This window comes from Ohtaekwangia koreensis, from assembly GCF_900167975.1.
Taxonomy (GTDB): Bacteria; Bacteroidota; Bacteroidia; order Cytophagales; family Cyclobacteriaceae; genus Ohtaekwangia; species Ohtaekwangia koreensis.
Genome location: NZ_FUZU01000001.1, coordinates 1,563,698 through 1,679,040, shown reverse-complemented (window position 1 = coordinate 1,679,040; position 115,343 = coordinate 1,563,698). Strand labels below are relative to the sequence as shown.

General features: G+C 41.4%; 79 protein-coding genes (2 of these 79 running past the window's edge). 32 read left to right on the top strand and 47 right to left on the bottom strand.

Annotation, left to right across the window (positions count from 1 at the left end; translation table 11 throughout):
* The 8 genes from B5Y40_RS07115 to B5Y40_RS07085 all read right to left on the bottom strand — a co-directional run.
* Positions 1-1,735, bottom strand: the 5' portion of a protein-coding gene (locus B5Y40_RS07115; RefSeq protein ID WP_079685984.1) for a hypothetical protein. 59 nt of this gene lie to the left of the window's left edge; the window shows 1,735 of its 1,794 coding nt (coding positions 1-1,735); its start codon is at positions 1,733-1,735; its stop codon lies off the left edge, out of view.
* Between the two features lie 253 nt (positions 1,736-1,988).
* On the bottom strand, positions 1,989-6,251 hold the full coding sequence (locus B5Y40_RS07110; RefSeq protein WP_079685983.1) for a hybrid sensor histidine kinase/response regulator: 4,263 nt from the start codon (positions 6,249-6,251) through the stop codon (positions 1,989-1,991).
* Between the two features lie 30 nt (positions 6,252-6,281).
* On the bottom strand, positions 6,282-8,060 hold the full coding sequence (locus tag B5Y40_RS07105) for a response regulator (protein ID WP_079685982.1): 1,779 nt from the start codon (positions 8,058-8,060) through the stop codon (positions 6,282-6,284).
* A 23-nt stretch (positions 8,061-8,083) separates the two neighbouring features.
* Complete coding sequence (locus B5Y40_RS07100; protein ID WP_079685981.1) at positions 8,084-8,707, bottom strand: hypothetical protein; 624 nt, start codon at positions 8,705-8,707, stop codon at positions 8,084-8,086.
* Positions 8,704-9,252 carry a hypothetical protein gene (locus B5Y40_RS07095; protein WP_079685980.1) on the bottom strand — a complete coding sequence of 183 codons (549 nt, stop codon included), beginning with the start codon at positions 9,250-9,252 and terminating at the stop codon, positions 8,704-8,706. The genes B5Y40_RS07100 and B5Y40_RS07095 overlap by 4 nt, the downstream gene beginning before the upstream one ends.
* A gap of 38 nt (positions 9,253-9,290) precedes the next feature.
* Entirely contained in the window at positions 9,291-9,635 is a 345-nt protein-coding gene (locus tag B5Y40_RS07090; RefSeq protein ID WP_143785645.1) for a hypothetical protein, read from the bottom strand.
* A gap of 438 nt (positions 9,636-10,073) precedes the next feature.
* Positions 10,074-10,241 carry a hypothetical protein gene (locus B5Y40_RS29550; protein ID WP_159453622.1) on the bottom strand — a complete coding sequence of 56 codons (168 nt, stop codon included), beginning with the start codon at positions 10,239-10,241 and terminating at the stop codon, positions 10,074-10,076.
* 50 nt (positions 10,242-10,291) lie between these two features.
* Entirely contained in the window at positions 10,292-10,633 is a 342-nt protein-coding gene (locus B5Y40_RS07085; protein ID WP_079685978.1) for a hypothetical protein, read from the bottom strand.
* A gap of 717 nt (positions 10,634-11,350) precedes the next feature.
* Between B5Y40_RS07085 and B5Y40_RS07075 the strand changes: the two genes are divergently transcribed.
* Together B5Y40_RS07075 and B5Y40_RS07070 are read left to right on the top strand one after the other, a co-directional pair.
* Positions 11,351-12,259, top strand: coding sequence for an NAD(P)/FAD-dependent oxidoreductase (locus B5Y40_RS07075; protein ID WP_079685976.1), 909 nt, complete (start codon positions 11,351-11,353; stop codon positions 12,257-12,259).
* A 130-nt stretch (positions 12,260-12,389) separates the two neighbouring features.
* Complete coding sequence (locus tag B5Y40_RS07070; RefSeq protein ID WP_079685975.1) at positions 12,390-13,325, top strand: NAD-dependent epimerase/dehydratase family protein; 936 nt, start codon at positions 12,390-12,392, stop codon at positions 13,323-13,325.
* An 8-nt stretch (positions 13,326-13,333) separates the two neighbouring features.
* Here B5Y40_RS07070 and B5Y40_RS07065 read toward each other — a convergent pair whose 3' ends face one another.
* The 20 genes from B5Y40_RS07065 to B5Y40_RS06970 form a co-directional block, all read right to left on the bottom strand.
* Positions 13,334-14,185 carry a CheR family methyltransferase gene (locus B5Y40_RS07065; RefSeq protein ID WP_079685974.1) on the bottom strand — a complete coding sequence of 284 codons (852 nt, stop codon included), beginning with the start codon at positions 14,183-14,185 and terminating at the stop codon, positions 13,334-13,336.
* Between the two features lie 68 nt (positions 14,186-14,253).
* Positions 14,254-14,868: a hypothetical protein gene (locus B5Y40_RS07060; protein ID WP_079685973.1), complete on the bottom strand. Its 615-nt coding sequence runs from the start codon at positions 14,866-14,868 to the stop codon at positions 14,254-14,256.
* Positions 14,865-16,577, bottom strand: a complete 1,713-nt coding sequence (locus tag B5Y40_RS07055) for a chemotaxis protein CheA (RefSeq protein WP_079685972.1) — start codon at positions 16,575-16,577, stop codon at positions 14,865-14,867. The genes B5Y40_RS07060 and B5Y40_RS07055 overlap by 4 nt, the downstream gene beginning before the upstream one ends.
* Positions 16,574-17,617, bottom strand: a complete 1,044-nt coding sequence (cheB, locus tag B5Y40_RS07050; protein ID WP_079685971.1) for a chemotaxis-specific protein-glutamate methyltransferase CheB — start codon at positions 17,615-17,617, stop codon at positions 16,574-16,576. Before cheB (B5Y40_RS07050) ends, B5Y40_RS07055 begins: the two co-directional genes overlap by 4 nt.
* Positions 17,618-17,623: 6 nt before the next feature.
* The gene (locus tag B5Y40_RS07045) at positions 17,624-17,980 is read right to left on the bottom strand and encodes a response regulator (RefSeq protein ID WP_079685970.1); all 357 of its coding nucleotides are present in this window, start codon (positions 17,978-17,980) and stop codon (positions 17,624-17,626) included.
* Positions 17,981-17,997: 17 nt separating this feature from the next.
* On the bottom strand, positions 17,998-18,453 hold the full coding sequence (locus tag B5Y40_RS07040) for a chemotaxis protein CheD (protein WP_079685969.1): 456 nt from the start codon (positions 18,451-18,453) through the stop codon (positions 17,998-18,000).
* The gene (locus tag B5Y40_RS07035; RefSeq protein WP_079685968.1) at positions 18,450-18,971 is read right to left on the bottom strand and encodes a chemotaxis protein CheW; all 522 of its coding nucleotides are present in this window, start codon (positions 18,969-18,971) and stop codon (positions 18,450-18,452) included. Before B5Y40_RS07035 ends, B5Y40_RS07040 begins: the two co-directional genes overlap by 4 nt.
* A gap of 45 nt (positions 18,972-19,016) precedes the next feature.
* Positions 19,017-21,332 (bottom strand): methyl-accepting chemotaxis protein, encoded by a 2,316-nt coding sequence (locus B5Y40_RS30060; RefSeq protein ID WP_079685967.1) that lies wholly within the window; start codon positions 21,330-21,332, stop codon positions 19,017-19,019.
* A 5-nt stretch (positions 21,333-21,337) separates the two neighbouring features.
* Positions 21,338-22,096: a ParA family protein gene (locus B5Y40_RS07025; RefSeq protein ID WP_079685966.1), complete on the bottom strand. Its 759-nt coding sequence runs from the start codon at positions 22,094-22,096 to the stop codon at positions 21,338-21,340.
* Positions 22,097-22,574: 478 nt separating this feature from the next.
* Complete coding sequence (locus tag B5Y40_RS07020) at positions 22,575-23,825, bottom strand: glycoside hydrolase family 88 protein (RefSeq protein WP_245840488.1); 1,251 nt, start codon at positions 23,823-23,825, stop codon at positions 22,575-22,577.
* Between the two features lie 62 nt (positions 23,826-23,887).
* Positions 23,888-26,242 (bottom strand): heparinase II/III domain-containing protein, encoded by a 2,355-nt coding sequence (locus B5Y40_RS07015; RefSeq protein ID WP_079685965.1) that lies wholly within the window; start codon positions 26,240-26,242, stop codon positions 23,888-23,890.
* A gap of 73 nt (positions 26,243-26,315) precedes the next feature.
* Complete coding sequence (locus B5Y40_RS07010; protein WP_079685964.1) at positions 26,316-28,658, bottom strand: hypothetical protein; 2,343 nt, start codon at positions 28,656-28,658, stop codon at positions 26,316-26,318.
* Positions 28,659-29,029: 371 nt separating this feature from the next.
* The gene (locus B5Y40_RS07005) at positions 29,030-30,727 is read right to left on the bottom strand and encodes a GH39 family glycosyl hydrolase (RefSeq protein ID WP_079685963.1); all 1,698 of its coding nucleotides are present in this window, start codon (positions 30,725-30,727) and stop codon (positions 29,030-29,032) included.
* A gap of 96 nt (positions 30,728-30,823) precedes the next feature.
* Positions 30,824-31,993 (bottom strand): serine hydrolase domain-containing protein, encoded by a 1,170-nt coding sequence (locus B5Y40_RS07000; RefSeq protein WP_079685962.1) that lies wholly within the window; start codon positions 31,991-31,993, stop codon positions 30,824-30,826.
* A gap of 139 nt (positions 31,994-32,132) precedes the next feature.
* Positions 32,133-34,118, bottom strand: a complete 1,986-nt coding sequence (locus tag B5Y40_RS06995) for a glycoside hydrolase family 97 protein (protein WP_221408876.1) — start codon at positions 34,116-34,118, stop codon at positions 32,133-32,135.
* Positions 34,119-34,330: 212 nt separating this feature from the next.
* On the bottom strand, positions 34,331-37,075 hold the full coding sequence (locus B5Y40_RS06990; RefSeq protein ID WP_079685961.1) for an RICIN domain-containing protein: 2,745 nt from the start codon (positions 37,073-37,075) through the stop codon (positions 34,331-34,333).
* 121 nt (positions 37,076-37,196) lie between these two features.
* Positions 37,197-42,770 (bottom strand): cellulose binding domain-containing protein, encoded by a 5,574-nt coding sequence (locus B5Y40_RS06985; protein ID WP_079685960.1) that lies wholly within the window; start codon positions 42,768-42,770, stop codon positions 37,197-37,199.
* A gap of 220 nt (positions 42,771-42,990) precedes the next feature.
* A complete protein-coding gene (locus tag B5Y40_RS06980; protein ID WP_079685959.1) occupies positions 42,991-44,727 on the bottom strand; it encodes a RagB/SusD family nutrient uptake outer membrane protein in 1,737 nt (578 codons plus the stop codon).
* A 17-nt stretch (positions 44,728-44,744) separates the two neighbouring features.
* Positions 44,745-48,047, bottom strand: coding sequence for a SusC/RagA family TonB-linked outer membrane protein (locus B5Y40_RS06975; protein WP_079685958.1), 3,303 nt, complete (start codon positions 48,045-48,047; stop codon positions 44,745-44,747).
* A 314-nt stretch (positions 48,048-48,361) separates the two neighbouring features.
* Complete coding sequence (locus tag B5Y40_RS06970; RefSeq protein ID WP_079685957.1) at positions 48,362-52,543, bottom strand: hybrid sensor histidine kinase/response regulator transcription factor; 4,182 nt, start codon at positions 52,541-52,543, stop codon at positions 48,362-48,364.
* Between the two features lie 314 nt (positions 52,544-52,857).
* Between B5Y40_RS06970 and B5Y40_RS06965 the strand changes: the two genes are divergently transcribed.
* Positions 52,858-53,292, top strand: coding sequence for a hypothetical protein (locus tag B5Y40_RS06965; RefSeq protein WP_079685956.1), 435 nt, complete (start codon positions 52,858-52,860; stop codon positions 53,290-53,292).
* Positions 53,293-53,382: 90 nt separating this feature from the next.
* Here the strand turns inward: B5Y40_RS06965 and B5Y40_RS06960 are convergent, their stop codons facing one another.
* The 5 genes from B5Y40_RS06960 to B5Y40_RS06940 all read right to left on the bottom strand — a co-directional run bounded on the left by B5Y40_RS06960 (position 53,383) and on the right by B5Y40_RS06940 (position 66,862).
* Entirely contained in the window at positions 53,383-55,815 is a 2,433-nt protein-coding gene (locus B5Y40_RS06960) for a glycoside hydrolase family 2 TIM barrel-domain containing protein (RefSeq protein ID WP_079685955.1), read from the bottom strand.
* 39 nt (positions 55,816-55,854) lie between these two features.
* Positions 55,855-57,408: a glycoside hydrolase gene (locus tag B5Y40_RS06955; protein WP_079685954.1), complete on the bottom strand. Its 1,554-nt coding sequence runs from the start codon at positions 57,406-57,408 to the stop codon at positions 55,855-55,857.
* Between the two features lie 137 nt (positions 57,409-57,545).
* Entirely contained in the window at positions 57,546-59,225 is a 1,680-nt protein-coding gene (locus tag B5Y40_RS06950) for a RagB/SusD family nutrient uptake outer membrane protein (RefSeq protein ID WP_245840487.1), read from the bottom strand.
* 12 nt (positions 59,226-59,237) lie between these two features.
* Positions 59,238-62,360 carry a SusC/RagA family TonB-linked outer membrane protein gene (locus tag B5Y40_RS06945; protein WP_079685952.1) on the bottom strand — a complete coding sequence of 1,041 codons (3,123 nt, stop codon included), beginning with the start codon at positions 62,358-62,360 and terminating at the stop codon, positions 59,238-59,240.
* A gap of 311 nt (positions 62,361-62,671) precedes the next feature.
* A complete protein-coding gene (locus B5Y40_RS06940) occupies positions 62,672-66,862 on the bottom strand; it encodes a hybrid sensor histidine kinase/response regulator transcription factor (protein WP_079685951.1) in 4,191 nt (1,396 codons plus the stop codon).
* Positions 66,863-67,266: 404 nt separating this feature from the next.
* Between B5Y40_RS06940 and B5Y40_RS06935 the strand changes: the two genes are divergently transcribed.
* From B5Y40_RS06935 to egtB, 12 genes are all read left to right on the top strand, one after another.
* Positions 67,267-68,742, top strand: coding sequence for an RICIN domain-containing protein (locus B5Y40_RS06935; RefSeq protein ID WP_079685950.1), 1,476 nt, complete (start codon positions 67,267-67,269; stop codon positions 68,740-68,742).
* A gap of 299 nt (positions 68,743-69,041) precedes the next feature.
* Complete coding sequence (locus B5Y40_RS06930) at positions 69,042-69,422, top strand: PqqD family protein (protein WP_079685949.1); 381 nt, start codon at positions 69,042-69,044, stop codon at positions 69,420-69,422.
* The gene (locus B5Y40_RS06925) at positions 69,419-70,453 is read left to right on the top strand and encodes a hypothetical protein (protein WP_079685948.1); all 1,035 of its coding nucleotides are present in this window, start codon (positions 69,419-69,421) and stop codon (positions 70,451-70,453) included. Before B5Y40_RS06930 ends, B5Y40_RS06925 begins: the two co-directional genes overlap by 4 nt.
* A complete protein-coding gene (locus tag B5Y40_RS06920; RefSeq protein WP_079685947.1) occupies positions 70,450-71,172 on the top strand; it encodes a glycosyltransferase family 2 protein in 723 nt (240 codons plus the stop codon). Before B5Y40_RS06925 ends, B5Y40_RS06920 begins: the two co-directional genes overlap by 4 nt.
* Positions 71,156-71,839 (top strand): glycosyltransferase family A protein, encoded by a 684-nt coding sequence (locus B5Y40_RS06915; RefSeq protein WP_079685946.1) that lies wholly within the window; start codon positions 71,156-71,158, stop codon positions 71,837-71,839. Before B5Y40_RS06920 ends, B5Y40_RS06915 begins: the two co-directional genes overlap by 17 nt.
* A complete protein-coding gene (locus B5Y40_RS06910) occupies positions 71,836-73,470 on the top strand; it encodes an ABC transporter ATP-binding protein (protein WP_079685945.1) in 1,635 nt (544 codons plus the stop codon). Before B5Y40_RS06915 ends, B5Y40_RS06910 begins: the two co-directional genes overlap by 4 nt.
* Complete coding sequence (locus B5Y40_RS06905) at positions 73,470-74,666, top strand: nucleotidyltransferase family protein (RefSeq protein WP_079685944.1); 1,197 nt, start codon at positions 73,470-73,472, stop codon at positions 74,664-74,666. The genes B5Y40_RS06910 and B5Y40_RS06905 overlap by 1 nt, the downstream gene beginning before the upstream one ends.
* A gap of 71 nt (positions 74,667-74,737) precedes the next feature.
* Positions 74,738-75,364, top strand: a complete 627-nt coding sequence (locus B5Y40_RS06900; protein ID WP_079685943.1) for a Crp/Fnr family transcriptional regulator — start codon at positions 74,738-74,740, stop codon at positions 75,362-75,364.
* A gap of 104 nt (positions 75,365-75,468) precedes the next feature.
* The gene (locus B5Y40_RS06895) at positions 75,469-75,858 is read left to right on the top strand and encodes a YybH family protein (RefSeq protein ID WP_079685942.1); all 390 of its coding nucleotides are present in this window, start codon (positions 75,469-75,471) and stop codon (positions 75,856-75,858) included.
* A 22-nt stretch (positions 75,859-75,880) separates the two neighbouring features.
* Positions 75,881-76,849: a zinc-binding alcohol dehydrogenase family protein gene (locus B5Y40_RS06890; RefSeq protein ID WP_079685941.1), complete on the top strand. Its 969-nt coding sequence runs from the start codon at positions 75,881-75,883 to the stop codon at positions 76,847-76,849.
* A gap of 12 nt (positions 76,850-76,861) precedes the next feature.
* Entirely contained in the window at positions 76,862-77,872 is a 1,011-nt protein-coding gene (locus B5Y40_RS06885) for an L-histidine N(alpha)-methyltransferase (protein WP_079685940.1), read from the top strand.
* 39 nt (positions 77,873-77,911) lie between these two features.
* Positions 77,912-79,075 (top strand): ergothioneine biosynthesis protein EgtB, encoded by a 1,164-nt coding sequence (egtB, locus tag B5Y40_RS06880; RefSeq protein ID WP_079685939.1) that lies wholly within the window; start codon positions 77,912-77,914, stop codon positions 79,073-79,075.
* Positions 79,076-79,256: 181 nt separating this feature from the next.
* On the opposite strand, the gene B5Y40_RS06875 is transcribed toward egtB, so the two are convergent.
* Together B5Y40_RS06875 and B5Y40_RS06870 are read right to left on the bottom strand one after the other, a co-directional pair.
* Positions 79,257-79,763 carry a VOC family protein gene (locus B5Y40_RS06875; RefSeq protein WP_079685938.1) on the bottom strand — a complete coding sequence of 169 codons (507 nt, stop codon included), beginning with the start codon at positions 79,761-79,763 and terminating at the stop codon, positions 79,257-79,259.
* 72 nt (positions 79,764-79,835) lie between these two features.
* The gene (locus B5Y40_RS06870; protein ID WP_079687108.1) at positions 79,836-80,399 is read right to left on the bottom strand and encodes a dihydrofolate reductase family protein; all 564 of its coding nucleotides are present in this window, start codon (positions 80,397-80,399) and stop codon (positions 79,836-79,838) included.
* A gap of 461 nt (positions 80,400-80,860) precedes the next feature.
* Between B5Y40_RS06870 and B5Y40_RS06865 the strand changes: the two genes are divergently transcribed.
* Complete coding sequence (locus B5Y40_RS06865; protein ID WP_079685937.1) at positions 80,861-83,269, top strand: S8 family serine peptidase; 2,409 nt, start codon at positions 80,861-80,863, stop codon at positions 83,267-83,269.
* A gap of 142 nt (positions 83,270-83,411) precedes the next feature.
* Here B5Y40_RS06865 and B5Y40_RS06860 read toward each other — a convergent pair whose 3' ends face one another.
* From B5Y40_RS06860 to B5Y40_RS06825, 8 genes are all read right to left on the bottom strand, one after another.
* On the bottom strand, positions 83,412-84,248 hold the full coding sequence (locus B5Y40_RS06860; RefSeq protein WP_079685936.1) for a CheR family methyltransferase: 837 nt from the start codon (positions 84,246-84,248) through the stop codon (positions 83,412-83,414).
* A 136-nt stretch (positions 84,249-84,384) separates the two neighbouring features.
* Positions 84,385-84,978 carry a hypothetical protein gene (locus B5Y40_RS06855; RefSeq protein ID WP_079685935.1) on the bottom strand — a complete coding sequence of 198 codons (594 nt, stop codon included), beginning with the start codon at positions 84,976-84,978 and terminating at the stop codon, positions 84,385-84,387.
* 4 nt (positions 84,979-84,982) lie between these two features.
* The gene (locus B5Y40_RS06850) at positions 84,983-86,713 is read right to left on the bottom strand and encodes a chemotaxis protein CheA (protein ID WP_079685934.1); all 1,731 of its coding nucleotides are present in this window, start codon (positions 86,711-86,713) and stop codon (positions 84,983-84,985) included.
* Complete coding sequence (gene cheB / locus B5Y40_RS06845; protein WP_079685933.1) at positions 86,710-87,738, bottom strand: chemotaxis-specific protein-glutamate methyltransferase CheB; 1,029 nt, start codon at positions 87,736-87,738, stop codon at positions 86,710-86,712. The genes B5Y40_RS06850 and cheB (B5Y40_RS06845) overlap by 4 nt, the downstream gene beginning before the upstream one ends.
* Before the next feature lie 12 nt (positions 87,739-87,750).
* Positions 87,751-88,107 carry a response regulator gene (locus B5Y40_RS06840; protein ID WP_079685932.1) on the bottom strand — a complete coding sequence of 119 codons (357 nt, stop codon included), beginning with the start codon at positions 88,105-88,107 and terminating at the stop codon, positions 87,751-87,753.
* 12 nt (positions 88,108-88,119) lie between these two features.
* Positions 88,120-88,575 carry a chemotaxis protein CheD gene (locus B5Y40_RS06835; RefSeq protein ID WP_079685931.1) on the bottom strand — a complete coding sequence of 152 codons (456 nt, stop codon included), beginning with the start codon at positions 88,573-88,575 and terminating at the stop codon, positions 88,120-88,122.
* The gene (locus B5Y40_RS06830) at positions 88,572-89,096 is read right to left on the bottom strand and encodes a chemotaxis protein CheW (protein ID WP_079685930.1); all 525 of its coding nucleotides are present in this window, start codon (positions 89,094-89,096) and stop codon (positions 88,572-88,574) included. Before B5Y40_RS06830 ends, B5Y40_RS06835 begins: the two co-directional genes overlap by 4 nt.
* 72 nt (positions 89,097-89,168) lie before the next feature.
* A complete protein-coding gene (locus B5Y40_RS06825; RefSeq protein ID WP_143785643.1) occupies positions 89,169-91,385 on the bottom strand; it encodes a methyl-accepting chemotaxis protein in 2,217 nt (738 codons plus the stop codon).
* 985 nt (positions 91,386-92,370) lie between these two features.
* On the opposite strand from B5Y40_RS06825, the gene B5Y40_RS06820 reads away from it, so the two are divergent.
* From B5Y40_RS06820 to B5Y40_RS06760, 12 genes are all read left to right on the top strand, one after another.
* Positions 92,371-93,399, top strand: a complete 1,029-nt coding sequence (locus B5Y40_RS06820) for an LLM class flavin-dependent oxidoreductase (protein WP_079685928.1) — start codon at positions 92,371-92,373, stop codon at positions 93,397-93,399.
* 30 nt (positions 93,400-93,429) lie between these two features.
* Complete coding sequence (locus B5Y40_RS06815) at positions 93,430-94,344, top strand: pirin family protein (RefSeq protein WP_079685927.1); 915 nt, start codon at positions 93,430-93,432, stop codon at positions 94,342-94,344.
* A gap of 192 nt (positions 94,345-94,536) precedes the next feature.
* Positions 94,537-95,103: a TetR/AcrR family transcriptional regulator gene (locus B5Y40_RS06810; RefSeq protein WP_159453621.1), complete on the top strand. Its 567-nt coding sequence runs from the start codon at positions 94,537-94,539 to the stop codon at positions 95,101-95,103.
* Positions 95,104-95,156: 53 nt separating this feature from the next.
* A complete protein-coding gene (locus B5Y40_RS06805) occupies positions 95,157-96,518 on the top strand; it encodes a TolC family protein (RefSeq protein ID WP_079685925.1) in 1,362 nt (453 codons plus the stop codon).
* A gap of 21 nt (positions 96,519-96,539) precedes the next feature.
* Positions 96,540-97,595 (top strand): efflux RND transporter periplasmic adaptor subunit, encoded by a 1,056-nt coding sequence (locus B5Y40_RS06800; protein ID WP_079685924.1) that lies wholly within the window; start codon positions 96,540-96,542, stop codon positions 97,593-97,595.
* A 6-nt stretch (positions 97,596-97,601) separates the two neighbouring features.
* Positions 97,602-100,655, top strand: coding sequence for an efflux RND transporter permease subunit (locus B5Y40_RS06795; protein WP_079685923.1), 3,054 nt, complete (start codon positions 97,602-97,604; stop codon positions 100,653-100,655).
* 151 nt (positions 100,656-100,806) lie between these two features.
* Positions 100,807-101,742, top strand: a complete 936-nt coding sequence (locus tag B5Y40_RS06790; protein WP_221408875.1) for an alpha/beta fold hydrolase — start codon at positions 100,807-100,809, stop codon at positions 101,740-101,742.
* Positions 101,743-101,909: 167 nt separating this feature from the next.
* The gene (locus B5Y40_RS06785; protein WP_079685922.1) at positions 101,910-102,155 is read left to right on the top strand and encodes a hypothetical protein; all 246 of its coding nucleotides are present in this window, start codon (positions 101,910-101,912) and stop codon (positions 102,153-102,155) included.
* Positions 102,156-102,272: 117 nt separating this feature from the next.
* A complete protein-coding gene (locus tag B5Y40_RS06780) occupies positions 102,273-102,869 on the top strand; it encodes a TetR/AcrR family transcriptional regulator (protein WP_079685921.1) in 597 nt (198 codons plus the stop codon).
* 276 nt (positions 102,870-103,145) lie between these two features.
* Positions 103,146-104,042 carry an SDR family oxidoreductase gene (locus B5Y40_RS06775; protein WP_079685920.1) on the top strand — a complete coding sequence of 299 codons (897 nt, stop codon included), beginning with the start codon at positions 103,146-103,148 and terminating at the stop codon, positions 104,040-104,042.
* A gap of 618 nt (positions 104,043-104,660) precedes the next feature.
* Positions 104,661-105,302 (top strand): hypothetical protein, encoded by a 642-nt coding sequence (locus B5Y40_RS06765; protein ID WP_079685919.1) that lies wholly within the window; start codon positions 104,661-104,663, stop codon positions 105,300-105,302.
* Positions 105,303-105,643: 341 nt separating this feature from the next.
* Positions 105,644-106,243, top strand: coding sequence for a Crp/Fnr family transcriptional regulator (locus B5Y40_RS06760; RefSeq protein WP_245840486.1), 600 nt, complete (start codon positions 105,644-105,646; stop codon positions 106,241-106,243).
* Between the two features lie 148 nt (positions 106,244-106,391).
* Here the strand turns inward: B5Y40_RS06760 and B5Y40_RS06755 are convergent, their stop codons facing one another.
* The gene (locus B5Y40_RS06755; protein ID WP_245840485.1) at positions 106,392-106,691 is read right to left on the bottom strand and encodes a winged helix-turn-helix transcriptional regulator; all 300 of its coding nucleotides are present in this window, start codon (positions 106,689-106,691) and stop codon (positions 106,392-106,394) included.
* Positions 106,692-106,820: 129 nt separating this feature from the next.
* Between B5Y40_RS06755 and B5Y40_RS06750 the strand changes: the two genes are divergently transcribed.
* From B5Y40_RS06750 to B5Y40_RS06735, 4 genes are all read left to right on the top strand, one after another.
* Complete coding sequence (locus B5Y40_RS06750) at positions 106,821-107,489, top strand: NAD(P)-dependent oxidoreductase (RefSeq protein WP_079685916.1); 669 nt, start codon at positions 106,821-106,823, stop codon at positions 107,487-107,489.
* Positions 107,490-107,509: 20 nt separating this feature from the next.
* Positions 107,510-107,869, top strand: coding sequence for a hypothetical protein (locus tag B5Y40_RS06745; RefSeq protein ID WP_079685915.1), 360 nt, complete (start codon positions 107,510-107,512; stop codon positions 107,867-107,869).
* Between the two features lie 543 nt (positions 107,870-108,412).
* On the top strand, positions 108,413-110,215 hold the full coding sequence (locus tag B5Y40_RS06740; RefSeq protein WP_221408874.1) for an amidohydrolase: 1,803 nt from the start codon (positions 108,413-108,415) through the stop codon (positions 110,213-110,215).
* A gap of 654 nt (positions 110,216-110,869) precedes the next feature.
* A complete protein-coding gene (locus B5Y40_RS06735) occupies positions 110,870-112,591 on the top strand; it encodes a hypothetical protein (protein ID WP_079685913.1) in 1,722 nt (573 codons plus the stop codon).
* Between the two features lie 724 nt (positions 112,592-113,315).
* On the opposite strand, the gene B5Y40_RS06730 is transcribed toward B5Y40_RS06735, so the two are convergent.
* The 3 genes from B5Y40_RS06730 to B5Y40_RS06720 form a co-directional block, all read right to left on the bottom strand.
* Positions 113,316-113,768 carry a hypothetical protein gene (locus tag B5Y40_RS06730; protein WP_079685912.1) on the bottom strand — a complete coding sequence of 151 codons (453 nt, stop codon included), beginning with the start codon at positions 113,766-113,768 and terminating at the stop codon, positions 113,316-113,318.
* Positions 113,769-113,826: 58 nt separating this feature from the next.
* The gene (locus B5Y40_RS06725; protein ID WP_079685911.1) at positions 113,827-114,102 is read right to left on the bottom strand and encodes a hypothetical protein; all 276 of its coding nucleotides are present in this window, start codon (positions 114,100-114,102) and stop codon (positions 113,827-113,829) included.
* Between the two features lie 132 nt (positions 114,103-114,234).
* A protein-coding gene (locus tag B5Y40_RS06720; protein WP_079685910.1) for a hypothetical protein crosses the window boundary here: on the bottom strand, positions 114,235-115,343 show its 3' portion. It continues 193 nt past the right edge of the window; only the last 1,109 of its 1,302 coding nucleotides appear in the window; its start codon lies off the right edge, out of view; the stop codon is at positions 114,235-114,237.

The following is a 115,343-nucleotide window of genomic DNA, read 5'->3' as shown; positions in this document are numbered from 1 at the left end:
CGGAAGTACAGTATAATTCAAAATAGTCACCTGGTGCTATATCTGTTAAATAAATGGTTGTTGCAAATTGATACGGATCATTGGCTGTCGTAAGGCGTAAATCTGTTTCACCAAACCGTGTTGTCGTCACACCATTCTTAACGATCGCGATCGATATGGTTCTGTTGTTACTGGGAACACTAATATTTCCTGAAATAATGGCCCATCCTTCACTCTTATTAACAGGCTGATAGGTTATTCTATTCGTGGCAATGGTCCATTTGGTAGTGGTGGAGGTTTGCGTACCGGCAGTCCAGTTAGCCTTATACCATGTACCAGCCGTTACAATCGATGTGGTAGCACTGCTGTTGTTCACACCGATCCTGCAATGCGGATTCTGATCAGGCCCACCTGAATTGTTACGAATAAAAACGTTGGCGTCTCTTCCATCCGATCGCGAAAAATCAAATCCACTCATAAATGTGCCTATATTATTCCAGGTGTTATTGGTGATAAACATACTGGCAAGCGAAGTAAATGTAGCAGGCGCATAATTGATCCCTATACCTCCTGAAGCATTATAGAAACCACAGTTCAATACAGATGTAATCGCACCCGAACCTGATAAGAAATTTATACCTTTGGCACAGTTGATAAAATCTGTTTCAGAAATTTTAAAAGAAACCCCACTGGTAGCACCCGCAGCCAATTCTATACCGGATCCAACGGCATTGGTTATATCTACCTCAAAAACCCAGAGTTCAATGTTGCTTAACGCTGCTATAGCTCTGTTAAAACCATCGAAGGTGCAGTCCTTCACCTCACTATATTCTCCACTTGTAACCAATTGTATGGCATCATCTCCCGCGCTTGAACCATATCCTCCCAAGGTGGTGGCATCAAAGGCGAGCATTTTAAAATAACTTTCCGATACACAACTAAACATCGGAGAGCCCCCCAACCCAGAAGCTGCCGTAAGATAGGATGTGCCGTATGAGCTTCCTTGTATAGTAAGCGGATAGGGTAAATCAATTACTTGTGTACTGGATATAGGATAGTCTCCACCTACCAGCTTCACTACGGAAGGCCCCACCATGTGCAAATCAAGAAATCCCAGAACTTCCTCAAGGGTAGTCCAGCTTCCGGATGGCGTTACGTCAAATACATTATCATCACGCTCTTCATTCCCTTTTATGATCCAGTTACCATTCACAGCGATATAGGTCTTCCCTATCCACCGAAAATGCTTGGATATACTGCTTCCTTCAATGGTGGAGGAACCGCTCGGCACAACATCGACTTCATCCGTATAGGTACCTATATTTTTTATAGTGATGGACAGTCCATCATCGGCAGCTGTAATAGCCGGAAGTGTAAGCGTAATATCATTGCTGGCCACGACAAATGTTTCACTCTTTGCCACGGTGGTGGTGGTAGTCTTCGAAGTTATACTCGGTTCCCCTACGGCAATGAATGCTACCCATTTAGTCCCGTCCCAGTAATAGTAGCCATCGGCAAGTGTACCGCCACTACTATAAACAAGCATACCGGCAGGAACTGCACCTGTAAGCGGAGATACAGAATTTACATCGTTTAAAATTATCCTCGGTGGTAGTAAACCTTTATTTGTACTTTCCAACTCAAGCAATGAATTCGCATTGATCGTAGTGGGATTGTCCCCGATTTTAACCTGGGCACTTACACTAACAATTAAATGAATCAACAGATAAATAAAAAGTAAAAATCTTTTTACCATAAGGATATCTTTAGTTGGCTATGAATTAAGATGTATATATTACCAAAGGTGATAACATATACCTGTTAAAAAATCAGGAAAATGCTGATTTTAATAAACCATAAAATGGTTATACTCTAAACAGAAGTTACAACACGCAACATCATTATATACTGAAACTCAATGACATCGCTATACTAAAGCACAATGCAGATAAAAAAATAGTGGCAAAAAATCCACACTATATACCTTCTATAGTTAAAGCAATATATACTTATAGATTACTTGAGTAGCGATCTTCAGGTGTTTGATTGTGCGTATGCAACGCCCATTTTTCAAGCACTGCTACAAGCGCTTCAATTTTCACCGGTTTACTAACATAATCGTCCATGCCTGCTTTCATACACTCATCGCGATCACCTTGCATAGCATTGGCCGTCATGGAAATAATTACGGGCTGATGATATCGCTTTAACCGAATCATTCGTGTTGCTTCCAATCCATCCATCTCCGGCATTTGCACATCCATCAAAATCATATCGAAGAATTGATCATCGAATTTTTCAATCGCTTCCAATCCGTTTTGTGCTATTTCTATTTGCTGATAGCCCAGCTTATTAAGAATTCGTGTGGTTAATTTTTGATTGACTGGATTATCTTCTGCTACCAGAATGCGAAGTGGATATTTATTCGCGAACTCTTCCGACAGTAATTGCTTCGGTTTAGCATCTTCTTCTTTTACTATATTTTCAACCGGGCGAAGCGCAGCTTGAATGGCCTTGCTTAAGGGAAGTTGCTTCACTGGCTTATTCAATACTGTTGAAAACAATTCGGCATTCTGTTTTTTACTTTCATCACCAACCGAACTCAACAGTATAACAGGAATAGCAGGATAACTTGCTTTAATAAGGCGCGTTACCTGAACACCATCCATATCGGGCATCTGCATGTCGGTTATAATCAAATCGAACGATGCGTCCTGCGAAAGTATATCCAGTGCTGCCGCCCCGGATGAAGCCAGCGTTGGAATTAACTTCCATAACATCAGTTGTTTTTTCAGAATGGTGAGGTTCGTTGTATTATCATCCACGATTAACACTTTCTTGCCTTCATTGCTAATGACGTTTACAAAATCGTACTGTATACCCGGCTCATGACTTACCGCACCTTTGATTGTAAAGCTGAACGTAGTTCCAGATCCAGCTTCACTTTCCACCTGAATAACACCGCCCATCAATTCCACCAAACGTTGGCTGATCACGAGGCCAAGACCTGTTCCTCCATACTTGCGTGTAGTCGATGAGTCTACCTGAGAGAAAGCTTTGAACAACCGCGAAAGTTTATCCGATGGTATACCTATACCTGTATCGCGTACGCGAAAGGAAAGTTCCAGATCATCGCCTTCTGTTTTCTGCAAATCGACCCCTATAAAAATTTCACCCTGGTGCGTAAATTTCATGGCATTGCCAATCAGGTTAAGAAGGATTTGACGCAAGCGGTGGCTATCACCAATGATCATAGTAGGTATAGTATGATCAATCTGGTAGAGCAGATCTAAACCTTTCTGTGTTGCCTTCCCTGAAAATACATCCATCACTTCTTCTATACATTGACGCAGATCGAAGCTGTGATTTTCGAGTTCGAGGTTACCGGATTCTATTTTTGAAAAGTCAAGAATGTCATTGATAACCGTAAGCAATGCTTCCCCGCTTCCCCGGATTGTATTGGTATATTCTTGCTGCTCGGGAGTAAGGGTTGTCTCCGCCAGCAGTGACGCCATACCCAACACACCATTCATAGGCGTTCGGATTTCGTGGCTCATCGTGGCCAGAAATATACTCTTCGCCTGGTTCGCGCGTTCAGCTTCCTGACGTGCTGCTTCTGCTTCCTCACGCTGCTGGTGAATCTCTTCATTGATGGATTGAAGAAACATGGTCTGCTCCTGCAACTGTTCGTTCAGGGTTTGCATATCTTCTGTCTGGGCCTCGAGTGTTTCTTTTCGCTCGATCGCTTCAGCAGTGCGTTCGCGCACTTCCTTTTCCAAAGCTGCTTTCTGTGCTTCGATTGAATTTACACGTACATGGTATAGAAATATACTCCCGCCGATCACAAAGAACACAGCACTCGCTATAAACCACCAGGTCCGCCAGAAGGGCGGTGTAATAACAAGTTTTAAACTAAGGGTTTCCGTAGCCCAGTTTCCCTCACGGTCACGTCCCTTCACTTTAAATATATACTCTCCCGGATCCAGATTGGTATAGGTCACGCTTCGCCGGGCACGTTCGTTGCTCCACTCTTTATCAAACCCTTCGAGCATGTAAGTATATAACTTACGCTCGCTATCAGCATAGTACAATGCGGCAAACTCAAATGAAATTACGGAATTAGTATGCGACAGCGTGATCTCTTTTGTTTCCGAAATGCTTTTTATAAGGGGAGATTTACCATTTGCGCTGTCTGCTATAGCAACCGGTGCGTTGAATAATTGAAAATCAGTGAGAACAATCGGCACCTGAAAATTCTTATACTTTATACTATCCGGAAAAAATTTAATAAATCCATTTTCCCCTCCGAAGTACATAGCACCTGAACGGCTTTGCAGAAAAGCACTCTGTTTAAACTCTGTGCATTGTAAACCATCCGCAGCGCCAAAGTTTTTAAATTTCCCTGTTTTCGGATTGAATTTAGATAAGCCATTGTTTGTCGCAATCCACAAGTTTGCGCTGGAGTCCTCAAGCATTCCATAGATGGCATCACTGGGAAGACCATCTCTCGTGTGGTATACTTTGAATGTTTTACTTTGAATATCGTAGTAATTCAGGCCCGACATTGTACCGATCCAAAGATTACCTTTCTTATCTTCATGCATCTGATTTATAGCATTGTTACTAATGCTATTGACTCCGTCCTGGTGTTGAAAGCGTGTGAACTTCTTCGTAGTACGATTAAAAATATTAAGACCATTGCCTTGTGTACCAACCCATAAATTTTCGTGACTATCCTCATATACCAGGTATACTTTATTTCCGCTGATACTATTCGGATTTTCATCGTCATGAACATAATGAGTAAAGGAGCTATCTTTTGGATTAAAGAGATTAAGTCCTCCATTAAAAGTTCCAATCCAGATATTATCATACTTATCCTGGTAAAAAGCCCACGCATTATTAGAACTTATACTCCCTGGATCTTTCGGATCATTTTTAAAGTGTTTATATGTATTCTTCTTCGGATTATATAATGTAACACCATCCGCCCATGTTCCGAACCAAAAATTTCCTTGCCTGTCCTCATGAACGTTCAAAACATAATCACCACATATACTGGCGGGGTTACCTTTCTCATGATAAAAATGTTTAAAGTTTCCGGTTTTGTTATCGTATAAATTTACCCCGCCTCCATCTGTTCCGACCCACAGGTTATTTTTTGAATCTTCAAACAAATGAAGAACCTTGTTATTACTCAGGCTTCCGGGTGACGAAGTATGGCGAAAGTGTTGGAATCGACTTCCATCACGCATTAAAAGATTAATGCCGGCAGAAAATGTACCCACCCACATGTTATTTTTTGAATCCCTATATATAGACCATATCGAGTTTATACTGATGCTGGCAGGGTCTATATCATCATGATTATAAGTTAAAAATGAGTTGGCGTTTTTGTATAGTACATTTAATCCTCCGTTCTCGGTACCTACCCATAAATTGCCGTCCGGATCTCCCTCAATTGCCATTACAAAATTATTGGCAAGACCGTCTTCCATTCCAAAACGTTTAAACTCCTTCGTGCGAGGGTTAAACTTGTTTAATCCTGCGCCCCAGGTTCCAATCCAAAGTTGTTTCTCATCATCTTCAAAAATTACCTTGGTATAATTGCCGCTGATTGATTTAGGATCGCTATCATCGTGTGTAAAGCGAGCGAATGTCTTGCTCTTCGGTTCAAAAAGATTCAACCCATTCAAAGTAGCAATCCAGATATTCTGCTCGTGGTCTTCAAATATGTGATTAATGGAATTATCACTTATACTTCTGGGATTATTCTTGTCATGTATATAGTGCGTGAATGTATTGTCGGCCTCATTATATACATCCATCCCTTCCTCGGTACCGATCCATAAAAGTCCTTCGTGATCAATCATAACACTGACCACTTCGTTACTGGAAATTGAATTGGGATTTTTAGGATCGTGCTTAAAGTGTGTAAACTTTTCCTTCTCCCGATTATAGCGGCTTAAACCACCGCCTAAAGTAGCAATCCACAATGCGCCCTTTGAATCCTCAATTATACTATTGATAAAGTTATTGCTGATCGAATTTTCATCTTTAGGGTTATTGCGGAATATCCTGAATGAGTATCCATCAAACTTATTCAACCCATCACTGGTACCAAACCACATAAACCCGCGGCTGTCTTCAAGCATACATACGGTATTGCTATGCGAAAGCCCATCACGTTTACCAATGTGTCTGAAACTAAGACCCTGTGTATAGGAATCTATAGTCAGCAGTATAAAAAATAAGATACAGTAAACACGCATGCGGGGGGTATTAAAATATTTTCTGAAGTTTTACTGTTTGACTTTTACCTGCAACGCCCACTTCTCCAATATGATCACGAGATCTTCCAGGTTTACTGGTTTACTGATATAGTCATCCATACCATTTTTCAAACACTCTTCACGATCACCCTGCATTGCGTTCGCAGTCATAGCAATAATGACGGGCTGAGTATCCAGACAAACGCGAATCATGCGAGTCGCTTCAAGTCCATCCATCTCAGGCATCTGAACATCCATCAGGATCACATCATAAATCCTCTTACTCACTTCTTCCAATACCTCTTTACCGTTCTCCGCGATGTCCGGATCGTAGCCCAGTTTTCCGAGAATACGCATTGCCAGTTTTTGGTTCATGCGGTTATCTTCTGCTATCAAAATGCGTAACGGATACTTCTTCGAAAATTCTGTTGATAATTTTGGTTTAGCAGGGGCAGTATCTACCGTGTAGCTCTCCCCTCTGTTCAACAACGCACTGAGTATACGCTGACTTAGATTATTGAATCGTATAGGTTTGCTTACCACGGAACTAAAAATCTCCGGATGTTTTTTGCTGGTTTCATCACCACTGGTACTCATCAATATAATTGGCAACATCGGATAAAGGTGGCGAATCGTCTGTGACAATTCCATTCCGTTCATCTCCGGCATTTGCATTTCTGCAAGCACAAGGTCTATATCTGGTCCATGTGAAAGTATTTCCATCGCCTGTTTTCCGGAATCGGCTACGATTGGAATCAGTTTCCAATACGCTACTTCATCTTTCAATACATTACGCTGTGTTACGTTGTCTTCTACAATCAGAATTCGTTTTCCTTCAACCCCCACCATATCCGGGTTGCTTCGCAACATATGCGAACCTGCATTAACCGGTATATTAAATTTAACAACTGTCCCCTCGTCTTCCCAACTCTCAATTGTAAATATACCACCCATCATGCCAACAAGACGATTGCACAAGAACAGCCCTATACCGGATTGCTGCGCTCCGGATTGCGAAATTGTATTTGTTAAAAACGCAAGGTCTTTGGCTGGTATACCTATACCTGAATCGCGTATTTCAAAACCAAGGTCCATGGTTCCATTTGCGTTCTCGCTCCGGATCCATACCTCAACCAGGATCTCACCTTGTTTGGTAAACTTTATGGAGTTCTCTACGAGGTTGGTTAGTACTTGTCTCAAGCGCGTACTGTCGCCAATGATCTGCGAAGGTATACGATGATCTACCTGGTATATGAGCTCTATATCTTTTTGCGCTGCATGGCTTGCAAAAATATCGAACACCTCTTCAATGGAATTTCGCAAGTCAAAATCTTTCTGTTCCAACTCGGCCGCATTTGATTCTACTTTCGCGTGCGCCAGTATATCGCTCAACAATATATCATTGATAACGGTAAGAAGGCTTTCACCACAGTTACGAATCGTATCGTTAAAATCTTTCTGTTCGTTGGTTAACGAAGTTTCAGATAATAACGAGACCATGCCCATAATACCATTCATTGGCGTGCGTATCTCATGGTTAATTCGCCCGAGTAAAACTTTCTTGGCGCGCTCTACTTCTGCAGTTTCTTCAAGAGCTTTTTGTTCTCTCTTTCCTGCATATAATAAAAGTTCTGCTTTCTCAATTACCTGGCGTTGCAGTTCCGCTTTTTCATGTTTTATCTTATTCAGGCGTACGCCAAAGAAAATCAACAGCACGATGATCAAACCTGCCAATATAGTGAGCTCTACCCATAATGGAGCCAGGACAAAAATTGCCGATGACGATGCTGCAGAGAATATATATACCATGTTCGTAAGATTGTTGTTAAGGGTTACTGTGCCGGTTTAGATCCGATACCCAGATTTATACCCAATACAAAATATCGTCCCCGATCAAACGTATTGTAACTATAGACCGGGATTGTCCACTTTCCAAATTCAAAACCTATAACGGCACCGTGTTCGAATATCTGTGTGTTTGTATGTAGCATACGCGTATGCTGCATGCTAACCCCCAGATAAAACCACGATGAAATTTCGTATCCCAACTCTGACCAGCTAAACAAAAAATCACATGTGGGATCTTTGGGCGAAAATGTATACTGCGATTGTGACGAAAAGAAAACACCTTCTAATTCTGCAGATACATTCATACCTGCTGATCCACCATCCAGCTCACCCGTCACTGCGCCCATAATCGGTGTGAGGGAATACATCAGCTTTTTACATTCGCCTGAAAATTTTCTTCCTGCATATAAAGAAAATGTATTCTTCTCTTCATAATTATACCGGGCTTCGGCATACCAGTTATTCTTCGCCTGAAAACTAACAACGGGTACGAACTCAACAGCTTCCTTATCCTGAACATAATAGTATTGTTCAAATCCCGCCTGTCCGTATACTTTGGGTATAAGGATGGTTATAAACGCTACTATGAAAATGATTTGAATTTTCATTTTTCGTTGTCGATAACAATCAGTTCTGCAGTTGCCAGTTTGTTTAATAAAGAGATATCCTTCAAATGTGGATTCCAATAAAAGAGTAACAAGTCAATTGGCCGCCATAAAAGTACCCAGCTAAAAATATCAAGACTGTTGCCCAATGCAGTATGTAATCTATTGTGTTCATCCAACATCATGGGTATAAATCCCTGACAGATCAAAACCATCACGAGACTAATACCAAGAAGTATCCAACTGCGATTCCTGAATCTTTTAAACTCCTTTTCGCGCATTTCCTTTTTTTTCAAGTAATGCGTTCGTATAGCATACATCAGTGGCATAGCATATTGCTTATCAATTTCACTAATGCACTTAAACTTGTAAAATATAGCCGAGTATCGTTTCGCAGACAGAACCGATGTACGGATATACTCTTCTAACTGATGACTGAGCTGACGCTTATATATAGGCGCTGGATCATGGCTATTGAAATAGTTGTTAATGGTTTGCCTATCCACAGTCAGGAAAATATCAATTTTGTCGAATGCAGATTCCTCCATAATTATGTACTATATAAAACTGGCAAGTACCAGTAAGGTCATTTGCTTTCGTTGAGACTTGCTATAATATCTATACATAACCTGTCGAGCAGTTTTACCAGCTCAGCATCTGCCATCGAAATTTTCAACTGCGCTACAACTTCCAACAACTCTTTGTCTTCGAGCATATCCAACGTTGCTTTGATTTTATGACAGACCTTCTGAAATAAAGCGAGATCATTTTGCTTGGATGCGATTTGAAGTACTTGCTGCATCTCTTGCAGGTTGTCGATCATCAGATCGGTTATTTCCTTTTTAAATTCAGGATCGCCATCGGTATAGGCATCGAAATCGATGAAAAGCGGTCTTCGTGCTGTATCGGTCGACATTCTGAAAGTCCTCATAAATTTTTAGTTGTTGTTAAAGCAAAGATGGTCGCTCGATGAACGGTATAAATCAGGGGAAAACTGATTTTAAAAAAATAAGGGAAGGGGTGGAAATACGCGGAAAGATTACGCTAAACAGCGTTATGACAATGTAATTCTGGAGATTTTGAAAACAAACGGATCGCAAAAGTCACTGCTTGTGACTGCGATATTGCTTACCTGGGTTTAAAACAAGGTATAAGCGCTTTATAATAGAATATAGGCCTCTGAATTATAACCAAAAACAGGGTATGGTCTGATGAATGCCGTATCAGAATTTCTCTGATATAGAATAAGAAAAATTCTGACTATAGCACTTCAGCGCCTTAAGATAATTTTCCAATCAAATAGTCAAGATGCTCTATGCAAAGTATCTTGATATAGATCAGCGTTGTAACAGAGATGTAACCTCCCGGTTTATCCTTCTTTAACAGGCTCCATGTCTTTTAATCTTTCCTTTTCAACGGTGATGATACTTTGTCCCACGACTATACTATATACCGTTTTTGCTTTGTTGATTGCTTTTACAACTGACACAGGGGTTTTACCGTCCAGTAAGTACTGACGGCCAATTTCAATTTCCATATAGTTATTTAATAAGAATCATTAGAAGAAGAGAGTGCTGCTTCTTTTTTTCAGAATATATATTTCTTGAAGAGGGTATCGATTTCCTGCATGAAAGTTTGATGATGATTACTTATTAAAGTAACATTATTAAACTCCTTTATTTCCTTAATCGCAGCAGCGTAATGCACGAGATCTATCGGCGTTGACAAAAGCTCCTTCAGATCGCGCTTCAAAAATTCCACTTTTATAGCACTCACTTTATCAAGATGAAAGTGGCTATTGAAGTAAGCTTGAATAGCATCATCCTCCAGGTGTGATGTTATAAGATCGTTACGAGTTTGATGAATGAGTTCTATTATTTTCTCTGTTGATAATCTCAACACTTGAACCTCTGCCGACACGTTAAGCATAGATGAATGAATACTCAATGATAGCACAAAAAAGGATTCAACAATATAGTTTGGAGGTCTTGCATATCTCGAAAGTTCTCATTGCTTTCCAACTCGCTGTCTACTACACGAAAAGATTCAAAAAAATTCATGCCAGCTCGTAAATAATTTATTTCCAATGCGTGTCATAGTATTTTTTTACTACGTGATGAGTGGTACAAAAATACTACTCCATTTTATTCGCTAAAAAATGTATTTGTACTATTACAATTATCCTAAACCAATTTACACGGCAATCCTATGGAATTCAATGCGGAGACCCATCAAAAAATAAGGTATCAAAAGCACTTGTACGTTGTATTTATAGATGAGTACCCGGATATTTTAATCAGTGACGCAAACGAGCAAATTGTATTGCATCCCATTTGGAAAGATTGGATCGTACGGATAACAAGCCCATCGGTACGTCAGCTAATGACTGTTTGTAAAGCTGACTGCAGCTTTGAAGATAGTACCACACTTCAATGATTTATAGGGAAGCTTAGATATACCTATATCCTTATCACACCATTCCACCTTTGTTCGCCACATTCATTTTCAGACCCTACAAAACAGATTTACAATACTTTATATATCATTGAATGAGTGAATCTTTTATATCAAAATAAATGCAACAATGTTGCAACTAAATAGATTTGCGGTATGTTCTATTGCTGAAAACGATAAAGCATAAAATCCATGACCACCAAAAAAATTTACGAAGTAATTATAATAGGCGGAAGCTTTGCAGGACTCTCGGCAGCAATGGCCTTGGGCAGATCGCTAAGGCAAGTATTGATAATAGACAGCAACCAACCTTGCAATCGTAAAGCTCCTCATTCACATAATTTTATCACGCAAGATGGCAAGACTCCCAAGGAAATAACCGAGGTTGCCAAGCAGCAGGTATTGAAATACAGCACGGTAAACTTTATTAACGACCTGGCTATACGCGGCAATAGAACCCACTATGGTTTTGAAATCACAACGCTGTCTGGTGAAATATTTACTTCAAAAAAATTACTCTTTGCCACAGGCGTGGTTGATCAAATGCTACCGATCGAGGGATTTTCTGAATGCTGGGGTATCTCTGTTGTGCCGTGCCCATACTGCCATGGATATGAATTCAAGAATAAAACAATCGGACTTTTGGCCAATGGTGATTTGGGATTTGAATTGAGCAGGCTGCTATATAACTGGAGCAAAGACCTCATCCTCTTCACAAATGGGAAATCATTGGTTACAAAAGAGCACACTGAAAAAATAAAAAGCCACGGTATTAAAATCAATGAAAAGGAAATCGCTGTGCTAGAACACACCAATGGAAATATAGCCAGTGTTGTTTTTAAAGATGGCTCAAAAGAAAAAGTGGACGCTATATTTGCAAGGATTTCCCACCAACAACATTGTACTATACCTCAGGAACTGGGCTGCGAAATAACGGAGCAGTCTTTCATTAAAACGGATGAGTTTGGCAAAACCAGTATTCCCGGAATCTTTGTTGCCGGTGATAACTCGAGTATTTTCAGATCTGTTTCGTTCGCGACTGCGTCAGGAACCAAAGCCGGAGCTTTTATGAATAAAGAATTTATTGAGGAGACGTTTTGAGGCTATGCCTTTCCAACCTGGTATATCGGCCGCTGGCATACCACAATAAAATTAAGAGTGATGCGTCATTGTAGACATGAATTCAATTTTATTATTGATATTCATACAAAACCTATTTTAACAATAAGGTATGCAAACCATATTAGGTTCTGGCGGAGCTATCGGAGTTGAATTAGCAAAAGCACTTGCTGAGTATACGCAAGATATAAGACTGGTAAGCAGAAAACCTGCGAAGGTAAATGCCACGGATCAACTGGTTTCTGCCGACCTACTGAATCTTGACGAAGTCCGAAAGGCTGTACAAGGATCATCTATAGTATACGTTACGGTAGGTTTCCCCTATACACTAAAAGTATGGAAAGAGAGTTGGCCTAAACTTATTCGCAATGTAATCGCGGCATGCAAAGAGTATAATGCAAAGCTGGTATTCTTCGACAACATCTATATGTACGATTCAAACTACTTGAATGGGATGACGGAAGAAACACCTATAAATCCGCCCAGTGAAAAAGGGAAACTACGGGCTACAATAGCCGAAACCATAATGAATGAAGTACGGCTCGGAAAACTTACTGCGTTGATAGCACGGTCAGCAGATTTTTATGGCCCGGCAATTCAAAATACAAGTATGCTTACCGAAACGGTTATAAAGCCTTTGGGTAAAGGAGAGAAAGCAAACTGGATGGGCGCAACAAAATTCAAACACTCCTTTACCTATACACCGGATGCAGGAAGAGCAACAGCATTACTGGGAAACACTCCGGATGCATACAACCAGGTTTGGCATTTACCAACAGCATCGAATCCGCTTACCGGAAAAGAATGGGTGGAAGCAATTGCAGTTGAAATGGGTGTCAAACCTAAATTTCGTGCCGTGCCAAAATTCATAGTAAAGATTACTGGATTATTTATACCACTGATGAAAGAACTGGCGGAAATGATGTATCAGTACGACAGAGACTATATATTTAACAGCAGCAAATTTGAAAAACGATTTGGCATAAAACCAACCTCTTATCAGCAAGGCATCGAGGACACGATCCGGTCCGGCTATAAACCTGCATAACAGACTAACTATTCAACCTTTATAAAGATCTTGGCATTCAAATCGAGAACTTGGAATTTATCAGGATCAATCAATGACATGATGGCGTCATAGAATCCGATGATTAATAGTCCTCCAGGATTAAGTGACTCATGGAATTTTTTCAGGAGCTTGCTCTTGGCTCCATTATCAAAGTATATCATCACGTTCCTACAAAAGATGATATCGAATTTTTTATTGAACTGATCTGTGATCAGGTTATGATATTCGAATGTTACGTGATCAACAAGTCCGGTATACATTCGAAAAGACCCTGCATCCTGTACTGCATAATTCTTTAGAGAGCCATATATGTTATACTCTTTATAGTTCTGCTCATATTCCTGAAATTTCATCTGGTGATATTCACCACGCTGCGCATGATCAATGGATTGCTTGCTGATATCTGTCGCCCATGCTGTAACCGGCTTCTCGTACATCGATTCCTTCAGAACAATGCCCATACTATAAATCTCTTCGCCCGTAGAACAGCCCGCATGCCAGATTGCCAAGGAAGACTTTGAGATCATCTGGTCATTCCTCAAAAGCGACTTCAACTTTCGCCAGAGAACAGGATCGCGAAATAAAGCTGTTAGTCCGACACTGATTTCGTCCATGAAGGAATAAATAAATGCGCGGTCGGAAAGAATCATTGTCCACAGCCCATGGATCGAATCTATATTAAAGATACCCATTGCACGGATGATCCTTCGCTTCAATGAAAGACGTTCATAGCAGGTAAAATCAATACCATGACGTTTAAAGATAGCCAAGGCAAGAGATTGAAGCTCTTCATCGGTGATCGTTATTGTTTCTGAAGGCTTATATAGCTTCTCACTCATACATTCCTTCGGGATCTAAGTAATCAATAGTGTTTTGACGATCGGAATTAACAGACTTCGCAAATAGATTAGGATAATTCTGATTTCGATTCTATCGTGTCAAAAACATTGAGATCCATTACCCATACAAAGTAAGGTGTTAACATAGGATATTTCTCAAAGCTAAAATGGATTGCGTTAACATATATACCTTCCGAGTCCTCTGAGAAATCGTCATAAATTATATTCATTAAACAGCAACTCTGTGGCTTTACAAGAATCGGTATATTTCCATATATATTCAGATTCAACTCATTGGAAAGCTTGGTGATAACCGAAGCGGACAGAATGTTATCCAGCTCTTTAATGAACTCTTCCTTAATGTCCATCATGGTTTCTTCCTTCGCGTACACACCACTCGAAAGCGCATCAAACTCGGAAGCATCCAGCAAAAGATAACTCTTGCCATACACATCCCCTACGATGTCAGTGGTCAACAGAAAGTTTGTGCCACTCTTCCCATTAATATTCAATCCGTGGATACTATCATCTTCCACTGCATGAAGCCCCTGGTGTAGCATGGTATAGGACGTTTCTGTGCTAATAAATTTAGAGAATGACGCGGCTGCATTCTCAAACCCATTTTCAAAAGCAATCTTTGCGCTTCCAGAAGTCTTTTTCTTTACGTGATCAGATATAGTCATAAACTCACTTTATTAAATTGATTATGATTAATAACATTTAGAATACCTGGAATATTCAAAACCAGACATACATTTCCATTTCCAAGAATAGTAACACCACTTATATAGGATATACCATCTGCAGGTTTATGAAGTGGCTTCTCTATAATTTCTTTCTGTTGCAATAATTTATCTACGATGAAGCCCATTCGTTTACCATTGAATGTAACAACGACCACTTCGATCCGTGCCTCCGGATGCAATTGTTCCAATGTTTTTACACTGTTCTTTTCATGCTTGAACAAGTCATTCAAAAATACAAGTGAGATTGTTTTCCCCAGATGTACAGAGATCAATCCATGGGCCACTGCATGTATATCTGATTTATATATTGAAATTACAGATTCTGTATAGGACAATGGTATAGCAAAAGTTTCATTGTTCAATTCGAAAAGAAGTGTTGACTTTACCGCCATGGATGACGGGAGACGCATGTAAAATGTAGTACCCTCTCCTTTTGTTGATTGTATATGAATTGTACCACCAATGGAATCAAGCGCTTTCCTTACTACATCCATTCCGACACCCCTTCCAGCAATCGCGGTAACTTCTTCCATTGTTGAAAAGCCGGGCTCGAAGATTAGCATCATGATATCGGCATCACTCCATTGTGTTGCCTCCTGATTATTGAGGAAACCTTTTTCAATTGCTTTCTTCCGAATATGCGGCATGTCAATTCCGGCACCATCATCTTGTATGGTAATAATAACAGTGTCAGATTCGCTACTTGCCTCAAGCGTAACAACTCCTTCCTCAGCTTTACCTGCCTGCTTCCGTACCTCAGGTTTTTCTATACCATGACCAACAGCATTGCGGATCAGGTGAATAAGGGAATCGCTGATCACCTGAAGTATATTTCGATCAATCTCCGTTTCAGTACCTTTTAATTTTAAGGTTACTGATTTTTGTTCTTTCGTAGCTGCATCGCGAACTATGCGATGAAATTTATTAAAAAGAAAATCAACCGGCACAAGTCTTACATCCATCACCGAATATTGCAGGTCGGATGAGATGCGGCTAAGCCGCGAGTATTCACTGGTAGTATGTCTCCCATTACCGGAAGTGATGATGCGATCACGTTCAATTATCAATTCTCCCACCAGGTTCAGCAAATTATCAAGTTTTTGAACCGGTACTTGTACCAAGTCGGAAAACGAAAATTTCAAGTCAACGCTTTCTTCATCGGATTGTTCCTCTGCTATAATATCAAGTTGACGGTCGTCCTCATCTGTTCCAGATATACTTTGAAGTATTGCCTGAGTATTTATCGTAACCGCATGATTATGCTGAGCTTCGCGAAGCAATACCTCAAGCTTTGTTTTTATACCTCTATATTTTACATCACGAGGTTCCTTTACTGCCTGGATCAACTCCCCCACTATATCCGCTGCTTTATACACAGACTTAAAAATGTCCGGAGTGATCATTATCCTTTGGTCACGGATCGCATCAAAGAGATCTTCCAGAACATGCGCTACTTCTGCAATTTTCTCATAGCCCATACCGGTAGCGTTGCCTTTTAGCGTATGCGTTATGCGAAACAATGCATGTACCGGTTTTATATCCGAAGGATTTTTTTCCAGAACCGTCAACAGCCGATTGATCTCTGTATAATTCTCTAGTGCTTCTGTCAAAAAGATTTCACGATATTCTTCTTCTTTATTGCTCATGAAAGGAAGTATAAGCTATGTATAATGAAATCCGGAATTTCTGTAATGGGCAATTGATGCGTTGCTGCACCCGATTCAAAAGCTACCTTGGGCATGCCGTAAACAACGGAAGATGCTTCATCTTGTGCGATGGTAAGACCTCGCTGTGCTTTTATTTTCGTTAATCCTACCGTGCCATCTCTACCCATGCCTGTCAACACAATTGCCATTGCGCGGTGTCTGTATATTTCTGCGATAGATTCAAAAAGGCAATCAATCGAAGGATTATTAAATTCTTTATATATATCCTTCACAAACCTGACTGCCGGTTTTTGATGTTCATTTCTATAGACGCGAATATTAGAAGTACCTGGTGCCAGGTAAACATGATTAGGATGCAAAATTTCTCCATCGGTCACAACTGAAACATTGATTACGGATGTCTCATTCAGGCGGCTTGCAAAGGACTCAATGAAAGACTCCGGCATATGTTGCGCTATAATAATCGGTACATCTATAGTCTGGGGTAAATTATGAACTATATGTTCAATTGCCTTCGGGCCACCGGTAGATACACCGATCGCTATAATATCGTATTGGGGTAGAGCTGATGAAGTATATTCGGCTACATTGCTTACACCTGTGTCGTGAGTAAAGTCAAGATCGCTTCCCTGGCTTGCCTTGTATACAAGTGTTTTCAGACGCGGATATCCATTGGAGATTTCTTGCTCCTGCGGTTTCTCTAAAAAGGCAAAAGCGCCTTCCTGTAAAGCATCAAATATTTGTGGGTCTGTGCGTTGAAGTGAGCTGATTAAAATAATAGGCAAGGGCATATCTTTCATAAGCGCTTTCACGACAAATAGCCCATCGTAAAGCGGCATAATCATATTTGTAATGACAACATCAGGCTTCAACGCCTTTGCTTTTGCAACACCGTCACGTCCGTTACTCGCAGTAGCTAGTAGATTGATTCTACTATCTTCACGAAGCAAGTCAGAAAGTATGATGCGCATAAGCCCGGAGTCGTCAATTAAAAGCGTATTGATTTTCTTTTTGCTCACGTTTAATTAAAGCGCGTGAAAGGTTTGCAATAGCTGCTCCGTTGTAAAAGGCTTTACTATATAGGCAATGGCGCCCAGGCTGAGTTCCTCCTGAATAACAGACTCCTGCCCTACCGCACTAATCATAATTATCTTGGAGGATAGTCCTTCCGCGCGGTATACTTTAAGGATATCGCTGCCGAGCATATCCGGAAGAATATTATCGAGTGTTATGATATCGGGGTTAAGATCAAATGCCATATCTATAGCCTGCTCACCACTGGCTGCCTGGCCGACAACTGTATATCCGCCTTGCTCAAGCGCGTCTTTGATAATGGTTCTCATATAAAGTGAGTCATCAACTACTAAAACATTTTTACTCATACAGGGTGTCGTTTACTTTAAATCTTATAAAATTCATGTGTAGAGGTAGAAATAATAAGCTCTTGAGTAACGCTGTTAAAACGGACCGATCGCGATACATTTCCGCCCAGGTCGGTTGCTGCTATATATATTTTTCTTGCCTGAAGCAGTTGTACCACTGAAAGAGCATTCTGCTCTCCAATAGCATTTTCATGCGATAGTATACTCGAACCTCCTGTAACTTTTGCGCGCAGCCGGTTAAGGTTACCTCCTTTACTTTGAACTTTCTGCAGCATCTGCTCCAGCAATTCATCCGCGCCCTTCATGTCTATGCCTGTCGTTCCGCCTGGTAAGGGAATATGTACACCACCGGAAACTTTCTTAATTCTATCGGTAACAAATAATCCGATGCAGGAGCCGAGGCCAAAGCAAACAAGTTCTACAGGCTTTGCTGATACAGCAATATCATTGATATTTAGTATATGGGACATCATATAGAAATAGTTTGTTTTTTAAAAATCTGTTGTTCTTCCTGCTGACTGAGTACCTTGAAAATATCAATCATGATGATTAGTCTTTTATCGAGTTTAACAATGCCTTTGATATAGGACTGCTCAACATTACCATCACCTGTAAAGATAAAATCCTCAACAGCACTCGAAGATATAGTAAGTGTATTGGGAACCTCTTTTACGAGCACACCCATTTTATACTCGTTACTGTCAATAACAAGTGTAAAGTTATTATTAGACGGCATCGTTTCTTCTGTCTTTTGCAATCCGAATTTTTGCTCCAGGTCCAGGATCGCGATAATGTTCCCGCGAATGTTTGCCACACCTTTAATGAATGCAGGTTTTTGAGGAACACGCGTAATGGTTGGCGTGATCACGACTTCCTTTATCTGATCAATGCTTATACCATATTCTTCGTCACCGAGACGGAATACTACAATTTGAAAAGTACTCGCGTACCCACTGGTTTGATTATTCTCTTCTTGTGCTCTTGTACTCATACGCCAATTAAATCAGACTATATATAGTATATTCTTATAAAACCGTTATTTCGTAAGCTTGAATTGCTGAATACCAGCCTGAAGCTCTGCAGCAACAGCCGCGAGTTCATCACCTGCTCTTGAAATTTCCTGCATGCCATTATTCATTTGCTGGCTTGAGCCCGCAACCTGTTGGGTACCCGCAGCAGTTTCTTCCGCCACCACTACAATCTGTTCTATATTTTTCACTACACTATCAATGGCACCCTTCTGACCGGACGCAGCATCCAGAATATCTTTTGAAAAACCAAAGGTCTCTTCTGTAGACTTTGTTATCTCCTGGAATATACGTTCTGATTCTTCCGTTGCCTGCGTGCCTTCCTTTACACTGGCTTCCATGGTTTCTATAGCTTTGCCGGCAGCATGAGTGTCTTTCTGCACATCACTGATGATCTTCTCAATCTCCACTGCAGATTTACGAGAATCTTCTGCGAGCTTGCGTATCTCTTCCGCTACAACTGCAAAACCACGCCCTGCATCACCTGCACGTGCAGCTTCAATAGCAGCATTCAATGCGAGTAAATTAGTTTGGCTCGCGATGTCTGTGATCACACGCAACGTACGGCCTATCTCTTCAGAACGTTTTGTCAATACACTAATGGATTGAGCCGTGAGACTTGCAGACTCCTTTATACCATTCATATTCTTCACTAAATGCTTTACAGTCTTTAGTCCAGAATTAGAACTTTCCATACCGCGTTCAGCAGCTTTGTTAATGAAGCCTGCTTTATTTTCCATGCCTGCAGCTGAGTTCATAACATGATTTGCAAGCTTCGATGATTCATCTGTACGCTGCGCCTGGTCTTGCGCGCCTTTCGCCATCTGACTCATTGCCGATGCAACTTCCGTTGTATTACGTTTCATTTCTTCAGTCTTCTTTTGCAGAAGATCTGATGATTTTGAAACAACATCTGAACCCTGACTAATATTACTTAACACCGAAGTAAGATTATCGAGTGTCTTGTTAATCTCTTGTGTGAGCCCACCGTTGTCTACTGATATATCACAGCGAAGTGCCAGGTTGCCACCGGCCATTGCTTTAATGACACGAATTACTTCGGTCATATCCAATGCAAACTTTACAACTTTAAAAGGCCGGCCGTTCAGATCAAGTATAGGATTATAGGATGCCTGCAGATATACTTCCCTACCATACTTGTCAATGCGCGAATATGTACCTACAAAAAATTCTCCACGTCCCAAGCGGGTCCATATATCTTTATACTCTTCACTTCTGGCATACGCCTGATCGACAAACATACGATGATGACGTCCTACGATCTCATTTAGCGAGTATCCTCCCATTGCTGCCAGGAAATTATCATTTGCTGTGATGATGGTGCCGTCCATATTATACTCGATCACCGCGTTTGATTTTCCAATCGCATCCAACTGCCCCTGGTAATCACCATTCTTAAATTTCTGAACGCTGACATCCACACCGATCTTAATGACCTTTACGACTTCACCGGTCGCATCTTTTACAGGAGTATAACTTGCCTGGATCCATACATCTGATCCATCTTTTGCAACACGTTTAAATTCACCGGTCCGTGCTTTACCTTTACGAAGGTCTTCCCAGAAGTGCTCATACTCTTTCGACCGGACAAAACTATCTTCACAAAATATACGGTGATGCTTTCCAACGATATCTTCCTGTCGATACTTCATCGCCTCCAGGAATAGATCGTTCGCTTTTACAATCGTGCCATCGGTTTTGAACTCTATAAATGCATTGGTCGTGTTGATGGCATCCAGCTGTCCTTCGGATTCTATCTGCGATTTTTTCAGTTCTTCTTCCTTGAGTACTTGCTCGGTAATATCATACCGTACTCCTATATATTTGATTGGTTTCCCGTTCGGTCCAAGAATTGGCGCGATCAACGCATCAACCCAATATGGACTGCCATCTTTTTTCCTGTTCTTGATTACACTTCTGAATATTTTGCCTCTGCCTATTGTAGCCCAAAGTTCTTTGAATACTGCCTTCGGGGTATCCGGATGACGAAACATACTGTGTGGTTGGCCAATACATTCTTCACGGGTATATTGAGACACTTCACAAAGCTTGTCGTTCACAAAGATTATATCACCTTTCAGATCGGCTTCTGAAACAATACAAGCTATATTGATTTGCGCCATGCGAGCGTCCAGTTCACGCTGCATCTGCTCCATCTTTAAAATGGATTCACTATCCTCCGTCATTGCAAAATTCGTATCCATGTCTTTTTTATTTTCAAAGCTTGTTATGTCATCAATTGGATTTGCCGGAACTGCCGTTGGCAATACAGATTCCTTTCTTAGATTTTTACCTAGAGCCATAGTGGTTATTTCAATGTTAGTTGTATCGCTTTTAAAAACTCTTTCGAAAATTTGATATAGTCTTGTGCGCTCGTTGAAGACGGCGCATACTGAATAACACTGGATCCAAAAGAAGGCGCTTCCGATGCCTTTACATTGGAGCGGATATAGCTCTCGAAAATTTTGAGTTTGTAATTCGTATTTATATAGGACACAATTTCTGTGTTCAGATTCTTACGCATATCTACCAATACAGGAAGTACGCCAAGTATAGATAAACCTGGATGAAGTGTCCCCTGTATCTTGGAAATTGAATTGAGGATCAGATCAAGTCCACGCACTGACAATACTTCAAGCTGGAGCGGAATCAGTATACTATCGGATGCGCATAAAGCATTTACCGTAAGAAGTGAAAGCGAAGGCGGGCAGTCCATCAATATAAAATCATACTTATCAACCGCAGGTTGCAGTGCATTCCTTAGCAAAAAATACCGATTATCTATTTTAGATAGAGCGAGTTCTACGTCCGCCAGCTTCGTGTTACCGGGTAAAAGATCCATACCTTCACACGATACAAGTGCATCCTCCAATGTCGCTTCTTCAAACAAAACATCGCTTAACGTTGCACTTGCATCAGCTGCACCCAGCGAATAGCTTAGATTACCTTGTGCATCAAGATCTACCAACAAAATACGGTATCCTTTCAATGCCAGGGCCGCCCCCAGATTTAAGGTTGTAGTAGTTTTACCGGTTCCTCCTTTATGATTGACAATCGAGATGATCATCGGTTCTGTTTTAGTTTCATTCCGAGATCAAAAGTCATCAATCGATATCAATCTATATTTATCCTAACCACTGTAATAACATATTGTAAGTTTTAAAATCATTTTTGCTAAAAGACATAGAATTATAAGTCTTAATACACGTAGTGACCTCCGTATTTTCACTTATCTATATACCCGTAGTCGATACAGAGGCGCAATACGATTGCTTAAAAAATTACTTTTTGCAGTTTTATCAAATTTCTAAAACTTCGTCTGGCTCCGCCTCCAATACTATAATTGTAAAATATTGAAAGACTTATCTGTTCCCCTACAGTAAGTTTAAGGTCCTATAGTCAATTAAAAACATAGACATTCAGATCAGCTAATAAAACCGCTTCCTGACATTAAGCATCACCTATAATTAGGTATATATCAAACATAAAAGCTAACATGGATCGACATGGCTCTTTGTGATGCCATCGGGACATTGTACTTTATTTTATTGCAGGACCTTTAGTCTCAACAATGCTTCGATATAATAGTAATCAGCATAAATAATGGATGCATCAACCTCCGTTCCATTAGGCCGATGACCTGTTGAATGAAGAAGAAATGATGCGTTACGATTACGGCTCTGGTATTGCTCCGATGAAAGGATATATAGCATTCGTGTTGCCTTTTCCTGATAGTAATCGCTCTTAGACTTCGGAACATACCTTGCAAGTTCAAGCAAAGCCGATGCAGTAATGGCTGCGGCCGAAGCATCGCGAGTCTCATGAGGAATACGAGGCGCATTAAAATCCCAGTACGGAATATCGTCTGCCGGTAAATGAGACAAGTATACATCTATCACCGCTTGTACAAAATCGAGAAATCTGCGATCCTTCGTTTCACGATATACCATTGTAAATCCATAAATAGCCCAGGCCTGTCCACGAGCCCACATACTTTCATCTGAAAATCCCTGGTGCGTCATACCTTTAATTTTCTCCCCGGTAAGGGTATCATAGAGTACAACATGGTAAGACGTATAGTCAGGACGGAAATGATTTTTCATGGTCGTCTCTGCGTGACGAACAGCTATATCATACAATGATTTATCACCGCCATGCTTGCTGGCCCAGAATAATAATTCAAGATTAATCATATTATCGATGATCGTATTGTGCGGCCATCCTTTTTCCTTCACCATTCCGGGCCACGATCGGATGGTTCCGGCTGCTTCATTATATAGCGTTGCCAACGTATCGGCTGTACGAAGAATTATTTCTTTATAGGAAGTATCTTGTATAAGACGATAGCCGTTACCGAAGCTTGAAAACATTTGGAACCCAAGATCATGATCCATTGCCCTGCGTTGTGATAAAGGTGCGAGCATCCGGGTATATCTATCCGCTTCTACCCTCCATTGTTCATCGCCAGTGGCTTCGTAAATATACCACAGCGTACCAGGCCAAAAGCCGCTTGTCCAATCTTCGATGGGTACATATCGCCAGGAAGATTTATCATGGTCGATACTACGAGGCATCAAAGCTCCGCCAGGAATTTGGAGTAATGTTTTACGAGCCTGATCCACGCAGTAATCAAGATTCTCGTTTACATCCAAGGATGCGTCATTCCTGTACTTAATCCATGCGGCACTGGTTAGCGCCAAAAGAATCATTAAACCGGCCATCAGTATATATCGTTTTAACATGCTCCGTCTTGCAGCTTGTTCACTTACCATACTTGTAACCATTACATCTTTCATATTCAATATATAAGCTGCTTATACCCACATTAACATAGACCAAAAAATAGCTATCATCAAGATCATCGATCGCTTTTTGCAGTTTCATCCAGAACAATTTTCAACTTTCCTTTTGTATATATAGGGGACGTGTTCACGTCATTCACCCGTAAGACAGTTGGCTTTTTGTTCGCAAGCAACTTTACATTAATTATTGGCTGCCCTTGTAAATGAACATTTAGTTTACCATCATCATGTTGCACCGACATAAATACTTTGGAAAGTGAGTGAACGATTACCTTTTCATCTTTTCGTAAAAAACTTCCGTTGCTTACAAAATATTCTGTAGCATCGTCAGGATTACCAGTATCGGATTTTTCTGGAAATGTAATTACCAACATATACGCATCGGTTTCCCAACCATTCATTGTATTGATACTGTTCCGGTGCATTAATCTTCCATCTGCCAACAGGTTAAAGTATATATAAGTCACCTCCTCGCCTTGTGTTATCTTCACCCCGATCATATCCTTGCCTTCCAGTTTTTCAAGTATAGGAAGGTTGGTTCGACCAGCTGCTCCACTGGCACCGGAAGAACCTGTAAATGTTTTTATAGGTTTGTTTGCATCATCCAGCAACAGGATGGCGGTTATAAATTTAGTCTGGCGTGAAGGCTCCGCTGGAGATATAGCATAATAGGTAATCTTTGTTTTTGCATCGCGATCTTTTATGCCGACTCTTTCTTCCAGTTTCATTTTCTCCGGAAAATCATGCGGGTAGCCTGTGGGTAGCATCTCTGGGAATAAAGGACGTACTAATACAGAAGCAGAATCACAGGTAATCTCCAAATCAGGACCTTTCTGCTTTACATCCTTCTCAGCATGCAGAAGCCATTCAAATTTACCAGGCTCATACGTCTTTACATCGTCTATTACAAGAATGACATTACCGACCCAGAGGAAATTCCTGTAGTTCCTCAGGAAAAAATGCGATGTAGGACCGGTTGCATCGGCGAGTATATATTTAAGTTTACCTGCATCGATCAGATTATACAATCGTCCAGGGTTTTTAACGGCATGATACTGGTCTTGTGAGTCCTGTGCCTGACCGTTAAACAACATCACGTTGTGTGCTTCACTTCGAACAAAGTAACTGCTATACTCGGGCAATCCGTAATTCACATCACCCCCATCGATCAATAGATTTTTTCCGCGGTGGTACAGCACGAAGGAACCAGCATCAGCATGTGCGTGATTCCAGGTATAGCCACATTTAATTCCAAGCAGTGTTGCATTCTTATTCCAAGATGAGCGCAGCATCGCCCAGCCCATATCACTATATATAGCCGATGGAGGCAGAGCTGGCACAGAAATCTTATTATCATAATCGGGTTCGAGCACCAAACCTACAGGAGAAGTAATATCTCTGCTTACACTGTTTTTTACTTCTTGCAAGTACCATTGGTATTGCTCTTTTTTATACCCGAGGGCGAGCATAAGTTTGATAGGCTTCACGCCCGTAGCAAAAGGATTTGAGTCACCAAAGTTCAATGACATCATACGATTGGAATTTGGATAACATCCGTTGATAAACCAGTCCGCTGTTTTTTCAAGCATCACGTCATACGGCATTTTCACTGCACCAAATGCATGGGTATATGCAAGACGAAAGTATAGATACTCGGACATTCCGAAATCAGCATAGCTTATACTTTCATAGAAACCTCCAGCAGCATCGAAGTTCGAAGGTTTATTTTCCAAAACACTTCCTGAAAAAGCAAACCATTCCTTGCTGGCTTGCATAATGGTGTGAGCCCATTCCGTTGCTTCGGGAATTTCCTGTCTGACCGCGATGGACGCAACGCCAGCCATATACGCACAGGCGCTCCACCAATTGTGTCCCATCGAGTTCAGGGAATGAATTCGTTTGTCTTCTGAAATCCAGTCATCGAGCAACGGCTTAATGCCAAGCTGTAAAATCCCCTGTGCTATCTGCTTTCGATCAGCCGGGGTCAGGTATACATATATACAATCAAAGGCCACCGCTGCGGAAAAGCATGTATGTGCAGTATTAAGTCCGGAATTCCAACGCGGTGTCCGATCATCCATTCCATCCCACTGCTTCCGGTCAATCAACTGCAATAAGTTGCTACGGGCAGCCACTGCATATTTCACATCACCGGTCATACACCAGGCCAGGCTTAACACCTCTATATTTGCCTCTTTACTTTCTGCCAACAAGCGATCCACTTTGGTTTTCATGTCACTCCAGGCACGGGCAATCGCGGTATCTTTCTTTATTGTTTCCTGCAAGTGTTGAACGCGATCTTTTGTAAAGAACAAGAACGGATGCCCGGCCTGTCGATCTTGTGAGATTGCAGGTATAAACACTACATATAGTAACAAAAGGGTAAGGTATATTTTATAGCGCGAACACATTCGGGTCTGGATTTAATAAATTACTTCAGAGGTTAGACATTCGTGATCTACAAATTGAAAATCATGCTTATGCTTACTTACTTCCATTTTTTTCATAAAGCACAAGCGTCTTCTTAGGGCCAATCTTTATGGACTGGACCTTCTTTATACTTACATGCGTTGACAGATTGATCGCATTTTTAAAATGCTCGGGAACGGTAAGTGTATATGTTTTATTGTCAGACATATTCATAGCAATCAGGTAGCCGCCATATTCAAGAATATAGAAGCCTGCTCGCCCTGCATAGCTATTCTCTTCACCTTGCTTGTATACTATACCTGCCGGAATTTTTGCGATCGGAAGTTTTTCACCTGCGTGGGCAGAATGCAGGTCGCCAGGATATTGATGTCCTCCATTGCCAAAACCAAAATCAACGTGATCAGGCCGACTATATACCAAACCGCTGGGTTCAAACTCCGTCTTCTGCTGTACTATAGCAACGCGGTCAAATAGCGGTGTTATGTAGTGAACGCGCGCCAGGTTGTTAACCGCATGCCGTGCTCTCCAGTAGAGGGATGTGTAGAGTATATCATCACCGTTCTTTATAGCCACTACACCATCCTCTTCGTCAGACCACACCAGGTCAGGCTGATCAAATGACATTGGCAAACGATATATACTCTGTGGTTGTGTCCGAATTGTTTCATACTGATCGGGGATCGGCAACAGGCTTTGTGTAACCCGAAGATTTGCACTGGTCGCCATTTTATCTTCAACCGATTTAAAGAACTGGTTATCCTCTAACATCTGCTGTGCATATCCTATAGATTGTTGATCCATCGTGGCAACCACGGAAAGAAATGGTGATGCATCCCACCCCTGGCGTTCAGTATAGGTAACGTCTCCGGGATAGTGTGTATCGCGCCAGCCAATGATCGTTTCGATGCGCATGGCTTTATTACCCTCGGCATCCACCGTTGGATATCGAAACATTGCGCGCGCCTTTGCCATTCTGACAAGCTGCTCTTTTATTTTAAAATCCCCTGATGAAAGATCATTCGCCTTGCAGGTAGCAATATATATTTGCGTTACCCAGTCCAGTACCTCACCGTAATAGCCAACATAACCCAGCTCCTTTGTAAGGCCTTTATCGGTAAGCTGATAATACTGATCACCCAACGGTTTTTCAGGACCATGATCAGTATCACTGCCGAGCCACGGTTGCAATCCTATAGCTTCATATATATACCGAAGTGCTTCACCTTCAGAAAAGGCTCTCGTTGCATCAAGTCTTGCGAGACACTTGTTGCTTAGGTATAGATTCATGTCTATAATCATCGACTGATTAGTATACTGTCGCCTGTGTGTTCGTAAATATTCGCGACTCGCCAGGAGCATTTCTGCCCAGGCGGCTTTCCTGTTGATTGTATTCCCAAGGCTATCCGTTATCGACTCCTGCCATGTTGGAGCAAGTTGCTCCTCCAATAAAAGAACAGCGCTGCCAATCGTTCCGAAACCAAACCAGTCAGGATTATATTGATGCGGATCGTATGTTACCAACTTCGGATCTTTACGGTTTCTCCAGAAGAATGCGTCAATGGAGTAAACAACGCGCGGCAGAACAGTTTGATTATGATAAGCCGTTGTCCAGCGAACATGCCACGCTTTCGCCAGGAAAAATATTTCCTGCTGCGTCAATGGATAAGTACCCTTCAGTAATGCGTCAATATTTTTATTGACCCGGTCTTTCAGTTTCACCAGTATAGCTTCACCCGGTTCTTTTCGTAGCGTGGGCTTTGGTGTAGTGCCTTGCTTCTCTTGAGAAGGTGGTATAAAATAATTATTCGTATGTATATATAGGCGATAGATACCACAGCTTGACTTCTCCATGTTTTTCTGGTATTGCTCGAAGGTTTGTCCGTAACGCCAGGCAGGTCCGCGACTGCGAATCTCAAAGTTCAATTCACTTCTGCCTTTGGTCAGTGAAATCGGCAATGGACTTGTATTATAAAAAAAACGATCCTTATAAGCAGGCGCTTCATCGCCCAGATATAGTACATCATAATCTCCTAAATGATTATACCCGATTTGTTTACCTTCACAAGACAGTACTAGTGAATTCGGGTTCGCTTCGGAGCCCCAGAATTTAGCCGTGAAGTAATTCTGTTTCTCAGGATCTACCTTCATCGTGAATGTGATCTTGCCTCCTTCCCAATAGGCAGTCTCAGGAGGTAAGAGAATTCGTGCGGGTTCATTCAGCGCACCAATAATCGCTTCGCTTCTTACCCCTTTCAATGCGTGAACTTTCTCAGAAGCTGCCTCTCCGGTGATGATCGTATCGGCAATCTTGTACTGCGCGGAAACGCAAATAGAAATATTGCTTAATATTACCAACAACAGCGTCTTTACAGTATACATTTCTTTGGTAGAGATCATCGGTACTTTGCTTTAAACTATCCTTGTGCCTAATCCTCAAAAGACTCCTATAACACAAATTTTAATGTTCTAAAATTGCTGATACGAGGAGAAAAGGCGTATTAATTATGGCTCAAAGGCGATAAATCATAAACCAAATCATACATTTCAATCGTTTCAAACAACACACTCCGGAATTGGCACAGAATAATATCCAAAAGCATTTCTTCAGACTTTCGTGAAAACGAAACAAGCCACCGATTTCTTCAGTGGCTTGTTTATATACCTGAAGCATTTTACTTCATCGTTGTAGTGCAAAATGTTTTAAACTTCCGGCTTCTATTATGGGATTTATGTAGTCAGGATAAATTGCAAAATGTTTTCAACATAAATCAATACGTCAATTTTAGAAATGAAACAGCTTGTGCCGGCAATGTAAAATGTATAGAGGCTTCGCCTTTTTTGGTTGTTATCCATTGAGGTGACTGTAACAACTGTAATTGTCCTGCTTTTTCAAGAATTTGATATTGCTCATCAGTAACGGCTTGAGGCGATCCCATTTTTTTCCAGACTTCATACGAATTACTGTGATCCTGGTCGATTCGATAATGATTCAATAAAACTTTACCAGCAGGAATGTTCTGTATCGTAATAGTAACCGGTATATTTTCCCGGGGAACATCGGCATCGTGATAATTCCAGATCATGACGGATGTTGAATTTTTATCAACTGTGGCGAGCGCATGTATATCTGCGACATTCCCACGGACACTGGTCTTTACTATACTGTCAAGCGGAATCTCCATGGGATTTATAATCTTTACCCGGTTGCCGGACATCATTCCATACATGCGAAAAACATTCAACACTGGTTTATCTATACCATTCGTGGCGAGATCTCTGAATCCATCGAACCAGCGTTGATTTTCAAATTCAAACGACCAACTTATAGCACCCTCCAAATTTACGCTATACTTGTCCGCGAGATCGTATAGTCTTGCAAAAGAAGACGCGGTATAGCTTGAATACATTGTTCCATTGCGATATGCATTCTCTGGATTCGTGGTCATGCCACAGGCTGCACATCCTTCGGGATCGAACTCAGTAAGAAGTAGAGGTAAATGCTTAAACGGTGAAGCATTTACAATTTCAAAACCTTTCGCAGCATCGTTTAATTCCGGAGACATATTCATGCGCACATGTCCATCGATGACCTTCGGACTTCCCTTTCCGTGGAAGCTGATGAAGTCCAGGGGAGATCCCTTCTTTCCGGTTGCATAATTTTTCCCATCTGAACAATGCTGTAAAAAGCTTTTCAGATAAGCAGCTGCTTTATCCCAGCCCGGACCGGTTGTAGAGGGCCCGCCTATACGTGCCTCGGGGAGCGCATGCTTTACACCATTCGCTGCGTGGTCATATAGCCTGAAATACTCCTCCGGTGTACCCTTCCAGTATCCTATATTTGGTTCATTCCATACTTCCCACCACCAGCTTTTTACTTCCGCCTGGCCATACCGTTGTATAGAGTGCTTCACCCACTCATATATCAGTGTTTCCCATTTTTTATAATCTCTTGGAGGATACGCCCAGCCGGTATATACTTTATTGTAGTCCATGCCAGGCTTCCATTCGTGCCGGTAGGGCTTGGGTTGTACAGACAATGCCTCTGGCATAAAGCCAATTTCTACAATGGGTTTCATTCCGCGACTCACATACGTGTCCATGATGCTGTCCACAAGATTCCAGGTATAAACTGGATTTCCTTGCGCATCTTCGGTATAGGCGTTGGTGGATCCCCATTTTAATGCTGCCGTCCCATCACCGGTTGTCAAGAGGTTATGGGCGCGTACATATACCGGCACCGGGCTAAGTGCTGCCAGCTCGCTGAGCAATTTCTTGCCATCGCGCATATAGGTATAATTAGGCTCATCATATCCAAAGTATGCCCATATCGGCCGCAGTGGTTTACCCTGCTGGCGAAGATCCATTGTAATCTGTCTGTTGGATGGCTGTGCCAAAGATATACCGCACGAAAATATAAGTGCCAGTAACCCCGTTAATAGTATGTTATGTAAAAGCTTGTTATTCATAGCAGCAGTTTAATGGAAGTATATTCTATTTGGCAGGGAGCAGAATCCTGTAGTGTCATGCATCATCCGAAGATACGATCTTTTCATTAGCACAGGCTAATACTTTTTCTTTACAACGCCTTTACTACTGAGATTAGATGGCTCTGTGCTATCAATCGCATTGCGCACAAGTATAGGAAGCAAAGGGCTTGCATAAAAGGATGAGAACTTATCACGGTTTGCCTTTCCGACATTTACATGAGCGATAAAAAATCCATATATTCCGTATTCCTTATCGATCCACGGATAGGCACCCGCCCAACTCGGACTGCTGATCAGCACGGCATCACCCTCGTCATTGAGGATCTCACGCCACTCCCCTAATCCATATATACCGGTATGCTTGGACGCACGTGCTTTCTCAACATACTCACCAACCGGAACGATCGCTTCCTTTACCTGGTCGGCCTGCATGGCTTCTATACTTTCGGGTGAGAGAATATACTTTCCTTTATATATACCGTTCCCTGCAATCATTTCCAGGAAGTGAATATAGTCGTGCAGTGTACTGCGTGCGCCACCTCCGATCATCGGATTATGACCATCCGTACTATCGACTGGTGTAAAATGTGTATTCGTCATGTTGAGCGGTATCGCTATCTTTTCCTGGAAAAGATCTTCCCATTTCTTCCCTGTAGCAACCTCGGCTATCCTGCCAACCACCTGCATTGCGAGGCCGCCGTATTGAAATTTAGTTCCCGGCATTGTATCTGCAGGAAGGTTTGCAATGTGCTTTACAGCTTCTTCGAGAGATTGATAATCATCACGGTGATTGCCTTCCGGTTGATAATCCGGGTATCCGGAAGTGTGGGACAGTAGTTGTCTCACAGTAGCCTTGCCCTTTATATCTTTAAATTCCGGAAGCCACTTTGCCACTGAATCATTCCACGAAAGTCTGCGCTCGGCAACCAGTGTTGCAATTGTAGCAGCCGCAAGCCACTTGCCTGCTGAAGCTATATATACCTGTGTTTCCGGAATATACTTCCCAAAGTACTTTTCAAGCACTACCTGGCTATCTTTCACCACAAGAATTGACGCTCCATCGTAATACCCGCTGTCTATCCAGTTTTGTATTTGGGAATTGACCGATAAAAAATCATACTCTACAGCTCCACCCTGTGCTGTGTCATGGGAAGACTTGATTGAGCAAGCATCCAAAAACACTCCTATCAAAATGACTATACCAATAAAACCAATTGAAGAAATATAAGAATGTCTCCCTCTCATGTTCATGTGCTTATTTATAAATATAGAATATTCAGCAGTCTATTGGTTACTAACGTAAAAAACAAAACACTCATGGACACCGAAGTGTACCATGAGTGAAGGTTTATTAACCCAAAATAAACCGCAACCTACCAAATCATTATTTTTTATTTCCTGCAGCATCCTTTACACTAGCCTTGTCTTGTTCCGGGTATATCCAAAGTGCTATACCTCCGGAACCATTAAGTTTTACTTTCAATACATCGGACGGTTTCACTTTGCGTTGTTCTGTTTTTACATGTGTACGTGTATTGACCGCGGCATCATCGGAGTATATAATTGCAGTGTATTTCTTCGCGTTGGATAAAAAGTTAAGCGAAATTGATACCTCACGCGCTGTATTATTGGTTATAGCACCTATAAACCACTGATCACCACTTTTTCTTGCCGTAATAATATACTCGCCTATCTCGCCTTGAAGAATTCTGGTCTCATCCCAAACGGTAGGAAGTCTTTCAAAAAACTCTACCTCAGGTTCGCCCTGATAATCGGAAGGCTTGTCATACCAGAAGAGGGTTTGCAACGGACTATAATTAACAACTCCCAACGCAAGCTGATGAGCATGTGTAGTCTTGATCCGGTCTGTATAGTAGCAAATGGTATAATCTCCAGCGCCCCCTATGCCTCTTGTGAACGGCAAAATTGTATTATGATCAGCATCCGGCATTTCTTCATTTCCGCGTATACCTTCCGTGGTAAGTATATTTGGCCATGTGCGTTGTTCACCAGTTGCCCTGAATTCATCATGAACATTTACCATCAATTGATTATCAGCAGCGCGTTGAATTGATTCGTGTAACCAGGTAGTCCAGCGATGTGAACCGACTTGCACGAAACCATACTTCACACCTTTTATTCCCCAACGCTTATACAATGGAAAAAGATCATGATCCTGTTTCACAAGTGCCTGCTGATTAACATACAACCATACCCCTACATTTTTCTGCGCACCGTAATCAACAACAGCTTTCATATCCAGGTCGACCACAACTTTGCGTGCATCTGAATCAAACGTAAATGAAGGCCCATACCATTTCCAGTCGAAGAGTATATATTGAAGATTATGCGCAGCGGCAAAATCAATGCAGGCTCTCGCACCTTCATTCGTCAAGGTCATTTCACGAATAATCTTCCCGGGTTTAATCCAATCTGTATTCTGAAATTTTGTAGGCGCATTGAGATTCAACAGCAGACTATTATTCTCAATTAACTTTCCGGGTGTATCCGCTACCATAATAACGCGCCAAGGTGTATTAAAATATGGAACGAGATCAATGTCCTCATATAGGGAGGTAACGATGGTATTCAGCTTGTCTTTTTTTAATGTAAATTTAGTACGCACATAATCTACCATAGCGGCTTCCGCCAGGCATGTATATACTCCATTGGGAAGTTTTAAAGTAAGCGGTCGCTCGCTTTCATCAGGCCAGCCGGAGAGTGGCAGTAATTTAAACGGCCCCTGCGCCCATTGCTCATACCACGCTTGCGTGTTGTCCGGAAACGTAAACTCTATATTTTCGGACGCTATATGATAATATACACCGGTTGGATTATCAGGAAAATAAAATCGGAATGCGATGCCTTCATTATAGGCACGCACAATGAGGTTGACCTTATATCTTTCATCGCTGGATTTCTTAAAATGAAATGTCCATTCATTGTAATGATCACGAACCTGACTCCGCTCTCCATATATAGTATGCCAAACCGTATCACGAGAAGACTGCGCGATATTCTCCAAAACAAGATCACCACACCAGTATTCACTTTCATCCGCTTTTAATGCCAAAGCAAGTTGGGATAAATGATTATCGAGTTGTATGTCTATTACTGATTCAAGTATAACAGGCTTATTCTTGTACGCTAGCGTATAGAATATTTTTTTGTTTGCTACAGGCCCTGCTTGCCAAACGTCTGCCACAAGGTTACCATCGGGCGATGAAATGCTTTTCGCTGCAGGGAGAGATTGAGCTGCACAATACAAATCAAAGCAAAACAAGGTTGCCAGAAAAAAAATCAATTTTACAGGAAGGAAAGAATACTTACACTGAATCATCACGATACTTGAATATTTACTTTTCGTCATTATTTTATCGAACTTCATGTGGCCATAAGTCGGCTCAAATTTATTTACGTTGTTATCGATGGCCTATCAATTATGGTTCAAAAAGGATAAACTATGAGTCTATTCTGCTATCAGTTGACTCAATATCATATACTTGCTACTATAGATTTGTTTTTAAACAACTGCCTGGCTCGTAGCATAGCCAGGCAGTTGTTTATAGTCCAGGTTAATGGTCAATTCTTCATCAGTTTCCTGACAGCCTTCTTTCCATTGCCATTACTGACATTTACAAAATAAATTCCTGATGGAATTTTATTCAGGCTAATTACATGTTGCGTGCCCTTCACTACGTCCTCATAAAGTGTTCGTCCGTTACTATCCTGAAGTATAATTGTAGCATCCTGATCAAAATATTCTCCCAATTGCACGGTGAGTTGATCACCCGCCGGATTCGGATAAATCACTACCTGCTCAGGAAACTGCTCATCAATTTCTACTGATGCTTCTGAAGATGATTCGATTCGCGCTGTCGTTATAGCGGCTACAAATTGCCATTGCTGATTATTGCCACCGCTATAGGTCCACTGCTGCACATTGCCACCATCAGCAGAAGAGTTACCCGCTATTTCAAGGGCTTTACCACTATGTACTGGTGTAATTCGAAAGTACCCGCCAGAGGTTGTTGTTATTGTGAAGCGTTGATTATTGCCACCGCTATAGGGCCATATTTGTACGTTAGCACCATCCGCAGTTGAGTTGCTTGCTATATCCAGTGACTTGCCACTGCCAACACCTATAATTTGATATTGATTGTTACCAAGGTAAGTCAATGTCCATTGTTGGTTGTTACCACCGTTATAAGACCACTGTTGTACGTTGGCACCATTTGCTGTTGAATTGCTTGCAACGTCCATCGACTTCCCGCTGTTGCGGGCAATGATCCTATAGATCCCATTCGGAATGGGCTGAGGGATGGCTGTTACAATTGTCACATTGTCAAATGTAGAATTGTCCAAGGCCGTTGTACTACCGGAACATGCAGCGAGCCCGGTATAGCATGTATTGGTCATCGACACCGTACTCGCTCCAACGGTAAACCATGTAACACCATCTGAAGATTCATACGCAGTGAACGTGTTGCCACTCCGTTGTAACCTGAACCAGGCTGGTAACCAAGTATAGTCATTGCCTCTCAGCCATGTCATGCCATTACCCGATGAGGAGCGCGAACCAAAACCCGCTTGTCTCCACCCGGCATCGCCAAGCTTCATGATCAGTGTCTTTGCAGCGGGGTCGAGCGTTTCGCGGATCATGATCCCCGTTTTATTCAACGTACCCGTTACATCAGACAGCCGCGCAGTAATGGTAAAGTCACCGGTGATACTCCTATAGGTATAGCCAAATGAATCAGAAGTGCCGCCAATCCCGCCTCCGGAACCACTCACGATAAATGTACCGTTGCTAACATTTGCATAACTCGCACTGCCCGCAACGCCTACAGGTCCTATATCTTGTCTCGACCATCCAGCAGGCAAAGCACCGGGCGCTATAGGTATAGCACTCACTTGTGCAGAATTACCACTGGTACCAGCCTGATTAATGGCTGCCACCACATAATAGTATGTTGTGCCGTTCGTAACAGAAGCATCTATATATTGTGCCGTTGTGTTTGCTGTCCACGATGCTATAGATGTATAAGGCCCCCCGCTGGATGTAGAACGCAATACAGAATATCCCTGAGCAGTAGCACCTATAGATGGAGTCCACTTCAGTGCAATACGACCGCTGCCTGCCGTTGCTGTGAGACCTGTAGGTATAGGAGGAACCGGTGAAGGAGGATACGGAGAAGCCGAAGCGTTTTGTGTAAATGTGAGTGTACCATATCCGAAATGATCCGCACTGCCATGCTCCGGCCGCATGAGTTGCGCCATGGCTTTCGTATTCGGGGCGCTTAAGCCTTTTCGTACCACATAGTGATTATAAATCAGTTCCCATACAGGACGATCATCCAAACGTCCCCTCCCATTGATAGAGATCCACGATTGATTTGCATTTTGACAATTGGTATAGTATGTATACGGAACATACTTCCACAAATTTGTTTGCGCTATATATTCAGCACCTGCCAGCAGGCGATTGTTACTATAGCTATACAGGTCAAGTCCTTGGTGCCAGGCAACCTCACAGATAGAAGCCATCATGCCTACAGCAAGTTGTGCGTGTTCCTGGTCACGACCACTTTCCTGCCATTGCCCAAGATTACCAGGATGTATCGTTGGAACCGCATTCATAATGCTTCCCATACCTGCTCCGGTTTGATAGTAGGTTACGGCTTGGTTGTACTTTGCCCGGTCATCGCATAATATACCTATGGTAAGGATGGCACCTATATTACAGATGTCCCAATTAGACCAGTAGTTACTGATACACGAACCATTGTGATTTAACAGGAAATCATTACACACCGGATAAAAATAATTTATCATCATGTTTTTAAACCGGGTAAAATCTGCGGAAGCCCATCCCGGATACATTCGTAAAATCTCACCAACCATAGCAAACTCAAAAATCGGGATACCACTTAAACCTGGTATATCTGTACCGGTAGGGACCTGATTTACTGTGGAAGACCAAGCATTGCAAATCCTTACAGCGCAGTCCGCATAACTTGTGTTTCCCGATATATACCATCGGATTGTATTCAGATACGCGGCATGTGCATCGCGTGAAGCCTGTTGACGGCTGCCTCCCATATTTGCACGTGCATTGGCGGTATATGTATTTTGCGCTTGTGGATCGGTGAGGAGTAAATTCCAGTCATCGATCCAGGGATGCGCGCCTGCTGCTACTTGAGCTTTCATGCGATCAAGGTCAGCTTGCGTGTGTAAACCTCCCGGGTGAATAAAAGTCTGTGCTGTCGCTATACATGTATCCACCAATAGCAAAAGCATAACAAGTCGTCTGATTGTCTTTTTCATAGTGTTCGATTTTGAGGTGTCCAAAATAATGAAACGACAAAGCCTACTACTATAGATTGTTTCCTGGTGTATATATAGTCTGCTACCCGCAGGGCGTAGCGCAGGCAGCAGACTGAATTCATTATCGTTGTATAATTAATTTCATTGCGGGCAGATTATTGAGCCGGATCATATATACCCCTGCCCCAGTTGCATCATTGAGTTTTACTTCGAGCAATCCGGATTGATCCTGCTTGATCTGTTTGTTCAACACAGAAATGCCCACCGGACTATATATTTTAACGACTACATCATCTTTACCAAGCGCTTCGTTTATCCTGACAAAGAAACGATCTCCGGTAACCGGGTTGGGATAGATATATGCTGACTGAACATTTTCCGCAATATCGGAAGCAGCAATCCTGCCGTTTGCTGCGACTGATGGCTCTGTTCCATAGATCAATTGCTGCTGATAATAGATTGTTACTGCTGGATTTTCTGCATACAGTGCTGCGGGTAAAAATGAATAATCGTTTACTTCATTGAAATTAGTCCAATCTGTTTTGGCAATGTGATACTGAATATTTCCCGAGCTGCTTTGCGGATATAGTGTGCCAGCTGTAGAATCTATAAGCATTTCAAAATACACATCGGCTTGAGTACGTGCAGGGTCAATGTTTGTGAAACTTCCTGTGACTTTTGCAGCTCCGATCTTCGCATTGTCAATCCAATAGTTCAGACTAGCAGTACCATCTTTGGTAAACCAATACCGCACAGAGAGATCTTTATAGTGCACGGGTATATTTCCTTCATTATTAATCTTCAGATACGTCTTGATCTTATTGGTCCCCGTACTGGTATTCTGATTCTGATAATACGCTTTCAACGATAATACAGGAAGTACAGCTGCCGGCTCTATACCATAAACCAGTAATCCATTCCGATACAAGGTAATGTGATTGTTAGCCGAATAACTGGCGTTCGCCTTATAAGAGTAGTCATCTGTTTCGTTTAGAAGAGCCCAATCAACGTTTGCCAATCGTGACTGAATAGCCCCTGAATTAGCACCGGACTTTAATAAACCTGCCGTGGCATCAAAGCTATACTCTGCGTAACCATATGCACCGTCCTGCGGTTGTGCCAATGGTATATATTTCATCTTTACCTTGCTGGCACCTAGTGAAGCATAATCGATCCACGTATTAACACCAGCATAGTTCTCTGCTGTAAACCAATAGCGGGCGGTCAGTTCGCTATAGGGTATGGCAACGCTATCCTGGTTTACCACCTTGATGTACGGCTTAATCAGCGTATTGCTTATCTGTCCATTGTCACCGTTCTGATACAGTATATTCAGATTTAGGGGAACCACCGTCAGCAATTGCGTCACTTGCGGAGCAGCGTTGTACGTAGTATCTCCCGTTTGAGAGCCCGTGATCAATGTGGTGCCCATACCTGTAATATGAATCGAGCTTCCTACTATAGTGGCTACACGTTCATCTGCGCTGGTATAGGTTACCGGCAAACCGGAACTACTGGTTGCACCTATAACAAAATCAACATCTCCAATTACTTTTCTTGCAAAGGCATTGAAGACTATACTTTGATTTCGCTTAATAATGAGCACTAATGTATCGGTAGCGCTCCCCCAAGCGTTACCTGCGCTGAAGACTATTGGATATGTTCCGCTAACTAAAGGTATACCTTCAATAATACCTCTGCAGGCATCTAAACTTAAACCCTCCGGCACACCGGAAGCGCTAAATTGACTCGGCCGGTTTGATGCCTCGATGGTATAGCGAAAGGCACTGTCATATACTATATTTTGAGTTACTGTAGAACTTGTAATCTTCGGTGCTTGCGTTACTACGCCATAGAATTCAACCTCGGCGACATTACCAAAACCTGTACCGGGTGACAGATATCGAACATAGCGATAGGCTGCAGTGTTGGTAAGTACTTGCTCTGTAAGTACCCCTACCGTTGGCTGCGCGGTTACTGTAAACAATGTTGTGGCACCACTAAAATCTGCGGTGTTTGATCCTTGAAAGACACCGCCTACCATTCGTACAGGAAAATTGCTCCGTGGTGCGTAGCGTACCCGTGTAATTATACTCTTACCTTCTTCGCCCAGATCATATCCAACCCAGCCTGTACCTTGTGGTGAATCGAAGAATGTATCCAGGCTTCCATCTACTGCTGCTGTTTTGGTAGTCGTAGCAACATTCCCAAATGAACCGGATGTCCCAATGACTGTACCCGTACGTTTTACTCCGAGTGCCAGGCTTACAGGCGAAGCATTCACACCTTCTCCTGCCTGGTTAACTGCAGACACGGTGTAGAAAAATGTAGTTGCACAATTCGTTGCGTCTGTATCGGTATAGTTTGTTGTATCTGTCGTTGCAATAACGGTGTAGGTTCCACCGATAGCCGTTGCACGTTTTATCGTATAGGAAAGTGCTCCGGCAGGTGCTGCCCAGTTCAATGTAACTTGATTGTTTCCTGAAGTGATTATCAATGGAGAAGGTGCAGCGGGGGGAACATTCAGAACGGTCTCCATATATATATCAGAAGCGCTTAATGCCCGGCTATATATTTTAAACTCGTCTACTTTACCCGCTAACAATGGATCTGGCCATTGCGATTTACCAATCCAATTCTGCGTGGTATTCCCCAGGCTAGAGGGCTTAAGTGTCAGGTTTGCATTGCGACCCACCTCGACACCATTTACGTATAGGATACCCGTTGTACCGGACTGAGTTATCGCCACATGATACCATGTTCCTGTAGTCAGCGTAGTCGTAGTAGTGATTTGCTGTTCAGCACCACCCGGGACTAATATAGAATAGCGCACGGTTCCGTTGGCACCATTTCTGGTCGTCAGGAACATATATATACCAGTGTCTGATCCAAAATCAAAAACACGGGCCCAGTTTGCTGTGGCATCCAACTTTACCCATGCCGTAATACTAAAGTCATTTAATGCACTCACAATTCCTGCGGGGAGAGTCACGTACCCGTTGGCTGTACCATCGAGGTTAATACTATTGTTGATGGTTCCGGCTGCCCAGGTTGCACCGGTGGCAAGGGTTGCGCTTCGGCTACTCCAGGCATCTATAGCAGTGGTACCGCTCGTCTCATCAAACTTCCAATAATTGGCCTGACCGGGTATAGCACTGGTTTGAATTGAATTGGCCGTTTCTCCTATAGCATTTGTAGCGGAGATAACATAGTAATATATAGACGGTGTTGTTACAGTGGTGTCGCTATAGCTTGTTGTAACGGAATTGCCAATGGTAGTGTACGGACCACCACTTGCTGTAGCACGTTTTATACTATAGCTCTCAGCACTAAGACTGGCTGTCCATGATAAACTTATCTGACGCGATGAAACCGATGTAGCAATAACTCCAGCGGGAACAGGTGGCAAACTCAACACCGGTGTAACACTTACCTCCATGGAGTTTTGACTTTCGCCCGCAAAATTTGCAGCCGTTATTATATAGTAGTACGTAGTACCATTCAGTAAACCGGTATCAGTATAGTTAGTTACATTGAGATTTGTAGCAACATTCGTATAGGGGCCACCGCTCACCGTAGCACGCTTAATGGTGTAGCTTGCTGCACCACTCACTGCATTCCACTGAAGGGGCACTTGAGTGTTTCCTACTAATGCTGTTAAGCCGGTTGGTGCTATAGGAGGTGTAGTTCCTCCGCCCTCCGTTGTAACGTTGTCAAAAGTAGAAGTGTTCAATGCACCGGTTGAGCTTCCTGAACAATTCACCAATCCGACATAATATGTACTGGCCATGGCTATCGTACTTGTTCCTATAGCAAACCAGGTTATACCATCCGAGGATTGATAGCCTGTGAATGTATCACCCGAACGTTTTAACCTGAACCATGCGGGTAGCCAAGTATAGTCATTCCCACCGATCCACGTCATCGTACCACCGGTTGAAGTACGCGTACCGAAACCTGCCTGTCTCCATCCTGCATCACCGAGCTTCATCACGATTGTCTTTGCATCCGGGGCAAGAGACTCGCGTATCATGATACCGGTTTTACTTAATGTTCCTCCCATACCAATCAATCGTGCTGTAAATGTGAAGTCACCGGTTGCCACTCCATAGGTATATCCAAATGAATCGCCAGTGCCCCCTATACTTGTCCCTGAACCTTTAACAATAAATGTATTATTGCCAATGTTTGCGTACTGCGCGCTACCGGCTGCGCCGACAGTACCTATATCTTGTCTTGCCCACCCTACCGGCAAAGACCCGGCTGCTATAGGGGTGGCGCTTGCCTCTGAAGAATTACCACTCGTGCCTGCCTGATTGATTGACGACACAACGTAGTAGTACGCTGTTCCATTCGCTACTGTGGCATCGGTATATTGAGGATTTGTATTTGCCGACCATGAAGCAATCGTAGTATAGGGGCCACCGCTTGTCGTGGAACGCAGCACATTGTAACCTGTAGTAGTCACACCACTCGATGTCCAGTTCAATGTTACCTGCGACACACCGGCTGTTGCTGTAAGTCCTGTAGGTATAGGAGCCACGGGTGATGGAGGATACGGAGAAGCCGTAGCGTCCAGGGTAAATGCCAGCGTGCCGTATCCGAAGTGATCTGAGCTGCCGTGCTCTGGTCGCGTCACGTGAGCCATAGCCGTTACGTTGGGGGCGTCAAGCCCCTGTCGTATGACATAATGGTTATATACCATTTCCCACAGTGGGCGATCATCCAAACGTCCCCGGCCATTGATAGAAACCCAAAGTTGATTTGCACCCTGGCAGTTATTATAGGCTGTATAGGGAACAGGCTGTGAGAGATTTGTACGTGCTACATATTCCGCACCGGCGAGCAACCGGTTATTATCATAACTATATAGATCGAGTCCCTGATTCCACGCCACCTGACAAAAGGATGCGAGCATTCCTACGGCAAGCTGCGCATGTTCCTGATCGCGCCCACTCTCCTGCCATTGTCCCAATCCTCCGGGATGTATATAGGGAACCGCATTCATAATACTTCCCATACCTGCGCCATACTTAAAATATTCTACGGCTTCATTATACTTCGCAGTATCGTCACACAACACCCCCATAGTAAGTATAGCACCTATATTTGCAATGTCCCAGTTAGACCAATAAGCACTGATGCAGGCGCCATTGTGATTCACCAGAAAATCATGCGCTACGGGATAAAAATAGGTAAGCATCATATTTTTGAAACGTGCAAAATCTGCTGCTGCCCATCCCGGGTATACACGCAATACTTCAGCCGCCAACGCAAAATCAAAAATGGGAATACCGCTGAGCCCCGGTATATCTGTACCCGTAGGAACCTGGTTTACCGCAGCAGACCATGCATTGCAGATCCGTACAGCATTCACTGCATACGTTGTGTCGCCCGATATATACCATCGAAGCGCATTGAGATACGCTGCATGCGCATCCGCATCTGCGCGCTGTCGGCTTGAACCCATGTTTGCCCGCGCCGCAGGACTATAGGTATTTTGTGCCTGCGGATCTGTTATTAACAAATTCCATCCATCGATCCATGGATGCTCGCCAGCCGCTACTTTCGCTTTCATCCGGTCGAGGTCCTGCAGTGTATGCAAACCTCCTGGATGAACAAAGTTTTGAGCCATTGTTACAAGCGGGCTCATACACAACATAAGCAAAATAAGGAGTGTGGTCGTCTTCTTCATATCTGTATAGTTTGGTTGGGGTCGTAGTCAACATATATACCATGTGCCGGGGAGGCATATGGCTTCCTATCTCATATATCTATAGTTTAAAAGGGTTCAAAATCTCACGGCTATGTATATCCATGATATGGGATATATCACTTCTGATTAAAACAATACTGTATAAATTGCATGTATATACTAATAGCTCCAGAGTATGATACTCTGGAGCTATTAGTAATCATTCCCAACCCGGGTTCTGTGCCAGGTTTGGATTAAGTTGGATCTGATTCGTAGGAATAGGAATCAGGTAATTCTTTTCTGTAAATTTTCGTTCACTTGCCGGATCTGCCAATACATCGCCGTCTGCTGTGAGCGCAGGAGGATTGGTATATTTCGTTGCAAACTCGGTGCCTGCCCACCGAACACCAAGTACCGGCTTAGTCAGTTCTATGTGCGCTATATACCAGCGCTTCAGATCATCCATGCGGAAACCTTCACCTTGTAACTCTACCGCACGTTCACGCCTGATCTCTTCGCGCATATCCAGTCCGTTGGTTGACACAAATGTGTTGGTGAGTTTCGGCATTGCTGCATTGACACGCGAGCGTACAAGATTCAGTGATTTGTCAAGATCAGCATCGCCAATCGTTCCATTTCGTTCATATAGTGCTTCCGCATAGTTGAGGTATATTTCTGCGAGGCGGATCACCGGGTAATCATAACCTTCCTGTGAGTTCGGCACCTGGCGCTCCGCTGCCCACTGCTGATTGTTATACCCGGTTATATCATTGCTCCACGGATTGTGTGGTGGACGAGCATTCGCCAAATCAGCTGTACTCCAGTCCCAGTTTATATGCCAGTTCGTAGCATTCTGCCAGTATGGGTATCCGGGGATCATCATATAGTAGCGCATACGATGGTCGCGGTTCTGATATTCAGATGTCATCTTTGTACGGCTAAATCCTGTCGTAGTTTTATCTATCGGTAAACCATCGCTGCATAAATACATATCTGCCATTAGGCGACTCATATCTGCACCCAACGCTCCAAAGGAAATCTGATTTGGTATAGTCCTCAAAAGATTATTTGATTCATACCGCACAGCAAGTATATATTCCTGATTGGCCGTTTTTGTTATACCAGCCGGGTTGGATTTCTGGTTTTCGAGGATAAACATATACTTCAATGCAGAATCTCCGAGTGCCGCTGGTTTGAACAATGCGTATGTGTTGCTTGTTATCACAGCATCAGTATTGCTGATCGCTTTATCCAGCAACGCATTATACCGTGTTACATCTCCATTTCTGAATTTCTGCCAGGTGCCTTCATACAAACAAACTCTTCCTAAAAAAGCCTGCGCTGCCTGCTTGCTTACGCGCCCTTTATCGGCCGCAGCGATTGTACTTTCTACGGGGAGATCAGCGATAGCTTCTTCCAGATCCTGAATGATAAAATCAATTGTCTCATCACGGGTACTGCGTGTAGTGGTAAGCTCCGGAGAGCTCGTTGTTAGTACATCTTTGATCAGGATCACACCACCATAGGATGTCAGAAGCTTATCGAAGTATATATAGGCTCTGAAGAATTTGGCTTCGGCTACATATACCTTGATGGCATCCGGGGATTTAAAGGCAGTTGCCTTATCCAGCAGGTAGTTCACATTGCGAATCCAACGATAGGCGTTGTTATAATTATCATCATTCGACACTACCGTGTTGGTGCCCCTTGCAAAAGATCCGCGGTCTGCACCCAAATCTGTTCCGCTGTGTCCGTCTCCATTGCCGTTGTTGAACGTGCGCAGGTATCCGTAAAAATTATTGGCCGCTAATTTGAATTGCACTGCATCTTCCCAATAAGTAGCATCCGACACTCTATCCAACGGTTCAAGATCTAATGCATCATCACAACCAAAGGGGGCAACAGTGAGCATAACTCCCACCAGGACGGTAAGATATTTTAGTAGTTGCTTTTTCATTTCTTTCAAGTTTAGAATTAAAATGTAGCGTTCACGCCAAAGGTCAACAGGCGATAGAATGGATAACGTTGTGCACCACCAACGACACCAGCGGTTTGCTCGGGATCCCAGCTATCTTTAATCTTTGTCCATTCCCATATATCATTCGCTGAAAAGTATACGCGAAGCTTTTCGAATTTCGCTTTGCGTGATAGCTCTTGTGGAAGTGTATAGCCCAGTACTATATTTTTCAACCGCACATAGGCACCGTTTTGTAAAGACCAATCTGATATCTGGTAATTATAGGCGCCATATCCGCCAAAGCCTTTATTCGTTGCTGTCGTCAGGATTGGTAATTCAGAATTTGGATTTTCTGGTGTCCATGTCTTACCTACCCACCAGTCAGCATGCCCTTGCCAGATTGTTCCAAACGGAGTACTCCAGTCCGAACGTCTGTATATATTCTGCTTGCCAACACCTTGGAACACTACGGAGAAATCAAATCCTTTCCATTCAGCACCCATGTTTACAGCAAATACATACCGTGGATCGCTACGCCCAAGATATACTATATCACCATCGGCAATCGGTTTTCCATTTGCATCTGTTTTCCCAAGTAAATATTGATTGGCACCCGCGTTGGTAAGTCTGCCATCACCATTTATATCCTGATACATATTTATACCTTTGATCATCTGTGTAGCGCCTGGCATGTTGTTGATGCTGCTTCCCGGAACAAGAAGTGCATAGTTGGTAGCCTGCTGATCGGTTTGAATCCTGCCATTATACTTCACGCCAAAGTACGAGCCCAGCGCATAGCCCTCTATGGACTGCTGTCCTGCCACAACTATATTTGCGCCACCGTAGTCTACAAGCTTATTGTTGTTGTCCGTAAGCGAACCACTTATACGATAGGTAATGTTGCCGATCTGATCTCTCCAGCCTAACGACATTTCCCATCCCCATACTTTCAGGTGCCCTATATTTGCTGTGGGAGCCGTTGCACCCAATACCGCAGGATAGGTTTGTGGCAACAGCATGTTCTTGTTTTCCTTCCAATAATAATCAAAGCTACCGGACAGGCGATTGTTAAACACGGCTATATCAACACCTATATTTGTACTTTGAATTTTCTCCCACGTCCGGTTGGCACTTACCAATGTGCCGGATGGAGATGCCGTTACAGAGCGTGAAGTATACCCTCCTAAAATAGGACCTGTATTATTGATGTCTATAAGTTGTATATAGTCATAGAGCCCTATACCAGCCTGGTTGCCAACGCTTCCGTGGGAACCACGGATTTTCAATTCGCTCAGGAATGAAAGTCCTTGCATGAATTCTTCTTGTCCGATGCGCCAGCCGGCTGATATACCGGAATATAATTTCCACCGGTTTTCTGCATCAAACTTGGAAGAGCCATCGTAACGGACATTGGCTTCAAAAAGATATTTTTCCTTGAAGGAATAATTCAACCGTCCAAAGGCAGAGGCTATAGCCCAATGATTTCGGATTTCACCATTGGAACGTGTGGTGTTATCGCCAAGGCCGAGGCCTAAAGAAGGAACATCGTTACTGGCCAGGTAACCGGTACGTGTCGAAAAGTAATTAAACTCTTCACGTTCATAATTACCACCTGCTACAACAGCGATACTGTGTACATCCTGCAATGTTTTCTTGTACTCTAAATAGGCGTTGGTATTGAAATAAGAATCTTTCCCTAAAGAGCGATCGTAGAATGATTGAGCCTGCGAAGGGTTTGGTTGATATTGATAGCTTTCGGTATAATTATAGATCTCTGGTATATATTTATACTGCACTTGTCCATCCGTAGCTGCCCAGTTATACCCGGCCTGCGTAATGAGGTTCAGTCCTTCAGCCAATTTAAAATCAAGTTTCGTATTTAGAAAAACCCGGTTGTTAAAGGTCTTGTTCTCCCCACCAAGTTCAAGCAGCCAGTTACGAGCAGGTTGTGTTCCCCATGCATAGGGTTTGCCATTTATAGTCGCTACCGGAAAGCCAGGTTGTGATCCAAAGTTGATCTGATCCTGACGGGTTGGTACAACAACGTCATTTTTCTCCAGCGATATATTTGTTTCGATCTTGAATCGTGGTGAGAATATATAGTCCATGGCGAGACGTGCATTGTAACGCTTGCTCGAGTTCTCGCCCCACTTCAACATGCTGCCATCATTCAGGTAACCGAATGACAGACGATAGCCCATGTTGTCGGTGCGTGCTGCCAGACTAATGTCGTGCTGATTTGATATAGCGCGTCCATTTCCCCATAGCAGATCGATCGGGTTTGTATCAAAGAATGTGTAATCCTTTACATCTGTGAATCCGATAGTTTCACCACCCGCTATATATTCAGGAGTATTTTTATCGATATACAGGCTGGCTGGTTTATTTATCCAGGCTCTTGCATACTTTGTCCAGATCCAGTTTTCATCGGGTACACCACCAGTGGAAGCATTCGATATAGCTTCCAGTAAGTATTTACCGTATTGATCCCCATTTAGGAAATTGGGTGTAAGTCCCATTCTCTTTTGAGACATAGAACCGTTGTATTGTACAGTTGGCTTTCCTGATTTTGCGCGCTTGGTAGTAATCAACACGACACCACCGGCAGCACGGGCTCCATATATAGCAGCCGATGCATCTTTCAAGAATGATATATTATCAATGTCTTGAGGGTTGATCGAGTTCAATGCAGCCGAACTTACCAACGGTATACCGTCTACAATGATGAGCGGATCGGCACCATTGGAAGAAGCAGCGCCACGGATTTGAAAGTTCCATCCCTCCTGCCCTGGAGCGGCAGAACTACGCGTAACAATTACACCCGGTACTTGTCCCTGCAGCGTAGACAACGGATTGGACACAACACCCCGGTCCTGAAAAACTTTTGAATTCACACTGGCAACAGATCCGGTTAACGTTTCCTTTTTCTGTTCACCATATCCGACCACGACAACTTCCTGCAGAGATTGCATATCGGGTACCAATGAAACATTTATGGTCGACCGACTATCAACCGATACTTCCTGTGGCTGATAGCCTATAAATGAAAATACAACTACAACATCGTCACCTTTTATACTTAATGTATATTTACCGTCACTGTCGGATGTGGTACCTTGTGATGTTCCTTTCACAAGTATATTTACACCGGGTATAGCTTGTCCCGATTCATCGGAAACAATTCCTGAAATACTTTTATCTGCCTGCTGGGATGCCTCGGCATGTATACTCACACCAGCGATGGAGAGCAGTAAGGCCAGTAACAAACCTGCCTTCTTTGACCACGGCTGTGGCACATTAAAGCGTAATGATTTATTCATAGACTAGATTTAGTTGGACAAAAAATAGATTTTGGAAGAGTGGATTGATCCGGCTTGAACGGAAAGAATCAGAGGTACCTTACGGATGTTATTCCGGACGGAATCACGCGGTTTTGGGTGCATGAAATGCATAGGCTTGGGGTTAGTTAGTTTGATGCGTGTAGCTTTTGTCGCACCTGAAAAGCCTTAGAAATTAAGGTCTGGCAGGGCGCAAAAAATACGCTTCAAAGTTGCCTATGGAATGAAAAAACGGAGATTAATTATTGCTCAAACACCATAAATTATAGCCCATTTTCAATCGTTTGATAAGGTTTTTACATCGATTGCGGTGCTTCCTTTGACTTTTTTGGGGCGACTTGTTCCTCTAAGTATTGCTGTGGCGTTTTACCAAATAATTCACGAAAGGTTTTACTGAAATAAGCAGAAGAATTGAACCCTGCCATGAAGCTTATCTCTTTAATAGAATGTTGCTGTTGAAGCAGAAGCCCCGCCGCATATTTAAGCCGGACGGTTCGTATAAAATTGCTCGGATTCTGACCTGTGAGGGAACTGATCTTGCGGAAGAAATGCGACCGGCTAATGCCTACTTTCTCCAGCAGATTTTCAAGTGAGAAATCCGGATCGCTGATGTTATCCAATATAATTTTGGTGACCTTATCGAGAAAAACTTCGTCCAGTGTATTGGTGGTAATTTCTTTCGCGGGAATTACTCCACCCTTTGCCATAAATTTATCTTTCAGGCGCTGACGAGACTCCAATAAATTTTTCAGGCGCGCCCTTAGTACATATATATTGAATGGCTTGGGCAGATATTCATCAGCACCGGTGTGATATCCTTCAATCCTGTCTTCTTCCAAACTGCGAGCCGTTAATAAAATTACAGGTATATGGCTGGTCTCTATCTCGCTTTTTATTTTGCGGCACAACTCGAAGCCATCCATCTCCGGCATCATGATATCACTGATAATTATATCCGGGTAGTATTTCACTACTTTTTCAAGACCATCTACTCCGTTAACTGCTTCGCGAATTTTATAATGATTACGAAGTTCATTCTTAAGATGCCAGCGCAATTCCTTGTTATCCTCCACGATCAGCAGTACCGGTTTCCGGTCAACGTCATTTGTATTCTGAGCAACCTCTATATCTTCATCGGTCACGCTTCCTGAAATTGCCAATTCATATTCCGTTGACTTGATCGCATTACTGTCGAAAGTATATTTAGCAAGCGGAGTATTCTGGCTCACTCCTTTCTCATTGCGATTTCGCTTTTCATGCAGCGGAAGGTGCACGATAAAACTACTTCCCTTTTCGTATTCACTTTCCACCATTATTTCTCCATGATGTAATTCCACAAGACTCTTGGTAAAGTGTAATCCTATACCGGTGCCGGTTTTAGAATTGTCAACATGAAAGAATCGCTCGAATACATGTTTGAGTTGTTCTGCTTTTAGCCCAATACCAGTATCAATCACCTTTATCTCTACATATTCATTCCTTTTTGAAGAGCTTGTCACCTTTGAAATCGAGAGTATAACCGTTCCTTTCTCCTGTGTAAACTTTAAAGCGTTGGACAATAAGTTTGTCAGGATCTTTTCAAGTTTATCCGGATCGAACCAAACCATGAGCGCATCTACGGAACTCTCAAAACGGAAGTCTATCTGTTTCATTCCTGCCAGGTCATTGAAGAGTATAAATATATCTTTACTGAACTGTACAACATCAGCTTCTACCGTTTCAAGCGGAGTTTTACCAAGATCCATCTTTCTGAAATCCAATAGTTGATTTACAAGATTGAGTAACCTGCGTGCGCTTCTCTGAATGGTCAAGGCGGATGTTCGCACCTCATCGGTCTGCGTATGCGCAGAGAGTATTTTCTCGATGGGGTTGAGGATCAATGTTAGCGGTGTACGAAATTCATGCGATACATTTATAAAGAATAGCAACTTCATCTGGTCCAGCTCATGTTCCTTCTCTTCTCTTACACGTCTGGTATAATATCGCATCACCATCCAGAAAGCAATGACCAGTATAATACTATAGAGTGTATAGGCCCACCATGTTTTCCACGGTGGCGGAAGTACGCTGATGGGCAAAGAAACCCGTGTTGCATTGTCCCAAACATCATCGCCTGATACGAGCACTTCAAATATATAGTCGCCCGCGGCAAGATTAGAGTAGGTAGCGCTTCGCTTACTGCCAACATAGTTCCAGTCTTTATCCAACCCGGTCATCCGGTATGCATATTTATTTTTTTCAGGATTACCGTAATCCAGCGCCAGAAAATCAAATGAAATATAGCCTTCGTTATGCTTCAAGGTTAGTTCTTTTGTTTTTGCAATGGAAGTCTTTAGTACCACTCTATTATTTATAGTATCAAACGCTTTTATGGATTTATTATGGATCTTGAAATCCGTTATGAGCAAACGAGGTCTGGTAGAATCCGCAAGGATTTTTTCGGGGTCAAAAATATTGAAACCATTAATACCGCCGATCAGCATGCGTCCGTCCTGCGTCTTATCAATGGATTTACTTTGAAACTCCATACCCTGTAGACCATCGTGTGTGTTGAAGTTCTTGAATTTCCGTGTCGCGGGATCTAATTTGGATAAACCGCTTTTTGATGTGATCCATAAATTCCCATGATCATCTTCTTTCACTCCGGTAATGAGGTTATTGGGAAGCCCCTCCTTGGTGGTATATATTTCTAACAGTTTAAGATCCGTACTTAATTTATTCAGCCCAAGGTCTGAGCCTACCCAGATATTTCCATGCTTGTCCTCGGTTATAGAATTGATTCGATTACCGCGCAAGCTGTGCGCTTTAAAATTTTTGAACGTTAATCTTTCCGGGAAGCTAGTTTTGAGAGATGTCAGATCAACCATACAAAGACCGGTGGATGTACCAATAAAAAGCCGTTCATGAGAGTCAATAAACATCGAAATGACAAAATTATTTACAAGGCTTGTGGAGTCATGGGGTATATTACTATACTGGTAAAATTTTTGGCTCGCAGGATCAAATAAATTGAGACCTGCGGATTGAGTCCCCACCCACAAACGATGCTGCTTGTCTTCGATCGCACACCATACACTGTTCTGCCGAATTGAAAATGGATTGGACACATCGTGTTTATAGCTTACGAACTTACCCGTCTGTGGGTTCAACTTATTCAGTCCACCATCCCAGGTACAAATCCACAACGCTCCATCATCGCTTTTGCAGAGATAAATTATTTTGTTGGAGCTTAAGGAAGATGCGTCACCCGGAATACTTTTATAGTGCTTGAATATATTCGTCTTTTCATCAAATTGATTTAATCCGCCACCGTCTGTACCAATCCATATTCGTCCGGCATGATCCTGTAAAATGGATTGCGCTATCTTATGACTAAGACTATTCGGAACACCTTCCTGGTGGAAGAAGTGCCCGAAGTCTGATTTGGACAATGCTATCTTATTCACACCAGTATTATAGGTCGCAAGCCAAATGATACCGTTTGTATCTTGCAAGATCTTCGATGGTTGATTATTTGAAATAGAGAACGGATCGGAAGGATTGTGTACCTGGTGATCGACTATACCTTTCTGCTTATCAATGAAATATAGACCATGTCCATCTGTTGCAACCCATATAAGTCCTCTTGCATCTTGGTAAATATCAAAGATCGGAACGTTTTTATTAATATAGGACACCGGTGTGAACACGTTCTTCTTGCGATTCCATATTATCATTCCGGATAAATTATTACCAATCCAGAAATCACCTTCCTGATCGATCAACATGGTGTTGGGTATATGATCAAGTTGCTTTGCGTTGGGAACCGGAACGGGAATACGTTCAAATTTGTCCTTTGCGGGATTGTAGTAATTCAGATTTCTTCCGGCAGTAACAAGCCATATCTTATTTTCATGATCACGCAAAATACCGGTCACTTCATTGTTATCAATCGTCCTGGCATCATCCTCATGATGTATATAGTGTTTGAAGGTAAGACTTGAGGCTTGCGAAAGGTCCACTGTACTCAGCGATAGTTTGTTTACGCCATCTTTTGTTGCTACCCACAGTATATTTCCGGTTTCATCAAAAAGAACATCGTATACTACATCACTGCTAATCGAATTAGGATCATCTATATTGGCATTCATCCGAAAGAACCGTTCTGAGTTCTTATCAAAGACGTTTAGTCCATTTCCGGTACCAATCCAGAGTCTCCCCTGGCTGTCTTCCGTGATTGAATTTATACGGTTGCTGCTGATTGAAAACGGATCATTTATATTCGAACGGTATATTGTAAAATCATAGCCATCGTATTTATTCAACCCATCAATTGTACCAAACCATAAAAAACCGTCTCTATCCTGAAATATATCAACGCACGTACTGCTGGAAAGTCCATCCGCAGTGGAAAGGTTCTCGAACTTCAGGTTAGTGTACTGGGCCAGTACTCCGTGACAAACAAACAAAAGCAAAATACTGATCCTAATCATTTTCATATTCACACACTGAAATCCAGAGAGCGTCTTATACCAGCACCGCACTTTTATTTACCATCTATACGGGTTCTAACTTCTAATTTAAAAAGAGTAAATGGAGAATCCACAGTATATGAAAGAATACTTGATCAAGTCGATAAGTCGCATCGCATGAAAATTTATTATGAATCAGGTTTGGGCCGATCCAAAATTATATTCACATTGGTATAAACATAACTTATAGCACCCTCTTTATCGAAAAGGATTAGGAATATTAACCGATCTATATTCTTTTTGACATAGCGTTACTTGTATTTATAAAAATTTTCTGGATTATGATCATTGAAGGAACCTGGAAGGGTGAGTATGTTTATGACGAGTATTGCAAAGTTCCCTTTCAACAAGTCACTATACCTTTTACGGTAAGTATCAGGCAATCAGGAGTAATGGGAATGAGCGGTGGTTTCGAAGGAATCTGGCAGGACGAATCGGCCAAAAGCAACATCACTATAGCGGCTAATATTTATGGACTGGTAACTGACCAGGAACTCTTTTTTGTGAAGCTATATCCGAAGACATTCGGGTATGATGAACTTGGTAATTTCTTTGTAGGAGATGAACCACACCCTGAAATTTTTTATAAAGGTTTGCTTTGGAAGGATGATATACTACATGGCACCTGGAAGATCGGACGAACCTTTCGAAAGGTGAATGGCAGGCTATATGAAATATCTGATGGGTCCGGTCTTTGGTGGATTAAAAAGACATAACGTTGATCTCTATATATAGAGATCACCTCTATAAAATAACAAAGGAGCAGATGAAATTCACCTGCTCCTGAGTGTAACCCGCATTAAACATTATTTTCCTGTCAATTCAATTGTGCTTGTTTTCAATCCCGGTGATGAGATAGTGACTTTTACAGGTCCCGGCTTTATTGTCTGAACATACGCCAGCAACTTACCGTGAAATGCTTTTCGTTTATTTGATTTATAGTCTTCATGACTGGCCAGGTTGCCGCTTTCCAGTCCGATTAGTTTTCCCGGACCCTCGATTCTGATCTCAATTTCATTTTCTGCAGACGCTACCAGTATACCGGCCGGATCGATTACATCAATTTCAATATGCGCAACCTGATCGCCCGTTAAGATGGTCTTATCAGAGACTGTTTTTAGAGTGGTTGCTTCACCGGCTGTTTTTATAGTATATATACCTGCTTCCTTACCTTGCGTATATCCGCGCACAGTAAGTTCGCCTGGCCGATAAACTGTTTTCCATACTATAACTTTCTGATGCGCATCCTTCAGCAACTTGCGACCTAACGATTTCCCATTGAGAAATAATTCAGCCTCTTCCGTGTTGGTATAACAAAGTACATTAACAGAGTCTGCATTCGTCCATGTCCAATGAGATTCTGCCCAGCCTGCTCCTCTTCCTCTTCGTTCACCCGATATTTTAGATACCGCTAAATATACCGTTGGCTCTTTTGTCCAAAGGCTTTTGCGGTAGAAATACTCGGGCTTCGGAAATCCGGCAAGATCAACCAATCCTGCGCCGCTGCCACGGACAGGCCATACGCGCGCTTCGCCAATGAAATCTATACCGGTCCATAAATATTGTGCCGAAATGTGCTCGTTATCCTCCACAGCAGTCCAGGCGTCATACGACTTCCCGTTTTCACTTCCATAGATGATCCGCTTCGGATATTGCTTATGGTCATCGCTGTAGCGATACTCCTGGTAATTATAGCCTACTAAATCAAGCGCGTCCGGATAGGTAGTAAAGTTTGACATGACCACGCCAGCAAGCGCTGCGGTTACTGGTCGCGTTGTATCATATTGCTTCACCACTTGCACCAGGTGTGCTGCAATTTCTCCCATACGACTTGCAGGAGGATTTCCTGCCTGGTATCCTTTGCCGTATATCTGTGGGTTTCTACCTGTATTCAATACTTCATGTGTATAGGGATCATTCGGATAGTCGATCTCATTCCCTATACTCCACATAATTATACAGGTGCGATTCCGATTCCGTAAAATCATATCGCGCAAATCCTGATCGGCCCATTCTTTAAAATATTTGCTATACCCGTCTTTACCAGGCGTGCCTACATTCCAGCCTTTGATCCACTTGTTCTTTCCAATTTCCCATTCATCAAAAGCTTCATCCTGTACCAGTAACCCCAGTTGATCGCAAAGATCATAAAGATAATCCTGGTGAGGATTGTGACTCATGCGAATAGAATTACATCCCATAGCCTTCAAGGTTTTAAGTCTGCGCTCCCAAACGTCTTTCGGTACAGCAGAACCAAGAGCGCCTGCATCATCATGAATGCATAGTCCTTTTAGTTTTATATTCTGGTCATTCAGAAAAAATCCTTTATCTGCATCGAAGCGAAAATTTCTAAAGCCAACCTGCTCTGTCACTATATCTGTTTTTTTACTATTCACAAAGAGCGTAGTGCGGAGTTTATATAGCGCAGGATTTTCAACTGACCACAGCGATGGCTTGTTTACCATGAAGCTAAGTTTAGCTTCATTCGTTTTATCAGGAGCGGCTTGTGCTTTACTTTCTGCTTGTGCTACTACCTTACCATTGGCATCGATCAGTTCTGATACTACACGAACATCTGCTATACTCTTGCTGGTGTTCTTTATCCCTACCACTACATTTGCAGAAGCCGTTTCGGCAGATACTGTGGGCGTAGTAAACGCCACGCCCCACAACGGAATGTGTACCGGCTCTGTCGCTATAAGGTATACGTTCCTGTTAATGCCTGATCCGCTATACCAACGTGAGTCTGCAAAGTCCGTATGATCAACTTTAACCGATACCAGGTTGGTACCTCTTTGATTCAGGTACTTTGTAATGTCATAATAATACGAGGCATATCCATTCGGACGCTTGCCAAGGTAATGTTCATTAATCCAAACTTCGCTGTTCTTATATACTCCGTCAAAATACAGGTATATATTTTTACCAAGCTGATCAGTGCTAAGCGGAAATGTCTTCCTATACCATCCGATACCAGCAGGAAGATACCCGGTGCCACTCGCCCATTCATCGCTAAAAGGTCCTTCAATACTCCAGTCATGAGGAAGATCTAATGTTCTCCAGATATTGTCGCTGGTGGCCGCTTTTTCTCCTTGCGGAACATCACCTTTATGAAATTTCCAATTTGCGTTGAACAGGGTTGCACGGGAATCTTGCCCGTTTGTATTCAGAGAAAAAACACTATAAATAACCAGTACAGCAATGCATTTAAGTGTGATCTTTACAGACACTATATTCATGTGCATATTATCTATTTTATTTTTTATTACACTATACTTCTAATTCAGAGTCCCCACGAATGTTACAACGGACTTCTTGGGAATAACGATCACATCATCGCTGCTCACAACCGGGAGTGGTTTCAGGTCTTCACCATCTTTTCCAGAAGTAATATAGGGCTTAAAAGATGTTACTGCATTACTATCCAGCGCGATTTTTACGGAAGCATCGGTATTGCTATAATTGATGGCTACTGTAACAAGCCTACCTTTATCTTCTTGAAGGTACGATGATATCATCAACCCTTTCGTGTTATTGATGTCTGTGTCCGCTGAAGATATACCTACACGAACTGCTCCCGGGCGAATGAACCTGCTATAGTTTCCGAAGGCCCACAACAATTTGGAATCTTCGATCGCACCGTTGGCTTTATTCTTTTCGACATATACCAACCCGTCTTTGTAATCATACGCTGATAGTGAAGTCCACCAGTGCCAGGCAGACGCATTGGCAACGGTCAAGTCATGATGGATAAGCCGTGCTACATATAGTGCCGTAGTCATGCCCGTATCTTTGCCTCCACCGGGAATTTCCTCCTGATCTCCAAGAATACAATATTCGCTTTGCCAGAATTCCAACGGGACTGATGCCTGTTTTGTTTTTTCACTTACTGCTTTACGAACCTGCACCATGGTTTCCATTGGGGCCGATGTGAAATAACTATGTGCCGAGATAACTCTGTCTACATTTGGAAAATTACCAACATATCGTGGCGAGCTTTGTAAAAAAAAATCTTCGATTTGATTTCCACGTGTTGGTCTGTCTGCCAGTTCGTAGAGATAATTCATTTTAGCAGCTTCTGCCAGTTGTATTTTTGCAGAGAGGCCTTGTGCTGTAATAACAGAATCAAGCTTCTTCGTGATGGTATATACTTCTTCGTTTGTATAGGGGCTACCCTCCTGGTTGTTACCCGTCCAATCCCATTGTGGCTCGTTGAACGGGCTGAGGTAATTCAAAACTATACCTTGCTCCTGAAAATGTTTTACAACCGCTGCAAGAAAAACGGTATAGTCTACATAGTGTGATGGACTGATGTTGGCATGTTCTCCATCACTTGAAAAAGCTTTACCATTCCTGGTTAGTTGTACTGGAGGGCTATTCACAAAGCCAACAAACTGTGCCGTACCGCGTTGCTTTGCGGCTTGTAAAAACCATTGCTGACCAGCTTGTTTTGACCAGTCATACGTCATATCACTTTTGAGAAAACCTTCTGCTCTTCTCCATTCATCACTGATGTTATCTTGTGCCGCACTGCCAGCACCAATATTGAATCGCCACAATGAGAGGCCTATACCTTTCGGCTGACCGTTCGCATCATCCTCTGTACTAAACAACCAATCAGCAACCTGATTTCGTTTATCGTCAGGCCACTGCCCTATATATTGACAAGCCCATGCATCTGATCCTCCAAAATTGCGAATGGTTTGTTTCTTTTCTGTAACATGAATTGTTACCACGGGAGTCTCTTCGGTTACAACGGGTGCGCTGGAATCATTTCGGGAACAACTCCCCAAAATCATTACCGGCACGATCAGAAATAAATTCAAGCGCATAAATACTTTGCTTTAAATGTGTGACTACCGGTATAGACTTATACCTATAGATATACTAATTGATCTACCAGATCAACACAAAAACAAAAAAAATACAGGGAGCATGCGTATGTTCCCTGTATTCTTCTTATAACTTTTTAATAGTTGGGGCTTTGTTGAAGCTTATTTCCGGAAGACTGAATTTCAGCACGCGGAATTGGCAGCCAATAGTGCTTCTCTTCAAACTTACGTCCATCAAGAGCAACCTTTTTCTCGAATGTCAGGTTGCTTCCATCTTTAGTAATCGATATACCATACGCTGGTTCATTCTCTGTTTCCATAGCAATCATCCAACGGCGCACATCATAGAAGCGGTGTTCCTCGAAGGCAAGTTCCACCTGACGTTCTCTACGAATCGCTTCACGCATTTCAGTCTGTGAAAGTCCTGCAGGAAGGTCAGGCATATCAGCACGCTGACGGATCAGATTGATCGCATCATATACACTTGCATCCGGACCTGCTACTTCGTTTTGTGCTTCCGCATAGTTCAGCAAGATCTCTGCGTAACGTATATATATCCAAGGCTGGATACCAGCAACATCCCAAGGGTTGTCCATCGGCAGGTTCTCATCTACAAACTTACGCAGGTAGTATCCTGTCTTGGAAGCATTCCAGTTGTCCTTACCATCTTTGCTATCCTTGCCTCCAGGGAGGAAGGTTTCGATTTCACGACCTCTATATTCAGCACCGTTATATAGTATACTTGCATAGAAACGTGAATCACGATTTGCGTACGGATCAGCTACATGCGTTGTATTGCTCCAGTCAAATGGTACAGCAGTATCTTCATCTTCTTTTACTTCATAAGCGTCCACCAGGTTTTGCAGCGGGGAATTTCCAGCCCATCCACCGTAACCGTTCGGACCATTTGATATCTCCAGACATACGTGGCGTGCACCGACTACATATAGTCTTTCAAAAATAATTTCACTGCTAGACGAAGTATGAAACAATGACTCATAGTCAGCGTGCAATGTATATCCCATTCCCATAACTTCTTCTGCTGCATCTGCAGCCTGCTGCCATGTTCCGGCATTATACAGCGGACTGGCTGCATACAACAAGATGCGTGACTTTAGTGCCAGTGCCGCTCCTTTTGTAGCACGACCCAATAGCCAAGTGGATGTGTTGTTAGCTGACGGTAATGCTGCTGCTGCCTGATCTAATTCTGATACAATATAATTGATCCCTTCAGCAATAGATGATTTCTGGAAAAGCGCGTCAGCAGTAAGGTCATCGTTAAGTTCGGATACTGCATCGCCTACAAGCACCACAGAACCATAATTACGAACAAGGTCATGATAACGATACGCCCGGATGAATTTAAGTTCAGCGATCAATATAGCTTTACGCGCCTGGCTCATTTCGACTTCGGCAATATGAGTCAATGCGTAATTACATTCACGAATGCTACGATAACTTCTCGACCACAACGTACCGGCTATACCTGTATTCTCAGGTGCAAGCTGTCCGCGTTGTACTACCCATGTGTTATCATCATTATTATATATAGCTTCATCAGTAAGCGATGCCCATAGGGCATATTCAAACCCACGACCAAAACCAGGAGGAGTTCCCTCTGCTTCTTTATCCTGTAGACGTGTACCCATGTATCGGTTGATTACAAAATCTTCAAATAAAGAAGAATCTGAAGTAATAGCGTCGTCGGATATTCTGTCCGTTGCCTCTACATTCAGAAAATCATCATTGCAACCAGTCATTAAACCAGCAAGTCCAATTGTACCTGCGAGGATAATATATGTTAATTTAAATCTCATGATCTTCATTTTTTAAAACTGAATGTTTACACCCAAGTTGATAATGCGCTGCTGTGGATAGAATTGTCCACTTTCACTGCTTCCTTCAGGATCATAGTCTTTTACCTTGGTGATGGTAAACAGGTTGAATGCGTTTGCATATACCCGCACACCTGTCAGACTTAATTTAGAAATCAGCGCACTTGGCACATTATAGCCAATCGCTATATTCTTAAGACGCATGAATGATGCATCGTTCAGCCAGAAATTATTTTTATTAGAACCACCATTGATGGATGCTGAAGCACGTGTATCTACGCGCGGATAGCTACCATTTACATTTGAAGGGCTCCAACGATTATCTGCCCATGTGCTATAAAAGTTTCCAACCGTTCCAGATTCCGCCAATACATATTGACTCACGCGGGCTTGTCCGGCAAAGAGTATAGATATATCAAAGTTTTTCCAGCCTGCACTAACGTTAAGGCCATAGGTTAATTGAGGGATGTTACCGTATTTGGTCCTTACCTGATCATCGGCCGTGATTTTTCCATCGTTATTATAATCGTCATAGATCAGATCTCCGAGCTGTGCGTTCGCTAAATGTGGATGACTGTCAAGATCACCTGCTGTGCGAAATATACCTATAGCGTTATAGAGCAGGTAACTATTCAATGGACGTCCTGTCTGACGTTGGTAATCAAGGACAGAAGGCGCTTCATCAATAAACACAATCTCGCTTTTTGCATACGTCATGTTGGCTGAAAGCGCATACCAGAAATCACCCTGATGCTTATAGCCCACTGTTGTTTCAATACCACGGCTCTTAACTTTACCTATATTTTCAGAAGGCACGAGTGGATTGTAATTGGCGCTGTTGTCATTGTATGGATTAACAATTCCAGATATGCCCGGAATAGATGCATTGCGGACAGCTAATATATCAGAACGATCCTGCATGAAGTATATAAATTCAAGCGTAAAATTCCGCAGTACGGTAGCATTTAAACCTATATCAGTTTTTTTGGACACTTCCCACGTGATATTCTTATTGGCTAATTTTGTGAGATCTATACCAGGATGCTTATCGGTTCCTAAAACATATGTATTATTAAAGGAGTAATTATTAAAGTACTGGAATTGATTTACATTATCATTACCCAATTGACCATAAGATGCTCTGATCTTTAAATCATTGATAAATGAAACACTGTTCGCGAACCAATCTTCTTCTGAGATTCTCCATCCTGCAGATACTGCAGGAAAGTATCCATAGCGATTACCACTTGGGAACGTTGATGATCCATCAACACGCATTTGCACTTCTGCAAGATATTTTTCTTTATAGTTGTAGGCAATTCGGCCTATATAACTTCTGCGGGTATAATTATAGCTTGAACCTGTATTATCACGATCAGCGGCTGCTGATCCTCCTTGTGAAAGTTCAGGCGTTTCTATGGTTGGGAATCTTAACCGTGTTGCATTGAATGTTTCACGATGCGTTTGGCTTTGTTCATAAGCCACAAATGAATTGATATAATGATCACCAAACTGCTTTTCGTAATTCAGTTTTATGTTCTGGGTAATCATTGTATTATTCTCCTGCGATTCCGTAAGCTTCGCTGTACCTGATGATCCTCCGGAGATACTACGGGTATAGCTATCGTCTGCACTATTATAACTATACACTGCGTATGGCTTACTGAAGGCTTTTGAGAAATTCCAGGTTTTATCAACAGCATAAAATCCGTCAACCGAGAGTCCCTGAATTTTTGGTATAGCATAGCTAGCTCTTAAAATCCCGTTGAATACATTGGTTGGATTGACGTTTGTACCACCAATATCAGTTGCCATCAATACAGGGTTATTACCCTCAACACCTCTCGATGGAAAACCATTCGGATAGCGTGCAGCAACTGTTGGATAGGCGCGGTATATCGAGCGGAAAATATCTCCAGCACCACTTATCGGATACTTACGATCTTCCTGACGACCAGCAAGCGAAAGTGTAATTTTAAAATCTTTAGTAACATTCGCATCGATGTTCGAGCGGAAGCTATACTGATTGTATTTTGTAGCTCCGTTCTTATAGAGCCCGTCCTGGTATATTTTACCAAGCGACACAAAATACTTTACATCCGAAGATCCACCATTGATGGATAGATTGTGCTGATTCTGCAATGCTACTTTCTTCAGCGTTTCATCCGCCCAGTTTGTATTGGGATAATTGATCGGATCTGAACCATCACGGAATCTCTGAATCTCTGCTTCTGAATAATGCTGATTCATACCACCCGCTTTGTTATTATAGTAGTCAATCTCGTTTTGTATAGTAGCATACGTAGCGGCATCTGCCATATCAGGCAAACGTGTTGGTGAAGAAAAGCCTTGGTTAAAGCTATAGTTTACTGTGGGCTTACCACTTTTACCACGCTTCGTTGTAACAAGGATAACACCGTTTGCAGCACGACTTCCGTATACTGCAGCCGAAGCATCTTTCAGTATAGATACACTTTCAATGTCATTGGGGTTTAAACGTTCGAGACCTCCCAACTGTCCAGGTATACCATCAATTACGACAAGTACATCGTTGTTACCAGTTGTTGCTAAACCACGAATGTTATAGCTACTGCCATCATACCCAGGCTCGCCACCACGGTTGCTGGCTATAACACCGGAGAAGCGTCCGGCCAGTGAGTTGGATACGTTCGTCTGAGGACTCTTTACTATATCTTCTCCTTTTATCTGCGATACAGAACCCGTAAGCGTTTCTTTTTTCTGCTCACCGTATCCTACCACAACTATTTCAGAGAGTGTAGCGATATCAGAAACCAATGCTACGTCTATGTTCGTTTGCGTTCCGACTACAGCTTCCTGCGATGTATACCCTATAAATGAGAACACGAGGATTGAATTCTGATCAGGAGCCTTAATTGAGAATTCACCATTAGCATCCGTTGTGGTGCCAATGGAAGTTCCTTTTACAATCACGTTGACACCCGGCAAAGCGGAGGCATCATCCTGTGATGTGATCTTGCCCTTTACAGTAATGTCTGACTGGGCAAACAGTGGAATCGAAGCGTGCAGGCATCCGAGCATTATCATCATGACGATGAACGGAGCCGTAATTTTTCTTGGTAAATGTTTAATGATCATAATTTCGGTTTTGTTAGGACTTGAATTTGCCGCGAAGGCGGAGGATTGACGGGGACGCTTAACCTGAATTGAGAATCGCTTTCATGCCATTTAAGTTTAGGGTCGAATACTAGTGGTACTGGCGCACCGAAGTGGTGCAAACCTTTGCATAAAGGTGGTCGAAATCGATTGTTAGAATGAGGGGGAAACTTATACTTCGTGAGGGGTGGATGGCTTTTCTGAGTTAAAACATCGTTTTCGGAGCCATTTCGAAGAATAAAACACGGGAATATTCACCCTCCACGAATTGTTCGCGATGAGGGGGGTAGATGTCAATCAGTCTTGTCGTTGTTTTTTAGCAATTCCGAGGGTGCATAACCGAATTCTTTCACAAAACACTGGCGGAAATATTTCAAATCCGAGAACCCAACCATGTAGACAACCTCAAAGACTTTATACTTTTTGGACTTCAATAACTGCGCAGCTTCCTGCATCCGCAACGACCTTAGGTATTCAACCGGTGAAAGCCCTGTAAGCATTTTGACTTTCTTATATAATAAAGAGCGGCTCATGTTGAGCGATTCGCAAAGCTCATTTACATTAAAGTCGGGGTGGTCGAGGTTAGCTTTAAAAATATCGTAAATGGAATGGAGGAATTTTTCATCTGGCGAATGAGATTCCGGGGCCGTTATCGTTGTGTTGGCACTGAACAAGTTCCGGTAAAAACGTTTCAGATTTTCGCGCGACTGTAACAGGTTGTTCATGGTTAGCGCGAGCATCTCGGGGCTAAACGGTTTCGTGATGTATGCGTCAGCACCAATTTCAATTCCTTCTTTATGATGTGTGAGTGATGTCTTTGCGGTTAGTAAAATGATGGGTATATGGCTGGTACGAATATTACTTTTCAACTCCTTGCAAAAATCTATACCATTCATTTCAGGCATCATGATATCGCTAATAATTAGATCAACATGATGCTCGGCTGTAAGCGCTAATCCTTCCTTACCATGATTTGCTTCAAGTACTCTATAATTCTTCTCAAAATATTCTTTCAGGAACATCCGGATGTCTTCATCATCCTCCACAATCAACAAACTGCGTTGTCCTTTTCTTCCTGTAGTATCATCCTCTCCATCTTCCGTTACTAGGTCAGCAATATGAGCACCTCTTGCTCCGCTCCCATTCAACAGGAACGTATCTTCACTCGTATCAATGATAATCTCATTGGGTTTAAAGTGATCCTTCCCCAATGGAATTTTAATACTGAACGTTGAACCACTTCCTTCTGTGCTTTCAACAAAGATATCACCCTTGTGCAGGTGCACCAGTTTCTTTGCGAGCGCAAGGCCAATGCCCGAACTCATCGGGCCGGAGCTATCTCCTTTATAAAACCAGTCAAATATACTCCCAAGTTGTTTCCTGGGTATACCTATACCGTTGTCTTTAATCTTAATGGAGACTTTGCCTTGCGGCGATTTTTCAGAGACCTGTTTGTGAATTGAAATCGTGATCTCGTTTCCCTTCCCTATATATTTAAAAGAATTAGAAATTATATTATTCAACACCATCTCCAATTTTTCCTTATCAAACCATACCAATAGTGATGCTTCTTCAGGATGGAAATTGAATACTATATTTTTACGAATGGCAAGCTCTTTAAACGTGATATAGATCTCCTCTACAAAGGTCACGATATCATCTTCCTTAACCTTTAACACAATGTTTCCGCTTTCTATCTTGCGATAATCCAGCAGCTTATTGATCAGACTTAGCAATTTATGCGCATTGCGATTTACCATTTTTAATTTCCGGCCCGTTGGCGTATAACTGCCTTCGCGGGAAACCATTTCCTCCAATGGTCCAATCATTAACGTAAGAGGTGTACGGAATTCATGCGAGATCTCCGTGAAGAAACTAAGTTTCTCCTGTACCAATTGGCGCTCACGCTTACGTTGTGCTTTCTCAATTTTCAGACGCTTGCGTAATGTCGCTTGCTTCCGCCTCACAGCTACTACGGCCAAACATAATCCACCGACCACCAGCACATATAAAAAATATGCGAAAGGTGTCCGCCAAAATGGTGGCAGGATTGTAATGGCTATACTTGCATATTCATCACTCCAGATGTTATCTTCATTCGAAGCCTTTACTTTAAATGTATACTTACCCGGCTCCAGGTAACGATATGTAGCAGAACGCTGGTTCCCTACATAGTTCCAATCACGATCGAGTCCATCCAGTTTATAGGCATATTTATTTTTTTCAGGATAGCTATAGTTTAATCCAACGAAATCAAAAGTGAACACAGATTGCCGATGTGTCAGTGTAATTTTTTTTGTTTGGCTTATGACCTGATTTAATTCAAAATCATTTTCATTCTTGCTGTTTACTTCAACCGGTTTATTAAAGAGTTGAAACCCGGAGATCATTACTTTCGGTTTCTTTAAATGTTCGATGACCTGATCGGGGTAAAAAACATTCAGTGCCGTTGTTCCGCCAAAGCACATATACCCTGCTATATCATTATACAAGGCTGAGCCCGGATTATATTGACCATCCTGCAAACCATCATTCACATCGTAGTTATAAAATTGTCCTTTAACAGATTCATACTTGGAGATACCCTTGTTGGTACTGACCCACAAATTATCAGAGTTGTCTATTAAGATGGCGTAGATCGTATTATTAGCAAGGCCATCTTTATCGCTGTATCGCTTTATACTCTTTGCGACAGGATCATAATATACCAGCCCTCCTCCTCCTGTACCAATCCATACTTTACCTTTTCGATCAATGCTCAAAGCAAAGACAACGTTGCTCTTGAGCTGTTCATCTTTCTCTGACGTATGGAAGTACCGTTCTGATTTTTTTGAAGCCGGATCAAAATAATGAAGGCCGTCACCATAGCAACCAATCCACAGACTTCCCGATTTATCTTCGGCAATTGCACGAATGTCACCATCTCGTAATATACCTTGTGCTCCTGGTATACTCTTGTATGTGTGACTGGCTTCGTCCAGCAAACATAATCCACCGCGATTGGTACCCACCCACAGGTTATGCTTCGAATCTTCAAAAATGACACGTACATCATTACCTCCTGCTAAAGACTGATCTCCGGAATAACGGTAATTGATAAACGTATCGCTGTGTGTATCATATTTGAAAATCCCCTGCGAATATGTACCAAACCATAAATTATCGTCATGATCACGAAGGGCGCTGAGTATAGCATTGTCCGTGAGGCTTCCTTTTTTATTATCGGCTTTATAGTGTTTTACAACTTCGCCTGTTACACGCGATTTATATATACCATCGCCATCTGTGCCAAGCCATAAGTTACCATCCTGATCATAACACATGCCGTAATACTGTACAAAGCTTAACGATGCGTTTGTATATTGTTTGGTTTGAATCTTAAAGAATTTCTCTTTAACACTGCTGATCATATATATACCATCACCAAAAGTTCCGATCCAGAGGTTCTTATCCTTATCTTCATATAAGGAAAGTATAGTTCGTTTGGAAATGTTATAGTCGTCCAGAGTTTCGATGTGATTAAAAATTACATCATCAAGAGAGTGACTGTTCAGCTGGCGAAGATCGAGGGAATATAGTCCTCCTCCCTGTACACCGATCCACAGGTTTTCATGACTGTCGGCAAGCAATGTAAATATACTCTTACCGGCTATACCGAAACGTTTTGCGTTGAAGGTGTAGAACCGATTCTCTTGCCGTTTATATAGTACCAGACCGTTGGCTGTACCGATCCATAGGTTACCAGCCAGGTCTTCGGCAAAGCAACGAATATTGAGTGATGGGAGAAGTTTTTTATCCGAAAGATTTTCGTGCTTCTTAACAATGGTCCCTTTGCTTACCTTAAAAACATCTATACCTCTGTTTTGTGTGCCAACCCAAAGCAATCCAAATTTGTCTTCATGTAACGTAAGGGTTTGTGTGCTGCTCAACTCACGAAGTGTACGATCAGTATAGGGTGTAAATATTTTTGTCTCCTTATTAAAGGAAGCGAAGCCCGCACCATACCAAGCGATCCATAGGTTTTTGGCGCTTCCTTCCGCAATGAAGCTCACATCATTATTAGGGTCATTACTTCCTGCAGGAAAAGAATGTTTGTATAGTGGAAATTGTTCCTTTAGCTGATCGAACTGATGCAGACCCTTTCGGGATGAAACCCAAAACGATCCTTCGGAATCTTTGAATACACTCTGAATAAAATTATCAGCAAGTCCTCTACTATTATCCGGATCGTACTTAAAAACTTTAAATGAATAACCATCAAAACGATTCAATCCATCTTCGGTGGCAAACCACATTAGCCCTTGATCGTCTTGTGTTATACTATTGACAACACCTTGGGAGAGTCCGTCTTTAATACTGTATCGTTTGATACGGCTTTTAGGTTCCTGCTGCGCAACGGCCGTGGTAGCAAATAACAACGTGAGCCCTATCAGGGATTGTAAAAAAATGCGTGGAAGTTGTAGTTTCTTGGAATCCGGATCCATTGTCCCCTGAAGTTAACGTAATCTCAAATCAATGTTGTTTAACCTTCTCAATCCAGTCTGTTACAACAAAAATGTGAGTCTTTTAACAGAAAGAAGTTTTAACACACGACAAGAGCTCAAATAACCGTAACGCGACATGCTTTACATGGGGGGATTTGTGTAAACCGTAGGGGGCAATTGAAGATTAAATCGTTTTCGGTCCGGAATATTTACAAGAAAGCGTTCCGTGTAGCATGGAATTCTGAATTACTTAAGTGTCTACAGCCTTGTCCGTTGATATCTGAGCAATAATTTTTATGCAAACGATTTAACCCCTACTAATTCCGCATATATCCCCGTTTAAGATGAATTTCAATGGGTAGGTTGTATGAGTAATTAAGTCAAACAACCAAAACCTTTAATTTATGATCAAACATGTAAGTTATGCAGTAGCCATATCGTTGGCGATGGTCTGCGGATGCAGCCAGGAAGAAGAAATTACGACCACCAGGGCGGTGGCTCCCGAGGTTGTCAATAACCAGGACAAACGTCTTGGTGCCGGTAGCATTGCTGGTGTAAACTGGGCCGATGGCCGGGATAACTTTGTTGACGGCTGGGTAATTCCATCCGGACTGACGTCCTCTGATAATTATTCTACAGTTCAGGCTAAAGCGAATTCTATTCTCACAGCCTTTCAAACAAACATGGCGGGTGTTAACACGGTACGCCTACCAGTTAATCCGAACAGCGTACTGGAATCCTGGTGGAGCGCTTATACCGGTGCCATGGATGCAGCACTCAGTAAAAACATGAAGGTGATTCTCGCCTGCTGGGAAAGCGCTTCTTCGCGTGATGGGCGTATTGATAACACCACGCAATTTTGGAGTATGTGGCAAACCATCGTAAATAAATATGGCAATAATGCAAATGTATACTTCGAAGTATTCAATGAACCACATGGATATAGTTTGTCTGAGTTAACCACGATCTATGCTGAGTGGCTTTCGCGTTATCCTTCTGTACCACACGGAAGAATTCTTCTGGGAGGAACCGGCTATTCTGAAAATGTTACTGCTGTAGGTGCTGATAGCCGTTTCAGTAATTGTCTGCTCGCGTTGCATAACTATGCTTTCTGGACTACACATGCTACTGCTGCACAGTGGGAACAAGACTGGCAAAATCGCATTGGCAATTACGCCAGCCGTACCGTTGTAACCGAGTATGGTGCAGCGATGACTACTGGGAAAAATTATACTGGTGTCGCCAATGGCGACAATGAAATCGCCTATATCCAAGGGTCTACCAACAAATTCAGAAACAGTCAGATTGCAAGTGTATACTGGCCTGGCTTGCGGGATGGTGACAGCTATAGCATTCAACAACGCGGAGGAAGTGGCAATAACATTACGCTCACGACAACCAATAACTCAGGCGTTACCCGGATCCGTTATGGTTGGGGATATGGTGGCTTTGAACCTAATAGTTACTATCGCATCACGAACCGGAACAGCAGCAGAGTACTTGATGTGAACGGTGCTGCTACTACCGATGGTGCAAGTGTAATACAATGGACATGGAGTGGTGGTAACAACCAGCAGTGGCGTATTGTAGATATAGGTGATGGCTATCACAGGATCACAAATCGTAACAGTGGCGATGCACTGGATGTGAACCAAGGTTCAACAACAAATGGCGCACCGATCATTCAATGGCCTTGGAACGGTGGCAATAATCAGCAATGGCAAATCATTGACAACGGAGGAGGCTACTACCGGATTATCAACAGAAATAGTGGCAGTGCACTGGATGTAAATCAGGGTTCCACTGCAAATGGCGCAACAATTATTCAATGGCCATGGAATGGCGGGAATAATCAGCAGTGGCAGGTTGTTGTGCAGTAAATAATTCTAAAAGTAGTATGTGCGAGCAACGCACATGATCTACATCTGAGTTATTTACGATATTATAAAATAGGGCTGTCTCTTTAGGCAGCTCTATTTTTTTGAGATATAGTTTCGTAAGCAGACTATTATAAACCGGATGTGGCATTAACACGAAGGCAATCACTTTGCTTTCTCCTCTTACTTCAAACCTATTTCCAATACTGCGCAGCGTGCTAAAGAAGGTTGGATCACCTCGTAAAATATCACGAAAAATTTTGCCTTGTGTATATAATTTCGCGCCCTTATCTTTAAGGATTATGACCTATACCATCGATACAAATAAAGTAGTGAGTGAGATTTTCAATGACGAAGCCGTTATCGTGAATTTGGCTAGTGGAGCATACTATAGCTTTAAAGGATCTGCAATCGCAATCTGGCAGCTGATTGGTGCCGGCTATAGCGATCAGGAAGTTATTGAACAGTTTAAAGACTCGGAGTCCATCAACCAATTTATAGCCTTTTTGGTGCAAGAGAATCTGATTACAACATCGGATGTAACGGTGAAGGAACCAATAACAATAGATCTGCAATTCGTTCGTCCTGAATACAAAAAGTATGACGACATGAAAGATCTTCTGCTATTGGATCCAATCCATGAAGTTGATCAGACGGGGTGGCCTCATAAAAAAGCGGAATGAACGCTTCGCATCCAGAACAGTTCTTTAAAACTCTCAAGGCATTATATTCAAGTTCATCTACACGGCAACGCTCTGCGGTTCATGTTCGATTGGCAGAGAGTTTCCTGACGATCCATTTTTCCCGGCCTGAAATAAAAGCCTATATGCTTTCATCGTTGTCACATATACTGATTGACAACGTGCATTCAGCGGCTATTACTATATATTGCTTTGACAGTCCATTGTTGACTACATTTCCATGGCAGGGCCAAAATTATGGTGTCCAGGGTGCTATTGAAGGTTTTAATACACCTCGCTTTCAAACGGCCTACCAGCATGGATCAGGCGCTGTGATGATGTATGACCATGATACAAAAGAAGGTATATATTGGGTTAAAGACTTCAACGATATTCCCTACTGGGAGCGAAGTTTTCCGTTTCGTACCATTTTACATTGGTGGTCAAGGGATACAACCCTCCTCCTACTGCACGCTGCCGGTATAGCACAAAAATATTCTTCAGCACTTCTCTCCGGTAAAAGTGGCTCCGGCAAATCAAGCACCACCTTGTCATGCCTGTTAAGGGATGATCTGCAAATTGCCGGTGACGATTATGTACTTGTTGACACCGAGACATCCATGCTATATTCATTATATAATTGTGCTAAAGTAGAATGGGATAATCTGGAGAGGCTCGATTTTTTAAAGCCATTGGTAGATCGGAATATTAAAGAGGCAGAGAAAGCAATGATATTTATGCACGACACGTGTACAGAAAAAGTGATGCAAAAAAGCAGGCTTGACTATGCATTTGTCCCTGTAGTCTGCAAAGCAAATAAGACCACCATTGTGGAATGCACGGAAGCTGAAGTATTAAAAAGCATTGCTCCCACGACTATGTTCCAACTGCCTTCCGGGCAAACAGAAACGTTTAAAAAATGCATTGCATTAACTAAAAAACTGAAGCCCTATAGAATTGAACTTGGAACAGAGGCCTCTGAAATAGCTGCGGTCATCTCAGAGTTTTTTATTCAAAAAAGACAAGTGCTATGATGGTCTCTGTAATCATGCCGGTATACAACGGAGCTGCCTATATACAGGAAGCTATAGAGAGTATTGTATCACAACATGTAACGGATATAGCGTGGGAAATTATCATTGTGGATGATGGTTCTACAGATGCTACCAGCGAGATCATACATGCATTTCATAATCCTGATATACGGTATATTCATCAACAGCATAGCGGCCCTTCAAAAGCAAGAAACACGGGTATACTTCAGGCACGAGGCGACCTGATCGCATTCTTAGACGCTGATGATTACTGGCCATTGACTAAACTAAAACATCAGCTATCCTTCCTGGAAGAGAATCAAAACGTTGACGTTGTTGGCGGCTTGATCGAATATGTGTATATGCCTGGTTCGGAATATAGAAAAGAACAAATAAAAATTGACACACCTGTTTTTAATGTTCAGCTGGGAGGATTGATCGTTCGCAAAAAAGTATTTGATACCGTAGGGTATTTTAACGAACAGCTTCATTTCTCAGAAGACCAGGATTGGATACTTCGCATAAAGGAATCAAACGTTCCCATGACTATTTTGAATGAGACAGTTCTTTTATACCGCATTCATCCCGGAAATATGACCTTGCATAAAACTTTGAAAGACCTCGGTGTGTTACGTGCGTTGAAGTTATCACTCGACAGAAGAAGACAAAAGCCGGGAGATCCATTGAATCCAATTACCACCCATGAAGGCAAAGATTAGTGTTATTCTTCCTGCATACAACGCAGGGAAGTACATTGGTGAAGCTCTACGAAGCGTTATTGATCAAACTATACCTATACATGAAATTATTGTAATAGACGATGGCTCGACTGATAGCACAAAAGATATAGTATCTGGTTTTCCTGTACATTATTTTTATCAGGCTAACTCGGGAACGGCAGCAGCCTTAAATGCGGGCATTGAACAATCGTCCGGAGACTATCTCGCGTTTATTGATGCAGACGATGTATGGATGCCGCAAAGACTATATGTACAGCTGCAGGCATTTGAAAAAAATCCTTCGCTTGATATGGTTTTCGGGTTAATGCAACAATTTGTCAGCCCTGAATTATCCGAGGAAGAGAAAAACAAAATAGAAGTAAACACCGCTGAGGTGATGATCGGCATTCACAAGTCTGCATGGCTGATAAAGCGTGAAGCCTTCATGGGCGTAGGTGTATTTGCTGGCGGATTTCTATTAGAAGAGTTCACGGATTGGTATGCACGGTCCAAAGAGAAAAAACTGAATGAGTTTGTTGTACAGGAAGTCGTGGCCAAAAGAAGAATACATCTATCGAATACATCGCGCGTTCACAAAGATTTAAAAAAGGACTATCCACGTATATTAAAGGCCGCTTTGGATAGAAGACGACAACAAGAACAATGAAGATTTTAAGTTCTATTCGCTTTCTGATCGCTTCCTTCCATCAAAGAATATGGATCGTTGTCTTTTTCTCCGTTCTTTTATCAGCACTTCTCATACCCGTAAGTTTCTTGGTAAAGATCATCTTTGATCAGGCTATCCCCAACGCAGACATTAGTCTGTTACTAAAGCTGACTTTAACGTTAATAGCATTGATGGCTTGCAGTGGTATCTTTTCGATATATACCCGCGCAACGATAATACGTCATACGAAACGCGCTATCTCCGGTATTCGTAATTCATTAACAGCAAAATTACTCCGCATGTCACATGTCTCCTATCAACAGGCAGACCTGTCCAGGATTCACAAAGTTCTGGTTTATGATACTGAGAAGCTTGATAATTTTGCCAACGCTATATTTTCAGTCATAATACCTTCTGCATGCATCAGCTTTTGCCTGGCAGTTATACTGCTAATCCTCAATGTGCAGATGAGCCTTCTGCTATTTATAGTGGCACCTTTCATACTACTGCTTACGGAGCTACTAAGGCGCGCCTGTAAAAAAAGCCTCCGTCAGTTTCAACTTTCATTTGAGAACTTCCACCGAAAATCGCTTTTTCTTTTAGAGCTTAACAAACTCATCAAAGTTTCATCAACGCAGCAGAAAGAGGCTGATCTCCATAAAGACATTATAACCGAGTTGGAAGACTCCAGCCTGAACATGGCCATCGGCTATATAAAGATGTCCAATTATCAAGAAGTAATTTTTTCAATCAGCAGTATCATATTGCTGGCATGGGGCAGCTATACAGTAATGAAAGGCGAAATGACTATAGGCACGCTGATGTCATTTTACTTTTGCCTGTTTTTATTAAAAAGATACTTAACCACTATTGGCAACGCAGTCCCCGCTGTTTTAGAAGGATCAGATTCATGGCAGCAATGTACCAGTATATTAAAAGAAGAAAGTGACGAGATATATACCGGTATAATGCGCGGTGAGTTTGACGGAAGAATCGAATGTAAGGATCTGACTTTTTCCTTTGGTGAACTCGTATTATTTAAAAAGTATAATCTCTCGTTGCGCCCCGGGGAAACAACGCTGGTAGTAGGTCCAAATGGTTCAGGAAAAAGTACGCTGGTAAATCTGATACTCGGATTGTACCAACCACAAGAAGGTGCCCTCTATGCGAGTGGTATTCCCTATTCAACATGGGATATCCAATACCTGCGAAGTAAAATAGCCGTGGTATTGCAAGAGGACACCACGTTTCAAGGTACTATACTTGATAATATAGTATATGGCATTTCCGGGGTTGACATAACCGCCGTACAACAGGCTGTGCTGAATTCAGGTTTGCATGAATTTATTGAATCACTTCCCGATGGCCTTTATACCATGATTGGTGAGAAGGGTGCGAAACTTTCAGGGGGACAACGACAGAAGATCGCTATAGCCCGATGTTTCCTCGCTAAGGCATCACTCGTCATATTGGATGAGCCGACCAATCACCTCGATCAGCACTCAGTAGAACTTATTGCTACTACACTAAAGAACCAGGCACACACTCCATCTATACTTATCATCTCGCACACTGCAAAATTGCAATCGCTCGCTGATAACATCATTGAACTTAAAACATCTTACTCCTGATGCATACTTTACCACAGAATTTTTACAATCCGTTACCCAACGCGCATCAAACTTTATTATTAAAAGCTTGTCTTCTGGATAACGATCAAGCGATTCAACATTGGGAAAAATGGATGTCGGTAAATGGTTTCAGCAACCTGACAAGCGAAAAATCTTCTGGTATACTTCCTCAAGTATATGATCCACTTGACTTTTCATCACAACGTCTGCTTGCTTTACTATATAAGAAAATGTCTTCAGCCGGTGTCAATCATCCGTTGATCAATTCACTAAAAGGATACTACCGGTACGTATGGGTGAGAAACCAGGTAATTAAAGAGCAGCTTAAAAGCATTGTCGAAATACTCAACGCACAAGGCATAACACATCTGGTCATTAAAGGTTTCCCGATGATTGAGGCTTACTATAAAGATTTGGGGGCGCGGTCTGTATTGGATCTTGACATCATGATCCACCCTGATCATTGGTCTAAAGCACTGGTGGTTTTATCAAAAGAAGGATGGACAAGCAAAGACGCCATGTATATACCGGAAGCGGTACAAGATACATTGGTACATGCAACACACTTCGTAAAAGATATATTTGAAATTGATCTTCACATCCGTTTTCATGATTTTCCGCTGACGGAAAATACTGTAAACAGTTTCTGGAATGGGGCCGTGACGTATAAACCAGGACATAAAATGTTGCGTCCGGAACATCAATTGATCAGTGCCCTTATTCATGGCTATGATATAGGAGGCGACACAGTACTTCGCGCCATTGCCGACACAACGTATATCATTCGAAATACACCCAACTTTGACTGGAAGATAGTTATAGATATAGTGCACGAAAATAATTTACAAATTCCCGGGAAGGTCTTACTGGAACATCTGAATCAAGAAGGGTTTTGTGTTATACCAGAACATGTTTTGGCAGCGCTGCAGAATTATTCCCTCGAAAGTAAAGAAGCTAAATATTTCAGTTTGCTTACCACTCCCGATGTTGGCAACGGTTATAAACTTTTTAAGCTTCGACTACTGCTATTAAATCTAGTGAAGGTTTCCATTGTAGAAAAAGGGAAACTTCTTCTCAATACGTACAAATATCAATGGGGTGCACAATCAATTCTTAAATTAGCATATCGTACAACGCAAGTAGTCATTGATAAATTTAAATCTCCCGATAAAACCGTAGTCACAAGAAGGTTCTAGAAGTAGAAATATATTCGCTATTTTATTATATCTTAACCAACTTGAGATTACTTAATTGAGGGTAGAAGCAAATGGATACTACACCTGGCAAAAGCATTGCGTTAAATTCTGAGGCTGCGTTTAATAGTTTATTTCAATACTTCAAAAGCATAATACCGCTAAAGGAGAAAGAGAAAAACGAATTGCGTGAGCGGATGCAAGAGCGAAAGATCCGGAGAAGGCAATTTATTTTACAGGAAGGTGATATATGCAAGCACTATACATTTGTTATTAGTGGATGTTTCAGAATGTTTGGCGTAGATAAAAAAGGAGTTGAGTATAATATACAGTTTGCCGCTGAAAATGATTGGATCACCGACGTTGGAAGCTTCTTTTCTCAAAAACCGAGCAAACTGTTTATAGAAGCTATCGAACCCTCACACATTCTCCAGATCGAACGGAAAGACTTGACACACCTCTATACACATTACCACATGTTTGACCGCAACTTCCGGGTAATTATTGAAAACAAATTTGTGGAGTTACAAAATCGTGTGCTTCAAAATATTAGTTCTACAGCCGAAGAACGCTATATAGCTTTCCTTGAGCAGTACCCTCATCTGTCCAATCGGCTCCCTTCTACGCAAATAGCATCATACCTCGGCGTTACGCCAGAGTTCCTGAGCAAGATCCGAAAAGGCCTGTCCTCCAAAGATTAGTCATCGTTACCCTTAAACAATGTTAAGGGTATTTCTTAAACTTGTTTATAGGGCAAGTCGATACGAACTGCTCAACTTTGTTTCGATCTCCAATCAAAATAAGTATGAGCACTCAAGACGAAACACAAGCCATCAACACGTTGATCGATGAATATGGTAAGGCGTTGAACACAGCAGACTCCCAATCGATTATTGATCTTTATAGCGATGAGGGGCTTTTCTTCCCGAACCACTATCGTACCATTAACAAGCACCACCTAATTTCCAAGTCAGGTACATTTCTAAAAAACAACCATTTCTCGATTGTCTTTGAAATAAAAGATGTAGTGGCGAACGGTGAGTTCGCTTTTGTACAATCAACATCCACTACAACAGTCCGTAATTTGGAAGAAGAAAAAGGTGTAACGAAAACAAGTCGCGATCTTTTCGTTTTACGGAAAGAACAAAACCTCTGGAAGATATACCGCTATATATTCAACGACATGCATAAATAGCTCAATAATCACCACCAATAACATGAAAGCCGCCGTGCTATATAAACCCGGTGACCCGGAGAACTTTACTATAGAAGAAAGACCTATACCAACAGCCTGGCCCGGTCAGGTGTTGATTAAAGTAAAGGCATTCGGTCTCAATCGGTCTGAAATAATGACACGCAAAGGATTTTCTCCCAACGTTAAGTTCCCGCGAATACTAGGAATAGAATGTGTCGGTGAAGTGGAGTCCGACCCTTTAGGTATATTAAAAAAGGGGCAACAGGTTGCAGCTGCCATGGGAGAAATGGGAAGACTATATGATGGAAGCTATGCAGAATATACTTTACTACCACACTCTATTATATTTCCATTTAAGAGTCACTTACCGTGGGAACAACTTGGTGCATTTCCCGAAATGTTTCAGACAACGTACGGCTCGCTTCATCTGGCGTTGAAGATAACAAAAGGCGAAACATTACTGATTAGAGGAGGCACCTCGTCCATTGGAATGCTGGCAACACAGCTCGCAAAAAATAGTGGACTAACAGTTATCGCTACAACACGAAATTCAGAAAAGAAAAAGTTACTCCTGCAAAACGGAGCTGATGAAGTTTTGATCGATGATGGAAAGGTAGCCCTCAATCTACGAAATATACTTCCGGAGGGAGTTGATAAAGTACTCGAACTTATAGGTATATCTACTTTGCAAGACTCGCTACAATGCGCGAAGTTGGGCGGAGCCGTATGTATGACGGGGATGCTTTCAGAGCAATGGTCACTAAAGGAGTTTGCTCCCATGGAATATATACCACCTACTGTAAACCTTACGGTGTATGACAGCGGACTAATAAAAATAGAGGCTGCTCACTTTCAGGAATTTATTCAAGATGCCGAGGCCGGGAAAATTAATTTGAATGTGAGTCGTGTATTTACATTGAATGAAATTATGGAAGCACATAAACTGATGGAAAGCAATACGGCTTCCGGGAAAATTGTTATCGTTCCTTAAAACGCAAAAAAAATGATAGACATACAACAATCCGCTCATGCATACAGCCTTCAGCAAGATATAGTACAAACAGAGGAACATCGCGTTCTGTGTTTCCGGGAAGATGTCCTGGGAGGATTACAATCTTACCCTAAACATTTGAGCTCAAAGTATTTTTATGATACAAAGGGCGATGCTCTATTTCAGCAGATCATGAACTGTCCGGAATATTACCTGACACGTTGTGAGCTCGAAATATTTCGTGATCAGACATCTAGTCTCATAGCTGCCATCACAAATGCAAGGGCACAATCTTTCGATCTGATCGAACTTGGAGTGGGCGATGGTATAAAATCAAAATACCTGATACGTGAATTGCTTGACAGAAAAATAGAATTCAGATATCTACCGGTTGATATATCGGGAAATATACTCTCTCAACTCGAAACAAGTCTCTCAGATTTGCAAGGATTAAACCTTGTTTCCCTGGAAGGTGAATACTTCGATATGCTCCGAGAAGCAACGAAGATTTCGGACAATCGAAAGGTTATTTTATTCCTGGGAGCAAACATCGGCAATATGTCTGCGAAAGAAGCGCAGTTTTTTTGTAAGGATCTAAGAAGCATGCTGCAGCCGGGCGATATAGTATTGATGGGTTTTGACTTAAAGAAAAACCCACACACTATATTAGACGCCTATAATGATAAAGGGGGAATCACCCGTGATTTCAATCTCAACCTCCTGGAGCGAATCAATACAGAACTGGAAGGCAACTTTGATCTTCACCGGTTTACACATTATCAAACATACGATCCTGAAACCGGTGCGTGTAAAAGTTACCTGGTTAGCAATATAAAGCAAACGGTCATCGTGAGTGGCACATCCATATCGTTCAGCGAAGGTGAATGGATCTATATGGAAGTATCTCAAAAATATAGTCTCAAAGAGATTGAGAAACTCGCAAGCCATTCCGGCTTTAGTATGATTACCAATTTCACAGATCCAAAACGTTGGTTTATCGATAGCGTATGGATAGCGCAATGATCCATACTATATATATAATTCGAATCCCGAGAGTCACTCATGAATAACGATTTACTCCATCAATATAAACGCATACGCTTGCAATCCGAGCGCATATGTTCTCCTCTTGGCAATGAAGATTATGTCGTTCAACCCATTGTTGACGTGAGTCCGCCCAAATGGCATTTAGGCCATACCACATGGTTCTTTGAGACATTCATACTTAAACCATTCGCAAGTGATTACCGCGAGTTTGATAATCAGTATAACTTTGTATTTAACAGTTATTATGAAACGGTGGGTGCGCGTGTTATTCGCACGGATCGTGGCAACCTGAGCCGCCCATCGGTTTCCGAAGTTTTTCGGTATAGAAAATATATTGACGAACAGATGGAACATTTTCTCAGTAATACTTCTATTGATGAGCCACTACGCGGTACCATTATCCTCGGTTTGCATCACGAGCAACAGCATCAGGAATTACTCTATACTGATATAAAGTATATACTGGGTCATAACCCCTTATTCCCTGCGTATAGTGTAGATCACGAATTTACGAAACCTGCTACCAACAACGAGACACCAAAGGTTATACCTATACCTGCTGGTATTTATGAGATTGGATTCAAAGGTGATGGCTTCTGTTTTGACAATGAGTGCGGGTGTCACAAAGTTTACCTGGATGATTATACCATTACCTCAACGTTGGCAAGTAATCGCGAGTACCTGGATTTTATCCACGATGGAGGATATAGAGATTTCAGATACTGGCATGCTGAGGGTTGGGACTGGGTAAAGACCAATAAGGTTAATGCGCCATTATATTGGCATTTTATAGACGGAGCTTGGATGTACTATACATTTAAAGGTCTCAAGCATATAGATTTGAATGAGCCTGTATGTCATGTGAGTTTCTATGAAGCATCTGCATTCGCCTCGTGGAAAGGGAAACGATTGCCAACAGAAGCGGAATGGGAAATTGCATCACCGAATTTTGATTGGGGTCAACGCTGGGAATGGACAGGCAGTGCTTACTTACCGTATCCCGGATTTAAAAAAGCGGCTGGTGCTATTGGAGAATATAACGGCAAGTTTATGGTTAACCAGATGGTACTACGTGGTGCTTCCGTAGCAACGCCTGACGGACATAGCCGAAATACATATCGTAATTTTTTCCATGCACCACATCAATGGCAATTCACAGGGATAAGACTTGCCGAATAGAACGATATACTATAAATAGATTTTCTATTTATAGACTTATATAAAGCCAGTGGCAGTCCAACAATAAATATAGCCGTATACTAAAAAGTATAAGGCTATATTTAAAGCATTGTAAATGAAACTCCTTAAATGGTCATCATTAACGAATGTTTAACTTCAATATTATTTACAATACATTTCCTCACTGAGCATTCTGCATTTGTTCGATTGCTTTCCAACCCTCCGGTGTGATGCCCATGATCTCGGTAACAACACCCAGCGTTTTGTATGTATCGAAAAAAGCCATTCTTGCAATGGAATGATCGACTTCGCTGATGACTGCATAACCTTGTTCACGAAGATCGTTCGTGATCTTCTCAAAACCATTCACTGGTAAACGGAACGCATTGTGTTGAATGCCCCCTGCAGGATATTTCTCGAGGTAGTCATGAAACATACTTTTTCCAGATATAGGCTGAACGAGTTCAATGAAAGTGCCGCCGTTGTAAGTCTGCGTAGTCAGCCATTCTCCGTCAACAACGTTGCCATAGTAGGTCATATTCAGATCCTGCGCACGGACATTTTCCGGTTCAGGAAAGCCAGCGACACCAAGAGTTCTCGAAAGAAATTTTACAGCAGTATGAATGTCTGGGATTACCCAGCAGATCTGGGCGAATTCAAGTTGAGTGATGGTACCGATCGTATTCATGTTTGCCTTTATATTGATTTTGAAGAAAGTTAAAACAGATACACATATTGTCTTTTCCGAAATTTACTTCAATTATACCGGCAGGTATTTATTGAGCAATGTTCCGTTTTTATAAGAGATGGAACTCTCTAATTCTAAGATTTTTTGCTCATTAAAAATTGAGAGCCCGTTTCCAATTGCAACAGGTCTTCTGAATATATAATATTCGTCAACAAGATTCTGACTGATCAATGAACTTACAAAAGTAGCGCCACCATAAACCATGATATCCTTACCAGGTTGTTTTTTCAGTTCGTGCACTGCAGCGGCCAAGTCGCCATTTTCTACTTCCAGGTTTCTGCCTTTGATATCTGTCTCTGTGCGACTGAAAACAATTTTGCGCATACTAACCATTTGTTGTGCTAATGAATGGTGCAAACTTGCAGACTGATTGTCGAGTGTATCTTCCCAGTGATCAATGAATCCACGAGTCATCTTGCGTCCCAGTAAAATGGTATCGCAGGTTTCAGCCAATTCGATCACACGTTGTAATATAGATTCATCCGGTTTACCAATCCATTGCCAGTCCAGTTCGCCATTCGGTCTCGCTACAAAACCATCGAGACTCATTTGTACCTGTAGTTTTAATTTTCGCATAGAAATCGCTTTTAGAATTTGATGCTCTTTTATCTGCCACAAATATCAACAGCGATTGCTTGACATCGTGGTTATAGTTGCGACATCCTAAGAGGCGATTTGCGTCAAAAATTGATGCCTCATAAAGTTGAAGGTACACTTCAACTGAATTCAATGTCGCAACGGATAAAATATATAGTTATGCTTTTCAATCTTATGAAAACGTGAACATCAACTATATATGAAAATTCAAATAAAAATACTCAAAGATTATTGGCATTATACTAATTGTGTTCTATACTCACGTAAGGAACAAGTAAAAATCGTTGGCCGGATAGAATAGAGAGAAATATAGGTTACAAAAGGTTGTGCTATAAATGTCAACATCATGAATCCGATATATAGTATCAATAATTTCCGTGCTCCGTGCATTAAATAAAATATTCTGTATAAGTCAAATTCAAACTAAAAAACAACATGTTATGAGAAAGAGTATACCTACTTTGTTTATTGTCATTCTATTAGCAACCGTTACTTCCTTTTCCCAGCAAGCCTACTTTTGGACCGGGAAGCAAAAACTGATTCTAACTGCCGACTCTACACAAACTTTATTGAAAATTAAAAAGGGTGGTAAAGAAGCACGAACGTTAATGGAGGAAGCTGCAAGATTAAAAGGGGTTGACAATGCCAGTGAATTATCTATTGGTGGACAACCTTTTATTTTATTAAAGCAGGCAAAAGGAAATAAGGCGAGCCTGAATGTTTCTGATGTAGAATTCCAACTGCCTGTCTTCTACGGAAACGGTGTTCCATACTATCTGAATGGAGATATAATTTTTCGTCCGAAGAATGGTGTGGCAGTCGATCGGATCAAACGACTGGCGGAGAATGGTATATCTCAGGAAGGAAGCACTGGCCAAGGTACATACTTCTTTAAAGTAGTTAAAGGAGAAAATGTATTGGACATTGCGAATAAAATTCATGAGAGTGGTTTAGTAGAGTGGTGTCATCCGGATTTTCTGGCGCAAATAGAAAAACATCTAATTCCGACTGATCCTACATTTGGAGATCAATACTATCTCAATAACACCGGACAATTCGGTGGAACAGCAGGTATAGATATAAATGCTCCCGAGGCCTGGGATATCACTCGAGGATGTAATATAAGAGTTGCTGTAATCGATGATGGCGTTGAAGATCACAATGATTTAGCAGGAAGGGTATTGCAGGGATTTACGGTTTTAAATGCCACCGGCTTTGGTCGCCCCAATGCTGTTTGTGCAGGAACAAATCGGGTTGGGCATGGCATGGCTTGCACGGGTATAATTGCAGCATCTCATAATACGCTTGGCGTTGCCGGCATTGCACCGAATGCATTGATATACCCTATAAATATTTTTGTTGGCGGAGAAACTATAGCACAGTTGGTAACTTCTATTAACAGAGCGTGGGATCCTGCCTTTGGAAATGCAGATGTTATCAGTAACTCATGGGGCTTTAACTCGACTAACAATATACCTGCTATTGAGCAGGAAATAATAGACGCACGCACTTTAGGGCGCGTAAGGAATGGGGTAACCCGTGGATGTGCTGTTGTCTTTGCTTCCGGTAATTGGAATCCTGTCGCTGGGTGTGTTGGTTGCTTTAATGGTGTTTCGTTTCCTGCAAATGTGAATGGTGTAATCACAGTAGGTGCGATTGATAATGTAGGAAATATACATGGCTATAGCAGCAGAGGTGGAGAAATGGATTTAGTGGCACCTTCCGGTGGAGCAGCAGGAACTGCACAAATAGGTGGTTGTAATATTCCAACCGGAAACATCCGCACCATTGATAGGCCAGGTGCTAATGGGTATGATGCAGGAGATTTCTTTAATGGGTTTAATGGAACATCAGCAGCAGCTCCTCAAGTTTCTGGTGTCGTGGCATTGATGCTTTCTGCTAATCCTACGCTAACAGAAACACAGGTAAGAACATTACTACAGCAGACTGCTACCGATATGGGGTCATCAGGCTTTGATAATACATTTGGCTTTGGACGACTAAATGCTTTTACCGCTGTGAAGGCAGCAATTAATAATGCTGTCCTCTCCGGACCAACGCACATTTGCCCGAGCGCTACATTTACAGTTAGCAACCAACCTGCTGGTACAACCATTACCTGGTCGAGTAACTCAAGCGGAGTAACTATTAATAGCAGCGGAGTAGCATCGCGCGTTGGAAGCTTTAATGGTACTGCCACCATTACGGCAACGCTCAACGGTTTATGTGGTGTTGTTACGTTAACCAAAACAGTAACCGTTGGTTCGCCTTCCGCTATTTCAAGTTTGACAGTAAGAATGGGACCGCCTTCGGGTAATCAACTTTGTTATGGATATAATTTAGGTATAGCGGTTGGCAATTCTAATCAAAGTGCACAAAGCGTAACACAATACAACTGGAACTTTGGAAGCTGGGCTTCATATTTTACAGATTATGATGGATTAGGGGTATATACTTCTGTAGCCATGTTAACGGTGAACAGCTCTGCTGCACCATCACAATCTATTTCGGTAACGGCCCAAAATGCTTGTGGCATAAGTGCTCCCTACTCCAAAACTTTTTATGCAAGCAGTTGTGGAAGTTTAAGTGTAGCATATCCCAATCCGACTTCAGATATACTCTCATTGAGCTTTGATGACGCTCCCGTAGCGTTACCACGGCAGATTAGCTTGTACAGTGAAAAAACTCAAAAGGTAGTATATACTATTTCACACGAAAAACTCACTACGAATTTCAGTAATGAGAAAACATTGAATATTCCTGTAAATACCTATCCACGCGGAATTTACTATCTGCGTGTTGAAAATAGTGATCGTAAAACTGATCAGATCAGGATAGTGCTCAAATAACATAGCCAACATTTTAATATAATATAATAAGGACGGCTACTTATCAGTAGCCGTCCTTATATACCGTGATACTAAACATGATATTTATACCGAGAATTCTATTTCTGCTAAGTGTGATCCTTAAACCAGATATATTTGAGCCTTATACCTTCTGAAATATTTTCGCTTCCAGATTTGCAACTTTGAACTTGCTCTCATCTACCAATGGAAGAATAGCATCGTAAAAACCGATGATAAACAATCCGCCAGGATTGAGTGCCTGATGGAACTTTTCGAACAGTTTGAATTTGGTGTTGTTATCGAAGTAAATCATCACGTTCCGACAAAAAATAATGTCGAACTTTTTATCAACGGGATCTTTAATAAGATTATGATGCTGGAAATTGACATGACTGATGAGACTGTTATCCATTGCAATAGAATCCTGCCCCTCCCGAAAATATTTATTCAGAGAACTTGCCGGGTTGAATTGCCTATAATTCTGATCATACTCGCTTACCTTCAAAGTGTGATACTCCCCTTTCATAGCAGTCTCGATTGATTGGTTGCTTATATCCGTGGCCCATGCTCTCACGGGTTTGGCATACCGCGATTCCTTTAGCACGATGTTCATGGTATATACTTCTTCTCCAGTAGAACATCCGGCATGCCAGATGGATAATTCTTTTTTTGCAGCCAGCTCGTTTGTGAGTAGAGACTTCATTTGCTTCCAAAGCACAGGATCACGAAACATCGCGGTAAGTCCTACGCTGATTTCATCCATGAATGGGTATATAAAAGAATGATCGCGCAATATTTTCACCCACAATTCATGAACAGAGCCGAATTGAAATATATGCAGTGCCCGTACAACTCTCCGCTTTAACGACTTGGGTTCATAGCAGCTAAAATCAATGCCATGGCGTTGATGAATCGCATCTGTCAGAGATTTGAGCTCTTCATCCGATAACGTTACAAATACTGTTTCATTTGGTTCCATAATTATAGCATTGCCTGAATCGGTAAATGCAAATGAAGTACCGATGATTTAAAATTTCTCCTATATATAGAAAGCGAATATATATACTCGCGATCGAAGTGGTCTGATTGCTACCACTCACTTTAAAAATGAGGCACTATTCTTTGCTTACATTCATGGAATTACTATCCATTACCCAAATAAAGCAAGGCTTCATTGCAGGATGGCCTTCAAAAGAGAACATGATCGAACTTATATATACCTCTTCGGCCTGATCATTGAAATCATCATAAATGATATCTTCAATTTTACCTTGCACTTTCCCGACCATGACGGGTACATCACCGTACATTTTATACTGAAGCGTATTGGACAGCTTGGTAATCACGGAAGCGGATAAAATATTATCGAGTTCTTTTATAAACTCTTCTTTCAAGTCAACATCAGCATGATGATTAGAAGGTATTGTACTCGTTAGTAGTTCAAATTCTCTTTCCGAAAGAAACAGGTAACTCTTCCCCGTTACATCACCAAAGACTTCTGTGGTGACAAGAAGGCTTGCTCCGGCATGATTAAAAGATGATTTTTCAGAAAAGTAATCAGAGTCAAGCTTGTGAAGTCCCATCGTCAAATTACCGAAGTCTATTTTGTCCTTTGTCATCATGGACAAGGAAGCGGCCGCATTTGAAAAACCAGATTTATATGCCCCTTGCAAAACATCTTCTACGACTTTTCTTTTTTCCTGTAACATAATTTTAAGCGTTGACTGTTTTGTTCACCTGATTTGTAAATAATGCGTTGACTATGCCTGGAATGCTTAGCGACAAGCATACATTTCCATTACCTAATATAGTGGTTCCGCTTAGGAAAGAAATTGCATCAAAAGGTTTTCGCAAAGGCTTCTCTACAATTTCCTTTTGCTGAAGAAGTTTATCCACTATAAATCCTATTCTTTTACCATTGAAAGTAACTACGACAACTTCCAGTTTCTGCTCGCCATGAAGCTGATCGAAAGAAGCATAGCGACCTCTTGAATCCCCTACGCTTTGTGCAAACAGATCTGAGAGAAATACTATATGAATCGTGTTGCCCAAGTGTACGGTAATAAGCCCCTGCCCTGCCTTATGGACCGCTGATTTATAAATGGAAATTACCGACTCGGTATAGGAGAGTGGTATAGCATACGTTTGACTTTCAAGCTCAAACAATAACGTAGACTTAACCGCCATAGAGGATGGCAAACGCAAAGTAATGATTGTACCCTCGCCTATCATAGAGTCCACCTGTATGGTACCTCCTATAGAATCAAGTGCTCTCTTCACTACATCCATTCCAACACCTCTGCCAGATATAGCTGTAACATGATCCATGGTAGAAAAACCTGGTTCAAAAATCAGCATAATCAAGTCGCGTTCACTCAACTGGTTTGCGTCCTGCGCGTGAATGATATTCTTCGCGATGGCTTTTTGTTTGATACGCTGTGGATCAATACCCGCGCCATCATCCTTTATAGTAATGACCACGGTGTCGGATTCACTGGTGGCAGACAGCATAATATTTCCTTCTGCTGTTTTTCCTTTCTTTATGCGTTCCTCCGGTGATTCAATCCCATGTCCAACAGAATTACGAATCAGGTGAATAAGCGAATCACTAATGACCTGAAGTATATTTCTATCAATTTCTGTTTCTACTCCCTCAAGTTTGAGGTTTACTTGCTTGCTCTCTTTAACAGATGCATCTCTAACGATACGGTGAAATTTATTGAACAAGAAACCTACTTGTACAAGCCGCACATCCATAACGGAATACTGCAGGTCAGAAGAAATACGATTGAGCCTTGAGAATTCATTTGCAGTATGCGAACGGGCATTGTTGGCAATGATACGATCGCGTTCAATTATAAGTTCTCCTACCAAGTTCAAAAGATTATCCAGCTTTTTAACGGAGACTTGGATCAGATCTGAAAACGCTACCTGCGTTGATCCAACACCTGATTCAGAGTCATCACCTGCTTGTAAAGGTAGTATATCTGCGGATAGCCTTGCCGTTGCAACTTGCGTTGATGCCGGATGATGCTCAGTGCGCATTGTACCTTCCGTTGCATTTTTAATCAACACTTCCAGCTTGGTTTTGATACCACGGTATTTTACATCTTTCGGAGTTTTAATCGCTTCAATCAATTCTCCTAACACATCGGCAGCTTTAAACACTGATGAAAAAATGTCACTTCCCAGGGCAATTCTTCCATCACGGACTTCTCCAAAGAAATCTTCCATGACGTGAGCCAGCTCGGCAATTTTTTCGAATCCCATTCCGGTGGCATTTCCCTTCAGGGTATGCGTGATACGGAACAAAGCATGAACTGACTGACTGTCACCAACATTTTTTTCAACAATAGTAAGAAGTCTGTTAATCTCAGTATAATTCTCAAGCGCTTCCGCTAAGAATATTTCACGGTATTCCTGATCTTTTTCATCCTGATTCATAATGCGCTGATGATAAATTTTGGAATTTCTGTTAACGGCATCTGATGCATCGAGGATCCTGATTCAAAAGCAACCCTCGGCATTCCATATACTATAGATGAATGTTCATCTTGTGAAATTGTAAGTCCACCAGCCTCGCGTATTTTTTTTAATCCAGAGCAGCCGTCCTTTCCCATACCGGTCAGGATCACTCCGATGGCTCGTCTTCCATACATCGCACCTATCGATTCAAGAAGGCAATCAATTGAGGGATGATTATACTCTTTATATATAGCGTCACTATATTGCATCACAGGGCTCGATCCTGAAAAGCCAACGCAGAGGTTTGCATCTCCGGGCGCCATGTATATATGGTTGTTGAGCAAGTGCTCGCCATCCTCAGCAACGCTTACACGTAAGCCTGTGCTGTCAGCCAGACGAGCTGCAAAAGATGTAATGAACCGGGAAGGCATATGCTGCGCTATAATAATAGGTACAGTAATGTTCTTCGGCAGATTACTAACTATAAGCTCAATTGCACTTGGACCTCCCGTGGAAGCTCCTATAGCTATCAGATCATAGTTGAGTCGCGCTTCAAAAGTATGCGCACTCGTATTACGGCCTTCGGCCAGTTGACGAAGCTTTACATAATCCGCCAACGAGGCTTCGTGAACCATTTGCGTCAATGCTATATATTCTTGCAACGCTGTTTCTTTGCCCGGCTTATCCACAAAATCAAACGCACCTTCGCGAAGAGCATCAAATATCCTGGGATTGGTGCGATCCATAGAACTGAGTAGTATAATTGGTAACGGCATATCTTTCATGAGTCGCTGCACTACATATAAGCCATCATATTGCGGCATTACCATATCGGTGATGACAACATCCGGTTTAAAATGTTTTACTTTCTCAACACCTTCTAGTCCGTTGGAGGCAGTGGCCACTACTTCAATCGTCTCGTCTCTACGCAGCAGATCTGATAGAACAATCCGCATAAATCCAGAGTCTTCGATCAAAAGGATTTTTATTTTGGGTCCAGGCATAGGAAGTATAAATTATAGTTTCCCTACTTCCTGAAGAAGTTGCTCAGAAGTAAACGGCTTCACGATGTATGCTTTGGCTCCCAGATTGAGGCCCTCCTGTATAACTGACTCCTGTCCTACAGCGCTGATCATAATTACTTTGGAACCAAGCTTCTCTTTACTATATACTTTGAGTATATCCGTACCGATCATATCCGGAAGTATATTATCCAGTGTAATAATATCGGGTTGAAGGTCAAAAGCAAGATCGATAGCCTCCTCACCGTTGGAAGCCTGACCAACAACCTTATAGCCTGCCTGTTCCAGGTAGTCTTTTATAACAGTTCGCATATATAGCGAATCATCAACGATTAAAACATTTTTTGTCATTGGGATATAATTTTAGATGGAGTATATCATTTGTCCGGATGTAGAAATTTTTAATTCACCGGTCATACTGTTGAAGCGTGCCGTTCGTGATACTGTACCACCTACATCTGCAGCAGCTAAAAATATTTTTTTATCTACCAGAACTTGCCTTACCGCTTCAATGTTCTGTTTGCCGATGTCTGAAGAACTTTCATATACCTGCGCACCTCCTGTAATTTTCGCGCGAAGGCAGCTGAGATCGCTTCCCTGTTGCTGAAAGGCTTGCAGTAATTTATCAATCAGCAATGGAGCTCCCAGTAGTTCGTCCGTGTCTAACGAAGATGGTACAGGAATGTGTGCTCCGCCTGCAAGCTTTGTAGCCCGGTCGGTAACGAATAAACCAATGCAGGAGCCAAGGCCATAACACATATATACCACAGCCTTCGCTGTGACATTTACATGATTTATCGGTAGTATCCGCGTCATCATGCCTGCTGTGTTTGCGGATTCTGACGTTTAAAAACATGCTGCATTTCCTGCTCACCAATCACTTTGAAAATATCGATCATTATGATCAGGCGCTTATCCAGCTTTGCAATTCCGGCAATATAGGACTGCTCTGTGTGTTGATCGCCTGTAAAAACAGAAGCTTCGATGCTGGTGGAAGAAATGGATAATGTATTGGGAACTTCATATACCAGTATACCCATTTTATATTCATCGCTTTCAATTACCAGTGTAAAATTATTTTCAGACCGTTTCGAATTATGATCGGCCAAACCGAATTTATCTTCCAGATCCAGTATGGCAATGACATTACCGCGGATGTTGGCTACGCCCTTTACAAAAGAAGGTGTTTGTGGCATTCTTGTGATAACTGGTGTAATCACCACTTCCCGAATCTGATCTATATGCAGGCCGTATTCTTCTTGTCCTAACTTAAATACTACGATTTGCTGTATCCGTCCTTGATCAGCGCTAGGTTCCTTTATTTGTGTTGTCTTGCTCATTGTTGTTGCTGCAATAAATTCCTGGAAACTTTGATTTTCGCCTGACTATATATGTATATATAGTTGTAGGTATTATTTCTTCAGCTTAAACTGTGTAGTACCCGCTTGCAGCTCTGCAGCCACTGCCGACAATTCATCTCCTGCTTTTGCAATTTCCATCATGCCGTTGCTCATTTGCTGGCTGGAGCTTGCTACTTGTTGTGTACCCGCTGCGGTCTCTTCAGAGACCACTACGATCTGCTCTATATTTTTCACTACACTGGTGATGAAATCTTTCTGTGTAACAGTGGCCGTTTGAATTTCCTTGGATGAACCGAAGGTCTCTTCTGTAGAGCGCGCTATTTCCAGGAATATTTTTTCAGCTTCATTGCTAGACTTATTTCCTTGGCGAACGCTGGCCTCCATAGTATCAATTGCTTTTCCAGCTGCTGCAGTATCTTTCTGTACATCGCTGATGATCTTTTCGATTTCAACAGCCGACTTGCGTGAGTCTTCGGCAAGCTTCCGTATTTCTTCTGCTACTACTGCGAATCCTCTTCCGGCATCGCCTGCTCGTGCAGCTTCAATGGCAGCGTTCAAAGCAAGCAGATTTGTCTGGCTCGCTATATCTGTGATAACGTTCAGCGTTCTACCAATCTCTTCCGTACGTTTTGTCAGCACAGTTATAGATTGAGATGTTTGACCCGCGGAGTCTTTAATCTCCGTCATGTTTTCCACTAATACTTTAACAGTCTGTACACCTTGCTTCGAACTTTCTAATCCGCTTTCAGCAGCCTTGTTGATTACATTTGCTTTCTTCTCCATTTCATTTGCAGAAGCCAAAACGTGATTAACAAGTTTAGAAGATTCGTCTGTACGTTGTGCCTGGTCTTGTGCGCCTTTCGCCATCTGCGCTATAGCTGCAGCCACCTCTGTTGTATTGCGTCTCATGTCTTCTACTTTTTTTTGTAGCAGATCAGAAGATTTTGCAACGACTTCAGAGCCTTGACTTATATTTCCCATGACAGAATTCAGATTATCAAGCGCTCTGTTTATTTCAGATGTCAGTCCACCATTATCTATCGATATATCACAACGCTGACTTAAGTCTCCATTGGCCATGCCTTTTATTACACGGATAATTTCAGTCATATCCAACGCATACTTTACCACCTTAAAAGGCTTACCATTCAAATCAAGAATTGGATTATAAGACGCCTGCAGGTATATTTCATTTCCTCTTTTATTCAGACGTGTATAGGTGCCAACGAAGAACTCACCACGATTCAATGTATCCCAGAAAGCACGATATTCAGTAGTGCGTGCGTAGTCTGCACTCACAAACATCTGATGATGCTTTCCCTTTATCTCATTCAACGTATAGCCTACTGTTTTTAGAAAATTATCATTTGCATGAATGATGGTGCCGTCCATGTTAAATTCGATTACAGCATTAGACTTTGCTACTGCATCAATCTGACCCTGGTAGTCAGCATTCTTCAACTTCTGATCTGTTATGTCCGTGGCAAACTTCACTACCTTGAAAAGCTTTCCATCGAGGTCAAGGATTGGATTATAAGACGCTTGTATCCATATCTCTTTCCCATCTTTACCAATACGTTTGAACTCATCAGCTATGAATTCACCACGATTCAACTTCTGCCAAAATTCTTTATAGGCCTGACTTTGTCCATAGGCGCTATCCACAAATATACTATGGTGCTTACCCCTTACTTCTTCAATAGTATAGCCAAGTGATTTCAGAAAATTATCGTTAGCGTCCAGAATGGTTCCATCAAGATTAAAGGAGATTACCGCCTGCGATTTATTGATGGCATTAATTTGCCCTTCGTAATCAGAATATTTAGTCTTCGATTCAGTAATATTTTTAGACATGGTAACAATCTTCACAACCTTTCCCTTGCTATCTGTTACTGGTGTGTATGATATCAGCAACCAAACTGCATTTCCTTCTTTATCAACAAAGGCATACTCACCCGACTGCGCGATGCCCAGAGCAAGGTCGTTCCAGAATTTCTTATACTCTTTACTGCGCGCATATAGCATATCAACCAGAATACTATGGTGGCTGTCAACCAATTCTTCTATAGTATATCCAAACGTATCCAAAAATATATCATTGGCACGTAGTACATTTCCGGAAGGATCAAACTCAGCAACTGCAAATACAGTATTAATAACATCAGACTGCAGTTTGGTGGTAGTCGCAGAATTTTCAATGTGACCATTATGGTGCTTTCCGTTTTGGTTCTTTGACGCAGCAGGTTGAGTTTCGTTTTCTTTGAACATAATTTTAGGGTTAGAATCTTTTTTTATGGTTACCGCAATTTGATACACACCGCAGAGTACAGATTTTGAACCAAGCAATCGTTGTAATTCCAGACACAATAATCTATGGCTTCACCGGAAGTAACTTTTACCCTCGTTTATAGCGCTAATAAAAGCGCTTAGAAATAAAATATACCCTAATTAAGCATCGAATGAGCTTTTAGTAAGTCAACTGGTCATGAAGTGTTTACTGACAAAAATCAGGATTATGGAGTATAGATATACTTCAAAAACGTTCGCAAGCCCTTCATGAGTCACCCAAATATTCCAGTCCTGGGATTTTTAATGCTCAAAATGATACATAACAATAAAGAAAGAAACGGAAAGTAAACAGATGTTTCACCATACATTTACAGTATTTCGTCTTATTAATAGTATTAAACAATTTCGGATAAAAGTGTTTAGGTGTATATTATCTCCAATGTATAGCATACTCTTCACAATGATCAAGTGGAGTATAGAAGCCTGAATGGCTGTCTTCAAATAGAATACACCACCTGATTTAATGAATCATTTATACACTGGTGAAATAGAAAAATATACTACCCTTAAAATATAGCCTCACTCCAGGGAATATTCGTATGAAGCAACTTCGTTACAAGACTATATAACTAAACACTATTCGATTTATCACCGTACATGAGTGTGCAACTCGCTCTTTGTTATTAAAGGTATTGAGTATATATGAGGTAAGCATGATCAAGTCAAATCTTGTACGGAAGAACTTTTAACTTTTCCATCACCGATATATCCATTATTAAACTCTCCTTCGAGCTTGATTAATCAACTACGGCAACCGAACCATTACCCAATCCAGTTGACATTCCGCAATGAGTTTGTATGTAACTTCATCATTCATTGATATTTGTTAATCGCCTTTCTTATCATTTATCAATGAGATGTACGAGCGTTTCTGCCATTTTTACAACGAAAAGGAGATAACAATATGGAAATAGGAATAGACAGTTTTGCCTCGGCAATGTATGGTAGCAACTCGCTGAGTAGCGTGGACGCGATGGAGCAATTACTGGAACGAATCAGTTTAGCAGATCAGGCAGGACTCGATGTTTTTGGTATAGGCGAACATCATAAAAAGGAGTTTCTGGATTCGGCAACGGAAGTAATACTGGCCGCTGCAGCAGCGCGTACCAAACGCATACGGCTTGCGAGTGCTGTGAAAGTATTGAGCGTTGCTGATCCGGTGCGCGTTTATCAGAGTTATGCCACCTTAGATCTTATATCGAAAGGTCGTGCAGAGTTGGTTGTGGGTCGTGGTTCGTCCATAGAAGCATATCCTTTATTTGGATACAACCTAAATGACTACGATGCACTATTTAAAGAGAAGTTAGACTTACTTCTTAAGATACGCGATCAGGAGTTTATTACCTGGGCTGGCAAGTTTCGCGCACCCATTAACAACTTGCCAGTTTATCCCCGCGCCTTGCAGCCACAGCTGCCTGTGTGGTTAGGTGTAGGAGGAACTCCGGAATCTTTTGTGCGCGCAGGAAGTTTGGGGTTGCCATTAATGGTTGCAGTTATCGGAGGTGAAACACATCGCTTCCGTCCGTTGATTGACTTGTATCGCGAAGCAGGGAGTAAAGCAGGATTTAAACCCGAACAACTGAGTGTTGGATTGCATTCTCCCGGCTATGTAGCAGCAACAGATGAGGAAGCCGTAACTGAATATTACCCAGGATACGCGGAGTTATGGACACGGCTTGGCAAGCAACGCGGCTGGCCTCCGGTTACGCGATCACAGTTCGATTCGTTGATCGCTCCAAAAGGTGTCCTTGTGGTAGGAGGTCCGGAACGAGTGGCTGAAAAATTGTTGCGTCACAGTGAATCGTTGGGTGGTGTTGACCGCTTCACTTTTCAAATGGATAATGCAGGCCTGACGCATGCACAGTTGAGTAAATCCATTGAACTGATCGGAACCAAAGTGATTCCATTGGTGAATATGCAAAACAAAAAGTGAACAAAGCCTGAGCATTAACTATATATATACATGTTAGACATCGTCATTGAAGCACGAAAAGCAGCCATTACCCCGGGAATGGAAGTGCGCAGAATCCTACCCTTCCGCCTGAGAAGAATGGTGGGGCCATTTATATTTATGGACCATGCCGGCCCGGTAGCAATCGCTCCTGAAAACATAAGCTCGATGGATGTACTCCCTCATCCGCATATCGGACTTTCTACCGTAAGCTATTTATTTGGTGGCCAGGTCATGCATCGGGATAGTCTGGGAGTCGAGCAAATCATTCGGCCGGGCGAGGTAAACTGGATGACGGCGGGAAGTGGTATTGCTCACTCCGAACGTTTTGAAGACCCGTCTATTTTAGCGGGCGGTGCTCTGGAGATGATTCAAACGTGGGTGGCATTGCCGGAAAAGGCAGAGGAGTCTGCACCATCGTTTAATAACTATAAACCCGAGGAGCTACCTGTGTTTACAGACAAAGGTGTATGGATGCGGCTAATCGCTGGAAATGCTTTTGGATTAAAAGGCAATGTACATATACACTCTCCGTTATTTTATCTTCACGTAGTATTGGAAAAGGACGCTCGGTTTGGTTTGCCGCAAGAACACTCCGAGCGTGGCATTTATATAGTAAAGGGCAGTATTGAAGTTTCAGGAACTACCTATCATGCCGGACAGATGCTCATTTTTTCAAAAGGTGTAGATCCGATTCTCATGGCTAAAGAACCTACTACTCTCATGCTACTGGGTGGCGAACCATTGGGAGAACGTTTTATCTGGTGGAACTTTGTGTCTTCGCGCAAAGAGAGAATTGAACAGGCAAAAGCAGATTGGAAAGAAGGAAGAATTATACTGCCACCATCGGACAACCATGAATATGTCCCGCTACCGGAAGATAAATCAAGACCAGCCGGCAGTCCTTCACCGCAGGCGCTTTCTTAAATCACCCCATCATTTTAATCATGAGGTTTTGCAAAGCGTGAGTGTCGAAAGGTTACAATCGCATCACAATTTATAACTCATTCAAAACTTTTTTGAAAAACATTCGTTTTTATTGAACAGTGTTCAGTAACTTGCCATCGAATTGATCGCATCATGTCAATAGCAGAAAGAAAAAATAAAGAAAAAGAGGAAATGACAAAACGCATTCTGGATGGCGCCAGAAGCGTATTCCTGAAAAACGGTTATGAGCGTTCCAGTATGCGAAACATTGCGGATGAGATCAATTATAGCCCCGGAACTTTATACTTCTACTTTAAGGACAAAGGTGAAATCTTCCATAAGCTTTATGAGGAAGGGTTTCGGTTGCTGCTGAGTAAAAGTAGAGTGCTTGATAATGTTGAGGACCCATTTGAGCGCCTTAAAGCAAGCGGAAGGAATTTTATCCAATTTGCTATTGAGAATAGAGACTATTATAACCTCATGTTCCTGGTAGAGGAAACGGCAGGCTATAAGGAAAAAGGTCTCAATCTCGCAGGCGAAGCGATTCAGCACTTAAAAACAACTGTTGACGCATGCCAGCAGCAGGGCCGCTTTAAAGGGATGAATGCGGATTATCTGACGTTTATGATCCTCTCAGCTTTACATGGAATTTGTGCCTTGTTCTGCAAAGACAGAACAAGGAATTTTAAGGAGCACTCCACAGAGGAACTGATGACACACGGATATCAGTGTTTTATTTCGATACTTGAAAAGGCCTAGTTTTTTTTAATATTTTACTGAACAGCGTTTAAAATTAAAACAATAATCAAAAAATGAAACCAAAATTGCTACAGTGGAGTGCTTGCGTTCTGCTTACGTTACTGCTCATGCGGTCAAATGCAGTTCTCGCTCAAGAAAGTTTGACGCTATATATCAACCAGGCATTGGAAGCCAACGAGAGTATCAAACAACAAGACTTTCAATTCGAACGCAGCTTGTATGCCTTGAAAGAAGCGAAAGGCATGTTTTTACCTTCGGTCACGTTTTCCACTACCTACACAAAAGCAGATGGCGGAAGAACGATCGATTTCCCAACCGGTGACCTACTAAACCAGGCTTATTCAACACTCAATCAGCTCACGGGAAGTAACAACTTTCCACAATTGCAAAATCAAAGCATACTGCTCAACCCTGACAATTTTTACGATGCAAAATTCAGGACAACGCTTCCTTTGATCAATGCTGAATTGATTTATAACAAGCGGATTAAACAGCAACAGGTAGAATTGCAACGGACCGAAGTAGCCTTGTACAAGCGTGAACTTGTGAAGGATGTAAAGGTCGCCTACTATCAATATGCGAAAGCAGTCAAGGCAGTGAGTATATATGAATCTTCATTACAATTGGTTGAAGAAGGGAAGCGGATTAATACAGCGCTTCTGAATAATGAAAAGGTAAATCGAACTGCAGTACTTCGCAGCGAAAGTGAGGTCGTTAGAATAGATGCTGCATTAACAGCCGCCATTCAAAATCAAAAATCGGCGCAAGCCTATTTCAACTTCCTGATTAATCGTCCGCTTACCGATAGCATCAAACTGGATGACATGCAAATTTTGCCTATACAGGATTCGTTAACGGATTCACGCGTTGATAAAAGAGAGGAGCTTCTAAAGCTGGGCATTGTCAAAGGAATTGATGAAAACCTGACGGGCCTTTCAAGATCATATATAGTCCCAAAACTTAGCGCCTTTCTGGATCTCGGTTCACAATCCTTCGACTGGAAGTTCAATGATAAAAGCAGATACTACTTGGGCGGGCTCACATTAACCTGGAACGTCTTTTCATCCGGAGTAAACTCTTACAAAATCAAACAAGCCCGATCTGAACAACAAAGCCTCGCTGCGCAAACTGACTATATAGAACATCAACTCAAAACTGAATTGCAGGTTCGTAAAAACGAATTTCAAAGTGCGTTAGCGCAATACCATGCAGCCCAATCGCAGTTAAAAACGGCTCAGACTTATTACAACGATGAGTTAAAGCTGTACAAAGAAGGACTAGCTATATATATCGAATTGCTGGACGCTCAAAATCAATTAATAAACGCCAGGCTGGACTTAAATATAGCCTTGTTCAATGCATGGATAACGAATGCTACGATTGAAAGAGCCAGCGCAAGTTTTAGTATACAATAAAAAATTTAACAACGACATACAATGAAGACAATATCAACTTTGAGTTTTTGTATCTGCCTGGGAACACTGTTTGTTTCCTGCGGACACCAAGAGAACGGAAAGGTAAACCGTTCCGGACAGTCAACTGAAATTATACCTGTAAAAGTAATTTCAGTTTCATCCCAAAAATCCTCCGAAGACATTTTCGCGACAGGCTTGCTCACAACGGAAAATGAAGCCATCTACTCGTTCAAGATTGGTGGCGTTGTTAGCAAAGTGCTTGTTGAAGAAGGTCAGTTCTTTAAAAAGGGACAGACCTTAGCGTTACTGAATACTACTGAAATAACGGCCGGGTATGAGCAAGCAAGACTTAATTCAGAAAAGGCACAACGAGATTATGATCGTGCTGTTCATCTGTATAGCGATAGTGTCTATACACTTGAGCAATTACAGAATACCAAAACCGGGCTTGACATTGCACAAAAAGCAGCCGAAGCCGTTGCTTTTAATAAGCAATATTCTCAGATCAATGCTACTTCAGATGGTTTTGTTACCAAAAAGATTGCACATGAAGGAGAGATTGTCGGACCGGGCACGCCTGTGTTGGCCATCAATGAAACGGATGATAATAACTATATACTCAAGGTCGGTGTAACGGATAAAGAATGGGCTGCTATATCAATCCGTCAGCGAGCTGTTGTTACATTGGACGGCTACCCGAATAAGAGTTTTGAAGCATATGTATTCCGCAAGTCGCTAACTTCTGATCGCGCTACAGGATCATTCCAGATTGAACTTAAGACTAAACTTGGAGACGTTAAGCCTGCAACCGGTATGTTTGGGAAGGTACAAATTATTGCCGCTCAAAATCATTCACTCCCCGTCATTCCGTACGATGCTTTGATAGAAGCCGATGGAAATAAAGCTTTTGTATATACTACATCCGGGAACAACAAAGTGAAGAAAGTACCTGTCGTGATTTCTCAGTTTGATAATCAAAAGGCCTATATCAGCCAGGGGCTCGAAAACATTCGCGAAGTAGTAGTGGCCAATAGTAGCTACCTGAATGAAAATTCTACCATCAAAATTATCCAATAAGCCTTTATGAAGATCACTAATTTCTCAGTGCGGAACTATCAGTTTACGCTTGTGATGTTTCTCATGGTAGCCGTGGTTGCTTTTGCAACACTATCTACTATGCCACGGTCAGAAGATCCAACAATCCATCCACCTCAGTACCTGATCACCGTCATCTACCCGGGTACCAGCCCTAAAGACATGGAAGAACAGGTGGTAAAACCTATTGAAAATAAAATATACCAACTGGAAAATATAGAGAAGCTATTAACCACTATTGAAGATGGTGTAGCTGCTATTCAAGTTAAATTTAAATACGGTGTTGATATTGATAATAAATACCAGGAACTGGCCACCGAAATAAATGCGCTAAAAAACAGTGGATTGCCAGATGATATATACCTTATAAAAACGGAGAAGATAAGTCCAACCGATGTAAATATTTTTCAGATTGCATTGGTCTCCAACACAGTCTCTGCAAAAGAACTCCGTAGCCAAGCTGATAAGCTCAAGACACAACTCGAAAAGATCACGGATCTTAAAAACGTAAAATATTCTGGCATGCCTGAGCAACAGATACGTGTTGACGTAATGGTTGACAAGCTCGCGCAACTGGGTATTCCATTGAATGTAGTGATCGGCAGTTTACAAAGTGAAGCCGCAGATATACCGGGTGGAAGTATTAATCTAGGTACCAAGACCTTCAATGTAAAAACAAGCGGAAAATTTCAAGATGCCGATGATGTAGCCAACACGGTTATATTCAATGGCAACGGAAAAATTATATATCTGAAAGATGTAGCTCAGGTAGGCTATAAAAATGAAATCGAAAAACACATCATCAGAATAAATAGTAACCGATGTGTGCTGGTGAACGCAGGAATGAAAGAGAATGTAAACATCACCACTGTTCAGGAAAAATACCTGCCTGTAATAGATGATTTCGAAAAGTCATTACCTGCCAACATCACGTTAGTAACACCCTTCGACCAGGCCGATATGGTATCACAACGATTGGGTCACCTGGGAGTTGATTTTATAATTGCTATAGTACTGGTGCTTTTTACATTACTACCGTTGGGCTCCAGAGCATCTCTTATCGTGATGATTTCAATTCCACTCTCTCTGGGCTTGGGCCTGATTGTTTTAAATGCTGCTGGTTTCTCTTTGAATCAACTTAGTATAGTTGGATTGGTAGTAGCACTTGGGCTCTTAGTTGACGATAGCATTGTGGTTGTAGAAAACATAGAACGTTGGCTAAGAGAAGGTGCTTCTAAACGAGATGCTGTATTGAAAGGAACCAAGCAAATAGGCATCGCGGTGATTGGTTGTACAGCCACGCTAATTATAGCTTTTCTTCCACTTGCATTTCTTCCAGACATTGCTGGTGAATTTATAAAAAGTCTGCCGATGGCTATTATCACCAGCGTATTGGCATCCATGATTGTTGCGTTATCCCTTGTACCTTTTCTGGGTAGTCGTCTTTTAAAAACTCACACCGAAGGACATGGAAATGTATTCTTAGTATATCTCCAGAAATTACTTAATGTTTCGTACGCCAGAATAATGCCTGCCGCATTGAACTGGCCTAAGATTACGATAGCACTTTCTATCCTCTTAAGTGCCGGAGCTTTTATGCTCATACCACAAGCTGGTTTCAAACTATTTCCCGCATCTGAGAAACCAATGTTTCTGATCACTATTAAAATGCCACTTCAGGCTAACATTCCGGAAACAAATAGAGTAACCAAACTGGTGGAAGGTGAACTTAAACAACATCCAGAGATAACCAATTTTACTTCCAACGTAGGTAAAGGCAATCCGCAGATTTATTACAATGTGCGTCAGCAGGAAGAGAAAGCTGACTTCGCTCAAATCTTTGTGCAATTGGACAATGAAGCAAAGCCAACGGAGAAGGTAGCACTCATTGAAAAGCTCAGAGCAAAATTCAATGACTTCCCCTACGCAAAGATAGAAGTAAAAGACTTTGAACAGGGTGCGCCCATCGAGGCCAACATTGTCGTGAGAATATTCGGAGAAGATCCAGAAGAGTTACGCAAATTGACTTTTCAGACGGAAGAAATCTTGCGTAAACAGAAAGGTACAGTATATATCAACAATGAATTGAACACCTACAAAACAGATGTTAAGCTGAAAATAAATAAAGAGAAAGCAAGAACGCTAGGTGTCCTAACAGCGGAAATTGATAAGACAGTACGTTTAGCAGTGGCAGGCTTACCCGTTGGAGACTATATAGATGAGAAAGGTGATGCCCGAAATGTAATGATCACTACATCCTTTGAGAAGTTTCCGAATCTCGATGCATTCAAGAACCTATATGTAAATAATATACAGGGAGTTCCTGTTCCGCTCAACCAACTTGCCGAGGTAACATTCGAAACATCCCCTACTGCTATTAACCATTTTAATAAGTCACGCTTTGCAAAAGTTACTGCAATGACTCAAAAGAATACATTGGCCAACGATGTTCTGAAAGAAGTTATACCACAACTCGATAAGCTTAAAATGCCTAGAGGATATTACTATAAACTTTCAGGAGAAGCAGAGTCAGAAGGTGATACGCTGGGTGGAAACTTTTTGACAGTCATTCTCTTTAGCGCGTTCTTATTTATTGCAGTGCTGTTACTTCAGTTCAAAACATTCAAGGGAATTATCATTGTATTGTCAGTTATACCGCTCGGAATAATTGGAGGTGTCATCATGCTATTGATTACGGGCTTTCCGATGTCGCTTGTTACGATCATTGGTTTCATTGGGCTCTCCGGTATACAAGTCAAAAACTCTCTTTTACTTGTTGACTTTACCAATCAGCTACGGCAAGAAGGACATTCCATTGATGATGCTATAAAGAAGTCGGGCGAGACAAGATTCCTGCCTGTCGTGTTGACTTCTCTTACTGCTATATGTGGGCTTATACCTATTGCCATGAACCCCAATCCTCAAATTGCACCTTTAGCAATGGTTCTTATCGGTGGCTTGATCAGTTCGACTATCCTCTCAAGAATCGTAACACCGGTCATGTATAAGTTGATTCCGCCTACGATAACATCGGAAGAATAATCTTTTACCAATTACACAATCTTAAACATCAAAATAAGAAAATGAAATTTTAGTATTCGGAGCCACAGGCGCATGGGCAAAGGAGAATAAGGACTATTTCTTAAACTGATAAGTCAATTGATTATAATTTCTTAAAAATTACAAATGGAATATGAAAAAGTATCAACTAATGCTTTCGCTACTTGTTAGCATAATAACTATATCAATTGCTCAAACAAATAATCAAAGTAATAACTCATTAAATAATACAACTATGAATTTTAAAAATGTAAAAACGCAATCAGTAAATATTGGAGGAACAGAATTTTTCTATCGCAAGCTTGGCGAAAGTAATTCTGGTATACCTATAATTTTTTTAAATCACTTATCTGCTACAATGGATGATTGCGACCCAAGAATTATAGATGGTTTGGCTTCAGAGTATTCAATCATCTGTTTTGACAATCGAGGAATAGGTTCTACTGAAGGTACAACCCCAAAAACGGTTGCAGAGATGGCAACAGATGCTATAGCTTTTATAAAAGCACTGGGTTATCAAAAAGTTGATCTTTTCGGCTTTTCGCTGGGTGGTTTCGTCTCACAGGAAATTCTACTCCGTGAACCACAACTTGTACGAAAAGCTATACTTGCTGGAACTGGACCTGCAGAAGGTGAGGCTATCAGCAAAATGACACCTGTAGTTATCAAAGATGTAATTAAAGGCAAATTTACTTTTAGAAATGAAAAATTCTATTTGTTCTTCAATAGAAATGCCAATGGACGCAAAGCGGCAAAAAGCTACCTTGGAAGGTTAAAAGAACGAAAAGAAAATAAAGACAAAGCTCTAAAAATGAAACACTTGACTTGTCAGCTTGATGCTATAAAGGCCTGGGGCTTACAAGCACCACAAGACTTATCTGTGATTAAGCAACCAATCTTAATAGTGAATGGCGAGAACGACAAAATGGTGCCAATTAATAATTCATACGAATTAAAAAAACGTATAAAAAACTCCGAGCTAATTATTTACAAGGATGCAGGTCACGGTTCAATATTTCAAAACCACGAAGACTTTGTAAAAAAATCATTGGCTTTTTTAGCTGAGTAACTAGCCAATTAAATGGTATATAGGGGCATCTTTAAAAACTCTTTTATATTAGCCTCATCCCTCGTGTGGAAGGTATAGTGGAGGTTTTGGAGATGCCCATAAAATGAAAAGCTTGTTTCAGTTTTATTGGTTGGAATTTTACTACGAGAATTATCTCATCAGCCCTAATGAGAGCAAACACAAACTACGGAGATACGATTGATAAATGCCTGATTAAAACCGTGGGGGATTGCATATATATATATATATATATATATATAGTTTTTCCTTCCGTTCATACTGGTCGTTTCTCCACTGGTATAGAAAATATTAAACAGACTAATGAAAGAATGATGCTCGATGTTTCTGACAAAATGTATTTCCACCCAACCATTAATCTGAATGTTGAAACTAGTCGCACAGGCAACTTCTAATTTGGTAGCGAGTAATATCAAAATTGTAGATGGAACAAAGCATTCATCCATTTTATAGGTAGCTGGAAGTTTGTAGCAATGAGTACCAGATTTTTCGCAAATCTCTTATGGTATTAAATGGGAAGTAAAGAAAGAAAAGAAAGGAATCGGCTGAACATGCATAAAGATATTCTTCATGCAGCGTTGACCATCGTAAAAGCAGAAGGGCACCAGTCGCTAAGCCTAAGGCGGCTGGCTGACAGTATTGAATACTCCGCGACTGTGATGTATCTGTATTTTAAAAACAAAGAGGCACTATTGGTTGATCTAAGCAAATTGGGATATCAACAGCTGAATATAAGTATCGATAAAAACTGCAAAAACATTGTTGATCCGAAGTATAGACTAAAAGCAATGCTAACCACCTATTGGCATTTTGCAACCCGGGAAAAGGAGTTATATCTTCTTATGCAGGAGACTGGATTGAAGCTAAATGAATCAGAGCCCATGCCTGCCGAGATGATAGCGTTTATCGACTCGATAAATCAGACAATTACCAAGGTTTGTGGGGACGAAAATCATACCGATGTTTTTCTGAAACACAAATGTTATATATCAATTGCGATTGTACAGGGGCTTGCATCGCTCAATTTAATTCACAAAGGTATAGATGCACGGTCCCAATCTCAAATGCTGGAGGATGCTATTGATAGTCTTATAGATTCTTTAAACTAATATATACCAGGCAAACATAAACTTAAATTAATACCTGTACTGCTACTCTGATAAAGCTATAAATCAATAATAAATGAAACAACCAATTTTAATTACAGGCATCGTCTGGCTTTGGTTTACAGTTTATCTTTTTAAGAGATCGGTTGAAATTTTTATGCAACTTTTCTCATTGACAGTCAATTATTCTAACCGACAGGTAAGTACCCTACTTTTTTGTATGTACTTGTATTAAAGTATATACTCCTGAACTTTGAGCAAGTTCTTAAATTAAATGAGATGAAAATATTAGTATTCGGAGCCACAGGCTCACAACAATTCAACATAATAGGAGAGGCGAAGAAAAGAGGAGCAGAAGTAGTCGCTGCGACTAGCTCAGAAAGAAGTTTTGATAGGTTAAATAAAGCAGGTGCTATACCGATTTTAGCTAATATGAACGATGCTGATAAAATGCGCGAGATTACCAAAGGGATAGATTCGGTTGCTCTATTGATTCCCGTTTCCCTACCCAATCCTGTTGATGGATTGCAATATGCCAAAAACGTGATTGACTCTGCCAAAGCAAATGGTGTAAATAAAATTGTTTGGAATACGAGTGCCTGGCTTTCGTCTCATAAATTAGGAATACCCGGTGAGGATGTGAAGCTGGACATCAGAGATTATCTAAAAAATAGTGGAGTTGATTATGTAATAATAGAACCTACTATATACATGGAAAACATGATGGGGCCTTTTTGCGCACCTTTTGTAAAGAAAGAGAAAAAAATAGCTTATCCTACTCCGGAAGCGATGCCTATAGGTTGGATAGCCTCCAGAGATGTAAGTGCGTTTATAGTGGAAGCCATTTATAGCACAAAGTTGAAAGCTGATACTTTTCAGATTAGTGGCATGGAAAATCTGAGAGGTAATGATTTGGCTGACAGGTTTTCTAAAGGTGTAGGAGAAAAAATTGTATACTACCCACAAACATCGACAGAGTTTGGAGAAATATTAAAACCTTTTGTAGGGGAAGCTGCAGCAGCTGGCGTTGCTTCTTACTATGAAAGTATTCAAAACGCAACTACATACCCGGCTAAGTTCAATCCTGATATGAGTAAAGTTCTGGAAAAACTTCCCATAAAAATGACTTCGCTAGAACAATGGGCCAAGGGTGCCAGAGAATATTTTTTTAGCTGATAGTATGTCATTGATCCATCAGCTGGCAGATGTTTGTATCGTAGATATACCTGTATATATCAATTAGCGGCATCAAATATAGTTTAGGTCGGCGGATAAAATATGTACAAAAATCATATATAGCATGTATATGATTTTTGTACATAGCTAAGTTGAAGGCGGTTACAATGAGTTCTCCAAACCAAAGGATGCCAGTTCATCGGCAATTGGCAGGGCCTTTAACCCATTTTTTTTAAACAGTATTCCACTCTTGGAGGAATTTCATAGTAAGATTTTTTAGACACTAGATTGTTCGCGACTAAAAAATCCAGTTCCGGATAGAAGTATCCGATTACCGTACTGGTATGTATATACTTCAAGTGCAGTCATCAATTGGTAAGTCTGGATTTTATAAATTCATTAAAGATTGAGAAGTGTCAAGGGAGGCTGTCGAGAGATGGCCTCCCTATATATCAACGAACGCAGGTGTTGATTAAACGACAGCAGAAAAATAAAAAGCACCTCACATCAAGGTGCTTTTCCCGTTTATAGAAAATTTATCCTATAATTTTTCAACTCAATAAAAAACCTTGAATATCGTATTCCGATATCTTCATAAATACACACATAGCAACCATCATGAGCATCCAGTTCTTACAAGAATTCGCAAGGAAAGCATCGAACCAAGATTTGGTGGACATCATAGCCACAAAGCAATTTTCGGATGACGAACTCGTGATCTTCGAAACCGAAGTGCAAGTACGAGGAATTGAGCGCGAATTAGAGAAGGCTATTCAAGAGAGAGAAGCAACGAAGAACCGCGTCAAAGCATCGGCGAGTCAAATGACGCAAGAAGATCTGTTTGCCTATGTGTGCTATAATCCATACAAGTTCACAGAAACCGAATTAGCCATTTTTAAGAATGAAGCCAAGGCTCGCGGACTTGATGACGAGCTATCCGAAAAGATCAAGTCAATAGAATCCGATGACATCGCATTCAAGAACAACGTATTAAATTCGTCCGGCGATGTATCGGAGCTTCTTCAGAATTTCAACACATTCATAGAAGGTAAGAATCCGGAGATTGCTAAGCTTGTTCAAGAAAAAAACGCTAAGAAAAAAAAGCGATCATTAGGCATCGGATTGATTGCTGGAATTATTGTTACGGCAATAGGTGTAGGACTTACGGCTGCTGCAGGCGGAAACATCATATTCATTGGTGCGATAGTTACAGGAATTGCCCTTATCGTAAGAGGCATAATATCATACATAAGCGCTTAATCGCCCACCTCTCTACTCAATGGCAGAAATTTTACTTTCTGTAGAGGTAGTAATCGAAGCAAACGTGATACGCGCGCCTATTCCACCAATAAGAAGATTTAATTTACTTAGCCCCTTAAGCGACTATCTACTCGAAAATCAAGATAAGCAACCATGAGTTTGTCCCAGGTCTTAAACAGATTTGGAAGGAAGTCCGGACAGAAAGACTATCAACAGATAAAAAATCAAAATATAGGTATAGGAATTTTAAGTATTTCCCCCATAATCATAGTAACACCATTAACACATCCTTCCAATAGAAGTGCTTCCTGAATATCGATATTTTTATAAATTGCTAAGATTTGAATAGCATAGCTCCCATGCACGAAAAGCTTATAGCATACATTAATAATCACACGGCTTTGCCACTCAACAGCAAAGAGGAGAAAATGATTGTGTCTGCATTTGAACCCAAAAAGCTCAGAAAAAAACAATATTTTTTGCAGGAAGGAGAAGTGTGCAGGAACGCTGGTTTTATCATAGAAGGTGCGATGCGCCAATACATTGTAAATGATAAAGGCGTTGAGCATATTGTGCATCTCTACATTGAAGATTACTGGGCAACTGATCGGGAAAGTTTCATGATGCTTACGCCATCACGATATAATATTGATGCGTGGGAAGACACTCAACTGGTAACTATATCAAGAGCAGATATATTGAAATTGACGCGAAAAATACCTGCGCTGGTAGAAATGATCCGCCTGATGGATGAACGACATGCCATTGCTAATAACCGAAGGATAAGCTCTACCATCAGTAACACAGCAGAAAAACGCTATGAAGAATTTGCTGAAAACCACCCTCAGTTCAATCAGCGATTTCCGCAACACCTTATTGCATCTTATCTGGGTATAACTAAAGAAACGTTAAGCAGGATTCGAAAGCATGCAATGAAATAAGCAGCATTAGAAAAGAGATGTTTGAATTAAAAATCTAAGACCGCAAGAGCAATAGATATTGATTGTGTGAATTACGCAAAGAGCCAGCCCATGAGACAGCCTTTACATCGTTGCACGTTTCATAATGCCCAAGTTCGCATACCTACAACTAGCATTCCTTTGTTAAAGGATTGTGATTTTGCCCCCAATCAGCCATGGAAGTTAAGATAGGCAACAGTGTTTTGCCGCTTTCAGATAAATAATACTCCACATGCGGGGGGATAGCTTTCTTTGCATCCCTGACAACTAATCCATCAATTTCCAACTGTTTTAGTTGTTGTGCCAGCATTTTTTCGGTAATCAACGGCAACATTTTTTTCAGCTGTCCAAATCTCAATGAATCATTTCTAAGCTGATAAAGAATGATTGTTTTCCATCTGCCGCCAATCATTTCAATCGTATAGGACATGGGGCATTTCGTAAGGACTTTATTGTTTAAGCTATTGGTCGAGTTTTCCTTTTTAGCAACCACTTTACACTTACTTTTTAGTTAGTACTGTTTTTTCTATAGTCTCAAAGATACCTTTGCTTCAACAAAATGAAAAATCAAAAATTTATGAAAATCTTATTATTTGGCGGAACGGGAAATATTGGTCAGCGAATATTAAAAGAAGCATTGGAGAAAGGGCATGAAGTAACAGCGGCACAACGCAAACCAGGAGCTCTGGCGCTAAGTCACCCCAATTTGACAGCAATCAAAAGCGACTTGCTAAGTGAGGTTGAATTACCTTCAATAATAGCTGGTAAAGATGTAGTGATAGCGGCAATATCGCTTTATGCAGGGCTGACGCCCGAGCAGTTTAAAAAAGCCCACCAAAATCTGATCAATGCCCTGAAAAAAAATCCGCAGACAAGAATTATTGCTGTCGGCGGGGGCACTAATAATGAGGTTGCACCAGGCTTGAGAATGCTGGATGATGCTAATGTCATGAAGAACATTCCGGATGAATATAAACCTTCCATTTTTGCACACGGTGAAGTGCAGAAACTATACGAAAATTCTGGGCTGAAAAATTGGACATACTTTAACCCAGCTGCTATGATACAAGCAGGCGAACGCACGGGTAGATTTAGATTAGGAACTACTACTCTGGTTGCAGACGATAATGGAGCAAGCAATATTTCATTCGAAGACTACGCGGTGGCGTTGGTTGATGAAATCAAAAATCAGCAATTTATTGGCAGACCATTTACCATTGGGTATTAAGCAAATAAATATAGAATTAAATGGAAGATAAACTAGAACAATTACTGGTTCAGCATTTGAATGGAATTTGGAACCAGCGAGACGAAACACTTAGGCGTACGGCTATTGACAGAGTCTATGCAAAAGATATTAGCTTATTTGAAGTTGGCGAAAAATTCACGGGACATCAGGATGTAAATCATAAAATTAGTAAGACATTAAATGGTCTTCCTCCGGTTTTTTCTATTGTACAGTTAAAACCAATTATCATTAATAACAATATTGGTAAGTTGGATTGGGGTGTTGGTCCAGCGGGTGCTCCTCCAGTAGCAACTGGTACTGACATAGTTATTTTTGAAAACGAAAAAATAAAATCTCTATATGTGTTTCTTAACAAATAGGATTGAAAATAAAAAGACTAGTAAATAATAACGACAACAAAGCTGTTCGCAACATGAACAAAGATCATTGGTCTTCACGAAGTGATGATTAACCAAAGGCAGCCCAATAAGCGGTAACAAAATTTATAGATCCCGGCTATATCCAGCACGATCCGCCACTACAAGCAGATGCTGCCGGGTTTGATTAAAGCAGCAAATAACAACAGGTATTTTAGACTTCGTAAGGAAAGTCATCATTAACTTTCAAAAAAGCGTTGACAAATGTCAATGCTTTTTTTTATCATTTCTCAACGTCACAGCGTTCGCTGGTGGTGCAATTTCGCGCGGTGTTAGCTGACCATGTCCGCATAACGGAAAGTGAATTCTTTATAGTATCTAAAATGTATTTCCGGCTAAAGGAAGCCGAAGCAGTGAAAGCGAAAAAAAGTAGAAAGTTATCAACAGGGCAGATGATGACTATCGCGGCCCGATTAACAATGTCAGGTATAATCCTACCACGACAAATTTTAAAAACATTGTATCATTATTTATTTCAAAAAAATCATGAAAAAATTACTGGTAGTACTTGTGGCAACAGTGTTTGCCCTTGCACTTAAGGCTCAGTCGAGTGCCCCATTTGTCGGTGCCGATCTGATTCTATATAACGCGAAAATCAATGCCCAAAGTTTGTCCCAACCCGAAGCCTCAGCACTCGCGGTCAAAAGAGGACGAATTTATGCTGTGGGTACTGACGCTGAGATTCTCGGTTTAAAAGACAGCAATACAAAATTAATAGATGCTGGTGGCAGACGTTTAATACCTGGTATAAACGATGCACACACCCACGTTCTGAATGAAAGAAGTTACAACTACGTTTTAAGATGGGATGGTGTACCAACTTTAAAGCGGGCATTAGAAATGCTCAGTGAGCAGGCAACACGAACCCCTGAGGGCCAATGGGTAAAAGTGATAGGTGGATGGTCGCCATACCAGTTTAAAGAAAAACGCTTTCCTACAATACAAGAAATTAGAAAAGCTGTTCCCAACAGGCCAGTGATCGTGCAATACGCATACAATAGAGCATTTTTAAATGAATTGGCGATGAAGGCTCTTGGAGTGGGCACAGATCGTTTTCCATCCGTACCGGGTACCGAATTTGAAAAAGATAAAAAAGGCAATTATACAGGTGTGGTACAAGCCAACACTTTTCTTTTCGTTTCACTGGAATATATGGTCCCGCAAGCTGATTCAGGAGAACAGTTGAATTCACTCATCTACGTAATAAATGACTTGAATCGCTTTGGCATTACTTCGGCCGTAGATGCCGCCAGCCTAGATGCATATCCTCAAGGACATGCTCCGTTAGGTTTACTAGCCCGTGAAAATAGACTGAACATAAGGATTCCTTTTATCGATCTTCAATTTGGTGATGTTAGCAGTCCCTCTCTGGTTGATGCCGAAATTAATGCGATTTTGAAAAAGGCTCCCATAAGTCCGGGGGAAAACATGCATCCAACCATGGCCCATGGACACGAATATCAGGGTACGGGCGAAGTGTTGAGGCTCGAATTACATGACCATGAAAATTTCGACAGACCAGCTGTTATTATTAATAAGGACACAATGCGTTATTATATTGAGAAGGACATAACCAAGCTTGTTAAGAGAAGGATCCCCTTCCGCATGCATATCAGCTACAACGAAAACATTACACCATTTCTGGATGCTTTGGAAAACATAAATAGAAAGACACCGCTAGATGGATTGCGCTGGAGTATAGAACATGCTGAAACGATCACACCTGAAAACATTGCCAGAGTAAAAAAATTAGGAGGTGGTATTTCACTTGATATAAAAATGGCACTGCATGGAGAAGGATTCATTAAGACGTACGGGCTTGAGAAAGCGTTGCAAACGCCAAGATTGAGAGCACTTGTTGACAGTGGTATACCTTTAGCCATGACTACTGACGCATTCAGAGCTTCGACGTACAATCCATGGATTGGCATTAGCTGGATGGTTACAGGAAAGTCGGTATCGGGAACCGAAATACTAGCAAAAGACAATCGTTTAACTAGGGAAGAAGCACTTAGATTATTTACCTATGGGCCTACATGGTTTGAGCAACATGAAAATGAGATGGGTAAGATTGTACCAGGCAATCTGGCTGATTTTGCTTTGCTGAGTTCAGATTACTTTACTATACATGAGGATGAAATAAAAAACATCAATTCTGTATTGACTATTGTGGACGGTAGAGTTGTATTTGGAACAGGGAAATACAGCAGCTTAGCTACACAATTACCGGAGGTAATTCCTTCGTGGTCGCCCGTCAAATATTTAGGTGGCTACTATAAAGGGAATTGACCAAACTGTGCCAGCACTAGGATAGCACAAACGCCATTGCTATATACTTGTTTAAGAAGAAACCGTTGACATTAATCAACGGTTTCTTTTATCGCAATAGAACCAATGTTGGCCCAGCGGAAATCAACAGTCTATAGTGAACGTGATAAACTACTTACTCACAAAATTCAAAATGGTACCACTTACAGGATATAGTCGTCCACGATCACATTATACTCTCCAGTGAAGGCACTTTTCATTCCCAGATCAGGTGCTATTAGTATAGTCCTTCATCTATAAGAGACTTAAGCGAAACAGAACGTGAGGTATATATAGTATAATATCCTGTGTAGTTTAAGTTGTTAGGAGGCAATGAAGCAAACAATATTAAAATGGATACGCAAATATTCCCCTTGGATTTACATCACTTCTTAAATTCGCTTAGGTAGCAGATGGTATTGCCTATATCGTTTTACAAATAATTTACCAATGAAATAAAAAAGCCTCGAATCTTTTCAGATTCAAGGCTTTCAGAGGTCTCGAGCGGATTCGAACAGACTTTCATAAAGTTTAAAATGTTTGATTTTAGGCTAATTTAAGCATTTTTTTGTCATACAATACTTGTCATACAACAATTTGTCACACATATTTGTCATACAATAGACTGCTGATTGTATGACAACCAAACACAAGGTTTCTGACCTGTCCATAAATACTAGCTTCATCCTACACGGCTACAAAAGGCAAGAGGATAACCGGCAGCAACTAAAGGCACATAACCGTATATATCGCGGGGGAAAATTGATTGAACGTTTTGAAATATTTCTCCAAATCAAAGAAGAGCCTATATACTTACTTTCATCGGAGATAACCAAGGGCATGATAAAGCTCGATGTTGCCAACAGTATAGTTTATAACTTATTTATAAAGTCAGTAAAAAATGAGATAGACAGGATAGCAGAAAAGCAATTAAAAGAACAAGGCTTCATCGACAAAGAGGATTTCAGAAAAGACATAAAAGCATTTGGCAAAAAATTCGCCCCTACTCTTACAATCGAAAGTCCTAAAGCAAATAGAACTGATACTGATAAGATATTCTCTAACATCGGCCCGGTTGAAATAGATCAATCCGTAATTGATGACATCAACAGCGAAATACAAATAGATGCAGATACCGCAGAACCCGTATTGTTTGAGGAATTGGAGAACGTTGTTATTCACAAGCAAGCAGACTATAACAAACAACTGATAGAGCAAACAATCAAAAACCTCTCTACCGAAGAACGTTACAAGCAAGGGTACTTCAATAGGAACAATATTTTCGAACTCTTTGCCAGTACCTACTATCTTGATATTACCAACAAGTTTTATAGTAAAATTGTAATTCGACTATTTGAGTATAGAGAAAGGATTAAGCCTAAAGAAGATGTTAGGTATCTTAATAGTGATTGGGCTATAAACTTCTTTCAATTCCTAAATACCAACGGTTACTATAATATAAATACAAAGAACTTCGATCCCCTCAACTACGATCCCGCTATATTTCAATACAACAAAGAGCGTAAGCAATACGAAGACCAGACCTTTCAGAAGATGATTCATATCTTCAAGCAGATCGTAAAGCAATTGAAAAAACAAAAATTGCTAGAACGGGTAATTGATCTTGATGATCTAACCTTTAATGCTCTGCGAAAAGGAACAGTAAAAAAAGGCACTCGAATTGAACACCATCTAACTAAAGACGAATTTGACGAGCTATTCAAATATAAATTTCAGGAATCTAAGCTAAAACATTACCAAACTATATTTGATGAATTGCTCACCAGAGGAATCGCAAAACGAGTGGGTAATGATAGTTTAACAGTCACTATTGAAAAGCTGAATAAGTACAGGGATATATTCTGCTTTATGACTATGGCTGGTGGTCAACGAGGTATTGAAGAATATAACAGTACTGAATTACGGGACTATTCAAAAACTGAAAAAGTAATAAGCTTCTATCAAAATAAGGGTAAGAATGTTGTTGCAAATCCACTTAATGTATATACCGCAGAACTTTTGAAACGCAGTAAGAACAATCTATCAAAAGTTTCCGACTACGAAGAATATAGAGCATATTTAAAGCTTATAGCTTATATAGTTGACTTCAAGCGTAGCGTACAGGAAAAAATCGACAAGAATGAATGGGTACATATCAAAGATATACTTAACCCCTACATGTGCAGGAAAACATTCGGAACAATTATGTACGATCAGTTGAGACTATCCGATGAAGATATAGCACTATTCACCGGCCACAAAAACAGAAATCAATCGGAGCTATCAAGTAGCTATATCAACAAAAAGAATATTGAGAACAAGAAAGTATTAATTAAAGACCTTATATTAAGAAGTTAAAATTAAAGCAGGGCTATCCGTAAAAGACTTCTCCTTTGATAATTCTGAAAAAAGGTTTTCTATAACGTACTCAGATACAAGGCTTAAGTTTATCCTGCATCCTCACCCTAGCGAATTAAATCAATTTACTTATGGATATACTCTATATCCATCACCACCGACTCATTTTTTAGGCTTGTACGTATCGCCTATTCGTTAGCACAAAGGTATATAATCTAACCCATTTCTGACCATTTTTAATTTAGGTGAATCTTGAACTTAATGTCTTTGCTTTTTATGATAACTGTCATAACTTTGCAACATCAAAGCTGATTAAAGCCACTAAAGCGAATTAAGACAATTTAAGGCACTCAAAGACTAAAGCTGAATAATCCAATTAAAGCAACAACAGACGTTCAAAGTCATCTTAGCTAACAAGGAAAGCAACGCAAAAAGAGTCAAAAGCCACCAATTACAGTCAATTACAGCAAAGCCGAATGAAATTACAAATGCGAAACCCTATTCAAGGGGAGCGGATAGGTTAACATTTTGTCTCAAAAGTGTTGGTAATGATTCCGCAAGCTCCCCCTAGAGCGGATTTACCTAACATAATACAAGGGAAATGGAAATGCTCATTATAGTAGCGCTCTATATCTTGACGTCTAAGATCAAAAAGATTAGAATCAAGATAAAATTATAGAGCTAGTCTACAAAGGGGATTCTCCGAACTAGGAGAATTCCTTTTTTAACTTTTCACCTTAGAGAAACCACCTTCATACGAGAAAGCACCGCTAAAATTGATTGGAATCAAAAATTCATCAAAGTATATCTCCTGAGGGTATTCATGTTTCGGTATTGAATCTATCAGACGTTCTTTGAACTCCTTTAGATATTCTGGAGTGTCTGTCAGATATGAATAAGTAAAGAATGTACTATATATTCCTTGCTTCCACAGACGCGCAATCTCTTGAATCTTTTCAAGGTATTTCTTTTGATCAATCTCCTTATCTACACGTTTGGGAATATCATCGAAAATTATTTTGACCATCGATTTGGCATCATACATCTGTGTCGCAAGCGGCTCTCTAACGTCCCCGTTTTTAATGATCTTGAAATAGCCGTTTTCTATCGACACCGCCTCGTATACAGCAGTCTCATCACCATCACCGCTGATCGCATAAACTCTAAGATTAATCATTACTTTAGATATTTGGTATATGATTAAAAATAGTGATAATAAATCAATCTCAGACGAATCACCTATTCAGCATTTGATCCTTGATTAATTTCTTTATAGTAGGCGTAATATATTCTATAAACTCTCCCTTCTCATTCTCTTGCCACTCTACATTATTGTCGTGTAGGATTTGGTTCAAAGTTTTCATCATGTCATCTACAAATGGCTTAGTACTTTCTAGTCGACCTTGTAAAGCACTTAAAGGACTGATCTTAGTCTTATGTGAACCGTCATATATATGACGCTTACCACTCATTCTTCGAATAAGTTCTTCCTTAATTAGTTCTCTGTTCATAATGGGCTTTTTTATATTATATGTACGAAATTTATATATAGTAGATACTGAATAACTCCTTTGGAGAGCCAATTGGCGTTAACCAGTACTATCGTTGATCCTTTCTTTAACTATTCAATATATGTTACCATATTAAAGAGATAACTTGGATAGTTCCTCTATGATCCTCTCATAATCCAAACTATCATAATAGTATTGATATATACCATCTTTATAGACATAAGGGGCAAAAAACGGCCCTTTTGCCAAACGAAAAGCAATTTCATTCCTTCTATCTGACCTAGAATAAAAAAAATTTCCGATTTCAAAATTTCCCCCTGCCTCAACCAACTGCACATGATGGTATTTAAAAAATTTGTAGCGATCCTTGGCGAAGGTATCAGGATTGGAATCAAAATAACTTCCCTCCTTTTCTGTAATTAAAAAATTTTCCGGCTTAAAAACCGTCATCAAAATATTTCTCAAATCCTTGTCGTTCAAAACATGCACAAGTATCTCAGAAAATTGTGACTTGATAACTTTTCTCCTTTTACCAGCCTTTGTCTTGTAAGCGTAACTCAACACATCCTCATCCACAAGTATATCTTGCATTCCTGCGTTCAAGCACTTGTATAATAAATTTTCAACCGAGCTATATTCAACAACTTTTTTAACCTTCTTTTCGGAAGGTTTTAATAACACTCTTTTAGTTTTAACTGGTTTCGGTATACTTTCAATCTGTTGCCTTAGTGACGGAGCACGTCTTGATTTATAGAGGTTATTCCAACTAGCCTTGTATAATGGATATAGTGTTATAGTACTACATTCGTTATAACTACCAGCTACTTTTGCACCTCGATCAATATCAGCAAGCCCTACATTTTCTAAAAAATTAAGCAATCGCCAAACTTCCATTTTCGAATTGTAGTTACCTCTTTGACAAATCTTATCAGCACTCAACGCAAAGTTTTCAGGGAATTTAGGACGCAGCTTGCGTTTATCTCTTTTACTTCCGTTCGCTCGAAATTGGTACTGATTATGGATTTGCACAATTAGCAAATACATCATAATTACTTCTATTACCTTAACATCATTAGTTTCAGGTAAAACAGCTTTAACAAATGGGGTGTAGGTCTTTTTTGTCAACTCCCCATTGGTATCTTTTTTATACTTATAAAGTTTAAGATTATTATTTATAGTCTTCCATGAGGTTAATTGAAAACCCCACTTATTCTTGACTATATATCCAGCGTCAACAAGCT

What these genes read in the sequence shown, in the direction of transcription:
- B5Y40_RS06835 (WP_079685931.1), bottom strand. Translation starts at nt 88,575, where the DNA reads ATGATGACGCGGATACTACCGATAAATCATGTAAATGTCACAGCGAAG.
- B5Y40_RS06820 (WP_079685928.1), top strand. Translation starts at nt 92,371, where the DNA reads ATGGAAATAGGAATAGACAGTTTTGCCTCGGCAATGTATGGTAGCAAC.
- B5Y40_RS07005 (WP_079685963.1), bottom strand. Translation starts at nt 30,727, where the DNA reads ATGAATAACAAGCTTTTACATAACATACTATTAACGGGGTTACTGGCA.
- B5Y40_RS06895 (WP_079685942.1), top strand. Translation starts at nt 75,469, where the DNA reads ATGAGCACTCAAGACGAAACACAAGCCATCAACACGTTGATCGATGAA.
- B5Y40_RS06790 (WP_221408875.1), top strand. Translation starts at nt 100,807, where the DNA reads ATGAAAAAGTATCAACTAATGCTTTCGCTACTTGTTAGCATAATAACT.
- B5Y40_RS06890 (WP_079685941.1), top strand. Translation starts at nt 75,881, where the DNA reads ATGAAAGCCGCCGTGCTATATAAACCCGGTGACCCGGAGAACTTTACT.
- B5Y40_RS06885 (WP_079685940.1), top strand. Translation starts at nt 76,862, where the DNA reads ATGATAGACATACAACAATCCGCTCATGCATACAGCCTTCAGCAAGAT.
- B5Y40_RS06740 (WP_221408874.1), top strand. Translation starts at nt 108,413, where the DNA reads ATGAAAAAATTACTGGTAGTACTTGTGGCAACAGTGTTTGCCCTTGCA.
- egtB (WP_079685939.1), top strand. Translation starts at nt 77,912, where the DNA reads ATGAATAACGATTTACTCCATCAATATAAACGCATACGCTTGCAATCC.
- B5Y40_RS07000 (WP_079685962.1), bottom strand. Translation starts at nt 31,993, where the DNA reads ATGAGAGGGAGACATTCTTATATTTCTTCAATTGGTTTTATTGGTATA.
- B5Y40_RS06910 (WP_079685945.1), top strand. Translation starts at nt 71,836, where the DNA reads ATGAAGATTTTAAGTTCTATTCGCTTTCTGATCGCTTCCTTCCATCAA.
- B5Y40_RS06985 (WP_079685960.1), bottom strand. Translation starts at nt 42,770, where the DNA reads ATGAAGAAGACGACCACACTCCTTATTTTGCTTATGTTGTGTATGAGC.
- B5Y40_RS06860 (WP_079685936.1), bottom strand. Translation starts at nt 84,248, where the DNA reads ATGGAACCAAATGAAACAGTATTTGTAACGTTATCGGATGAAGAGCTC.
- cheB (WP_079685933.1), bottom strand. Translation starts at nt 87,738, where the DNA reads ATGCCTGGACCCAAAATAAAAATCCTTTTGATCGAAGACTCTGGATTT.
- B5Y40_RS30060 (WP_079685967.1), bottom strand. Translation starts at nt 21,332, where the DNA reads ATGGCTCTAGGTAAAAATCTAAGAAAGGAATCTGTATTGCCAACGGCA.
- B5Y40_RS06970 (WP_079685957.1), bottom strand. Translation starts at nt 52,543, where the DNA reads ATGAAAATGATTAGGATCAGTATTTTGCTTTTGTTTGTTTGTCACGGA.
- B5Y40_RS07020 (WP_245840488.1), bottom strand. Translation starts at nt 23,825, where the DNA reads ATGAAAGATGTAATGGTTACAAGTATGGTAAGTGAACAAGCTGCAAGA.
- B5Y40_RS07040 (WP_079685969.1), bottom strand. Translation starts at nt 18,453, where the DNA reads ATGATGTCCCATATACTAAATATCAATGATATTGCTGTATCAGCAAAG.
- B5Y40_RS06735 (WP_079685913.1), top strand. Translation starts at nt 110,870, where the DNA reads ATGACAACCAAACACAAGGTTTCTGACCTGTCCATAAATACTAGCTTC.
- B5Y40_RS06730 (WP_079685912.1), bottom strand. Translation starts at nt 113,768, where the DNA reads ATGATTAATCTTAGAGTTTATGCGATCAGCGGTGATGGTGATGAGACT.
- B5Y40_RS06745 (WP_079685915.1), top strand. Translation starts at nt 107,510, where the DNA reads ATGGAAGATAAACTAGAACAATTACTGGTTCAGCATTTGAATGGAATT.
- B5Y40_RS06995 (WP_221408876.1), bottom strand. Translation starts at nt 34,118, where the DNA reads ATGACGAAAAGTAAATATTCAAGTATCGTGATGATTCAGTGTAAGTAT.
- B5Y40_RS06785 (WP_079685922.1), top strand. Translation starts at nt 101,910, where the DNA reads ATGAGAGCAAACACAAACTACGGAGATACGATTGATAAATGCCTGATT.
- B5Y40_RS07035 (WP_079685968.1), bottom strand. Translation starts at nt 18,971, where the DNA reads ATGAGTACAAGAGCACAAGAAGAGAATAATCAAACCAGTGGGTACGCG.
- B5Y40_RS06780 (WP_079685921.1), top strand. Translation starts at nt 102,273, where the DNA reads ATGGGAAGTAAAGAAAGAAAAGAAAGGAATCGGCTGAACATGCATAAA.
- B5Y40_RS06765 (WP_079685919.1), top strand. Translation starts at nt 104,661, where the DNA reads ATGAGCATCCAGTTCTTACAAGAATTCGCAAGGAAAGCATCGAACCAA.
- B5Y40_RS06925 (WP_079685948.1), top strand. Translation starts at nt 69,419, where the DNA reads ATGAACGCTTCGCATCCAGAACAGTTCTTTAAAACTCTCAAGGCATTA.
- B5Y40_RS07060 (WP_079685973.1), bottom strand. Translation starts at nt 14,868, where the DNA reads ATGACTATATCTGATCACGTAAAGAAAAAGACTTCTGGAAGCGCAAAG.
- B5Y40_RS06990 (WP_079685961.1), bottom strand. Translation starts at nt 37,075, where the DNA reads ATGAAAAAGACAATCAGACGACTTGTTATGCTTTTGCTATTGGTGGAT.
- B5Y40_RS07070 (WP_079685975.1), top strand. Translation starts at nt 12,390, where the DNA reads ATGCAAACCATATTAGGTTCTGGCGGAGCTATCGGAGTTGAATTAGCA.
- B5Y40_RS07025 (WP_079685966.1), bottom strand. Translation starts at nt 22,096, where the DNA reads ATGATCATCTCGATTGTCAATCATAAAGGAGGAACCGGTAAAACTACT.
- B5Y40_RS07075 (WP_079685976.1), top strand. Translation starts at nt 11,351, where the DNA reads ATGACCACCAAAAAAATTTACGAAGTAATTATAATAGGCGGAAGCTTT.
- B5Y40_RS06955 (WP_079685954.1), bottom strand. Translation starts at nt 57,408, where the DNA reads ATGCGCTTGAATTTATTTCTGATCGTGCCGGTAATGATTTTGGGGAGT.
- B5Y40_RS06945 (WP_079685952.1), bottom strand. Translation starts at nt 62,360, where the DNA reads ATGATCATTAAACATTTACCAAGAAAAATTACGGCTCCGTTCATCGTC.
- B5Y40_RS06795 (WP_079685923.1), top strand. Translation starts at nt 97,602, where the DNA reads ATGAAGATCACTAATTTCTCAGTGCGGAACTATCAGTTTACGCTTGTG.
- B5Y40_RS06775 (WP_079685920.1), top strand. Translation starts at nt 103,146, where the DNA reads ATGAAAATATTAGTATTCGGAGCCACAGGCTCACAACAATTCAACATA.
- B5Y40_RS06965 (WP_079685956.1), top strand. Translation starts at nt 52,858, where the DNA reads ATGATCATTGAAGGAACCTGGAAGGGTGAGTATGTTTATGACGAGTAT.
- B5Y40_RS06935 (WP_079685950.1), top strand. Translation starts at nt 67,267, where the DNA reads ATGATCAAACATGTAAGTTATGCAGTAGCCATATCGTTGGCGATGGTC.
- B5Y40_RS07015 (WP_079685965.1), bottom strand. Translation starts at nt 26,242, where the DNA reads ATGTGTTCGCGCTATAAAATATACCTTACCCTTTTGTTACTATATGTA.
- B5Y40_RS06915 (WP_079685946.1), top strand. Translation starts at nt 71,156, where the DNA reads ATGAAGGCAAAGATTAGTGTTATTCTTCCTGCATACAACGCAGGGAAG.
- B5Y40_RS07085 (WP_079685978.1), bottom strand. Translation starts at nt 10,633, where the DNA reads ATGCTTAACGTGTCGGCAGAGGTTCAAGTGTTGAGATTATCAACAGAG.
- B5Y40_RS07010 (WP_079685964.1), bottom strand. Translation starts at nt 28,658, where the DNA reads ATGATCTCTACCAAAGAAATGTATACTGTAAAGACGCTGTTGTTGGTA.
- B5Y40_RS06830 (WP_079685930.1), bottom strand. Translation starts at nt 89,096, where the DNA reads ATGAGCAAGACAACACAAATAAAGGAACCTAGCGCTGATCAAGGACGG.
- B5Y40_RS06825 (WP_143785643.1), bottom strand. Translation starts at nt 91,385, where the DNA reads ATGTTCAAAGAAAACGAAACTCAACCTGCTGCGTCAAAGAACCAAAAC.
- B5Y40_RS06975 (WP_079685958.1), bottom strand. Translation starts at nt 48,047, where the DNA reads ATGAATAAATCATTACGCTTTAATGTGCCACAGCCGTGGTCAAAGAAG.
- B5Y40_RS06900 (WP_079685943.1), top strand. Translation starts at nt 74,738, where the DNA reads ATGGATACTACACCTGGCAAAAGCATTGCGTTAAATTCTGAGGCTGCG.
- B5Y40_RS06855 (WP_079685935.1), bottom strand. Translation starts at nt 84,978, where the DNA reads ATGTTACAGGAAAAAAGAAAAGTCGTAGAAGATGTTTTGCAAGGGGCA.
- B5Y40_RS07045 (WP_079685970.1), bottom strand. Translation starts at nt 17,980, where the DNA reads ATGAGTAAAAATGTTTTAGTAGTTGATGACTCACTTTATATGAGAACC.
- B5Y40_RS06850 (WP_079685934.1), bottom strand. Translation starts at nt 86,713, where the DNA reads ATGAATCAGGATGAAAAAGATCAGGAATACCGTGAAATATTCTTAGCG.
- B5Y40_RS07110 (WP_079685983.1), bottom strand. Translation starts at nt 6,251, where the DNA reads ATGCGTGTTTACTGTATCTTATTTTTTATACTGCTGACTATAGATTCC.
- B5Y40_RS06950 (WP_245840487.1), bottom strand. Translation starts at nt 59,225, where the DNA reads ATGAGATTTAAATTAACATATATTATCCTCGCAGGTACAATTGGACTT.
- B5Y40_RS06870 (WP_079687108.1), bottom strand. Translation starts at nt 80,399, where the DNA reads ATGCGAAAATTAAAACTACAGGTACAAATGAGTCTCGATGGTTTTGTA.
- B5Y40_RS07105 (WP_079685982.1), bottom strand. Translation starts at nt 8,060, where the DNA reads ATGGTATATATATTCTCTGCAGCATCGTCATCGGCAATTTTTGTCCTG.
- B5Y40_RS06725 (WP_079685911.1), bottom strand. Translation starts at nt 114,102, where the DNA reads ATGAACAGAGAACTAATTAAGGAAGAACTTATTCGAAGAATGAGTGGT.
- B5Y40_RS07065 (WP_079685974.1), bottom strand. Translation starts at nt 14,185, where the DNA reads ATGAGTGAGAAGCTATATAAGCCTTCAGAAACAATAACGATCACCGAT.
- B5Y40_RS06750 (WP_079685916.1), top strand. Translation starts at nt 106,821, where the DNA reads ATGAAAAATCAAAAATTTATGAAAATCTTATTATTTGGCGGAACGGGA.
- B5Y40_RS06980 (WP_079685959.1), bottom strand. Translation starts at nt 44,727, where the DNA reads ATGAAAAAGCAACTACTAAAATATCTTACCGTCCTGGTGGGAGTTATG.
- B5Y40_RS06755 (WP_245840485.1), bottom strand. Translation starts at nt 106,691, where the DNA reads ATGTCCTATACGATTGAAATGATTGGCGGCAGATGGAAAACAATCATT.
- B5Y40_RS06805 (WP_079685925.1), top strand. Translation starts at nt 95,157, where the DNA reads ATGAAACCAAAATTGCTACAGTGGAGTGCTTGCGTTCTGCTTACGTTA.
- B5Y40_RS07090 (WP_143785645.1), bottom strand. Translation starts at nt 9,635, where the DNA reads ATGAGGACTTTCAGAATGTCGACCGATACAGCACGAAGACCGCTTTTC.
- B5Y40_RS06875 (WP_079685938.1), bottom strand. Translation starts at nt 79,763, where the DNA reads ATGAATACGATCGGTACCATCACTCAACTTGAATTCGCCCAGATCTGC.
- B5Y40_RS06815 (WP_079685927.1), top strand. Translation starts at nt 93,430, where the DNA reads ATGTTAGACATCGTCATTGAAGCACGAAAAGCAGCCATTACCCCGGGA.
- B5Y40_RS06960 (WP_079685955.1), bottom strand. Translation starts at nt 55,815, where the DNA reads ATGAATATAGTGTCTGTAAAGATCACACTTAAATGCATTGCTGTACTG.
- B5Y40_RS06905 (WP_079685944.1), top strand. Translation starts at nt 73,470, where the DNA reads ATGCATACTTTACCACAGAATTTTTACAATCCGTTACCCAACGCGCAT.
- B5Y40_RS07095 (WP_079685980.1), bottom strand. Translation starts at nt 9,252, where the DNA reads ATGGAGGAATCTGCATTCGACAAAATTGATATTTTCCTGACTGTGGAT.
- B5Y40_RS06920 (WP_079685947.1), top strand. Translation starts at nt 70,450, where the DNA reads ATGATGGTCTCTGTAATCATGCCGGTATACAACGGAGCTGCCTATATA.
- B5Y40_RS06800 (WP_079685924.1), top strand. Translation starts at nt 96,540, where the DNA reads ATGAAGACAATATCAACTTTGAGTTTTTGTATCTGCCTGGGAACACTG.
- B5Y40_RS06930 (WP_079685949.1), top strand. Translation starts at nt 69,042, where the DNA reads ATGACCTATACCATCGATACAAATAAAGTAGTGAGTGAGATTTTCAAT.
- B5Y40_RS06940 (WP_079685951.1), bottom strand. Translation starts at nt 66,862, where the DNA reads ATGGATCCGGATTCCAAGAAACTACAACTTCCACGCATTTTTTTACAA.
- B5Y40_RS06810 (WP_159453621.1), top strand. Translation starts at nt 94,537, where the DNA reads ATGACAAAACGCATTCTGGATGGCGCCAGAAGCGTATTCCTGAAAAAC.
- B5Y40_RS07100 (WP_079685981.1), bottom strand. Translation starts at nt 8,707, where the DNA reads ATGAAAATTCAAATCATTTTCATAGTAGCGTTTATAACCATCCTTATA.
- B5Y40_RS06865 (WP_079685937.1), top strand. Translation starts at nt 80,861, where the DNA reads ATGAGAAAGAGTATACCTACTTTGTTTATTGTCATTCTATTAGCAACC.
- B5Y40_RS29550 (WP_159453622.1), bottom strand. Translation starts at nt 10,241, where the DNA reads ATGGAAATTGAAATTGGCCGTCAGTACTTACTGGACGGTAAAACCCCT.
- B5Y40_RS07055 (WP_079685972.1), bottom strand. Translation starts at nt 16,577, where the DNA reads ATGAGCAATAAAGAAGAAGAATATCGTGAAATCTTTTTGACAGAAGCA.
- B5Y40_RS06840 (WP_079685932.1), bottom strand. Translation starts at nt 88,107, where the DNA reads ATGACAAAAAATGTTTTAATCGTTGATGATTCGCTATATATGCGAACT.